The organism is Brevibacillus sp. JB24b (genome assembly GCF_051713385.1).
GTDB lineage: Bacteria > Bacillota > Bacilli > Brevibacillales > Brevibacillaceae > Brevibacillus_B > Brevibacillus_B laterosporus.
The window spans coordinates 4,198,186-4,313,528 of record NZ_JBNVQV010000001.1 but is presented as its reverse complement, the minus strand read 5'-3'; the positions used below and the strand labels follow the sequence as shown (position 1 = coordinate 4,313,528).

Sequence of the window (115,343 nt, the reverse complement as noted above, 5' to 3'; positions counted from 1 at the left end):
ACAAATTACCAACCATTCTATTGCACTTTTATTAAGTCCAACCTACCTAGCCGTATGGGCAAATAGCTATAACGCTGGCATCGAGCTCTTTTTAGACATAGATTCCACATTACCTACCTTGTTCCGGCCCGAACACGGGAAAATTTATCAGAATGCAGGCTCCTACCTCCGTGGGGAAAATCTCAAATTTCCATTCCAAAATTATTTTCATGAGATTGCTCATATTCTCTTGTTTCACGATGTGTATCAAAGGGTACTGGGATCAGAGGCGGAATGTAGAAGCTATTGGACTCACATCGAGGGATGTATCTATGCATTAGAAGAACAGGTACTAAGTGAGCTAATGGAAGTACAGACAGACTTGCATATTATTGATGATGGATACGGAAATATGCAGGGCTTTGAAGATTTTGCTGCCTTCCGGATTCAGCTTTACCAAGGAAGTGAGGATTCTTCTTTAACAGGAGATACATTGCGGACCTATGTGAAGAGAGGAATGCAATTGGGGGAAGGGAATTCTCACATTCCAGATAATATCGTCAAACAAACGATTTTGTCTAATCATGAATTAGAGGAATGGGAACTGAAATCATTACATACACATTGTTTTTCTTTTGTGAAAGCTCTACAAGCTCATAGTGCTTGGGGGGTTAAAAGCTATGCAAGAAATACGTTACCTGCCTTCAGAGAAACGGTAGAGTTGCTACCTGCTCATGCGTATTGCATGAAAAAGCTGGAGGAATCACTTCAGAAAAAACCGTGGCCAGACGTGCAATCTCTCCTATCCAGTGAGCCGTTCCCACTTCTAGATTCGAAACAACGTAAACAGCATAAGCAACTATGGAAATGGAGAGAATTATTGTCACGTCTGGCGGAGATTCGTGGATATTTAGAACAGCGCTCTGATCAACTTCTAGAGCAAAATAATTACGAATTATCAGTGAGTTATACGAAAATTCAGCAGGCTCTTTTCCCTGTAGCAAAGCAAGTAGCAGGTTGGATAATGGAGCATGAAGGTAGTGCTGAATCAGAACAGCAGCACCAGCTTCGTTATGAGTCTGTTCAAAAGGAGATCAGCGAAATTCTTCAAGATGTTCAGGAAGAAGAGGGACAAAACCGTTTACTTTCCTTTTTACATGTACCATATTCATATGTTTTAGAACCGAATTGAGAGAAGGGTAGCTATAGAAAGTCTGATTCTCTTATACGAGAGTCAGATTTTTTGCTGTTTTTCCTATGACATCGATTTGGTTTTAACGGACTACAAATAAGGGTATAGAGAATGTGAGGGGGAATGAAGATGGAATGGGAGTTACTCCTACGTTTATTTGTTGGTGGTTTATGTGGAGCGCTTATTGGATTTGAGCGTAAAAGTAGACAGAAAGCTGCGGGATTGCGTACCCATTTCCTAGTAGCGGTGGGCAGTTCATTGATCATGATTGTTTCTAAATATGCTTTTTTTGATGTTTTAGGGGATTCTGTCAAACTAGATCCAAGTCGTATTGCTGCCAATGTGGTGAGTGGGATTGGCTTTCTTGGAGCTGGGACGATCTTAGTACAAAAACAGTCTATTCGTGGCTTAACAACAGCAGCTGGTTTGTGGGCTACAGCGGGTATTGGACTTGCTATCGGTTCAGGTATGTATGGCATCGGGTTTTGTGCCACGATTCTGGTGTTGATTGGGTTGGAAATCCTAGATCGTAGCTTACAATTGCTATTTCCCAAAACGATGCACCTAGTTGTTCATTTGCAGGAACAAAACCACGTACGGGATGTTATTGATAAATTGGCCAATAAAGGAGTTACAATTACGACCTATCAAGTTGAAATGCCCAATGAACAAGAGGACACAAAAACAATTCTAGATTTGCAGATTCAGGCACAGATCTCTACAGAAATAAATCACATGCTGCTAGAAATTCAAGATATGAGTGGGGTTACATTTGTACGTATGGATAAATAATCCGATGAATAGAAAAATGCCCGCCAATCTGCATGTTTTAGGCGGGCAAATACTTGCGGATATCAGACTATCCATGATTTAGTTTACTTGGTTATTCGTATTTTCTCAAACGTAATAATTGGGTTTTTTGAGAAAGTTATCATAATTCTTTTATAGATATCCTCACAAGGAGATGGAATAGGAAGCAATACCGAAAAAAATATAATAGCAAAAAATTGATAATGAAAAAAGGCTCGAAATTAGAGGAAAATGTCGAACGATAAAGAAAAAAGTTTAGAGTAAAAAGAAAAACAAAAGGTAATTTTCAGAAAATATAAATAAGATTTCATATTATTCCTGCTTCAAGATGATTTAAGTTTAGACATTACTAAAATATCTCTTGCATAAAATTTGGAAATAAATACATAAGATAGGGATTATACACTTGTAAATAACAGGTGCGATGAGACGGACAGGGAGTGGCTGTTAGTTTATCGCACAAATTTATCTTTAAATGTAAAGTATTTACAGTGTTTTACTTATGCTGTCGCTTTATTGGAGTTTTTGTCGAAGCACTTTCTTTTCTAACGATTTCATTGCACAATAAAAATAACTTTATAGCCCTTTAGGGTGAAGGTGGCGTGGAAATGGGCGAGCACATGATATTATTAGGGAAGCGTCATTTTCTTAATGCACAACAGCAGAATATTCGAGTAAAAGGTTGGAGATTCTGTTTGCCTGCAGGTTGTCGATTTATAGCAACGAGGGATGGCTATCCAGAAAATGACCATGCTATCAGTTTGTTTAAGAAATCAGAAAAAATAGCACAAATGATCTTGCGTAGATCTGATGGAGAATTTCAATTTATTATGGAAGCAGTATCTAGTGATTATGCAGTAGAAATAATTGGGTTATCAAAAACAGTTGTTTTTCAGGAAAAGTAGGTATAATAGGCTCAATTTAACATAGGCACCCCTCATCGGGTGTCTTTCTTTTATCGGTTTTTAAGCAGATAGGAATAAATTTATGATGGTATTCATAGGCTTTAATTTATCAGGCTTTCCTTGCCTACAAATTTTTCAGATTTATCCACAAAACAATCTAATCAAGGAAGTTTTCTTTACCAGGAAGCTGTCTTGGTGTAACGTAGAGATAAGAGTTGCGTGTGAGAAATGGCTAGAGGAGGAGTAGCATGAATACATTGCAAATTGGTGATTGTAAACTAACGTGGATGAAGGGTGGAATGACCCAGTTAGACGGAGGAGCGATGTTTGGAGTTGTTCCAAAGGCTTTGTGGAGTAAACGCTACCCTTCTAATGAACTCAATCAAATTCCGCTACGTTCCGACCCTATTCTTGTACAAGTTCACGGAAAAAATATATTGATCGAATCGGGAATGGGTACAAATCGCTTAAATGACAAACAGAAACGTAACTTTGGTTTGATTGAGGAATCGGAATTATCAGAATCTCTTCAGGCAGTCGGCTTACTTTTTGAAGACATTGATATGGTTCTGATGACTCACATGCATTATGATCATGCAAACGGATTAGTAAGTGTTGCAGAAGATGGTAGTCTCTATTCTACTTTTCCTAATGCCACTATTTATATCAACGAAATTGAATGGAATGAATTACGTTCTCCTAATATCAGATCTCGAAACACGTATTGGGAAGATAATTGGCGCCCCATCGAGAAACAAGTGTGCATATATGCCGACCAAAAAGAGATTGTGCCAGAAATAAAAATGGTACATACAGGCGGTCACAGTGATGGACATGCTATCATTTTGTTTGAAAGTAAAGGTGAGAAAGCTTGTCATATGGCGGATATTATGCCTACACATGCACACCAGAACCCACTCTGGGTTATGGCTTATGATGATTATCCAATGACGTCTATCTATGCAAAGGAAAAATGGTTGAAGGAAATGATAGCCCAACAGGCGTGGTTTACTTTTTACCATGATGCCAAGTATCGAGCAGTGAAATGGAATGAACAAGGTCAGATGCTTCAGTCCATACCAATTAACCATCACTAAGGTGTTTTTCACTCTAAAGGGATAAAAATTAAGTTTCTAAAAGGAAGAATGGCGGTGAAACAACATGCAATTGCATCGTGCGCAAAGAGTGTGGTATTGGCTTGACTTTATGCTGGTACTGATTACTCTGTCTCCCATTATTGCGGCGATCGGTTTTTACACCCAAATGCCCGATAAGCTATTAGTAGCGACGAGGATTGGGGAAAAGACCGGATACTATCAGGATAAACTGCTGTTTCTCCTTATTTTTAGTCTTGTCCAAATCGTAGCACCCATTTTGTTACGAGCATTTATTACGATCTCTCGCCAACGAGAACGGCAGACGAAACAGATGGAGATTTGCTTTGATTTATTACGAATAGCTCAAGCAGTAGTATTTAGTACGATGTATTGTTTATTGATATTGCAAAATTTACTTATTCCTATAGGCATGGAAATGTATATCATGATTCTAGTAGGTATTATTTTGTTAGTTTATGGATATTTATTGCCGTGGATATCGTATTTACATCCGTTGGGTATGCGTACGTCCTGGACCAAAACTGAACAAGAGGTCTGGGTTAATACTCATCGTAAGTTGTCCGTATTCTGGATGCTGACAGGTGTAGTCTATCTGCTATGTCCGTATTTACCAGGATGGCTGGGCTTGGTGTTAATCATCTCTTCCGTGTGTCTAACGATTCTATCTACTTATATTTACTCCTACTTATATTTCCGCCGTGGGAAAGGAAAACAGAACAAGCCATCCCTAGAAGCCTAGGCTTCGAAGGGGATGGTTTTTTACATGTCCTTTTTGATGCAATCATGATTTTCGTGTATCTAAAGACAAACGAACAAGGGAAGCCGCTTGAACTAAACCGCCGCCAAATCCGTATAGGATAGCTGTGTCGTCTTGTTTAATTTGTTGGGTAGATAAAGCCATATCTAAAGCAAGGGGGATGGTAGCACAGGAAGTATTTCCGAAATATTCCAGGCTGTGTAGTGTTCGCTCTAATGGAAATCCACTTTTTTCGCAAATCGATTCAATCATTCGTAAGTTAGCACTGTGTGGCACGAACCAATCTACATCTAACAAGGAAAAATTGCTTTCCGCTACCAGTTGGTTCATTCCTTGAGGTAATTGCGAGACCACCCACTTATATAATTCCCGTCCATTTTGATAGATATTTCCCTTCCCAAGAAGTTCTACATCTCCCATTTGTTTAGAAAGACCTGAACGATATAAATGAATCCCGCCATTACCATTGCTACTAATGAAGGAATGAAGGAAGCTAGGGTTCTGTTCATCACGTTCTACAAGTGCTGCACCTGCGCCATCTCCAAACAAAACACAGGTATTACGGTCGGAATAGTCAGTTACTTTTGATAACGTCTCGCCGGCTACTACAAGAATTTTTTTATGTAGGCCACTACTTATAAGGGAATTTGCCATGTGTAATCCATAGACAAAGCCAGCGCATGTTGCATTTAGATCAAGTGCTCCAGCTGAACGAATTGATAGCTTAGCCTGTAACTGACTAGCTACACTGGGAAAAGCATAGTCTGGGGTGGAGGTACATACAAGAATGAAATCAACATCTTCTACTTCTTTATCATACGCTTGCTGCAAGTGCTGAACGGCTCGTAGACAAAGATCACTTGTAAATTGGTTGGGTTCAGCTATGCGTCGCTCTCGCATGCCAGTTCTTCTAACAATCCATTCATCGCTAGTTTCTACTAATTTTTCTAGATCAAAATTAGTGAGTCGCTTGTCTGGAACGTAAGAGCCTATAGCGGTGATACGGGCTTTAGAGGACAAAGCATGCGGACCAAAATGTTGTGAAGAAGAGTTTGTAAAAGTATTCGAGTAAGCAGACATCGGTAAGACCCCATTTCTTACTTAATTGAAAATGAATTATTTTATTATCTGGTATTAGTATCAGGTACTAATAATGAAAAGTCAATAGTTTATCCCCATTACATTTTTAGATAATCCTAATCAAATTTTTCATATGGAAGAATAGGTAGCTGTCATTGACTTTTCATTTGAATATTTCTACAATTTGGGTTATCTGAAAAAGATAAAAATAGATAAAGGGGAGTAAAGAGATGAACAGACTACGAGCATACTGGCAAGAATTTCACCCTATAATACACTCCTTACTTATCGGGACGATTTTTGTACGAGCGGCTAGTTCTATGAGCATGCCATTTTTGGCCATTCATTTATCAAAGACAACGGATCTGAGTCCAGTCATGATTGGTATTACAATTGGGGCTGGACCTCTGGCATCTACAGTGGGCGGATTTATTGCAGGAACGTTATCTGATTTGTTTGGACGAAGGAGAATTATGCTGTGGGCTTTGTATACCTGGATACTTGTTTTTTTAGGATTTGCGATCGGAAAAAGCGCAATCTTTTTTATTTTACTTAACATTTTGGCGGGATTTTGCCGCTCATTTTACGAACCTGTATCGCAAGCACTTATGGCTGACTTAACAGAACCAGAGCGACGCTTTCGAGTTTTTTCCATGCGATATCTGGCCATTAACATCGGTGTCTCTGTAGGTCCTTTGCTTGGGGCTTATTTAGCCTTATTAGGAGGGGGCCTTCCGTTTATCGTAACGGCGATTATATATTTGCTCTATGTCATAAGCCTACAATATTTGTTGAATAAATTTGGTATCAAACAAATTGAAGGTCAAAAGAAAGAAAAGGTTACATTTGCCTCGGCTTGGAAGGTAGTACGTCAAGATGTCGCTTTGCGCTATTTTATTGTCGGTGGCATCCTAGTGTCAGTGGGCTATTCACAAATGACTGTGACCTTGTCTCAATTCGTTCAGGGAATGTTCATTGACGGAGCCATCCTATTTTCATATCTCATGAGCTTAAATGCAATAGTGGTGGTTGCTTTTCAGCTTCCGCTATCCAGATGGGCCGAAAAAAAGACCCCGTTGTTTAGTCTTGTAACTGGAACGATCATGTATGCCATGGGGTTGTTAGGCTTCGGAATTTCATCCAATTGGTGGGCGTTTATGATTTCGATGTGTGTCTTTACCATTGGGGAGATCTTAACCTTCCCTGCTTCCACGGTTTTCATTGATTATTTAGCACCTGATGGTATGCGCGGGACCTATTTTGGCGCCCAAAGCTTTCATAATCTAGGGCAATTTTTAGGGCCGGTGCTAGGGGGATATTTACTCGGAGTATATAATGGAACGGTTATGTTTACGATCATTGCCTGTATAACACTTTTTAGTATTCTGTTTTATACCCAGGGACGTAATTGTTATACTTCTCGTACAGGTGAGCCCATGACGATGATTCGGTAGGAAAATGAGTAACAGATAAAAAAACTGTCGGGAAGCATAAGTCCTCGACAGTTTTTTGTGTAAGTGGGTAATACGAAATCGAATTATTTTACTGCCTGCATAATTCGATTTGCTATACGTTCATATCCAGCATGATTAGGATGGAAATGGTCCGTGTATAAATAGGCTTTCTCCTTGTTCCAAAATAGGTCATAGGACGGTATTACTAACACGTTATGATAACGTGCTGAGATGGTAGCCGCTTCATTATTCCATTCCTGTACATGGGTACTTGATTCTTGTTTGAACTCTGTATCGCCAAATGGATTATAGAGAGAGGTGTAAAAAATAGGTGCTTCTGGATTTATAGATCGAATTTGTTTTACAATGGCTTCATAGTTGATAGTAAGTTGGGTTGAAGCATCCAATAGTTTTTCAAGATCAAATTCAAATATACCACCGCTTTGGCGAAACAAATCATTCCCCCCAATCGTAAACAATATGAGGTTGGCCTCGGAAATCAGGCGTTTGACATTTGTTTGTTTCAGTTGGTTTACTAAATCTCCTGATTCACTGCCACTAATGGCTAGATTGCTTAACTGAACGCTTTGATTACGCTCTTTTTCAGCTCTTTGTTTAAAAATCCCAATATAGCCTAATCCGCTTGAATCTCCTAGCCCACGTGTTAAGGAGTCACCCAACGCTACCATTTTTAATGTGCCTGTAGTGGGCAAGATAGCAGGAGGAGGAGTTTCTGATGTTTGGTCTTGTTTGGGGGTCTGAAGCTCAGATGTGCTTTTGTCAGCTAAATGCACTGGCGTAAAAGCAAAGCAGAAGCCAACTAATAGAGCAAAAAAGGATAAGCAAGCCAGTAGCAGCAACCATTTGGTTAACGGATGATGTTTAGATCTGAGCACAGAGAACCTCCTTATCATAGAGCATGTCCATGTCATGTCTTGTTACATTGTACTTCTATTGTACCATTCTGGTCTGTGATCAAACCAGAGAGGTTCATGTGGAAGAAAAGGCATGGGGAATCAGTCTTTGTGAAAGAATAAGAAATCCTATGTTAACGAATTTACAGATAGAAAGGTGGGAGACATGTGGCAGACAAAGTTCTTTCTGTTGCTCGTTTACAAAAATCAATTAGGAAAAAACGACTGATTCATGATATTACATTTGATGTGCGGGCAGGGGAGGTATTTGGTTTTCTTGGACCCAATGGAGCTGGAAAAACCACCACGATTCGTATGTTGGTCGGGCTTACCAGACCTGATGCAGGAGAGATAAAAATTGGTGGCTACTCTTTGCAAAACAATTTTTTGAAGGCGATTGATCAGGTGGGATGTATTGTCGAGAATCCTGAATTGTATCCCTTTCTAACAGGGCAGGAGAACTTAGAAATGCTTGCTCGAATGAGTAAAAAGGTAAGCTTTGAGAGAATTCGTGAAGTAGTAGAACTGGTGGAGCTGACGGGAGCGATTCATGAACGAGTAAAAACTTATTCGCTTGGTATGCGTCAGCGTTTGGGAATTGCACAAGCGTTGCTACATCGTCCCCGCTTACTCATTTTAGATGAGCCTACCAACGGATTAGATCCGGCTGGTATTCGTGAATTGCGGCAATTCATACGTCGTCTGGCGCTAGAAGAAAGAATCGGTGTCTTTATTTCCAGTCATATGCTAAGTGAGATTGAGCTCATGTGTGACCGTGTAGCTATTATTAATAAGGGACGAGTTATTTCAATTGGTCAAGTCAAAGAATTAATGGAGCAATTCGCTGATCAGGTTAATTGGAAATTTATAGATGATAATTTACCGAAGGCTGTTGAGTTGATGCAGGCAAGTCCACATGTATATGAACTTATGGCGTTGTCAGATGGCAGAGTGAAGTGTCGAATGGATACGGATAAAATAGCTGAAGTTAACCGTGCCCTCATCCTGGCAGGAGTACATGTTACTGGCATTGAAGAAAAGGCTGTTACATTGGAAGATCTCTTCCTTACACTAACTCAAGATAAATCACTAGATGAGGAGGGGAAGCATGCTTGATCTGGTGTATAATGAAAGCTTAAAGCTAGTCAAACGTAAGCGCTTCTATGTAGTCGTCCTCATTTTGCTTATTCTGATTCCGCTATTTACATATGCGCAATATCAATCAGTAGAGGTGGCTAGAGCGCAAATTGGTACAGATGACTGGCGTACCATTCTGCAACAAAAGATTGTAGATACCCAAAATAGATTGGCTTCCAGTCGTATTCCCCCCGAATGGAGAGATTTTCTAAAAACTCAATTAGAGCTACAACAATATTATCTGGATCATGATATCGATCCTTCAGCACCAGGAGCAGTTACGTTTGCACGTGGATTCATGGATCAGTCTGTTGGGCTGTTTCTACCCATGATTATTGTAATTTTAGCAGTTGATCTCGTGTCTTCAGAATTTAGTGAAGGAACAATTAAACTGTTGCTGACAAGGCCAGTCAAACGTTGGAAAATCCTTACGAGTAAATATATTACACTTCTATTGTTCACCTCGCTGACCTTGTTGTTATCTTTGGTACTAGCGTATGCTATTTCAGGGGTTGTCTTTGGCTATGGAGGATGGACGATGCCTGTTTTAACAGGTTTTAAGGCGACAGGAGAAGTTTTACAAACCTCACAGGTATTCGTATTAGATCAATGGAAATATATTTTGATGCAATATGGATTAGGTTGGTTCGTTTGTGTCGTGGTTGGTACAATATCGTTGATGATCTCTGTATTGGTGAGAAGTACAGCGGCTGGTATGGGTATTATGATGGCTGCTCTCATTAGTGGAGCTATTTTGACCCAAATGGCCTCTACGTGGGAACAAGCTAAGTATTTATTTAATGTAAATTTACAGCTTACGACCTATCTAGCGGGAAGTTTGCCACCGATTAAAGGGATGAGTCTCCCTTTTTCCCTTGGAGTATTATCTATTTGGGGAGTCGTTTCTTTAGTGATTGCCTATGTAGTGTTTACTAGACAAGATGTTACATAATGAAGATATAACCAAAAACCCTCTAGCTACCGCTTTACCGGGACTGACTCCATAACGTGAGACAAATCAAAACACCTTCGAAAGAATGCAACCATGTCGTAAGATATGGAAGTAACCTGGAGGTGTTTTTTCTTTGGCAACGAGAGTGAGTTACCCTATGGAAATTAAGATGAAGGCTGTTGAGATGAGATTGGCTGGTATCCCCGTGAAAGAAGTGATGGATCAGCTTTGTATCAAAAACAAAACACAACTTAAAACATGGATGCGATGGTACAGAAATGGCGAGACACATCGTTTTGAGCAGCCTGTAGGTAAACAGTACACGTATGGGAAAGGAGCGGAATTTACATCAGAGTTGGAGAAATTGAAACAAGAAAATAGGTTCTTAAAACAACAACTTAATGTTTTAAAAAAGTACAAGGAGTGGGAAAGGAGGTGTCACCAGAAGTAGTAGTTCAATGGATGAACGAGATAAAGGGAGAAGTATCTACGCAATTAGCATGCCAGTGGCTCGGAATTCCTCGCTCTACGTACTATCGATGGAGAAAACAAGTAGGCGTACAGGTTCTGAATCCTTTGGTTGCCCATATCCGAAGATTGTGTCAGGAACATCGCTTTCGTTATGGATACCGTAAAATCACTGCACTTTTGCGACGAGTGATGCAAATTAATCATAAGCGAGTACAACGAATTATGAGAGAAGAAGGATTGCAATGTCGAGTTAAAGTAAAAAAGCGAAAGAGAATCGGACAACCGATACAGGTTGCGGATCATCTTTTAAAACGGGATTTTCGGGCGAATCATCCGCTACAGAAGCTGGTCACAGACATTACTTACCTGCCTTACGGCGGAAAAATGTTGTACTTATCTAGTATCATGGACTTATACAACGGCGAGATCATCGCCTACAGTAGGAAAGAGGCATTACCATGAGTATGTCCCGGAAGGGAACACCTGCTGATAATGCCCCAATTGAATCGTTTCACGCCTGCCTCAAGTCGGAAACGTTCATCCTCGAAGGGTTAACCTGTACAACGACGGCAATCGTTGAACAGACCGTTCGAGAATATATCTCTTACTATAACTCAATTCGAATTCAAACAAAACTAAACAACCAGTCGCCGGTTGAATTCCGACGACTGGCTACTTAAACGTGTAAGGTGTTTTGATCCCTGTCTTACAAACGGAGGTCAGTCCCCACCTTTGGCTAGAGGGTTCTTTTATTTGGTCTGGCAAACGCCATCAAGCTATGACCAATTCATGGTTTTTACAATATCCATTAAATCTTGCAAGCTCATTCCTTTTGCTGTTGCAATCACATAGAGCTGTTGGGAAGACTTGGTGGTAATAAGGTGAACAGCATGCTGCATTGTGTTTTTTTCTTGAGAATCGAAAGTTACTCCGATTGCTTTATCAGTACCAACATAGAAAATTTGCGGAGAACCCGCAAAGGTCCCTGGAATGGACAAGGTACGTTTTTGCGTGTCATTACGTAGTACCTCTAGCTTAATCTGAGCATCACCATGATGATAGACAGAGGTTTGGGAAGTAACATGCTTACTTGTTTCTGCTTCATAATGAATAGCAACAGAAGCAAGCTTATAATCTGCCTTGACTAAAGCAGCAAGTGGCATATCAGAAGATTGCTTTGCTTTTTCCAAGGAGGTAAAGCTGGAGAAGGTTTGAGGTTTCTCTTTTTCCTTCTCTGCCTCTTGGGTGAACATTTCACTTGTTGCGCCACCAACTGACTCTATCTTATTTTCGTCTACGGAGGGAGTCTCAGTTGCTGTCAAGGAATTATTTGGGCTTGTTACGCCTCCTTGATTCTCAGGGCCCGCTATTGCCATGTCATTCAATTTTTCTAATTGATCAGAGGACAGTGTAGACTCTGAACCAGAATTTTGATCAGCTTTTTTCTCTGTTGCACTAGAAGCTGTTACCGCATGCTCTTTGGACGCTGTTTGCATCGGAGATAGTGAGCGTGAAGCGAGCAGAGAAGACGAAGCTGGCTTATTGTATTGGTCTTGTTGAACGGCTTGTTTACTATTATCATGCATAGCAATTGCTGAGTTTGCGGAAGGTGCTTGCGATTTCTTTGCCTGAGCTACCGCCGTATCTTTGTCACTTTTAGCTTGCTTGGTGTCCTTCTTCTCTGTTGTTCCTTCCGCTTTTTTCAGGCTAGGTGCAGGAGCTTCTAGTAATTTTTCTTGTGATGTAGCTTTTGGATCAGATACTTGCGCATTAGTTTCAGGTGATCCTCCCCCGATAGGAGCTTGCTTGGTGTCAATTTGTGGTGACTGAGCCATATAGGAAGTAGACCCCTCAGGAGTTGGTGCATAAGCTACCTGTGGAGGCTGAATTTGCTCCGTACTGTTACCTGTAAATCCTCCATTTAAAGCTTGAACACCCACAAGTCCCATGACCAAAAGTACACTAGCGGCTCCCAAGACAGGATAGGAAAGGAATCTAAAGCGTTTAGCTTTAGGCTTACTACTTACTTTTGCTTGATCAGTTGCTGCAAGTGGAATGATTCCCGGTTCTGTTTTTTCAGATTGACTAGAACTTCCATGATGTTGAGGAGAGGCATATATCTTATTCATAATACTGTTTTCTAGGTCAATGGAAGGTTGTGGAATCTCTTTTAGGAACAGGTTTTCCTCGCTAGATGACCATTCATTCTCTAGCCAAGCCAAGCATTCATCACAGGTTTCTAAATGGGAAAGAGCGATATCGTCGTCAACAGTGTTAGTCCATTTTGCCTTAAATTCATGGCAATTCATGTACGAGTCCTCCTTCCATTTTCGTTAACACTTTGGCAAATTCTTGCCTTGCTCGTAAATATCGAACTCGTGCTGTAGACTCTGCTACCCCAAGTAGGGAAGCTATTTTATCAAAGGGATATTCGTGCGTACAACGAAGCACAATAACTTCTTTATAGGAGTCAGATAGCAGTTCGAAAGCTTCGGCGATGGTCTTCTGTTGTTCTTTTCGCAAAAGCGATTCTTGTGGTAATTCATTCTGCACTCCTGAAGGGACGAAAGCCAATTGTTCATCCGTATCATGGAACTTCCGGCGCCGGAGAAAGTCAATGGTACGATTCCTTGCTAAAGTATGGAGCCACGTAGATAGTTGACTTTCACCTCGATAGGTGTTCAGCTTTTCGTAGGCTTTGATAAATACCTCTTGGGTCAGGTCTTCAGCGTCAGCCTTGTTATTTACCATCTTATATATGAAGATATAGATCATATGCTGGTATTTTTGAATAATGTCACGAAAAGCTTCGACGTCCCCTTGCAAAACCTGTTGTACAATTTCACTGTCGGTTTGCATCGAAGTATTGCCTCCCTTCACTTCATCTGACGATACGTTGTTTTCAAACGTTTCAGTTGATCTTTTTGATTTTTATCCATAAATATTTCCAATTCTCTTACATGACGAAACAGCATGGATAGTCATAGTAAAAAAGCCGGTGCATGCAAAGTTTCTTTCCCATTCTATCATTTTTTTAGGAAAAAAAACGTTACAAAAACTAGGAAAGGATTGGGACATATCTTACGCTTTACTTTACTACGTTTCCAGATCTGATGTATCTACATCAGGTTCAATAATTTGATAGTGATATCCTTGTTCTAATAGAAACATCTGACGTTTGCTAGAAAACTCCTGCTCACGGGTATCCCGTGACACCAGTGTATAAAAATAGGCTTGGTTGGTTGCCTTGGGACGCAAAATACGACCCAATCGTTGAGCTTCTTCTTGTCTTGAACCAAAAGTGCCTGAGATTTGAATTGCAACATTGGCATCAGGCAAATCTACAGCAAAATTGGCAACTTTAGATATCACTAACTGTTTGATTTCCCCACGCTTAAACATGTCATAATAGCGACCACGGTCTTCTTCAGGTGTTTTACCTGTGATAAGCGGTAATCCAAGTGTATTAGCCACCAATTCTAATTGTTTGATGTACTGACCAATAATTAGGATTTGATCGTCTTTATGCTGCTTCAGCAGTTTTTTTACCCAGTCCACCTTAATGGGATTCTCCGCTGCTAATCGATATTTTTCACGTGTGCCTGAAAAGGCATAGGACTCACGATAGATTGAAGGGAGTGGTAGTCTTACTTCTTTACAGAGGGCTGTTGCGATCCAGCCCTGAGCTTCTAAAGCTTTCCATGGCATTTCGTATTTTTTGGGACCAATCAGTGAGAAGACCTCGTCTTCTTTTCCATCTTCACGTACTAGCGTAGCGGTTAAACCTAATCGGCGTTTGGCTTGAATGCTCGATGTCATCTTGAAAATGGGAGCAGGGAGCATGTGTACTTCGTCATAAATGATTAACCCCCAATTATGATCCGTAAATAAATTCATATGGGGAAACTCTTCTCCACCGCGCAGTCTCGATGTCACCATCTGATAGGTTGTAACTGTAACAGGCCGCACCTCTTTTTGTTCACCAGTATATTCGCCTACCATGTCAGCGGTCAGGGTGGTTTTTGTTGTGATTTCGTTGATCCATTGTCGGACAGATGTCGTACTTGTTGTTAAGATGAGAGTCGCTGTCTCAAAGCGTGCCATGGTACCAATCCCAATGATGGTTTTTCCGGCTCCACAGGGCAAGCACAAAACACCACTGCCACCATAAGCAGTACCTTTGGCATAAAAGGCATCCACGGCGGCTAGTTGATAATCTCGTAATGCAAAAGGAGTTCTTGCATCGTTAGGCACAAGCTTCATTGGGCACGGTTCACCCTCCTGATAGCCAGCTAAATCCTGCACAGGATAGCCAAGCTTAATGAGAGCCTGTTTTACCAGTCCACGTGAGTAAGGCTTCAGTATATACAGACTATCCGAACGTTTTTCTTCTATATAAGGTTGTAGAGATTGGTAGCCCATGACTTCAGTCAAAATAAGAGGGTCAATACTGGTTAATCCGATTTGATCCTCGTATGTATGCATCTGAATCAATCCATATCTCGCAAACGCTCTTTTTACCTCATCTGCGACAGAAGGGGGAAGTCCGTATTTACTGTAACGGCTCAGGGCATCCAGGATTTGTTCTGCTTGTAGCTGACTTGCCGCTGCATTCCACAAAGAAAGTGGAGTTAAACGGTAGGTATGTATATATTCTGGGCTTTTAATGAGCTCAGCAAAGCCACTAATTGCTTGTCTTGCTTCATCAAATAAGGGATTCTCAACTTCTAGTAAAATACTCCGATCACTTTGTACAATTAGTGGTAAATGGGGTTGAAAAGACACGTTCGTCACCTCATAGCGGTATCAATACGCCAATGGTACCATATTTGGGGACGAAAGGGAAAAGCAGGGGAGGGCTCTTATTTTGATTCAAAATCAAGGGCTCAGGTTACAATAAAAGTACCTTTATAGAGATAGGAGGGAAGAATGTGGAATCGGGTAGCATTCTTGGGACAAGCATTAATTTATTGTTTGTTCTGTTTCTTGTTTTCCTAAATGGGTTCTTTGTAGCAACTGAATTCGCCCTGGTAAAAATACGTGAATCTCGAATTACTCAGCTTGTAGCAGAAGGCAATGTAAAGGCTAGATTAGTTGATACATTATTACATCAACTAGATGCTTATTTATCCGCAACCCAATTAGGAATTACACTTGCTTCTTTAGGATTAGGCTGGATTGGAGAGCCAGCGATAGCGCACTTATTGCATCCCATTTTTACATATGCAGGGATAACAGAGCCATGGATGAGTTCGATATCCGTTGTGATTGGATTTTTGATTATTACATTCTTACATATTGTGTTAGGGGAGTTGGCACCTAAGTCATTAGCTATACAGCGGCCTGAACAGATTTCTCTATTTGTAGCACGTCCAATACAAGTGTTTTATAAGGTGATGTATCCCTTTATTAAGCTGTTAAATGGAGCTGCCTCCAAAATCTTACGTTTGTTTGGTATTGAACCTGTATCGGAGCATGAAGCGGCACATACAGAGGAAGAAATTCGTATCTTGGTCAATGAAAGCCACAAAAGTGGATTGATTGATAACACCGAATTGATGCTAGTAGATAATATCTTTGAATTCTCGGAAACGACAGCCCGCGAAATCATGGTACCTCGAACAGATATGGTTGTGCTCGATATTAGGGACAGCTTTGAGGATAATTTGGATATCGTGAGTACAGGTAGATTTACCCGTTATCCCGTGGTAAATGGGGATAAAGATCATGTGGTTGGAATTTTGCATATCAAAGATATTTTAACCTATGCTTTAAAGGAAATAGAGAAGGAACGTCATTTAACCGATTTATTACGCCCTGCTTTATCTGTACCAGAGACCATTTCTATCAGTCAATTATTAACCATGTTGCAAAAACAACGGAGTCAAGTAGCTATATTAATTGATGAATATGGTGGTACAGCTGGATTACTTACACTCGAAGACATTGTGGAAGAGATTGTAGGAGACATTCAGGATGAATTTGATGATGAGCGTCCTGAGATCGAGCAATTTAAACAAAAGGAGGAAAGTATCGTTTCTTTTGATGGTCGTATGTTGCTTGAAGAAGTGAATGCTTATCTTAATATACAGCTAGACACCACAGAAGTAGATACAATTGCTGGCTGGATTTACACCAAAATTACCCATCCTCCAACTTTAGGCATGAAAGTATCAGAGGGGGAGTATGAATTCGAAGTTGGAGAAGTGAACCATTTGCGTATTACGCGTGTTTTTGTTAAGAAGCTGATAAAAGAAAACGCGGAAACATAAGCCACCTAGTAAGTCCCTGCATAGGATATCAAATAGACATGATATTCGTGGAGGGGCTTTTGTGTATAAGATCATTTCATTTCCCAAAACGCTTGGTTATAGTATTTGTGCAAAAAAATTGGCGGAAAATCAATCCATTATGCCCTCAGTTAGGCATTGTGCATCGGTTGGTTGTTTATTAGTAGCGCAGGATGAATTTGAAAAGTTAACAAAATTAATTGGCCAAGAAGGATATACGGTATCAAATGAAGTACAGGTGCGTTTACACAGCCAGGATAGACAGGATGAAATTCCATGGGGTGTAGAGCATATGGGGGCTCCTGCCCTGTGGCATGTAACACAGGGCAAGGGAATCAAAGTTGCCGTCATTGATACTGGTATCTCACATTCTCACCCAGATTTGAAGGGACAGGTAAAGGGAAAAGTATCAGTGATAAGTGGAGCAGGACGGAACAATCTGGGAGGTCACGGTACGCATGTGGCAGGGACCATAGCGGCTGTAGCTAATAATCGTGGTATTGTTGGCATTGCCCCACAGGTTGATCTGTACGATGTGCAAGCGTTTGGAGCGGATGGAACAGCTAACATCAGTGACATCATAGCTGGACTGAATTGGGCTATCGAGCAGAAGGTAGATATTATTAACATGAGCTTTGGAACGAGTGAAGATCATCCTGCTTTCCATCAAGCTTTACGTGTAGCCTCCAAGAATGGAATCAAGCTCGTAGCATCCGCAGGTAATAATGGTGGTGGATTAGAGTATCCCGCTGCCTATCGTGAGGTAATTGCGGTAGGGGCGATCAATCAACAGGCAAAATTGGCTGAATTTAGCGCAAGAGGCAGAGGATTGAACACAGTTGCCCCTGGTGTTGGCATTAAATCGACCTGGCTCAATAAAGAGTATCGTACGTTGGATGGTACTTCTATGGCAGCTGCTCATATTTCGGGATTATATGCACTACGTCTAGCACAACAGCGTAGTAGAGCCACGAATCGTTTTAATAAACAGGCGAATAATCGTAGAAATAAACGAACAAATATACAGGAAGAAGCGATTGAAAAAAATCATGAAAAAAATCATGTAAAGAAACATGAAAAGAAACATGAAAAGAAATCTGAAAAGAAACATGAAAAGGATCGAAAAAATATCGAAGAGAATAACCCTGCACATAACCGTCGAAACAGATTCAACCTTCTTTCTTTATTTAAAAGACGCTGACATGCAACGAAGGGATGACAAAGTGAATGCATTATGCGCTTGATTATTATGTAAAAACAGCTCCTTCTTATCAAACAGCAACTTCTATTTTTAAAGATGAATGGATTAGCATCTTTCCAGCAGAATATCAGGTTGATGGGGGCTTTGCCCCCTTATTTGAAGATGATCGTGCCATCTGGGCGATTGATAAGTTGGGAGGAGTAGCAGGTAAATCGGTACTGGAATTAGGCCCGATGGAGGGGGCACATAGCTATCTGCTGGAAAAAAAGGCGGATGCCGCTAGTATTCTGGGAATTGAAGCAAATACCAAGTGCTTTTTGCGTTGTTTGGTAACAAAAGAAGTAACTAATCTGCAACGTGCACGCTATCTATGTGGGGATTTTGTAGAATTTTTAAAACAGACAGATCAAACTTTTGATGTTTGTTTCGCCTCTGGTGTCTTATATCATATGGTCAATCCGATTATGGTACTGGGATTGCTAAAGGAACGATGCAAGCAAATGTACTTATGGACGCATTATTTTGATGAAAATATCCTACAGCACTCGGTTGATTATCGTCTGCGATTTAGCGGGAGCCAATCAGCTTCAGAGTATGGCTTTGCCCACACGTTATATCAACATAATTATTTGCAAGCACTGGATAGTAACCTGTTTATTGGTGGAACACTCCCCTTTAGCAATTGGTTGAGTAGACAGGATTTACTTGCAGGTCTGCAGCATGTTGGATTCCAAATAGACGCAATTAGCTTTGATGATCCGAGCTATCCTAACGGTCCGGCTCTTGCCATAGTTGCAAGTGTTCGAGAGTAACTAACTGAATGATCAATTCAAATAGATAACCGGGGAACACAGCATAACTCCTATGATAGTAAGGCATCATACGAGGGGGCTTGCTTTCTCGGTTTTTTCGGCTTTTTATCTGAATGGAGCAGGGAGGAGAGGTGAAACTTTCCAATCGATTTGATACAATTACAAGATCAGATGGATAAAGGAGATTGGTATCATGCGTATTCTACTTACAAACGACGATGGCATCGAAGCGTTAGGTATACGAACCCTTGCGGAAGCCCTTCTTCCTTTACAGGACCTTGAAATTTATGTGGTTGCTCCGAGCGAAGAGAGAAGCGGAGTGGGTCACGGTGTTACATTTCGTGAAGCATTAGCGCCTGCACCGCATGATTTTTATGGTTTACCAGTAAAGGCCTGGAGCGTAAATGGAAATCCTGCTGATTGTGTTAAGGCGGCATATTACCTGCTATTTAAAGATCAAGAGCGTCCAGACCTTGTGTTATCCGGAATTAACGTAGGTGCTAATTTAGGAAAAGATGTTTACTATTCAGGTACATGTAGTGCAGCTCGAGAAGCTGTAATTCTAGGCATACCAGCTGTTGCTTTGTCCTATGATAATTATCATAATCCAGCAAGTTTTGGTGAAGTAGGAAATATTATTGAACCCCTGCTAAAACAATTTATGGAACAAACCAAACAAAAACAAATGCCACAGAAAGTGTTCTGGAATGTAAATGTTCCTGATTTGCCCCAAAGCCAAGTTAAAGGAATAATCCCAGCTGTTCTAGCGTTTGATTTTTATCACGACGTGTACAGTCCATCAGAATCGGGTTATTTTCTGGGAAGGGAGTATCCTGATCAATTGGAAAACCAAGGTACGGAGGAGGATTTTCAGTTGTTAAAAAAAGGATATACGACTGTTACACCTATTCATATCGATTCCACTGATCGAAAGTTACTGGAGAAAATGAAAGAGTGGCCACTCTTAAAAAAATAACCTAAGGGGAGAGTAACAAATGGCGGAAATGCAAATGCAACCCTTACTTTCTTTCCCTGGACCGTCTCCTGATGCTCATACATCAGGGGAGGTTCTCTCTACAGATGCTTACGCTTTCTTGTACCAAATCGTGAACGATGAAGGCTATCCCTGTTTCGGACGATTAAATGACCAAGGTGTAGCTGAGATTTACCTGGTATTTGAAGATATTGATGCTTTTAGTCAAGCCGTGGAGGGACTTAGTACGGTCGAGTTTCGTACGTATGAGGAGCAATTGCTTCTGATCGTATGGACAAAATATGAGAAAAGTGCCCCACTTGGTTTCCCTCTTTCGTTTATTCCACATGTACCTGCTGAACGCACTTGGCTTCATGCATTGTTAGAGCAGCCCAATCTGGAGCTGTTTTTTTTAGCAAGGGAACAAGGCATGCTAGTTCACATCTTCACGGAAATACTTACCCTTGCCTCTAATGAAAGATCGGGTGTTACTCAAATGCTACAGGAGTTGGAAGAGCGTACTCACATGCCGATTGTGTTAGCAGGCTCAGATGAACAAGCAGGCAAGAATGAGATAGTCTCTAAATCTGCGCTGGAATTACCAGATGATCTCTTGTTACAACCTGGAGAAGCATATGATTTTCTCTATCAAATCCATGTGCAAAAGCATCAGGATAAAGCGGAGCATGTCTTAATGGAGAGCTTGTATCAAGCACTACACATGCTAAATAGACATCCAATCAGTCGTATTCGAGAAGCGGATCTTCTTGTCTGGGTCTTTGGGGATGAGCAAAGGTTCTCGATCTATACAAGCCCTTCACTACGTAACATGTATCCGACTCAGCAGGATGATCCGTTTTTGGAATTATTTCGTCGGTTTACGGCTTTTCAAAACATTCGAGGAATATCTCCAATAAAGGAAGGAGCGTTTCCGATTTTTCAACGAAAAGCGGGATGTTTTTACCACTTGGAATTAAATGATGAGATGCAAAGCAAGCTTGCTCGACTTTTTTCTCATATGGACAAGAAAAGCGTAAATCCATTTGTCTAAACATACAGAAAACTAGACATGTTTCAACAAAGGATTAGACATGCCAAAATGCGAAAAGGAGTATAGATAAAAAGTGATGGGGGTGTAGGTAGTGAATTCTTCCCAACAAGGCAGTATCGCACTTATTTCTCAATCCTTTCAAGGTCTACAAAAAGAGGTAGAGCAGGTTGCTCAATCATTGTCTCTTCGCACGGAAGGAGGAGTACGACTTTCTATGCAGGGAGAGGCGTTTGCAAACACCTTTTGTGCTGACTTTACTCTTTGGGATTTGGCAGGTGTCATTACGCTAAAAAGCAAACCAGGTAGATACGGGATGAATCGTGACAATAACCAAGATATTCCACTGATCATGAGGTTTTCATTTACTTACAACTCACCCAGGGATGCAGAAACTATTAAACAAAGAATCAACGAATATTTTTCGTACGAAGCAGAAGTTCACTGGAATGTTGCTTCGACGGAGCAAACGAAGCAGATGGATTTAGCGGTTCATTTCGAATATCAACCGCAACATGATATTGTAGCTGCATATATTCGCTATGTATTGGGCATGATAACGGGACGAAATACGGCTGCCTAAGTGTGGCTGGAAAAAGGACGCTCTATGAGAGGGTCCTCTTTTTTACTGATGGGGATGAGAAAGGACTGAATATCTATTGGTAAAACGCCTATTTATAGCCTTACATGTTCCGACCGATGTAATTTCTTATATTGAAGCTGCCCAGCTACAGGTGAAGCAGGAGCTTAGTGCCGATCGATGGCAGCCTTTACATAACTTACATTTAACCTTGCATTTTCTGGGGGATGTTGATGAACAAAAAATTCCAGAGCTTACGAAGGATATCCAGATTGTTAGTTCAATTATCCGTCCCTTTTCTTTGTCCATTGATCATTTTGGTTCGTTCCCTCAAGCAGGAAAGCCACGAGTATTGTGGTTGGGACTGCAAGGGAATATAGAGTCTTTGCAACAGATGCATCTCCTTTTGGGGAAACGCTTAGACCGTCATCAAAACATACAGTTTGACAAACGATCGTATGAGCCTCATGTAACCATAGCACGCAAGCCAAAATTACATGAAGAGCGGTCCCTCCCGTTAGCCGATTGGTCGCACCGGTTTTTACCCCATCCAAAACCTAGCTGGAGGGTAGAAGGAATTACCTTATTTCAGTCGGAATTACGACCAGAGGGGGCTATTCATACTCCGCTATTCACTAGTTTATTAGGCGAAACAACGAACTTATAGAAAAAAACGCCGTTTTGCCGTTCAAATTTGCTCACCATCTGAATAAACTTAGTAAAACAGAAGATCGCGAATGAATGCGATCACCATGATGAGATGTCAGATGCTGAGAAAGCGGTGGAAATTCAAAATGAGTGAGTTTACTACCGGGGTATTATATCCAAGACGATACGAAAACAAACTGATTAAACAACTACCTGATTCAAAACAACCATATTTTCATAAGCGGTTAAATGATGAATGGAATGTGTTTTTTCTGGAAGATGAGTGGGTACAGACAGCGGAAACTCTTCAATATTTATTGGATTTATCCAAACTCGGAGTGGCTCTGTTGTGGTTTCATGATGCGGAGGACAGTGGTTGGGGGTTCCGTTTATTTGATGGCGGCTACGAGGTATCGTCTGCTACGATTAGCTATATTTTAGATATGGAATTGGCGGAAATGGAAATGAAGCGGAGATATCCAAGTATAATAGATCCAGATGACTATATGAAAGAAGAAGAGCTACGCAAGGAATATGATGAACTAATTGATACAATTATTACCTCACAGATATATCGCCAGGAAGTGCAGAAGGGATTATCTCGCTGTAAGCCACAGCTGTTCCGTTCCTTTTTGCCTCCCAAGCAGATTCAGCAACTCCATTCTTTGTTTGACCTCAACATTCTAGTCGAAATTGATAATGAAACGGGTAGTAGTCTACTGTATGATTCAGTGGATTTGTTTAAGGAAATCTTAGGGATTGAGGAAATGATGTGGGTTAATTATTCGTATTTAGCAAGCGGTGGAAGAGATAGTGGGCTGGCATGATGTTGCGTAAAAAAATTGATATGAAGATCATAACCTACCCAGTAAAAAGTAAGGAGCAGAGGCTTTGCCAAGCAATGATGCGGGCAAGGTCTTTGTTGCGTTCATTTTGTACATATTAAAGCCTACATTTGTTTCGGAAAGCGGTCGCAGATATTATTCTGATTAGGATTTAATTACAGTCACTCAACAACTATGGCGACTCATTTTGATATACACAAATGAGCCGCCGATAATCGCTTACGCCTCTGATGTAACAGGCTGAATCCATTGGGCAAAAATAGTAGGGAGATCAAGTAAGAGGAGCAGACGCTCTCCTTCTTGTGCAATGCCTGCTAAATTGGAGCCATCTAATCCTGCAACAACTGGTGGAGCCGTTTTTATGGAAGAAGGCGCAATTTTGGCTACTTCTGATACGCCATCCACAACAATACCTGCTTCAAATCCGTCTATCTTAAGAACGATAAAGCGGCTCTCCTCCGTAAGCTCAATGGATGGTAGTCCAAACATTTTGCGGATTTGCAAGATAGCAAGGATATTTCCACGCAGATTGATGACACCTTCTACGTACTCAGGTGATTTAGGAACATTTGTAATAGGCATAGGCTTAACAATCTCCAAGACATTCTCCAACGGAAAACCAAACGTTTCATTACCCATGGTAAATAAAATATAAGAAAGGGCCTCGACTTCGCTCTGCGATTGGTTGAGGCCTAGCTGATTTTGATTTAATTCCATGAGGCTTCCCCCTTTCTATTTTTCCTTCTAAAGTATGTTTATTATATCATCTTTTTCGATCTGAGATTTATTAGTATTAAATGTTCGTGGGACCGATCAAATCAATATATAAATAGCTTTTTGTGCAGGACGGAAAGGTTTTTTTCAGATTTATAAAGAATACCTAGATCTTTTTATTAGTACAAGCATGAAAACGTTAAAGGAAACTGTTTGAAAAAAATGAAAATAATGTGTTTTTTTGCAGTTTATTTTTGTCTAAATATTTAAATGTAAATAAAAATTCATAAAAAATAAGTAAATACCATTTTTTTCAATTACAATATATGTATAATTAAATTATAAGGTGATTGAAAAGTTAAAAGTGTTATTTTTATAACAACTTATAAAAGGAGGTAGTAACTAGAGAAAGATGTAGCATGTAGTCTGTTTTGAAAACAATGAATTGGAAAGCCCCGAACAACAAATCATGAGTGAATCGTTCAATATTGATTTAGGAGGGACTACTAGAATGTTGACAAAAATGAGTCTCGTGCAAGAAAAAAGGGATAAAAGTTATGAACAAGCCCTTGAACTAACGAACGTAGAAAAATCTCTTTGGATAGCACACCAAATGAATCCAGCGTCATGCAATGAACCTCTTGGAATTAAGATGCAAGGGGAAGTTTCTCTTTTCCTTTTGCAAGAAGCTTTAGATAGAATCGTTCAACGACATCCAGCTTTGCGTATGGTCTTTGTTCGCCAAGATGAAGAGATCCCCCAAAAAATGATTTTGCCTCAAGTAGACGTCCCGATAACTCCGCATGATTTTGCATCTATCCCGTTGTTAGAGAAAGAAAATATGATTCAGGATACATTAGAGCTTTTACGAATAGAAGCATTTTCGCTGGAAGAAGGACCATTATTACGCCCTCATTTAATTAAAATAAGTAACGAAGAATATCTATTTTTTATTGTTTTCCACCATATCATTTATGATGGATGGAGCTCAGGTATCTTTCTACGCGAACTGGCTACCTTCTATACAGCCTTAAAAAGGAAGGAAGAAATTGATCATAACAATCAAGAAGATAAAGTAAATGCTAAGATCCTACAAGCTACCGAAATGGGAGCATTAACTTATCATGAATCTGACACATACTGGGTAAATAAGATGCAAGGCTCTATTCCTTACGTGGGATTCTCTTCTGATCTTTCTCCTTCTAAAGGCTTGTCTTATCAAGGAGATTACGTAAGCTGTCTACTTGACTCTGCTCTGATGCGGAGGGTGGAGAAATATTCGAAAGACATGCAGATAAGTGTGTATCGTGTTATGCTAACGGCCTATTTTATCCTTTTACATCAAATGACTATGGAAGAAGATATCGTAGTTGGGATGCCTGTAAATCTAAGACCTAGAAAAGACTTTGAAGAAATTTTTGGTTATTATATTAATACTCTTCCTATCCGTATTTCTTTGGCTGATGTTCAAAATTATGATCAATTACTTAAGCAAGTTGACCAAAATGTTAGAGAGGCATTGCAACATCAAAACTATCGAAGTGAGTATTTAATAGAAAATACCAATTCAGCTGAAAAGGGAGATAGACCGATAGTTTCTACTGTATTTAATATGGTAGGTCTTCCTACAATTGAACTTGAAGGACTTGAAGCGGAGGTAACTTACCAATTCAAACGTACGACGCTATTTGATATCGTGTGGAGAGTAGTAAAAAGCCAAGAGAAGGATTATATGATAGAGGTAGATTTTAATACCGACTTATATCATTCGAATACGATTGAAGACTTTCTACAACGCTATATTTATACATTAGAGTCCTTAATTCAAAATCCCGAAGCATCTTTACATACATTGTCATTTCTTATTGAGCAGGATTATGAGATTTATGGAAAGATAAATCATAATCATTCAGATTTTCCGACAACGAAAACGTTGGATCAGCTTATAGATGATCAAGCTTCTCAATTTCCAGACCGACTAGCGATCACTATGGGAGAGGAAGCTATTACTTATAAACAATTGCAGGATCGAACGAATCAGCTAGCTCATTATCTTCTTCAACATCATCTCAAGAAAAGTGAGCGGGTTGCCATAGTAATGGATCGTCATATTGATACCATCGTTGCCATGATAGCGATCTTAAAAGCAGGTGGAGCTTATGTCCCTATTGATCCAGATTTTCCTGCCGAACGCATACAATATATGGTTACAGATAGCGGAGCAACTCATTTGATAACTAGAAGGAAATGGGCGCATAAGCTTCAGACTGATTTTGGATGCTGTTTATTATGGGAAGAGATACCTACAGATCTTTCTGTTGATTCAGTTGAATCGTTTCATACTGCTGAGGATATTGCTTACATGATCTATACCTCAGGATCGACTGGTAATCCAAAAGGTGTATTATTGTCCCATACTGGAGTTGTAAACTTAATTTACTCTTTAAAGGATAAGTACAAATTAACAGAAAAAGATGTATATTTACAATTTGCTTCCTTTATTTTTGATGCCTCGGTGTGGGAGATTTACTCTAGCCTGCTATGTGGAGGAAGACTTCACCTGCTTTCAGATCTAGATCGAACATCTCCAGAAAATTTCATCCAGACCGTGAAAAGCGTCAAAGCAAATTATTGTGTTCTTCCAGTCATTTACTTTAAACAATTATCACAATTGCCTGAGGAGACTTTAGAGCAATTACATTCATTTAAAGCCATTTTTATTGGCGGTGAAACATTATCACCAGAAGCAGTACGTATGTGGCAACGTAAGCTAGGAACGAAGATTCTAATAGCTAATGCCTATGGACCTACAGAAGCCACTGTTTGTAAAACCATCTATGATATCAAAGAAATGCTGCCAGAAGAGAAACAGAGTATCCCAATAGGAATGCCTCTAGCAAACAGCGAGATCTTTATTTTAAATAAACACGGCATGCTCTGCCCAATAAATGTCCCAGGAGAAATCATTATTGGGGGAGTAGGATTAGCAAAAGGTTATTTAAATCAAGCTGAACAAACACAGGCAGCTTTTGTTTCACTTGCTCTTCCTAACCAACCAGAGAAAAGGTTTTATCGGACTGGGGATATAGGGCGTATTTTACAAGATGGTAACTTGGAATTTATGGGGCGTATGGATCATCAGGTGAAAATTAGAGGCTATCGAATAGAACTAGACGAGATTGAAACGGTTTTATTACAACATCCCAAGGTTAAGGATTCTGCTATTGTTGTTGATAAGGACGATCATGATCGTACTAGATTAGTAGCTTTTTATATCACTGCTGATTCTGTTGAAGAGGCATCAACGGATGAATTAGTAACCTACCTGAATCAAAGGCTGCCCGTTTATATGGTACCGGAGCATTTCTATTCTCTTTCATCAATGCCTCTCTCACCTAGTGGAAAAGTGGATCGGAAGTCATTAGCTCAACAAGCTAGATCACTTTTAGCAACGGAGAATAAGACATATATATCACCCAATACGTCTACAGAAAGAGCTGTAGTAAAAATTTGGGCAAAAGTGCTTTTGATAGAAGAAGCAAAAATCAGCATTAATGATGATTTTTTTGCACTAGGAGGTCATTCATTAATAGCTATTAAGGTAATCAATCAGGTATATAAACAGCTGAAAGCCAAAATCGAGCTTAAGGATTTATTCCGGTATCGTACGGTTGAACGTTTGGCTATATTCATCGACGAGCAAGCTACTACAAATACTGCTCATCAAATAAACACTGATAAGGATTTATTACCACACGTAATTGAACAAGAGCATTATACATTATCAAATGCCCAGAAAAGGCTATGGTTTTTAGAAAAATGGAATAATAGCGCTGGCGTTTATCATGTTCCGATACAGGTGAAAATCAGACCAGGCCTTGATCCCGATCTGTTCAGACAAGCTCTAGAAATGCTGACTGATCGACATGAAATTCTGCGTACTACATTTGTGGAATTCCAAGGTGAACCTAGACAGATTATACACAATACTGGCGAGTTAGCATTTTATCATAAGGATGTATCTCATTTGTGTGAAGCAGAGCAGATCGCTTTGATTGAAACAGAGATACGAAATGATGTAAAAGAGCCATTTGACTTGTCTAATGGACCTTTGTTTAAAATCTCGTTATATTCGCTTACGGATGAGTTGAGCCATCTATATTTAAATTTTCATCATCTTATCACGGATGAATGGAGTCTACAGCTACTCCTGCAAGAATGCATGGAGGTATATCATGCCTATGAGCAAGGGAATCAACCAACCTTACAACCTATTGACCATCGGTATATTGATTATGCAGAATGGCAAGACCAAAAGCTCAAGGAGGGCTATTGGAAGGTTGAAGAGTCATATTGGCTTGAACAGCTAAAAGGACCTTTACCAGTCCTAGAATTACCTATGGATTTCATTCGACCTAAAGAACAAACCTTTGAGGGCGAGACCATTGATTTCCCACTTACTAAAAAGCTCACCCAGCAGTTAAAGGAAGTAGGAAAAGAAGAAAGCGTTACGATGAATATGCTATTATTGGCAGCTTATTTTAAACTTCTAAGCCATTTCTCTGGACAAGAAGATATCATTGTGGGGACCCCTATCGCTGGGCGAATACATGAATCCTTGGAACATATACAAGGTTTTTTTGTAAATACATTAGCTATTCGGATGGATAGTCAATGCATGGATACCTTGCAACAGCTTATCCAAAAGGTAAAGGAGACCACCTTAGCGGCTTATCATCATCAAGCTTATCCGTTTGATAGTTTAATAGAGCTGATAAATCCTGATCGGGCTGAAAATCAAACACCTATCTTTTCAACCATGTTTACCTTTGAAAATAATCTGAACCTAGAGCAGGGTGACTATCAATTAGAAGTGCTTCCATGCGATATCCATACAAGTAAATTTGATCTTTCCCTAGCCGTAAATGAGAAAAATCAGCAGTTACATCTTACGTTTGAATATAACAAAGATTTATTTACACAAGCCACCATCTCTCGATTTGCTCGTAGCTTGGAAAAAATCTTGGAAGCGTTCATCAACCAGCGTCTGTCTGCACCACATTTGCTAGATTTATTGACAGATGAGGAAAAACAGCTGTATCAGGAAGTAAATCGTACACAAGCAGCGTTTCCTTCCGATCAAACCATTCAAGAACGGTTTTATGAACAGGCAAGCAAGTATCCTAGTAAAGTAGCAATTTCAATGGGAGAGCATTCCCTTACTTATGAAGAGGTAGACCAAGCTTCTAATCAGGTTGCTCATTATTTACGTCTTAAAGGAATGAGACCGCAAGAGAAAGTAGCCATATTACTCGATAGAAGCATCGAGAGCATAATTGCTATGCTAGGTATTTTAAAAGCAGGAGGAGCTTATGTTCCGATTGATACGGGTTATCCCAAGGATCGAATTGAATATATCTTAGAAGACAGCAAAACTTCATACATGATTACAAGAGATGCTCAAATGAAAGGCTTATCACGTTATACAGGTGTCATCGTACGAATGGAAGATGTGTATAAGCTTGAACAAACAAATCATGTGGAAACCTTGAATACTTCAGAGGATTTAGCCTATGTCATTTATACATCTGGCTCAACAGGGAAACCAAAAGGTACATTACTACGCCATCGTGGAGTTCTTAATCTGATTCAGTGGAGGAAGGACCAATTTCAGGTAAACAGCGAGGATACTTTTGTTCAGTTTGCTTCCTTTAGCTTTGACACTTCTGTTTCTGAGATATTTTCAGCTTTGTTACATGGAGCTAGATTACACATCTTATCTGAAGATGAGAGATATTCTGTCAGTGCATATGCTCATGCAGTTCAAAAGGTGCAGGCTACAATCACGGATTTACCAATTGTATTTTTCCATAATGTAATTACTATCTTGAGTAATACGGAAGCAGAAATGATCAAAACGTTACGTATGATGATGGTTGGAGGAGAAGCCTTACCAGCTGAATCTGTGCGAGCATGGCAAAACAGATTTGGTCAGCAGACGTTGATTATCAACGAGTATGGACCGACTGAGGCTACTGTTTCTGCAACTTTTTATCCAATTAATCGGATTGAACCTGAGCAAAAAAATATTCCGATTGGAAAGCCTCTTGCCAATACCAAGATTCATATCCTTCATTCTCAAAAAACTCCATGCCCAATTGGTGCAATTGGTGAGATTTATATCGAGAGTGTCGGACTTTCGCCAGGATATTGGAATCAAGAGCAGAAAAATGAAGAAGTATTTATTTCCAATCCGTTCTCTCATGAGTTTGCAGACAGACTGTATCGAACAGGTGATTTAGCAAGATGGTTACCAGACGGCAATATTGAATTCGTAGGTAGAAGAGATGATCAGATTAAAATAAGAGGTTTCCGTGTAGAACTGGGTGAAATAGAAGAGACCCTTTTACAACATCCATTGATTCAGCAATCTGTTGTTTTAGCAGTAGATTCAGCAACTGGGAAAGTTCTTGTCTCCTATTACACTACGAATGGAAAACAAGAAATCGAAGTAAACGAGTTAAACTCCTACTTATCTGGAACGCTTCCAGAATATATGCTACCTAGGCATTACATTCATCTCGAGGAGCTTCCGTTAACGCCGAATGGTAAAATCGATCGAAAAAGCTTGATGCAGAACTCTCCACATTTAGTAACGAAAGAAAGAACCTTTACTATGCCTGAGACGGAGATGCAAATAGAAATTGCGCAAATTTGGGAACAAGTGTTGGATGTGAAGCCTGTTGGACTAGATGATGATTTTTTTGAGTTAGGTGGACACTCCTTGAAAATCATGCCTGTTCTTGTACAACTGAAGCCAAAATATCCTATGATTAGGATTCAGGATTTTTTCAAATTCCGTACAGTAGCCAAACTTGCTCAATATTTAGAAGAAAAGACAGAGGAAAGTGCACAAATCGTTGAGCAACAATCTCAGATAGCTACCAAGCCTGTAACAAATCATATACAGAAAAAGAAAAGAGAAAGATCAGTGTCTAGCATTACTGTGAATATACCGAAAGGAGTTTTTCTTACTGGTGCTACTGGTTTCTTAGGTGCGTATATTCTGAAGGAATTGCTTGAAATACCTTCCATTTCCATCTACTGTCTCGTACGTAAAACGGGCGATGCTTCAATTGATAGAAAACTAGCTGAAAAAATGGTCTTCTATTTTGGGCAAGGAATTCTTTCGCAGATGAAGGGTAGAGTTTTCACAGTAGAAGGTGACTTAAGCAGCAAGAGCCTAGGTGTAGATTCTTTGACATGGGATCATCTGGTAGGGAAAATTGATTCGGTTATCCACTGTGGGGGAGAGGTAAGACATTATGGAGATCGTGAGCATTTCCATAAAGTAAATCTTGTTTCTACGAATGAGCTTATACAATTATCGAAGAAGTTGAAAGCGCGCTTCCATTATATCTCCACATTAAGCGTGGTTGGACACTCTATCCATGATCCAGAAGAATTTTTGTTTTATGAAACAGATTTTGACCGTGGTCAAGAGATAGAAAATGTCTATGTCGAAAGTAAGTTTTTATCCGAGAAAAGTGTAAGGCAAGCTATTGAAGAGGGATTGGATGCTACCATTTACCGAGTAGGTAATTTGGTTGGACATTCTGTGACGGGTAAGTTTCAATATAATATTCATGAAAATGCATTTTATCGCTTATTAAAAGCCCTCTTCCTATTACGAGTTGCACCTTCAATACCTGGTTACATGGATATAACGCCTATTGATTATGGAAGCAAGGCTATCGTACAGCTTGCGTGTCAGCGAGAGACAATTGGTGAAACCCTCCACATTTGTAATCCGGACCAAATCCCTTGGGAGGATTTTATCCGTAACGTGCAACAAGCTGGATATCCGATTTCTCTCATTCAAGCGGAAGAGTATATTCAGACTCTTTATCAGGGAGACCTGTCAGACGAGCAACAGCAGGCATTAGAGCTGATCTTGCCTTCCTTAGAAGCTAGTGAAGGAATGTCTATTTCAATACCTGATTGTACGCTTACACAGGAATTTTTACAAAGAACCTCCGTTGTTTGTCCTAAACCGACGGAGCAACTTATTAGAGGTATGATCGAATATGCTATAGAGGTAAACTTTTTTCCTACAATACAAGAGACTGTCTTAAAGTAGAAAAGTAGTATAGTATCTTTTTACAGCCAATAAAAAGCGTGTAGACCTTTTGTACTCAGGTGCTTTGTCTACACGCTAAAGGCTTATCCATTTGTTATAAAGGATAAGCCTTTCTTTTTCTCTATAAATAGAGTTTGGGCTCCACGGCAAAATCGAAGTCCTCAATATCATAAAATTGAATTGGAATTACATATTTCAGCAAACGATCCTGCCATTCGGTTTGATCAGTAATTAGGGGAACGTCCCATTTCATCGCTGTTAAGATTAATTCGGTTTCAATGGGGTCAAAAATCTCTCCCCACATGGCGGTATCTTCCGCTTTTACAATGGTAAAGTGAACAGTATCACTATGTTCAAAAGTAACGGTAGACCATGGTGCTACCAATGATTTTTCCATCATTTTACGTCGAAAAGGATTGTGGAAATATTGGATCATGTCTCCAATAATTTCCCTTACCCGTTGCTCTTCTTCCGGGTCATGCATGATGGGACTAGAATTTCCGATAAATTCGTCCAGTTCACGGAGAGTAGAAGAGGGGATGAGGTATTCGACAGGCTCGCTTGGCACTAGTAAATTGCCGTAAATAGCCAGCATGATGGCTTCAATCACAAATGGTTTCTTCACTTTTGTCTCCTCCTCCTTACTCATCCATCATACTGAAAAGGATGCTTGACAACAAGTGGAGTTACTCGTATGATGACATTATAAAACTTAAAAGAACGTAACTCTCAGTCAAAGGGGAGTAGCTTTTACAGCAAAGTCGTCATTACAGGGTGTGAATCCTCGGCTTTGTTGGCAACTGATCGTTGTTAGCAAGACCTTTGCCTATGTACAGGATATGTGCGTAGGTAAAGGTCTTTTTTGTTGTCAATCATGGAAATTTGTATTCATGAAGAATCAGCAGGGAGATCAAGGAAAGTCGTTCAAAGGTGAGATAAGCCCACGAGGGCAGGGAGGGAAGAAATTATGTTTGAGACAGAATTTATTATTCAGTTACTAATGATCATTGCTATCGACATTTTGCTTGGTGGAGACAATGCAGTGGTCATTGCCATGGCAAGCCGAAACCTGCCGCTGGAGCAAAAGAAAAAAGCGATTTTCTGGGGAACAGGATTAGCTGTAGTTGTACGTGTAATTGCAACTATTGCAGCAGCGTATTTGTTACAAATTCCGTTCTTATTTGTTGTCGGAGGTCTCTTGCTTGTTTGGATTTCTTATAATTTGTTGGTGGAAGATGGGCATGAAAAGGACGTCAAAGCAGGGGATTCGTTAATGGCAGCGATTCGAACCATTGTGATCGCCGATGTAACGATGGGAATTGATAACGTTGTAGCCATTGCTGGTACTGCTCATGGTAACATGGTGCTCATTATTATTGGCTTACTGATTAGTGTGCCAATCATGGTATGGGGAAGCACGTTAATTCTCAAGGCGATGGATCGCTATGCATGGATTCCTTATGTAGGGGCAGGAATTCTAGCTTTAGCGGCTGCTAAAATGATTACGCATGAGGCTCATTTACAACCATTCTTCAACGCTAATCCTTGGATAAGCTATCTATTGAAAGGTGTTGTTATTGTGGGAGTAATCGCAGCTGGTTACTGGCAACGTAATCGGATGGCGAAAAAAGCCAAGGCTAACCAGATGATGCAGGAGAATAGCTCTCATCATGAAGTGAATATCGGATCGTAAAAAGTAGCCACGTGAGCAAGCATGCTCCGTGGCGTTTCTTTTATTTTGGAGGCAGGAAGTGTGGCTAGGATCTTTTAGCCTGCCATTCACTACGCAAAATTCCCATCTTGATAGAATCATAGTATGCACCACGGACAATTCTTGCTTGTCGTATTCGGCCTTCTTCTTGCATACCGCATTTTTGGGCAAGACGCATCATCCGCTCGTTACCTGACCATGTGGAGATTCCTAAACGAACCACATCCATTTCGGTAAATAAATAATCAATCCACGATTGAAAAGCAATGGTTCCGTAACCGCCAGACCAATAGGACGAATCATAAATTACAATGCCTATTTCGCACCAATTAGTCGCTTTGTCTACCCAGTAACGACCTACTGTACCTTTTAGCTCACCATTAATTTCGATCACTAAATTCCTGCGGGGAATTGTAGTGTTTACTAGGAGTAAATCCTCATGGTATCGGTTTGCGTATTCCTCTTCAGACACATAGACGACAGGTTGATAGGGGCCATTCCAATTATGAAACTCTCTGTCCGCAGCCTCAAAGTTATAGTGCCATATGAGAGGAATATCCTCTGACCGAAGATCACGCAGAATAATATTTTGAAGGGAAGGATTTTTTTTTTGCATATGCATGGTTGTAACCTCCTATCCTATACATTCATTTGGAAGATATTTTTGCAAAAGTAATAATCTTTTTTCATTATAAGACAGGGAGCTAATGGCGCAAAGCCAAAAAAAATACCGGCTTATGCCGGAGGGACAAAAGACAAAAGTCTCTACTCTGAAATTACACTATGGTTGTTACTACGAGTAAACCAGCGAAAAGGATTAAGTGACCATCTACTTTCATAGCGATTAGAACGTTGCTTACGACGTGTCAAACGTTGATGCATGAGATCCATTTCAAACGTCACGCGGCGCATTTCCAGACGAAGAGCTTCTTGTTTATCTTCAATTTCAGCGATTTTTTCTAATATAGAAGCATGCAACTGTGGCAGAGTGGCTAATTGACTTATTTCTTTTTGGAATTGAAGGAGTGTATCTTGTACGGTCATCTCTACCTCTCGAAGTGCGTTTGTGAGAGGCTGACTAGGTAATGCTTTTGATTCAGTAACCTGTGTCTCCATATTGGCAGCGACTTCATTATCTAAGATATCTACAGGTAGGATACCTTCTTCTAGCATTTCTCGCTGAATTTCTTTTAGGGAACTGTTCCCGGAATCTTTGCGTTTTTTTGCCTCTTGCAGCAAGATGAATCCGTCTGTGCTAATGAGATAATGTCCTTGTGGATTTTTTTGTCGTTGGCTTGTAGGAACAAATAAATCTAGCCAGTTACGCAAGGTACGAACATGTAAGTCCAATTTTTCGGCTACTTCTTTAGAAGCCATCCAGGTATGCAGCATTTGCTTCATGTGATCACTCTCCAATCGAAATTCCTCAAAGCAGATTTTAGACAATTGTGACCAGCTAATACAACAGGGCGAAGGTGAATGCGTACCGAACAGATTTCGATTCTATTTTCTACAGGTATTATAGCACCTATTTTTCCCGGAAAAAGCCAATCGACAAAGGTTCTAAAAACTAGTGATCATTCGGCGAATTTGGACAAGTATAGGGATGGGTGTCTAGCTTTGACACGAACAGAAGGGCATAACTATCTATCGGTACGCGTACAATGAATCAGATCAACAGTTTGTCTGATTGTGGACAAGGAAGGCAGGGCATGAAATAATGTGGCATCCTTCAATATCACTTCTGTTGTTACTGGTTTGTGCTGCTAGTTTGCTTGGCAGTTTTACGATTTGTTTTCGTAAAAAGTGGTCTGAGCAGGCGTTATTTGTGATGATTAGTTTAGGAGGCGGCATTTTACTGAGTTTAACGGTTCTGGATCTTTTGCCACATGCCATGCTAGGTGGTGGACATCAATTTCTGCCGTTAGTATTGGTAGGCTTTATGCTGCTATTTTTATTAGAAAGCATTCGACATGACCAAGGAAAGCCACATACGAATAACCTGATCGGAATAAGTCTCGGATTTTTCATGCATGCCTATTTTGAAGGATTTTCGATTGCGGCAGGATTGGATACCGATGCAGGCCTTGCTCTTCCATTGCTAATAGCGCTCATCTTGCACCGATTGCCAGATGGAATTACGGTATCTTCGCTATTGCTAGCAGCAACGGGAAAACGTGGAATAGCTTTACTGGGGGGGCTTGGTTTATGTGGGGCTACTATTCTTGGAGCCGTGACCTTGCGTCTGGCTGGACAATGGATTTCCGAAGCATGGACAAGCGCAGGACTAGCTTTGTCAGCAGGGGTATTTTTATACGTAGCAGCTAGTCACCTGGTTCCTCTCATACAAAATCGAAATTACCCTAGATTAAGTCTTTACTTTTGTGTATCGATGGTGTTGTATATGGTTTTTTCGCTCTTTTTTCATACACATACTCACTAAATGACTAATCAGACTACTAGCGATAACTCGTAGAACAAGCTAATATAAGTTATAATGTTTGGAGTATGTTGGGAAAGAAAGGGGTTTTTACATATGAAATTGTTGCAAGGTAAAAATATTTTGGTTATGGGTGTAGCTAATCATCGCAGCATCGCGTGGGGAATTGCACAATCCTTGTCGAAAGCGGGAGCGAACTTGATTTTCACATATCAAGGAGAGCGATTGAAAAAGAATGTAGAGGATTTGGCAGCAACGCTGGACCAGCCTGAGCAAATATTGTACAACTGCGATGTTACCAATGATAAAGAGGTAGCAGCGTTATTCCAATCTATTAAAGAAAAAGTAGGAGTATTACATGGTATCGCTCACTGCATCGCATTTGCTAAAGGAGAAGATCTAAGTGGTGAGTTCGTTGATACCTCCCGTGATGGATTTGCGTTAGCACATGATATCAGTGCGTATTCTCTTGTAGCGGTAGCTCGTGAAGCTCGTCCGCTTATGACAGAGGGTGGTAGTATCGTTACGTTGACATATCTAGGTGGTGAGCGCGTAGTCTCCAATTACAACGTGATGGGTGTAGCAAAAGCGGCCCTCGATATGAGTGTACGCTATTTGGCAAGTGATCTTGGCAAAGACGACATTCGCGTAAATGCGATCTCTGCAGGTCCAATCCGTACATTAGCTGCAAAAGGAATTAGCGGCTTTAATGCTATCATCAAAGAAATTGAGGAAAAAGCTCCCCTACGTCGTACGATTGATCAAACAGAAGTAGGCGATACAGCTTTATTCTTGATGAGCTATATGTCTCGTGGTATTACGGGTGAAGTGTTGCATGTTGACGCTGGCTACAATATCATCGGTCGTTAAGCTAGACCGCTAAGAAAAATACCCCCATGGATTGCCGTGAAGGTAAAGTTCAGTTCTGCTCTTTAGAAAATGAACCTTATCCAGGCAAGCATAGGGGTATTTTATTTGATCGTACAAGTACTATTCTGGTTCTTTTTTTCCTCGACCCATCTCTGAAACAAAGCGGGACATACGTGTTTTACGACCGAATCTCTCTGTGGGTACACCAATAAATAAATCATGTCTTGCTCGGGTAACAGCTACATACATGAGGCGACGCTCTTCTTCAATAGCGTCCTTGTTTCCTTGGCGTGCTTGATCCATAGCAAAATCATGAGGGATTGCCCCTTCTACTACATCCACTAAAAAGACAGTATCGAATTCTAAGCCCTTTGCTCGATGAATACTTAACATTTGTACGGCATTGTTATTGTTTTGTGGTTGTTTACGCCACTCGGCTTCCTTTTTTACCATCTCATCAATATACATAATGAAATCTCGAATGCTAGCATGACGTTTAGCTGATACCAATAATTGACGTAATTCATCTGTGGAGCGTTCCTGGTCTCGTTCTGGTCGATCTTTATCACGTTTTTTTACGTAATCACGTAATTTAAGATCCTCATAAATCGTTTCAAGCGCATGAGCGGGAGTAGCATTATGTAAGCTACTTAGCGTATCCACTACTTTACGCATTTGTGCCCGTTGAAAGGTTTTTAAATGGGTTAATTCGGGAAGCACGGTTAACTGTGAACAATTATTTAAAATCGACTGGCTTCGAATATCGTTCCAAACGGTTGGCGACAGATAAAGCGTGGGCAATATTTCTCGCAGCGCTGATTCATTCTCTCGATCTACCACTAATCGCAGGTAGCCCAGTGCCCAGCGAATCACTTGCTTGCTATAAAAAGGTTCATCCTCTCGTGTAAAGGAGAAAGGAATATCTGCCTCGCTTAGACGTTCTAATAAAGGGCGTGTAGACTCGTAGGTACGAAACAACAGCGCAAATTGGTGGGGCTGTGCTCCATTTTGCAGGCGTAGTTTAATTTCATCCACGATGCGGGATGCTTGTTCCTCTTCATCCACTGGTTGGAATAGATAGCAAGAGCCTTCTTCCTGATGAAATGACTTTAGTTCCTTTTTCCAACGAGTGCGATTGTTCCCGATTAGGGAATAGCCAAGACCCACGATAGAAGAACGAGAACGATAGTTTACTTCTAATGAAATGGTTTTTGCATTAGGATAATCTGCGGTAAATCCAAGAATGTAACGTGGGTCACTTCCGCGAAAGCCATAAATGGACTGATCGTCGTCTCCGATTACGCAAAGATTGTTTTCAGGAGATGCCAGTAATTTTACCGTTTCATATTGAACACGATTAATATCTTGGAACTCATCAATCATAATGTATCGGATGCGTCCTTGGTATAACGACAAGATATGCGGATCATCTTTTAGCATTTCATAACAGCCAATTAGCATATCATCAAAGTCAAACCAACCATGTTGTTTTTTTAGCATTTCATACAGAGGATATAGCTCCTGTGCTTGCTTTTCTTCTGAGCTGTCTACAGACAATAGCTGTGCATCGGAAGGGGTGATATATTCATTTTTCCAACGGCTTATGATACTCATGACTGCTTCAAAATCTGACTCTTTGACTATTGGATTCTCCATCTGTGCGATAGCACCTGTTTCACGTATAAATTTACGCTTTTGCCATTCTTGTTTTAACAAGCGTTGCTGATCCCAGCGTTCAGGCTGATGAAATAGTAGCATTCGATAAAACAAGCTATGGAAGGTACCTGCAATCAGAGCAGATGATTGATGTGAAGGTAAAGATTTCATTAAACGACGTTTAATTTCTCCGGCTGCTTTGGTAGTGAAGGTGACCACCATGATAGAACGTGGGTCAATATTCATCTGTGTAATTAAATGGGCAGTACGGGCAGTCATAACACGGGTTTTACCACTTCCAGCACCTGCGAGAATTAATAAGGGCCCCTCTGTACAAGTAACAGCTTGTTCTTGTGCAGGATGCAGGGCTGAATGATAGCGTTCTTCTAATACCTGCGTGCGTTGTTTTGGTGCAATTAAGGTTCGGAAGCTTTTAACAGGTGTAGCGGGCGCTTGTGTTACAGTTGTTGCTGGGGATGCAATACTACGTCCCTTAGGTAACCGGAACCCACCGACCATGACATCATTGGAGTGGTCATGATTAGCAGAGGTTTGTACAGATTCCAGGCTTGGTGTTGATGTAGGATGTTCCGCTTTGAGTACAATATTGCTGGTAGTAGCTGCTAATTCCGCAGGTACCAATGCTTGTTGTAAGTAGCTGTCCAGTTCGTCTAAGGAACAGGGAGCAGTATGTAAATGAGTAAAAAATGGCTCACGGCTTATGCCAGCAACGATATGAACAGGTTGTCCACAAACGGGGCAAGATAGTTCCCCTTGCTTTGCATACATGCGCCAAGTGGGAATTTTTGCATAGTTGTCTTTGCGTAACAAAAGCAACTCATCATTGTACTTGGCAATATTCAATATACATTCACTCCTATACAAACGGAAATGTCCCTCAATGATAGAGGGACATTCCAGTTATCAGGCTTGCAATAGGATGTCGCCAGACGAATCTTCTTGTGCTGGCTCTACTTCAAGCTGTTCAATGGCAATTCTATTTATGCGGTGATTATCGAATTCTGTAATCGTAAACTTAAAGTTTTTATAGAGAACAGACTTCCCAGCTGTCACTTCTTCACTTAGTTGGCTATATACCCAGCCAGCAATTGTATCTACATCATCGGAAACCAGCTCTATAGGTAAGATATCATTCAAGTCGTTAAGCAATGTTTTACCAGATACTGATAAAATATTTTCCGCTTTGGACTCTATCTCAGGACGCTCAAATGCATCAAATTCATCCTGAATTTCGCCTACGATCTCTTCTAGGATATCTTCCATGGTAATGAATCCGGCAGTACCGCCATATTCATCAATGACGATAGCAATCTGTGAACGACGCTTTTGCATCAGACGCAGAACATGACTTACTTCCATGGACTCTGGTACCGTTAAGATAGGGCGCAAGAAGTCATGCAGATTGGCTTTGCCTTCTGTGAGAGCCGCTAGGTAGAAGTCTGAAGTATGCACAAAACCAATGATTCTGTCTTTGTCGTTATGAGCGACAGGAAAACGCGTATGGCGTTGATCACGAATCATTTGCAGGTTTTCTTCAAAGGTATTGTCATCATATAAGCAGATCATGTCAATTCGTGGAATCATGATTTCACGAGCAAGACGTTCGGAGAAATCAAATACATTATCCACAAGCTCCATCTCTTCGACATCAATGTGACCGCTTTTGTGACTTTCATTTACCAACAAACGAATTTCTTCTTCTGTATGGGCCGTCTCATTTTCAGAGACAGGTTGAATGCCCAAACGGCGCAATAAAAAGGTAGCTGCACCATTCAGTACCCAAATGATGGGGAAACTGATTTTGTAGAAGAACATGAGCGGAGCCGCCACCAATAGGGAGGTTGATTCCGCTTTTTGAATGGCAACTGATTTTGGCGCCAATTCTCCAAGAACGATGTGCAAAAAGGTAATAATACCGAATGCAATCGCAATGGAAATGGAGTGTAAAAGAGCCTCAGACGCGATCCAGTGGCCAAGGAGTGGTTTGACAATCAGATTGCCTATCACTGGTTCCCCGACCCAACCAAGTGCCAAGGATGCGAGTGTAATCCCCAACTGGCAGGCGGATAAATAAGCGTCTAGTTGTTGTGTTACCTTTTGCGCGTAAACGGCGCTTTTGCTACCTTCGTTAACCAATTGGGTTAAGCGCGTTTGACGCACCTTTACCAAGGAAAACTCGGCTGCAACGAAAAATCCGTTTAAAAGAACCAACAGGATAGCTACAAATACTTGACCTGCTATTAACAGTAGGTTCGACGGATCTATCGGTATACTGTCCAAATAGTTTCTCCACCTTCTAGCTTGTAGAAAGGGAGAACTCACCTCCATCTTTCGTTGAATTTATATATAATGTTGTAGATTATGAACGTTTGGACAAATGATGACATGTTTGTATGCCAAGGAAAATAAAAAGTTTATATAAATTGTTTACACATTAGTATACCAGCAGGAGAATTGGATAGTCAAAACCAGATATCTCTAATCCTGGCAGGAAAAAGCTACGAGCATCGCTGTGGCTCCTTTTTTCTGGAAATCATGCATGTATTCATTCACTCGGCCCGATTTTTTTGCAGGAGCAATTGACTCATTTCGATGCTCAGTAACAACTTGTGGAAATAAAGGATTGCTAGAGGCAAGAGTGGAAAAAAGTAAATAATCAATAAAAAGGGGGGGCTTACTTATGACGAAAGTCTACGTTCCAACTATGGTGACCAAAAGAGTTGGATACTTTCCAGGGAGTGTCAATATTGGCATTGTGATAACAGAGAACGGGGCAGTGCTGATTGACTCAGGCTTGGATACACAAACAGCCAAAAAAGCAAAGAAAGGGTTGGACGAATTGTCGCAGCCCTTGTATGCCATTATACAAACACATTCACATGCAGATCACTTTGGGGGTAATCATTATCTGCTTCAGCAATATCCCCAAGCCTTGGTGTTTGCGCCAGCTTTGGAAGAAGCTATTATTCGAAACCCAAGATTAGAACCGATTTACCTAAGTATGGGGGCATCTCCACTACCTGAATTGTGTAATAAATTTTTGTTAGCTGATCCTTCGCGTGTAGATGAAATTTTACCAGAGAACGGTGAACTGATCTTATCTGATTGTACCTTCCAAACGATCAGCTTGCCAGGACACAGTTGGAATCAGCTTGGTATTGCGGTAGATGGCATCTGTTTTGCTGCAGATGCTTATTATTCACCTGAGGTATTAGAGAAACATCGTCTCCCTTTTCTTATCGATGCGGACGAAGCAGTACAAAGTATCCAACGCTTGCAACAAACCAACTATCAAGGATATTTACCAGGGCATGGAATGTTTGAGACGGATGTTTTATCTACACTAGCTTATAATGAAGGGTATCATCAACAAATTTTGGGAGAGATAGAGCAATGGTTTAGCGTCCAGCCAGCTACCTTAGAAGAGGGCTTAACATGGATTTGTGAAAAGCGCAATATTTCCATTCAGAATATGACTAGCTATGCTTTATTTCGTACGGCTTTTATGGGCTATGTGACTGGGCTTCACAGACAAGGAAAACTTTCCTATTACTTCGAGGGAAATCGCTTGTTATTTTGCATCAAAAATGAATAAAATATTTATTTTTGATTACATAGATATAAAATGTGTGCTAAAATCACCCCGCCTATGTAGAGTAAAATTCGTTTATGTTATGATAAAAGAGCTGGTTAATGGCTTATTGAGCGGCTTCTTGATAAGGTTTGCTTAAATAATCGGCTATTTCAGCAAGTTTATGTTCCGCTGCCGCCTTTATTGCCCGGGGAATCAAGAGACCTTCTCGGGATGTTCGTGAGGCCATCTTTATTTTTAAATAAGGGGAACCGATTTTTATCATTTCCTCATCTTTAATTTCCTTGAGGACCGTATGACGGGTGGGAATCCGCAGATAATAGGTCATGCCTGTTGATGAATCGTAGATCATTGCGTTATAGGTGGGTGAATCTTGGTTTTTGTTCCGACGAAAACCTTGCTCTAAAAGCGTCTTCTCTACATACCACAATGGCTGAACCATACCTACTAAAGTATTGCATTCAAGTTGCACGAAGGCTCCCTCCTTGCTTTACTTTCCAGTTTATACCTTCAGTTATATGTAAGCGCTCATTTTTTCAGACTGCTTTTTCTATAGATTAGATGTCATTTGGAATTTTATCTATAGAAGTGGTAAAACCAAGTTTAAGTTTTCTAAAATTGGGGTGATTGATTTGGAGATTTCATGTGATTTACATACCCATACGTTGGCATCTGATGGAACAACGACACCAGCAGAAAATGTGCAGCTCGCTAAAGAGGCAGGCCTCAACGCGGTTGCTATTACAGACCACGATACGATAGCTGGAATAGCAGAAGCGATTCAAAAGGGAATTGAATTAGGTGTAGAAGTGGTACCTGGTGTCGAGATTAGTACTGCTCACGAGGGAAAAGATATTCATATCCTTGGTTATTTTATTCCGTTTGATGACCTGACTTTCCATAAAGCATTAGCAGAGCTACGTGATGTGCGTCATCTACGTAATTTGAAATTGATTGCGCGTCTTCAGGAGATAGGAGTAGATATTACGGTAGAAGATGTGTATCGTCGCAAAACCTCTGATGATAAAAATATTGGTCGCCCACACATTGCAGAAGAATTGGTAATAAAGGGGCTTGCTACTTCTATTGACGATGCTTTCCAGAAGTATTTGGGAGAAGGTGGAGCCGCTTATGTAAATGTAGAGCGGATCGAGCCATTAGTAGCAATCAACATGATTAAGAAAGCGGGTGGCGTGGCAGTTATCGCTCACCCTGGCTTATATCATAACAACGAATTGGTAGAAGAACTAATTGTCTATGGACTAGATGGTATCGAGATTAACCACCCTGACAATTCAGAAGAAGATAAGGTAGTATATCAACAACTAGCAGAAGAATATGGATTGATTGTTACAGGTGGTTCTGATTTTCATGGATACCGTGGAAATCAGACATTTCATGCACCACTGGGGGCCTATGGCACATCTAGTGAGGCTGTTGATAAAATGCGAAAGCTAGCAGCGTTACGACAACAAAAATAAGTCATATTTGATATGAAAATAGAATGGCAAACAAAAACACACGTAGGGGAGTAGATTGCCCTGCGTGTGTTTTTGTGTATGGGTAGTTTACTATCTATTCAACTGTTTTTTCATCATAATATGATCGATACCGGCATCATCAAAAATCTCACCGTATCCCACATACCCTAATTTCTCATAAAATGGTTGAGCGTGTAACTGAGCCGAGAGCTTTAGTGTAGAGTATCCTTGTTGAACAGCGAGTTTTTCCATGTGATTCATTAGATCACGACCAAGGCCTGTCCCACGCGTTTCTTGTTTAACAGCAACACGTTCAATTTTTCCGACTCCTGTTTCGTGAGAGCGAAGTCGTCCAGTAGCTACTGGTTCGTTATCTCGGTAGGCTACAACGTGTGTTGTTGGATCAGAGAGTTGATCATACCCATCAATTTCTAGGTCCTCTGGTACCTGTTGTTCTTCTATAAAAACAACACGGCGAACATGCAAGGCATCTTGTAATTCTTTTTCCGCGGTTACTTGGCGTATTGTATACATCTGACTTTCCTCCAAAATGTGTAAGAGTATCTATTGTATATAGATGATTAGCTGAGGTTGAGACATTGATCTGTTAAAAAACAAGGCCATAACGAGCATGGCCCTGTTTTCGTCTCAACTTACAGACAACAGTTAGGCCAGTGGAAAGCTTCTTACAATTGACCACTTACCATCTACTTCTTCTTTCATTAAATGCAAACTGGTTATTTCGGAAGGAAGATCAAATTTCATCATGCCCAGCTGGTCGACAACATCCTTTAATTCTGACTCACTAAGGTCACGTCCTATGGTCAGATGAGGGACAAAGGCAAACTCCTCTTGATGATCGCCAAAGTTTTTCAAAATGTTGGCATGTAAGTCTTCAACAGCTTCTTTGTTCTGAAAAGATAGAAAAATAACGTTTGTAGTAGGGTGGAACGTAGAAGCTCTGTGGAAATTAATAGAAAAAGATGAGGTTGATTTCGCGATGTCTTCCAATTGGGCGGACAAGGTAGCAATCTGTGTATCATCCGCTTCAAATGCCTCTTTTAACCGGATATATGGCTGGACCAAGGCATAGGCAGGGTCGTACCGTTTGCGGTATGAGTTGGCGATTTCTTGCACTTCTTTTGATGGGAAAAGTACGATACTATATTTCATGGAAAACCCTCCTCCTCATATAAAATGCCCATTAAAAGCTTTCTTCTATTTTAACAGAAAATTCTTTCGGTGTATAATGTTGCAGTTGTCTTGTATATACTTACCTTTTTCAGGAAACCCTACTGGAAAAGGGGGTGATACATATGAAAAGTGCTGTTCTGATGACTTACGCTTTTTTAGGAATTACGATGCTACTTGTGCTTCTCTTTACTATACTTTGGGTTATTCTTAAAAGCGATAAAACAGTTGTAACCAATGGAGCTGCCCGTTCTCAGTTACGTGACCCGACAGATCCAGCCCCTAGAGAATAAAGCTATCATTTGGGCTTATCTATATTTTTTGCTATGAGTAAAAATAACGAATAATCTGGGGCAAATGGGCTTGCCAATGCTCCCAGGTATGGTCGCCTTCGCTTATTTCTAAGTGAAAGGTGGCCTTTTTTTGTTGCAACAATTCTACAAAGCGTTGGTGTGGAGTAAATAGATCAATAACACCGTAGCTTGTGGAGACAGCCGTTTCTTTTGTACCAATCTCCAAATAAAGAGATAATTGCCCATAGGAATGACTATTTGCTGCCAATGTATAAAAGGATTCATACAGGGCTCCTGATTGGGAGGCTACATTACCAAATGTATGGGGATAACGGATAGCTGCCGCTAAGGAAACTGTACCACCGAGTGAATCACCGATCAGTGTCCGTCCACCACTCAATGGCTCTGTGGCAAAATGTTTATCCATATACGGTACTACCTCTTCTGCCATAAAGCGTATATAGGCATTAAATTCCTCGCCATCAGGGTGATAACGCGAACGTCTTTTTTCCCGTTCGACAGGAATAAATACGACGATGAGATTCTGAATTTCCTTTTTATGTAGCATACTGTCAAGCATACCTGGCAGGCGTCCCAAGCTTAAGTAATCCCGTCCATCTTGAGCGTATAAGACTGGATAAGAATACAGCGATGAATAAAAAGGGGGTGTATAAATAAGTAGCGTTTCTGTGGTGCCCAGATATTGACTAGCCAGAGTCACTTCGGACAAGCTACCTTTTGGTGTCTGAGCAGTAGACATGGGATAACCTCCTTTGCTAGATAATCGTATTTTACTGTATACGGGAGGGTAACGGCAAAAGGGAAATGGGCTCAAACTTTTGGAAGAGCATACTGAACGAAACCAAAAAGTAACCATCTGCGTGAATCTGGTAAAGAATGAGAGCAAAATAGCTTGATCTATCAGTGCAGGGAGTCGCAACCCAAACAGAATGTGATACTATATAAGATGTATTCATTATTTTGCCACTCATGTGTGTAAGGAGGTTGGCTTTATGAAAATCGAGAGAGTACACAGTAAACAAGTTAGAGATGCAGCTTTAGCCAGCTTGACAGAACGAGGAGTATCAATTGAGGCTATTGCAGAAATTGTGCACGCAATGCAATCGCCCTATTATCCGACTTTGGCCATGGAAGCTTGCATAGAAAGTGTTCAGGCCGTTTTAGAAAAACGTGAAATCCAACACGCCATTTTAGTGGGCATCGAACTGGATAAATTGGCTGAAAAAGGTTTGCTTTCAGAACCTTTGCAATCCATAATCGCAGGTGACGAAGGTCTGTTTGGTTGTGATGAAACATTGGCACTTGGTTCCGTTTTTGGCTATGGCAGTATTGCTGTAACAACGTTTGGACATCTAGATAAACAAAAAATTGGAATAATTAAACAGCTAGATAATAAAACAGAAGGTAAGGTAAATACGTTTTTGGATGACATGGTGTGTAGTATAGCCGCGAACGCATCCAGTCGAATGGCGCATCGACTACGCGATGAGGAAGAGACTGAGGCAGTGAGAAAGAAAGAAGAATCAGATGATTTACGAATCAGCATTGGAATGGCAGGTCAGTCAGCTACTACGGCTTCTGATCAGGCTGGATAAGTATTTAGGTACTATTCTTTTAAAGAGGGTAGAGAGTACAAATGCTTCTCATATGAAGGATAGAAAGTTGAAAGCACTCAAGCCAGGTTTTGGCAGGGTGCTTTTTGTCTGTGAGGGTAGTCAGCTTTTCGTGCATATTTGTCGCAAAAGTACTATATAGAAGCTGACCGTGAAATTGGAAATTGAGCTAGATGTTCAGGTTTCTTCCTATTTATCTTGCGCTAGCTATCATCAGATTTCTCTAGCTTGGAAGCTACTATCGACCTGATGCCCCTAGGCAGTTGCTATTTATACGGTGCCTAAGCTCATTGATAAGTCAGAGAAAACGACTTAGCGCTGAAAAAGTAAAGATTGGGGATAATGAAGCAGCCTACACAACCATGAAAAGATCGGATGGGGAAATGCATAAACGAATTAGTTGGATAAAAAACGGAACGAGCTTAGGCTATTCGGTGTGGACCTTCTCTAAAGATATTACAAAAGAAGATTTGATAAAAGTAGCAGAGACCCTTCAAAAAGCAAAATAAGATAATAGCATCCTGCTTAACCAGCAAAGGTGGAGCAGGATGTTTTTTTGCGTAAAGGTTGTAAACAAAATGTTTTTTCTATAAAGAAAACCAAGGTTTTGTACGAGAAACATGAATAAAAAATAAAGAGCATGAATTTGTGACTAAATATTCAAAAAATAATTGACAATTGCACGTAAAAGGGAGAATATGTAAATTAAAGTGTTGTTATGAATAAGGAGGGAAAATTAATGCGCATATCTAAGCTGTATCATGCTGTGATTTGTATTACTCTAACTTCGAGTTTATTACTACCTACCACCATGTTTTCTACTAAAGCGTTAGCGGCCGCCCCTGCGCCTACTCTACACGATGAGAATCCCAATGGTGCTTTTGGTGATTGGTATACGGGAGCTACTCCACCTAACGTTTCGCTGGACAAGCCTGTCATTTTATTCGTTCAAGGACTTCACTCGGACTACAAAAAATGGTATCGAGACGGCGGATTATATGAAGCAGCCTACAACTCAGGGTACCGCACTGCTTTTGTGCAATTAAGAGATGCTGATGGCGATGGTGGCAACATGTATACAAATGGAGAGAAGCTGGCTGAAGTTATTAAAAAAGTAGCCGATTATTACCACGTAAAACAAATAGCAATCGTAGCTCATTCAAAAGGTGGTGTTGATACACAAGCAGCCCTTCTACATTATGGTGCGGCCCCTTATGTTCATACGGTTCATCAGCTTGCGACTCCTAATAAAGGCTCTGAGCTAGCAGACTTAGCCTATTCCTCGTGGTTCTCCTGGCTCGCTGAAATTCTAGGAAAAAAAGATGACGCCGTATACTCCTTACAAACCTCCTACATGGCTAATTTCCGAAAGCAAACAGATAGTCATAGGGATGTCAACAAAACTAGAACCTATATGGCAGCAGGTACGGGCGATGATGGCATGTTTACAAAGTATTGGTTTGCCCATGCAGTTTTACCAGGTGAGGACGATGGAGCCGTTACCGTTGATTCCGCGTTTGGCTTACCCTACGGAATCAAGACATTTAAGAAAAATATCTCTCACTCCGCCATAACCGATGCTAAACACGTATGGTCAGAGGTAGACTCCAAAATACGTAAAAGCCCTAAAGAATTACAAGCAAAATTTGCGCCGGAAGCAGACAGAGAATATCAGATGGATGAAGAAGAAAACAATCCAACCTCAATCGTTAGCAATACGATTGTAAGAGGTGGGGAAATCAGAGGAAAAACACAGGATACCTTCATGCTAGAAAGCGGAGTTAGTCAGATGATGGTAGATGTTATGACAGCGAATGAAAAGACAAAAATCAAGCTAATCAGCCCATCTGGCAAGGAGTACACTCCAGAGAGACTAGAGGACAGCGGCTCTGATACTGACGTGGATGCGGACGAGTCTCAGGAATTGTTTGCAAGTGCTATTCATAATGGATTCAAGATTGATGAGCCGGAAAAGGGAAAATGGAAGCTTGTTGCGTCGGGCAAAAAAGATGCTTACTTTATGTTTGCTCAGGTGGAAAGTGAACAACCAATGGAAATAGTAAGCGAGAAAAAAATCTACGAACCAGGCGAACGTGGAGAATTACGAGTCGAATTACCCGAAGCTACTGTTAAGAAACAGACACTTGCTAATGTTAGCATGGTTGAAACAAAGAATCGACAGCTGTTGGCGGTAGATGATTATCTGAAAATTAAGGAAAAAGACGATGAGATTCAAGGAACTTTTAAAGCCCCACGGGAACCAGGAGTTTATAATATTTGCATAGAAATCACTGGAGTTAATGAGCATGGGGAAGAGTTTTCACGGTCTGTCTGGTATAATTTTGCGGTAGTAGATGAGGATACAGAGACAGAGCTATAGGTATATTTTGTAATAAATTTTGACATTTCATACGTGAATAGAGTAATGGCACAATTATGATATTATTATTAAAAAACTCAATTCTATCTTGTATGCGTTTACATTGTGTGATATTATTCAGTATAACAAAATGAAATCAGTTATACGGCGTGTTACTAGTACGACTAGGCATGAGCCAAAAGGTGCGAAAAGGAAATTTTTCTGCTACCATTTTGGTTCATGCTTTTTTGCCTTTTTAAAGCCATTTCCTTGTGCCTGAAAAAGGCAGTACAAAGCCGTACTTCTGATTATCCTAACAACATAGAACTGTTCATAAGGAGGAATTTTTTATGGTGTTACTCAACAAAAAATTACTAGCTAGTGTAATCTTAGCAGCGTCCTTGGTAACAACGTCTAGTGTATTTGCTAACCCAAGTACCACTTCTGTGAAAAATGATGAGCCTACAACCTACCGCATCAACCAGCTCAAAGAAACAGCGATGTATTATTACTGGCACGGTGGTGATTTAAAGAAAGCAGAAGCGGAGATTTTTAAAGGTATTACACTAAAAGGTAAATATGATGTTGTTGAAAACGCTTACCTAGAAGCAACTATGCTTGATCCTTTTGATAATGACCTGAAATTCGCACTTGCTTCCACTCAAATCATTCAAAAGAAGCTTCCTGAAGCTTTGGAAACCTATCAGCAAATCTTGAATCTTGAACCTACTAATTTTAATGCTAATTTGTTATACGGCGTTTATTCCAAGGTTAATGGAGATACAAAAACGTATGAAGCTCAAATGGCCAAATTAAAGAAATTGGACGAGCAAAAAGCAAATGAGTATGTCGCAAAGCTTGCCTCAGCAGAAGCATACATGCAGACTGTCTTTAACAAGGACGTACAAAAAGGCTTGCCACAAAAAGACCATGCCATTGTCATTCTAGGCTATGCTCTAGCAGAGGATGGAACTATGCGAGAGCCATTAATTGAGCGTTTAAAAGCAGGGCTTGCTCTAGCAAAACAGTATCCCAACTCTAAAATCATCGTGAGCGGTGGAGTACCGAAAAAAGGTGTAACCGAGGCAGACGCAATGAGTAAATGGTTAATGGAGCAAGGCATTGATAAGAATCGCATCTTATTAGATAACAAAGCGACTGATACCGTTGAAAATGCACTTTTTTCCATTGCAATTATGGAACGTGAGGGCTTAAAGGATATGACACTGGTATCTAGTGCGAGTCATATGCGTCGCGGACTAAGTGTGTTTAAAGAAGCAAGCGAGCATTATGCGAAGCAACTGGGTAAAAAGAACGATCGTACAATTACGAATATGGTATATCTAGATTACAAATCCTTAGAAGAAGCTCATAAAGTAACAAAGGATGAGCAGTTAGTTATTTATCGTGATTTATTGAGAACAAGCGGAATTTGGGCGTACCCTGGAGTACAACGATAGATGTTACGTTTCATCGTGAGATCGGGCTACTTCGTATTATGTAATGAAAAATAATGACTTTTATTAGTAAGGCAAATGCTGACGTTACAGACAGAATTGGACAGAAGGATAGATGTAACTAGCAGAAGCACACACTGTTATTTTATTTCTTCAAGTAAAAAAGTCTAAAGGCTGTGGAGCCGTCTTGTCTGTAGGTTACTCTGTGGATAAGACGGTTCTTTTTACGTGTATTATTTTAGTGATATGTAATGGTATTTAACTTTATTTACATTTAGAGGTATACATTCACAATAATGTTTTTTTAAAGAATTTTCCTAAATAGTTACATAAAAGCTGGAAAAAAACCGATGTAAATAATAGATATAAAGTCCTAGTCAGCTTTGCTGTTCAGGCTGATCTACTATCAAGGGAGGGCATAGGCTAATGAAATGGCTAGACATACGAAGCAGTATATTTAATCGAAAGACCTTACGGAGTAGATTGATGTTTCTCATTATTATTGTGCTAATTTTACAGGGAGTTCTCATCGGTTACTCCTCCTACTACATCTCAAAGTGGCAATTGGAACAAAAATTAGAAGAAACAGCCGAGTCTAACGTAAGCTTATTAAATCAAGCAATTGATCAGATTATTCAATTAGAGGTTGCTAATCTTGATACTCTGGTCCTACAAATTACCTCTAGTCAAATTGATGAACAGAGCCCTGAGCTTCGAAAAATAATGGAGGACTTTGCAAAACAACATCCTGAAATCGAAATCGTAACAGTTGGGAATCAAAATGGTGCATGGATGAAGGCGCCGAATCCAGGCAAACAAGAGTACGATCCGCGCACGCGAGATTGGTATAAACAAGTCATGCAAGATCCAAGTGTCATCTCCATCCATAATCCAGTTGTTTCTATGACGACGAAAAATTACATATTGAATATCGGGAAAGCGCTTCCGGATGGACAAGGTGCTGTAAGTATTAGTTTAAGTATTAATAAACTTCACGAGTTAGTGAGAGGCGTGAAATTTGGTTCAGAAGGGTATGCGTACTTGTTAGATCGTACGAACAAGTTCATGTCGCATCCTACACAACCCATGGGAAAACAGGTAGAAGGTGAACAATACGACTACATACAAAAAACAGATAAGGGCTGGATCAGCTATGACTCCCCTGAGAATGGTAAAAAACTAAAAGCTTTGTTTGAAACCAACCCTTTAACAGGCTGGAAGATCGCAGGGGTACTTTCTAATGAAGAATACGCAAAGGCTTCTGCTCCCATTCTGAATCAAACAGCATTTATTTTAGTGGTTTTTCTTGTAGCCGCTTCAATCTTAATATTTATTTGGACTAGTAAAATTACAAAACCATTAGAACTACTGGCTGTCTCTGCAAAACGAGTAAGCGATGGTTATTTAGACGAAAAAGTGAATATCAATCAGAACGATGAAATTGGTCAATTAGCTACCAACTTTAATGAAATGGTAGGGTCCCTGAAAGGTGTTGTCACAGAGATGATGGAGACGTCCACTCAGTTGGCGGCGTCAAGTCAACAAATGACAGCTAGTACGTTGCAAAATTCTAAGGCGGTTGAATACGTCACCGAGCTAATAGAGGAGTCGGCAAACGGATCAAAAGCACAAGCAGTGGCTACATCAGAAAGCGCTCGGACAATGGAAGAAATGTCATCGGGTATTTTTAAAATCGCTGAGTCAGCAAATGCCATAGTAGATTCATCAGCCAAAACCTCAGAGGATGTACAGAATGGTAATCAAAAAGTAATAGTAGTGACAGAACAAATGGAAGCAATTCGTCAATCTGTAGAAGAATCGGCAAGTATCATGGAACAATTACAAAAACATAGTGGACAAATATCTGAGATGAGTACAGCTATTGTTGACATCGCGGAGCAGACGAACCTCCTATCATTAAATGCAGCGATTGAAGCAGCGCGAGCAGGGGAGCAGGGAAGAGGCTTTGCTGTTGTTGCGAATGAGGTAAGAAAGTTAGCAGATCAATCCAAACAAACCGCAGATCGCATTCAAGAGATTATCATTCAGGTAACGAGCTTGACCCAGGATGCATCAGAAGTCATGAAAAGGAAAGTTCATGCAGATGTCCAAAAGGGGATTGTCGTTACAACAGAAGCTAGAGAAGCTTTTACTAATATTCAAGCATCGACACAGCATATTGTTGAGCAGATTCATGATGTATCGGCTATTACCGAACAAATGTCGGCAAGTGCACAAGAGGTCTCTGCCTCTATGCGTGAGATCGCACAGATTGCCCAGGGCATGGCAGCCTCTTCGCAGAGTGTTACCGGGGCATCTGAGGAACAGCTAGCATCTATGGAAGAGATTACTTCATCTTCAACTGCGTTGACTCAGATGGCAGAAGGAATGCGGCGCTCTGTTGAAAGATTTAAGGTCAAGGAATAAGAGACGAGTAGAAAAGGTATAGGAATATGATTACATGCCTACTTAGCAGAAAGAAAGTTCTGTTAGGTGGGCTTTTTTTATCTGATATCATTGATGCTATAGGCCAATATTTTAGTCTGTTAGCTACATGTAAGTGATCGATGAGATATGTATTTGTTTCAAGACTTTTCTATTTCTTGAGACTAAGGAACTTTGACGAGGTGAATCATGGCTTTAATTATAGTCGCGAATAGAATTTTTTGTTCGGGGAAATACGGGGTATTAATAGGAAATGGAAAATACGGTTTAAGGTAGATTCTTTAAAGTTTATTTTGATAAGTAATATATGATTTAGTAATGTAGAGACGTATCTTCATTACTAAATATATACCTAGAGTATAATGTGAAAAGCGGACGAAACAACGAAACCAGAGCTTTTAGTAGGTGTGGTAGATATTCACAGTGGAATGAAAATCTCGCTTTTCGATACTAGCGATATATGATAAGCTTAGGAAAAAATTCACAAAAAAAAGCAGAAAAACTTTTATTTAACTATTGAAACTTAAGTAAAAATGAGTTATACTTATTTTTGTCAATGAGTAATGCTTATATATGTTATACATAACGTTTTAAGCATAAGGGGCCCTTAGCTCAGTTGGTCAGAGCGGTCGGCTCATAACCGATTGGTCGTAGGTTCGAGTCCTACAGGGCCCACCATATACATATTTCATTCCCAGAAAAACTTTGATCCGGTAGCTCAGCTGGGAGAGCACCATCTTGACAGGGTGGGGGTCGCTGGTTCGAACCCAGTCCGGATCACCATAAAATAAGCGCTAAAACCCTTGAGAAATCAGGGGTTTTTCTTATTTCATCTATTCCCACCCTGACAACATAATCCCTCTTAACCGCCGCTTGACAACATTTTGACAACCTTTACTCAACTAAAGTCTTTTTGGTTGCTTTTGTTTCATCATTTTTTCAAAGTTGTCAGCTGCATCTTTTTGCATATCTGGCATGACGTGACTATAAACGTCCATTGTGATACCAACTCGACTATGACCTAATCGTTCAGATACTACTTTTGGATGCTCTCCCAGCTGTATATTACACTCACGATAATTACGGCTATAACAACCGCAAGTATAGTGAAAAGAGTGGTTTTAATTTCAAAAGGCTGAGGATTTTCTTTATTTTTATTTTCCAGATACTTAACGGTCTCTACAATAACAGGTGTTAATCCTAAGCAAATAGCAAAGTATCGATTAACTTGGAAAGTAAGATAAAAGGATAGGATAAACCAAAGAGAAGAGAGTATGTACCTTAACATGATATTCTCTCACTTCTTTCATAGTAGTGTGATCACGGTGTACAGCTTACCGGTGTGGGTTTTCCATCAAAAAACATACCTGAGCCACTCTCAGAAGCCAACTTTGTTCTGTCTGCATTTTTGTAAACCTTAACATGGTTGAAGTACCGATATTGTTCGCATTTTTTTGGATATCTGTATTGATCGTAGGTAATGTATGCTGTAGCGGAGAAGGCAGATATTGAGGCAAGAGCTGCATACGCTGCGCTGTATGGTAGTCTTGTAAGAGATGAAAGAGTGCCAGCTGCTACAGATAGACCTACTTGATTAACATCATAATCGGTCTCAAAACTCCCGATAAATTTTCCGCCTGATGGAATTGAAACAGATTGTGAAGAGTATGAGGCTAAAAGAGTAGCTTTTGACGGCTTAATAGATATCTCTCGTTTTACGCCATCGATTAATAGTTCATTCGTTTTAGGATCAAAAGTAATGTTTGTTTCTTTTTGACCCTCAATCACTTTTGAATGGACCACACCGTCTTTATCTTCAAAACGTTCAAAAGTGATCTTTTTACCATCTTGAATTACTTCTTCTTTGAATACATCGGTAGCAACCTGCTCTTTTTCGAACACAATTTCGTTAGTTGATTCTCTTGCTAACACATTATGCTGTAGTGGAGATGCAACCATGATACCTAATACCAGTGTTCCAGCCAAAACAGATAAAACGACGCGTTTCATAAATTATATGCCTCCTTATCTCATTCATACCTATAATAATGTCGAAAATTCAAAAAAATAGCAATTATAAATTAAGGAGATGTTTTGATGGCTAGTAAAATTCTTGATCCACTTGTAACGAAATTCATCTTGCCAGAACATGCAGAGATGTTACGTCAGCATCACCTAGACAAACAACTTGTGCCTAAGCCGATTATTAAAGATTAAAAATAATACCAGATATCCCCAGCAACAGCAGCCTTTGGGAGTTCTAAAATAGAAAAGCCATCCTCAGCTTTCCCACAACTTTTCCTTATGGTGTACATTCATTTAACATACTCCATTAGTAAATTGTTACTTGTAAGAAGTTCTTCTTGCAAATCAACTATGAATGAAGGAGTTTGATTCGAATGAATAAAAACGCATCGAAATGGATGATCGGAGCATTAGCCCTTGCAGTGTTTGCGCCAACCGCGGCTTTTGCGGCAAGTAATACAAACGTAGAGACAACAAAAGTAGAACAAACTTTTCAAAAACGTGTACACTATTCCCTAGAGGATAGACAAGCTAATCAGCAGGAATTGATGAAGATCATCAATAAATATAATCCTGATCTAGCTGACGATTTCCAGAAGCTGTTTGATCAGCAGGAAAAAATGATACAAATGGATGAAGAAACGAAGACAAAGCTAGATGAAATTCGTGGGCAAGTAAAGGATGGCACGTTAACAGAAGAGCAAGCAATGGAGAAAATGGAAAATCTTGGACTACTGGAAGGCTTTGAAAAGGGTAAGGGTAAAATAGTTAATAACTTAGATGAGGAAACAAAAAAGAAGCTTGATGAAATCCAAGAACAAGTGAAAGCTGGAACACTAACTGAAGAACAGGCAAAAGATAAAATGGAAGAGTTAGGAATCAAACAACCTGTTATTAAAATGATCAACCCTGATGAAAAAATGAAAAAGCAACTGGATGAAATCCGTGAGCAAGTGAAAGAGATGGAGAATGGGATCCATGAAGGCATCAAACTTGACGAAGAAACAATGAAAAAACTGGATGAAATCCAGGAGCAAGTGAAAGCTGGAACACTAACTGAAGAACAGGCAAAAGATAAAATGGAAGAGTTAGGAATCAAGCAACCTGTTCTTAAAATGATCAAACTTGACGAAGAAACAATGAAAAAACTGGATGAAATCCAGGAGCAAGTGAAAGCTGGAACGCTAACCGAAGAACAAGCAAAAGAAGAGATGGAAAAGCTAGGTATCAAGCATTTTGTTCGTGAAGGAAAAGAAAATATCATGGAACAGATCAAAGCAGCCGCTGACGCGGATGATGCTGATACCGTGAATAAACTACTACAAGAGTGGTTAGAAAAAATGCAAGGATAACAGCTATGTTATGTAGCATGGTTACTGTTTACATACATGGAATGGGCGGTTAAAAATTTTTTAAAAGCATCCCTTTTGTAGATCACGCACCCCTTAAAATCAGGGGTGTTTTTTTATTTTTTTGCACTTCCCGTATTTGGCAAACCTTAATATCTAGAAAGTTAGTGTATATTTTTTTAGCTTGAAGAGGATGAACTAGCCGAGTTTTGTTACAGGATATCTGACTCTCGACAGTATGACTACGCCCTTACAATTAGCTGGTGGAAAGAAACAAAAGAGGGTTTTTGGCCTTCCAGAATCGTTTCTAAGGCGTTTTTCGATGGTGGGGAGACATATTTGTACCCCATAAAAACAGATGAAAAGCCCTCTTTTTTGCGAAAGGGGACTTTTTTCAACACTCTGAAAGTGCCAGCTTTTAACTGGCACTTTTTCTTTTTTTATTAAAGTTAATATATTATACGAATTATATAGAGAGTTCAGAATAATGTTTAATAATCCTAATACTTTACATTTATTTTAGGGGAATTAGCCAATTAATAACTCCAATAGCCATAAATAATATAAAAATACTACTAAAATTGATTTGAATTTCATTGGTATACACCTCTAAAAATAAAAACAATATGTTATTTTAAAAAAATATGGAAAAAAGTGAACAAAAAATGAACATTTCTTAAAAAATATTACTATGCGACAAAATTCTACAAAATTTCCTTTTTATATATGATATGTTTTTTACGAACCGGTTCATAAGAATTAAAAAAAGGAAAGTCTAATTAAAACCGCAAAAGAAAAATGGATATAAACTACATAAGGATGTAATGTATATCCCACGGTGGAACAAACTTAAACAGGGAGCTATTTTGATGATGAAAAAGATTAGTATCTTTACAACGGCAGTTGCATTAACTGCTAGTTTACTGAATCCGGGTTTTGTTTCTGCAAAAGATTCGGATTTATCATATGATCAGGTTATGAAACAGCTTGAAATGATTAAAGAAAACATTCAAGAAGAATCAACTTTAACACTTTCAGAAAAGGAAGATATCAGTAAGAATAGTCATGAACTAGTTAATGACTTCTTGAAAGCCAATCATGACCTTGAAAATGAAAGTCAGCATGATCTGCTTAATAGTCTGAAAGCCATTGATGGTCTAATGTATAATGTTGCAATTGAAAAGGATAATATTAACTTTGGAAGTAAATCAAGTAACTTTACCCAATCTAATGAGGAGCACAACTCTTCAGATAATGTAAGAAAAAAAAGAGCTAATCATTGGTCTGGAACCGGTGATATTCTAATTAGTCTAGAGGCCAAAACATATGGATTTCCTCACGGTCACGCTGCTATTTTGAGTACTACCGAAGATTTTGTAATTGAAGCTCTTCCAAGACCAGGTGTTGTACATCAGTCCGCAACAAAATATTGGTCTACTGTTGATGACGAAGCACAGTATTATGTCAAAGGTGCTTCAAAATCCGATTATCGAAAAGCGGTTTCTTATGCCAGAGATCAAATAGGTAAGCCTTATAAATTGAAAACCTCCCTAAATAACGAATCTAAATGGTACTGCTCTAAATTAGTATTTAAAGCTTGGGAATATGCTGGTTTCCGAATAGGTTCAGTAGACGAATACCTAGGTATTGTACTTCCAGCTAGCATAATATCAGATTGGGATGTAGTGGAATATATTAGCGATCCATATTAATTTAAAGCATTAAATCATGTTATTAGGCGTGTCGAAAAATGTTTTACGGCACGCCCACAATGGTAATTTTTATAGAGGGAGAAGCGAAATGAAAAATTTTCTTATTCTTTTTTGTATTTGTACGATATTTCTCGGGGGATGTGTCCAGGATAAACCGTTGGATGATCTGACGAAATTTTCAACTGATACCAAAGGTGATTATCTATTATTCCATTTTATTAATCCTTTAGGGGAAGAGGGATATATATCCGAAGTTGATGATGACGGCAAAGTCATTAAAAAATTCATGATAAGAGATAAACATTTCGCCCCTTCTGATGTTTTTTATTATTCTAACAATTTCTTTTTTACAAGCGGAGCTTATTCCGATGATACAAAGGTCATGAAGTACGACCCAAAGAAACAAGAATTGTCTTTATTTGATACAAACCAAAAAAAGTTTATAGAGAAATATCACAAAGATGATAAATCTGAATACATAATAACGGTTCTTGATAAGAATGATAATAATGAGGTTTGTGACATTAAATTGAACAAGTGCATTGAATCCTCTGAGAATTATAGTGCACATACTGTTACTACGCTAGATAATTATATAATTGTTGTAGGAATTAATAAAACTCTTAGTAACACAAAAAACAGTATACAACTTAAAAAATTTAATCGAAATTTAGAAGCTTTAAAAGAAGTTACGCTAGATCAAATACCTAATTATTTTACTTATACAAGCGAAGATCAGAAATTGTACATATTTATGAAAAACGGCGATATAGTAGAAATAGATAGTGATTTAAACGTCCATTCATATCCTATAAATCTATCAGGGCTTTCTGAAAACATAGAAAGTGTTAAATATAATAAAAACGTCATGGTTGATAAAAAACGTATTCTCGTGGATATGGAAATAAAAGCAGACGACAAGAAAACTGATATTCTTGCTGAAATTTCTTTTGAAAAAGATGTACCAACTATGAATGTAATACAGAAAGGTATAAATGAAGATATTCTAAATGTGGACTATGAGACAGAAGAAGTTTTTACAAGATCTTATGTTGATAAAAAAACAGTGATTTCTATAAGAGACACAAAAAAGTTTGACCTAAAAAATCGGTTAGTATTAAGCAACAAAGACCCTATATATTTTGTGGATAACATCAAAAAATATTAGGTTTGACTTGTTTATTTAGGATGAATCTCGATAAGAGATTTCTAAGGAGTGAAAAAACAAGTGGAAACTCTTCCAAGTTGGTTTTGGATTATATATTACTTATTTTTGTTATCAACATTAAGAAGTGCTATATCCTGCCTTGTTAAAAAAAAGGTTTTAAGAATAGTATCTAGTTTTACAATTATTTTTGTGTGTACTATTCCCCTTATAAGTTTAATTTATAGTATTGAAAGACAAGAAGGGTTAAATGAGTTTGAATATTTTATCGATCAATTACAACAAGGAGAAGTGTGGACTATTTATTCAATCTTAGGATACATATACCTACTTGTGTGGTGGGGGCTAATAATTAGCAAAAAAAAGACTAATTAATCACTGCGAGTATGACGAACGACACGAACTGGCAGCATGAGCTTTGTGCAAGGATAGAGAAAATAGAGAGCTGACAACATTGACAACCAAATTGACAACGCATTTAAGTAAATCAGGTAAATTCAAATCATCTTAATTACACATAAACCGCACTACGATAAGGTTAATGCACTTAAATTAACCACTGTAAAGGCGTTTGACCATCTTGACAGGGTGGGGGTCGCTGGTTCGAACCCAGTCCGGATCACCATAACAGAAACGTTAAAAGCCTTGATAATCAAGGCTTTTTTTTGATGTAACAGGGCTTTTTAATATACTAGTACAGGCTCTAAAATACTAACTTGGGGACGGATTGGGGACGAAACTTTTTTTGTCCCCTTTTTTTGTTGCCTAAAATTTGAGTTATGCATTTTTGGGGACCGATATATTTTGTAGGAGAGAATCAAAATGTTTGACTGTTTCTTTATCAGCAGAAAGTAATACATGAGCATAGATATCATTGGTTGTAGAGGTTTTTGCATGTCCCAATCTTTGGCTAACTATCTTAGTGTGTACACCTTGGTTGATAAGTAATGTAGCTGATGTATGACGTAGGTCATGAAAACGAATATATCTTAATGCGTGTCTTTTTGTAAATCGTGACCACCATGTTTTTACACTTGAGGGATACAGAGGCTTACCATGCCAAGAAGTAAATACAAAAAATCTTTCGCCACCTTCCCATAGTTCCTCTGCTTTAAGCCGATCTTTCATTGCTTGTTTTTTTAATTCTTTTAGGTCTCAATGACGTTGTTGTAGATTCACAAGATAACGTGTGGGTTCTCACTGTTTCAGAGGTTCGCAAATACGACTCTTCTGGTAGCAGTTACACGGACTATAGCAGTAATGGCGGTGGATACCATATCTATGTTGACAGCAGCGATAACGTATACGTGGTATCAAGTGGCAAAGTATTCAGTTTGACCAATGTGGGTGCATTGAGGTGGACGCAATCCCTACCTAGTACATCTAGTTCAATGGGCTCAGCTATAGGGGCGGAAGGAATTTATTTGTTTTGGGGCACGCCAGCAAACGGTGCTCGTAAATTGAACTTTAAAGGGGAAGTGGTATTGGACGCAGCTCTATCGTTTCCTTATGGCGGCAAAGGGGTAGTATCGAGTAGCGAAATCATTTACTTTCCATCGGTAAAGCTTAATAAAAACCTAGAGGTATTAGCACGAGTTCCGCAAAGTTTGGGAGGATATCTATCTAACATTGTCATAGACGCAAATGAAAATCTTTATATTGCCTCTAATTTAGAAAATACGCATGTTCTTATTGCGCTCAATAACGATTTGACAAAGAGGGCTTCGCTTCTATTGACAGCTACGTCTGTATCAAAAAGTCTCGGAATAACCAAAGAAGGTTACCTGATTGTGTCCGATCTGGATACGGTCAAAGTTTACGATCTGGGATTTTCAATTCTAGGGTAAAAAGGGGATATGACAAGATGATTTACATTGAGTTTGTGAAAGAATCAGAAGTGAAAAGCTTGTAAAATTAATTCATTACAATCCGTTTGATTCCAAAGAGGGATTAGGAAAGACCGAAAAACAATTACGCCTAACAGGTGCATTGATTGAGTCATTACCTGCGAGAGAAATGCAAAGTGGAAAGGACGCAATGCTGTATTACAATCCCCGGACGAGAGAAGTTTGGTATGAGTATGTGGATATGCCTGTAGAGAATACAGATGAACTACAAATGCTCAAAGAGAAAATGGAACAGCAGAAAAATGCTATGACAGAAGCATATGACGCCATTGCTGTTCAATCTGAGGAGATTATTGAGTTACGTACTGAGATAGAACTACTTAAAGGAGGAAAATAGAATGGAGCAACCATATAGAGTCAAGGTATACGCCTACTTAGTGGAAATTGGACGCAGAGAAATTAAATCACTACCTGAAGAATATAAAGTACCCGTAGCAGAATATATCGTAGAACAAATCGAAAAACCCAAGAGTAACTAAACGCCTTTCTCATATAACGAGATGGGCGTTTTTTAATGGGAGCTTCGGCTCCCTATTTTATTTGCCCCAAGGGGGTGATAAGGAGAGGGAAAGCATGGAGGAACCACTTTTTAACGCTTTATTATCACAAGGGCCATTTGCTGGCTTGTTTGTATGGCTACTGTTTTCTACAAAAAAAGAGGGAAGAGACCGCGAAACTCAATTGATTAAACAAGCTCAAACACGAGAAACAAAGCTCATGGAACATAACGAACGAATGGTAATCCAATTAGAACGTAATACAGCTACATTGCAACAGATCGAGCGCAGTCTAAACGGCTTAGAAAACGAATTACAAGAACTAAAAGAAAAGGTGGGCTAATGATGATAGAGATAGGTATTGTGATTGCAGTAGTGATGGCGTCAGGAGCATGGTTGAAAACACGTAGTTGGTTCCCAAATGATTACATTCCTCTTGCTATTGTTGTAATGGCAGTAGCTTATAATGCGATCAATGCTTCACTCTACGGGGGAGATTTACTCGAAGCTGGAAAGATTGCGTTTCTTGAGGCGACAGCTGCTATTGGGATTCATTCAGGGACAAAAAATTCGTTTCAGAAAAGAGATGTGGAGTAATGCAGACTATACAAGATTTTGTACCAGCAGGGCAAAAGAACCGTCCAGGACGTAAGATGATTCCAAAATATATCACGATTCATAATACAGGTAATGCAGGAAAAGGCGCTGATGCTCTTTCACACGCTAAATACATCAAAGGTGATGCGGCTGCTCAACGGCAAGCATCTTGGCATTTTACTGTAGATGATAAATGCATCATTCAGCATTTACCGTTAGATGAAATGGCATGGCATTGTGGTGATGGTAATGGTCCTGGTAATTCTTCATCTATTGGGATTGAGATTTGCGAGAACAGTGATGGAGACATTCAAAAAGCAGAGGACTTAGCTGCTCACCTGGCTGCTGATCTACTAAAGCAGTTCAACCTTGGAATAGATAGAGTTAAACAACATTGGGATTGGAGTGGCAAGAATTGCCCTCATGTTTTAAGAGCGCGTCCTAATGGCTGGCGAGACTTTGTAGCATTAATTAAATCAAAAGGAGAGGTTAAAATGAAACCAGAGGTAGCGAACGAAATTATTAGTCATTTACAAGGGCAATGGGCTTTTTACAATCAAATGGGAATGAAGGATAAGGCTGTTAGGATTGGGCAATTGGCAGATGAGTTGAGGATTGCTAGTGGGCAGGAACAGCAAAATTAAAATTGTTGTCTAAACAGATAATAATATTCCTCCTCCTGATATTAGTCATTGGAGGGGGAATATTAAACAACTAATAGTTGAATTTTAAAGTGTGTGAAATAGAACGGAATACGAACATAAAATGACAATTTGCAAGTATAATTGGAAAAATATAGACAAATTATAAGGATAGGATTTATATTAATATTATCAAAAATGTTAAGTGGGGAGCTCAATTATGATACTTGGGGATGCAAAGATCATACAGTATGTAGAGAGTGGATTACTGCATATTGAACCGTTCAATGATAAAAATGTAGGCCCATCATCAATTGATTTAACCCTAGGTCATGTGATTAAAAAGGCAACTAAAAATATATCTTCAAACCCAATGGTTGATAATTCGGATAATTATGAAGAAATAGACCTATTAAAGAAGCCTTTCTATTTGAAGCCGAGGGAAATGATTCAAGGATATACAAGTGAATATATCAAATTGCCATCTACATTAGTAGGAAATATTCATAACCGGAGTAGCTTAGCTCGGTTTGGTCTTGATGTTGCAATTTCTTCATTTGCAAACCCGGGTTATGAAGGTAATCTTCCTTTAGTTATAAGTAATCTATCGTCTCACCCTATTCAGATTATTACTGGATTAAGGGTTTGTCAGCTAGTGTTTTCTGAGGTTAGTGGTGTAGAACAACCATATAATGTACGTGAAGAAGCAAAATATGTTGGCGAAACAGGCGTTGTTACATCTAAGATCCATCTTGATAAAGAAATACGCGAATATTTGCAGGAGAATGGGATCGAGAGTGTGACTGAGGATCATATCTTATTGTTCCAAAAGTCGCTATTCGCAAATCTTCAACAAAAAACTGCAAAAATTATTGATCTATTTCAAAGAGAAGTTGAATTTTAGATTGGAAATAACGTATGAAAAATAGCCAAAGGGATATAAAAGACCTTCAATTGTTCCAAATTATGCGCCAACAATATATGGGGCAATTAGTTGAATCCTTTAAACAATTCTATCGTGAAAAAAATCGTAAGGAACCCAACAAAGAATTTATAGAAGCTTTCATGAAGTTTCTTGAAAAAGAAAATTTGATCGACAAGATGCTAGAGTCAGCTTTTCATGAGACTATGGATCATCTTAAAGGAAATACAGGTATCCAAAACGTTGCTGTAACAGCAGTTGAACATCCGCTAGAAAAAACATCCAATAAATTTGTTGAGAAAAATAGAGAAATAATTGTCATCCCTTTTATTCTAGCGATAATCGTTTATGCTTTCTCATCTGAATCGTGGGTCATAGGACTCTTGCTTTCGGTAGTGATTGTTTTCTTAGCATTTGGATGGTGGCAAGGTAGGAAAGCATAAATTTGGTAGCTGATTTTACAATTTTAACGAAGAAAAAATGGATATTCGTCCTCCTTCAGATTGTCTGATGGAGGGCTTTTTATTATTTAAACACCTTACCAATCACCTTAAAAACATAAGATACCCCCTCCATACATAGTGTAAGAGGGGGTGTTTCATTATCTACTGTATTCTTGAACTTCAAAGCTTTCAATATGACTATAGCTAATGAAGTCTTTTCTAGAATTAAAAGGTCCGATGTTGTATTTCTTATTAACGATGTATGCTTCTTTACCGTTTCCTTTTGCTCTACCTTCATACCAATCAATAAATTCTACAACTTCTTTAGAGGACATGTCATATTCTTTGATTTCTCCACTAACCATATGGATTTGTATCAAAGCTCCATTTCCTGTTGGTTCTGGATTAGGTTCTGGATTAGGTTCTGGTTGAGGATCAGGATCAGGATCAGGTGTAGATGAAATCTTTTGCATCATTTCCATTTCACCTAGCGATAAATAAAAGTGCGGTTGTGGATCACGACTTTCTGATACATTAAGTCGATATTTTTTATAAGGAATATTATTATTAAAAGTAAATTCTTTTTTAATTTCAGAATTCCAATCTAGAATTCCACTTTGCTGGTCTAAAATTATCCAATTAACACCATCCCATCCTTCAAAAGTCCAATCTTTAGGATGGGCAAAAGAGTCGTTAAATTGTCTAACTTGTAAAGTGTATTTATTCACAACTGTTTTTGTAGGAAACTCATAAGCTATCCAACCGTGACCTTGTCCGTGTATACCAACCCATCCCATTGTTTCGTTAGTATGATCAAATACTTTATAAGCTGCATATACTCCTATTCCTTGATGATTAATACCACTAGAGCTAGCAATTCCCTCTGGTTCTGTATCACTTGTCATTAAAGGAATTAAATTATCAGAATATTGTTCTTCAGCAAATACAAAACTCTGTCCTGATAAAACAATAGCAAAAGCAAAAACTGTTAGTATTATATTTTTTAATTTATATAAGAACATTGCTTCCTCCATAAATAAGTTTTATGTCGGCCGACACATTTGCATTATACAAGATTAAATTTCATAAAACAAAACAAAAATTGAAAAATATGTAATTAATTATGGTGTATTTTGTATATTTTTAAAAAAATATTTTCTTTTTTAATTATGGTAGGAAAGAAATATAATCTATTTCTAAGGCGTAACGGAACATTAAATCATTTATACATTGAAAAACCCCCTAAGAAGCCCTAGAGGGTTATTGCTATTTAAACACCTTACCAATCACCTTAAAAAATACGAAAACCCCTTCCGGATATAGGAAGGGGTATCTTATTATCTACTGTATTCTTGAACTTCAAAGCTTTCAATATGGCTGTAGCTAATGAAGTCTTTTTCTAGAATTAAAAGGTCCGATGATGTATTTCTTATTAACATTATGACATGTTGTAATAATTTGTCGAATCATAATAATTTAATTATTCTGTAATTTATGGTATATTTCACTAAAATAAGAAATATATACAAAAGGGAGTTTGAATTATGAACAAAACAATGCTTACATCTAGCGTCGTAGCTCTAATCCTAGCAATTGGATCAACAACTATTCCAGTTCATGCTGAGGAAAACGTAAATGTCCTATCATCAGAAGTGGCTAATGATATTGAACTAACAGCTGAACAAAAGGAAGCCCTTGAATTCTACGAAGAATATAAAGAAGTGTTTAATGAAGATGAAGCAGAGCCAGAAGTATTATCTTTGAGAAGTTATGATGATAATCAACTAGCATTAAGACAAGGTAATGTAATTGAGGCTTTTCTAAATGAGGATGAAGGTTTGAGCTTAAGAGATATGAAAAGGATTAAAGAATATGCAGACGAGGCAAGAGATACTGCAAAAAAATACTACAAAAATGATTCTCAATTGGAGGACGCATATAGACATTTTTTGTGGAATTATCTATCCGCTAATGATAGTCGTTTAGGAAAAGTTAGTACTCGGGTAGCAACAACCAATCATGAATGGGGTTTACTCCTTCGAAATGATGCACTAGATTACTACGGAGACAGTTTGTCGACGTTAATAAAAACGGGTATGAGTAGTAATGCTGCCATAAGTGCGGCTTTTGCTGATACTCTAAACGAGCTTCCAAAAATGAAAAAAAATAAAATAAGATCGTTTTCTGACTTTAAACGGTATGTTGATGACTCAAATGTAATGGATTGGAATAACAACGAGTTTGGTAGATACTATTCATATATGAAGGATAAAGATGACGCATTTAAGCAAGCAAAACCTTTCCTAATTTTGGCAGAGAAAAAAGTTTCAAGCTCAGATTACAGAAAAGTATATGATGGAGGTTGGTGGAAATAATTATTTTTTGATTGGTATTTATTAGGCTGACTAATAAGAAAAACCTGTTACATTTTAAATGGTGTGACAGGTTTTTTAAATAGTTTGTCGACTAGATAAAGTGTGAATAGATATGATATCTTTAGTTATAAATGTCCTACTAAACCGAGGTGTCTAGAATGAAGAGGATAGTTTGGTTAGTGTTGTTTCTCATTGTAATCGTGGGGAGTGTATTAATTTTCGTTAATTCTCCAAAAGAACATATTACTTACAATGATCAATACGATGATGTATTTAATTCAAAAGAGTTTCTAAAAGCTGCAAGAGATGGTGACCTAATTAAGGTAGAATCTTTTATTGCTAATAATATTAATCCGAATGTTACAAATACTGATGGCAGAACAGCTCTCTACTATGCTACACTTGAAAAGAACTATGAAATAGTAAATTTATTACTTAATAACAATGCAGATCCAAATATAAAAGACTATTACGAAGAGTCACCCCTTAAAATTGCAAAAGGATACAATGATCAAAAATTAATAGATATACTTGTAAATAAGGGTGCAATTGAATAAAAGTGACGTTGGATTTTATTATAGCAATTGGAACATGTTAATGGTTTATTAATATCCCTCGCGGAATACAGAGATAATTTTTTATGACATGAGCATATGGGAAAAAAATTTAGCCACTCGGAAAGTAAAACCGTGTGGCTTTTATATTTGGAGGCGTCGTTGAGATGAAGTTTATCTATTATTTATATTTAAACAACTTACCAATCACCTTAAATATATCAAACGTAGTCTTGTTATAAACTTTATTATAAGCATACTTCTTAGGATTTCTGAGCCATCCCCAACCTCTTGGCATCTTCAATCCAGCTCGATGTACTAACTGTCTTTTTAGGCTTGTCCTTGCCGATACCCTCTTTTTTAGGCTTGGTTTCCTCATCCCGAATTTCATTGGCCGATCATCTCCTATGAATAATCTGTAATGATAGAACACAACCATAAGTAGGTTTATCGTTTGTTCCGCCAGTGATTTTCTTAATAGCCGCTAAAATGTGTTTCCCGCGATCGATTAAAGGAGCGAGTTCAGCAGCGTCCTTTTCGCTTATGTGGCCAATCTGACCATGCTTAGACCAAATCTCAACTGCGTTTGGGTATTTTTTTGATGTGTTCCTTTTTAAAGTTATCTCTTCACCAGGGTTGCATCTTTTCAAAACCGTCTGTCTATTTGTTCCGTCTTCATTGTCAAAAGTAACACCTACCGCTAGTAACTCCCATTCTTCATAATCGGTGTAGTCCTCACTAAAATTATTGACTACATTTTCATCAGCATTTGCCCTCGTTTTCTTCCCAAAAATACTCAAGATGTTACTGATAAAGCCCATTTTTTGTTCCTCCTAGATAAGGAATGTTATTTATTATTTTACATCATGTTTGCCAATTAAAGGAATCGATGATGTGAATTGCTCTTAACGTTTGTAAGAATAGCCCTGTTGAGGGGGAACAGCCCGATCTCTACTGAAAAGTTTTTCTGTTTGCATGTTCGTATGTTGTTCTCATATAATACAGAACAAAACGTTCTTATTGGAGGCGAACAACGTGGTTAAGGAACTGCAACGCGCTATAGAGCATCGGCAACACATTCAGATCATCTATTTGTGTCAGGAAGGTTATTTATTGTGATTGCTCCTGAGTCGGCTAGGTTTTTAAGAACCTGTGCTAGTTGTCCCCTTGTTTCTTGCTGGTCACCACTGAAGTATCTATCCCCAACACCGATCATCAACCCGTGGTCTTTTGCCAATTCGGCAGATGCTGTCCACCAACCGCTACCCTTAAAGTATCTACTAGAAGCCAAAGCAAGTCCAGAAGCACCAATTACAGAAGTTGTGACGACACCAAGCCAGGAAAGCCTTCTTCAATAATTGATGAAACCCCTAGCATAAAATGCCCTTATAATCTACTGTGGCAATCCACCCATCTACATGCGTTTGACCAAAATGCGCTTTCGTTGGCATAAACCAGATGCGATCATCCTTACCCGCTAACGATAAACTTATCCACTTATTCAAACACTTGGTACCAATATCTATTACCTTTTCCGTACAATTGTTATCATCAAATTCCATAGTATTAATAGTTCCAAATACCATTCTTTCAGATATGCGGCTTACATTAGTAGGCATAAACGATACTAAATTTTCCTTAGTTGTTACAAGATATCGCCACTTACCCAGGCAAGGTTTAGGAATATAATCTAACATATAAAATCTTCCTCTCTCCAATTTAGTAATACACTCTATTCAGTAAGTTGTGTAATCGTGTATAGGTGACTGTGGAGTTGTAGGACCCGGTGGAGTTGCTACACTAAAGGCTTGGTGGATTGTTAATGTCGCCCTCAGTGTTCGGCGAGTTTGATTGGCGAACGAGAAAAACAGATGAGTAACGGGATTTCCATTACACGTCTGAAAGGGAATCAAAAATGGTCCCATAGGCCCCACATGAATGATAGCCAATGAAATCACCTCCTTTGCAAATCTGTGACCATTCTAATTAGCGAAGTAATTGCGGCGATAATAACAGATCGAGGTAAAAGGAGAAGCGGCCAGCTCAGTTGTTTTTTTTCCCTTCGTGGGACAAGGATGAAAAAATGGCATACAACAAGATCAATGCGAAGGCGGAGACTATCCTGGAGAAGCCCGCCTTTAAAAATCTGCTCGTGAGTAAACGCTGCATTATCCCTGCTGACGGTTTCTATGAGTGGAAGAAGGTCGGAAAAGCCAAACAGCCGATGCGGATCTTGATGAAGACCGGTGAGCCATTTGCATTCGCAGGATTGTTTGACACCTGGACAAGTCCAGAAGGAGGGAAACTCCACACCTGCACAATCATCACTACACCCCCAAATAGCGTCGTGGCAGATATTCATGATCGAATGCCCATGATTTTGAGAAGGGAAGACGAATCACTCTGGCTTGATCGCGAACACTTCTAATTAGTGGAACTTTAATCTCTTGAACGACAGTTTGATTATCCGTCTACTAGGGGTAGCACCACATTGCAATCAAGTGAATAAATTGGTTGTTCCCCAAAACGAAAAAAATGAGCTGAATTATTATAAACAACTATGGAAAGATAACGGGAAAGCCCTCTGACGGAAAGTTATATAAACCGTCAGAGGGCTTTTTTTATTGATAAATATGTAAATTTACCCATTGCATAAATTCCTCATCACCCACTAAAATAGGAACGTGCATTCGTATTTTAAGGAGATGTTTTGATGGCTAGTAAAATTCTTGATCCACTTGTAACGAAGTTCATCTTGCCAGAACATGCAGAAATGTTACGTCAGTATCACGAGGATAAGAAACTGATCGAGAAGCCGATCATTGAAGAGGATGAGCTAGCCGAGTTTTGTTACAGGATATCTGACTCACGTCAGTATGACTATGCTCTTACAATTAGCTGGTGGAAAGAGACGAAAGAGGGTAGAGGAGTAATTGAATCAGCTTGGGGCTGGGTAGAGAGGTTTGATTCAACGTATAAACAAATCAAGTTAAAGAATGATGAGGATTTTTGGTGGATACCTGTAGAGGATGTCGTGGAGATTAAATAGTGAGTAGGGGACGACGATTGGGGACGAATTGGGGACCAAATTAATCAGAAAGTAGCGTAATTAAGCATAAAATATCATATAGCTAGAAGGAAAAATATTGATATTACTAAAATTCTTCGGTATATAACAGAACATAGCAGAAACGATGTCTTCCCTTGACAGGGTGGGGGTCGCTGGTTCGAACCCAGTCCGGATCACCATACATAAGACGGTTAAACCCCTTGGTAATCAAGGGGGGTTTGTTATTTTCAGATAGACTTGTCCATATGTTTTTTGGTGCGAAAAGAAAAATTGGCGCAAATGAAATTTCTATTTAGCTTCTTTGTTTTCGAAGAATACTTTACCAAATGTTTCAGCAGTTTCCTTTTGAATGTTAGGCAAAACGTGAGCATAACGGTCTATCATCTTCATATCAGACCATCCCATACGTTCTACAACAACCTTTGGATTAACGTTTGCTTTTAATAGCATTGTGGCATGTGAGTGTCGAAGATCATGAAATCTAATTTTTTTTACCTGCGCTTCTTCAATCAAACGGTAAAATGACCTCATTAAACTCCTTGGTGTTACTGGAGTTCCTACAATAGTAAATGTCCGTGATCTTCATACATACCTGGATCAGCTTTTAATTTTTCAGCTTTGTATCTTTTTTCAACTTTCCTCATCTCTTTTACTGTTTCTGCATCAATGGCTATAGTCCTATTTCCAGAATTAGTTTTAGCCCCAATCTGTAACTCTTTTCCGTCATGACTTAAAGTTTGGGTTATCGATATAATCCTCTTCTCTAAATCTACGTCCTTCCAACGCAAACCAAGAATTTCACCTTGACGCATACCTGTAGTTAAGGCTAAAAGAAAAGCGATGTAATAACGATCCTTTTCAGATGATTTTAGAAAAGTGTGGGCTTCCTCCACTTCCCACACTTCCATTTTCTTTTTTCTTGCCTTGGGCCTGTCCACAACGGAAGCTACATTCTTAGAGATCATTTCCCAACTAACCGCTTTATTTAATGAATCATTGATAATTGTATGTACCTTTTGAGTATTTTCGTCTGAAAGTCTACCTGATTCAAATAATGAATTGTATAGGTTTTGGATATGTCTTTAGTTTGGATAATTCTATTTCTCCAAGTGATGGAAGAATATGATTATTTACAAGTCCGCTGTAAGTTTCTAATGTTCGCTTTTTTACTTTAGTTTGCTTGTCTTTTAACCAGTCTTCCATAAATGAGCTATAAAGCATCTTAGATGGTTCAATATATGTCCCCTTATTTAATTGATTCTGGACTTCAAACATTGCTGCTTCAGCTTCCTTTTTTGTTTTAAAACCACGCTTTTTCTTCTTTTTGTATTTCCCACCCTCTGAATAATTTATTTCAAAATACCAAGGGTTCTTTTTTTGGTAACGTCTTTATATACTGGCATCTTACTTATCCACCTCACTGATGTCTGGATCATAAGCAATAATATCCTCGATTGTAACCGCACGTTCCCCACGTTCTTTTGCTACTCTGTTTAATTCATCCAAAATGCTAATTAACGTTGCAAATTCTAATCTCTTTGTTTTGCCAATGGTTAAATCAGAGATAGTATTGGGCCTTATTTTAGCCTCTACAGCAAGCCTATTTCTAGTGATATTCAAGCGTTCCAGTGTTTTCTCTAAAGTGAACTTAATTCTACCCATTTCCTCACCTCTGTTAGATTAATTGGTTATTATTTAATTATACACGATTAACCTCAGCCGTTACACTTCTGACATAAATAAATCTCGGTGTTTAACTTCAGGAGTTATATATTACCTACTGTAGATTAACTCTAATGGTTAAATATCTTTAGGCGGAATGACCTAACACGCTTTAAACTCGAACAGGTTAAGCTGTAGCCAACGTCAAAAAATGCAGCGCGTCAGTACATATGTACTTCCTTGTTTATACATTCTGACGGTCAAAGGTGACGCAACCATAAAAGGCGCGGTGGTAAACAGTACAACTAAGGTTGTAGTGGCTGCCGATAGATACCAGCATGTAGGGGCTGTTTAATACATGTAGAAAGTCGGCTGTAATCGGAAGATTAGTGTTTAAACAAGGTGTAGCGAAACCTCGACTACCGTAAACCGGTGACACCCACTCTTGCACTTGTAAATTTTTTATTTACGGGTGCAGGTAGGTGTTTTCTATTCGCTGTTCCTGACAAAGCCGTTCCCAGTGACTCAAATTGGAGAATGGCAGTCAATAGCTATTTTTAAAACAAGTGATTGCAGAAACACTATCTATATAAGGAAAGAGAATTAGGAAGGATGGATGAGAAACTAAGGTAATAAAGGGTATAGAGGTTAATAGAGGAAAAATCAAATAAAATAAAACAGGAAATAATATGAAAAAAATTAGTTTTAATCGTGTGGTATTAGGTTTTAGATGGTGTAAATTTATAGCATGAGATTTAAAGGTTAGTCACCTGCTGTGGCTATTTTAATTTCTTGATACAGAAAAAGGAATATAAAATTGAAATAATTACCAAAAATCAGTTTACTTATAAACAGAAGGGTGGTAACATGATCGTATGGTAAATATTGCCAAATAAAATTTGAGGTGATTTGCTGTGAAGAAACTGTTAGCATCTTTATCTACTTTCGCGGTTCTTACTGGTGCTTTAGCTGTTCCTACTTTTGCAGCTACTGAGATTAATACTGCAAAAGAAACAAATTCTCAAGTATTAAAGATTCAACCCAATCTTGATGTATCTGATGGCGGGAGGGTAGCATTGTATTCTTCGCCATTCACTTCTTATACGGTTAAAGGTGATGGTTTATATGTTGCGAAACTTGGCTCAACATGGTATTTGATTGCCGATAAGGGTGCTGAGAATGGATGGCTATATGAATATTACAATGGAAAATATGTAGGAACATTTCCTGTAGTGGTAAGATAACTTAAAATTTCTGTCAATGACCTAAGATGATGACTCTATAAGAATAAAAATTAACATAAAGATATCCCGTCCCACTTCAAATAATCGTGGAACGGGATGTTTATTTTAAATGATTAAATTACTTTTACTCTTTACATTAAAAAAGCACCTTAGTTGGTGTTTTTTTTATACTTATCATACAGGAAAAAGTTGAAAAAAGCCGTGTACATATTGTTTACATCATGTCGCAATAACTCTGTTTGAACTGTAGTTTTACATTGTTATGACAAAGGATTGCTAACGGGTGCTACAGTAGTTGACCATATCATTCCACACAAGGGAGATAAGACGTTGTTTTGGAATCGGAACAACTGGCAGCCATTATGTGAGCAGTGTCATAACCGGAAGACTGCTAGAGAAGATAGAGGCTCTTGGAGATGATCCAGGGAACCTAAGTTACCAAACGAAAAAAAGGGTGTGGACTAAACCAAGCACCCTTTTTTTCGTTTGGTAAAGGGGTATCACATCATCCCACCTACAGCATGCCAGAACTTTATACTGCTGGTGTGATTCCGTTCATATTCCCAGTTGTTCCTACTTACCAACTTCTTGATAAAGAGGTTGCAAATGTTGTTGTACATCTTTTAACTCGTTTCTTCCACTTCCTGTAATATCGTATTGAGAACCGTTACTTTGTAAAAATCCTTCGCTTTGCAAGTGAGATAATTCTTGTTGAATGTCCTGGGTGCTTACCTGATAACCATGACTGTTAATTTCGGGCTGAATTCCTTCTGCATCTATTCCTTGTTGATTGGCATGATACAGTAAGTGAATTCGTATAAAGTTGGCTTCAAAATCTTTATGCATAGGTATAACCTCCTTGTGTTTTACTAGTTTTTATATTTTGTCTTATTATGTACAAAATATGATTAGGAAATTCTGTGGTACTAAGTTTTATGGAGCGTTATAAGGCTTAAAAGTGTTAGACTCACTGCAAGTTATTGAACTAACGGGTAGAAATGCTCAAAAAACTATTTTGGTTAAAGAGTAAGCGTGGTAAAATACGTTAACTGATTGGGGAGGGAGAAATATGGATATATCTATCCGAAACGCTCATCAAGATGACTACGAGTCTTTGTTGCCTTTGTTCAGGCAGGTTCATGATCTACACGTTTTTGAAAGACCAGATTTGTATAAAGAAAACCCAACTCCAGTCGGGAAAGAATTCTTCGAAAGCCAGCTAATTGATGTCAAACAGCATATTTTTGTGGCTACCATAGGCTTAGAGATAATCGGAGTAGTTGTGACGAAGGAAGAAGACATAACTGAAAATTCATTTGTGAAAGCGAGAAAGATATTATTTGTAAATAGTTTGTGTGTTTCCGAAACGTACAGAAATAAGGGCGCTGGAAAGAGACTTATGCAATATGTTATTGATTTCGGGGGAAGTCTGAAGGTTGATAGCATTGAATTAGGGGTATCGGAGAAAAATGCTTCTGCAATTTTATTTTATGAATCAATCGGAATGACAACGAAGAGTAGAAAAATGGAGCTTAGATTGAACTAACAGAGATCGATAGCTCCATAAATAAATGCCAGTCTAACACTTTGTTTGCACAGTTTAATACATTATTTTCAATAGACAAAAGGAGGTGAGTGGATGGCTAGACCAAGGCAACCAGTTGACTTGCTGCTATTCAAGGGAAAGAAAAACCTAACAAAAGCTGAAATAGAAGAGCGTAAAGCCCAAGAAATAAAGGCGGCAAAAGACAAAGTAAAGCCACCTAGCTACCTACCAAAGACTTAAAAAAAGAATTTAAAAAGATTGCAAGCGAGCTGCTGCAAATCGGCATCATGACTAATCTTGATGTAGATGCACTGGCTCGCTTTTTATATGCCCGAAAGATGTATATAAAAGTTACAGATGCCTTGTTGGAAACGGAATTGACAGTGCAGCGCAAACAAGAAATTCATGATAAAGACGGTGCTGTAATTGACATGAACGAATGGGAGGAAGCAAACGCAGCTTATTCAGGTTTATTGATTAACCAGGACAAGTTTTTCAAGCAATGTAGATCAGCAGCAAGTGATCTGGGCCTGACCATTGCTTCTCGCTGCAAGCTTGTAATACCGAAGCAGGAGAAGCTGAAGCCTAGCGAGGTCGAAGAGGCATTCGGTGATTTATGATCAAACAATATCTAATTGACTATAGCCTTGATGTCGTAGCTGGTGAGATAGTTGCTTGTGAGAAACATAAATGGGCGTGCAGCCGTTTCTTAGACGATATCAAGAATGAGGGTACGGAACATTTTCCCTATGTATTTGACGAGGAAAAAGCACATCGGTTTTTATATTGGATGTCTTTATTTCGACATACGAAAGGAAAACTTGCTGGTAAGCGAATAACCCCTCATGAAATCCAGGTGTTTGTCTTTGGGAACATTTATGGATGGGTGCATAAGGAAACAGGTTTACGGCGTTTTCGGAGATGACAACCTTCTCTTTGCGCCCAAAGAATTTTCGTTTTTTACGGATGCGCGCTTGTATCCCAAGTTCCTTCATAATGCGATACACACGTTTATGATTGACTTTTAGCCCGTACCTTCTAAATAACCACACTTTTATTCGGGGATACCCGTAAATACCTTTGACCTCTTGATGACACTCCATGATCATTTCTCTTAATTTTTCATTTACCAATTGTTTTGAGGTGGGGTGTTTCTCACGAGAAAGCCACTTGTAAAAACCACTACGAGATACTTTCGTAATTTTACACAATAAAGTAATAGAATACTTTTTAGACAATTCTTTAATAAGCTCGAAAGAACAGCGTTTATCTTTCGGTTTCACCTCTTTTCTAGACCTAGCCACTTTTTTAAGAATTCGTTCTCTGCGCGTAATCGAATTATCTCTTCGTCCGTACTCTCGGGTTTTGTTCGTGGTCTTCCCCTAAGAGGACTTTTTATTCTCCCGCGTTTTTCATCTAGTCCCTGTATACCTTCCTTTCTATAATGATCAACCCATCTTCTTAAAATAGAATGGTCACTAATGCCGAGATCCCTTGCAAGTGTTTTGTACCCTTGTTCACCGCTCAAATAAAGCCGTACAGCTTTTAACTTAAAATCCTTTGAATATGTTTTTCTAATTCCCCCCATAGAAAAATCCCCTCCTAGTTAATACAGTAAGGTCTTGCTTCTTATTGTCTACTAAAAGGGGATAATATCAGTCTAACTTATCATATATATATCCACCCGTTTATAGCAATTAAATCCATGAGGACATGTAATTCGGTACCACTAAAGCAGAAAGAAAAATTACTTTGAGCGAAGTATAGTTGTTCAAAGCTTTTCTCGTTCCTTTAATCAAATCTAATTGTTCTTCTGTGACGTAATTTGTCATGTCAATTACTTTCTTGAAAATTTAAAAACATCCCATTATTTGGTATGATTCCTACATAAGGTTGTTTTATCATAATTTTTCCTCTAAACATTTATAGAAAATATACGAAAAAAAGGAGGTTGTTCAGTTGGAATTTAGCATTATTTCTTCATTATATCAATTATTTTTCTTGTTTCTGATAGTATTCGTGATTGTGTGGATATATAGGTTTTTCTCTCAGAAATTTGGTAAAAAACACGATGAAACAATAAAAATGTTGCAAAAGGTTGTTGATTTGCTTGAAGAACAAAACAAGAAAAAGAAGGAATAGTTATTATTTACAATAATTTTTTGGGTCTACTGCTGTAGAAGTAGGTAGTCCTTTAACGAAATTTATTTTGCTAGAGCATGCTGAGATTTTACGTCAATTTCACGAGGTTAAGAAACTGATTGAGAAGCCAATCATTGAAGAGGATGTGCTAGCCGCATAATGCACTATTAAAAATAAAAAAAGCTGTAATCAGATTTGCTTTCCAAAACGCCAACCTTTTATTTAGTTCTCGATAATCGATTGGCTATTTTTTATGTATACGTAATGTTTACATCATGTTGCAATAACTCAGCTTGCTAACGAAAGCACCTGCTAGTTCAATAAGGGAATTAGTTGCTAAATTCACATAGAAAACGTTCTACACCTGGATACTTTTCACCCAGACTTGTTATCTCGAAACCGTATTTCCAATAAAAATTCACTGCATCATTATCTGTCTCAGCATAAATCAATGGATATTTATCAGAAATATAATTAATCATAATGCTACCAATACTTTTACCTCGTTGAACTGAAGATACTGTAATATTTTTTATTTCGCACTCTTTTACACTAATAATTTTAATACCTATACAACCAACAATTTCCCCTTCAAGTTCAAAGCTATATAATTTCCGGTTTAATGATTTTAAATATTTTTCATATTCTTGCTCAACTTTACATTCTGATGTGGGCGATTATGCTTGAGACAAGTCTATGAACTATGGAAGATTACAACATTAAGTAAGGAAAGGCGTCCTTTTCTTAAGGAGCGTTTTTTTTGGTTCTGATAAAGTGATTGTTTGAGCCTTTAAAAAGTCTGTTTGTATGTATTGGTGGATACACTTATATATGATAATTTGCAATCGATAAATTCATTAGATTTTCTCGGGAAAAATATATTGTAATTCAATTTGATGTATTATATTCTATAAATGTAATAAAATGTAATTAGAAGGAGGGTATGGGTTTGAAAAAAAGAGTTTTCAAAGGTTTGATCGCTGCAATGATGGTATTTGCATTAGCTCCTTCTGTACAAGCAGCGCCTAGTAAAGGGGTTGAGCAGCAACAGAAGGTGCAACCAAATGAGAATTATTTGTTTAATTTTTGGCATAATGGCTTAGAAGCTAATAGTTATTGGAAAGATGCGCCAATAAGGGCAACAGTTGGTTCTACCTTATGTGGAACACTCAATGTTAATCAAACTCCATCAGACCCTCAAAGGACTGGTTCTTTTAACACATCGGTTAATATAATAGGGGACAATGGACAAATTTATTTTTTTGATGGGATATATGCAATGGGTACTACCTCTAAAACTTTTTGTCTTCAACCTGGATCATACACTGTAAAATATATAAATAATGCAGGTTTTCCCATTAACCTTCTTGGGTATTTTACCTATTGATAATCTTAGGTATTCTGCTGTAATTGTAGAGAAAGTCCTCTTTTGAGGGCTTTTTTTTTCTTTGTAATGTTATAGCTAGAATACCTATGCCTTGAAGAGATTTTTTCTCCGAATTTTGATGACATATAATGATTTAACATTCAGGGCCCGATTTCTCTATACAAATGAGAAAACCCGGGCTTTTTATAATAGAAAACCCTTAACGTTGTAAATTAGCATTTTCCTGATGTTACCTCTACATAGAATAAATTGCCTGTAGGCACAGAATACAGACAACAATTATCCTTGTTTTTAATCTGGATAAATACTTAAGATTTCCTGTGCTTGCAATCGCAATTTATCTATTAAATCCCTTGGTTCCTGTATGTGTGCATTGACTCCAAGTCTATAAAAGAGTGGAGCGATATAAGAAATTTCACTTTCTTCGATAAGCGAATCAATATATCCAGTTCCATCCTCTTGTGTTGTTACGTAGCCTTCTAATTCAGGAGCACTTTTACATTGACGTACCCCTTCCCTTGTAAGTAGAACATGGAAACGAATCGGATTTTTTACTTGATTAGAATCAAACCATTCTTCTACATTCATAAAACTTGCTTCATTTTCATCTGTTGATAGGATAGATTGAATACGATCGATACGAAATAATAATATTTTTTGTTTATTGTAATCATAAGCTGGGAGATACCATAATCCATCGTGAGCATATACTCCAATGGGACGTATGTATTTTGTGGTGATACCTGATTTCGATTCATACTGAATACGCACATTCTTATTTGCAATCGATGCTTCTAGCACATCAGTTAGATATGGTGCTTCTATGCTTCTTTTTGGATTCCAAAAAGCGATATAAGAGCGCATTTTATCTACTTTTAATTTCGAATCACTTGAAAGCGAATGATATAACTTATGTGCAACAGAATTAATTTCAGTATCAAACGGAAGATTACGATAGTAACGTAAAGATTGAAAAGCAAAAAAGATTGAAACGGCCTCTTCCTCTGTAAATAAAATAGGCGGAAGAATTCGATCCTTTAATACGGTATATCCACCGTTTCGTCCTTGCTCTGCATATATCGGTAGCCCCATATCACTTAAATCCAACAAATATCTATGAATGGTTCGAACTGATATGTTAAATTCGTCAGCTAATTCTTGCGCTGTAAACTTTCTTTTCGTAGTCACAAACATGAGGATATTTAGTAAGCGTTTTGCCTTTGACATATTTCTCACCTTCTTGTTTTAAGTGTCAGTAACTGTCATGTTTTAAGGCTAGTATAATACATACCTTATTGTTTCATCGATAAGGGACATTCTCAATAAAAAGGGGAACTAAATATGTCAAGGGAAATTGTTTTGTATATTGCAGCGAGTTTAGATGGTTTTATTGCTAAGGAAGATGAGGATTTACAATGGCTATTTGAAACAGAGGGGGAAGGTGACAATGGCTATTTGGAGATGTATCAATCTATTGATACAGCGATTATGGGGAAAAAAACCTATGATTATGTAAAAGGAATAACAGAAGTGTTTCCGTATTCTGATAAAAAGTGTTATGTGTTTTCCACCTTGGAACAAGGCTCAAATGAAGATGTAGAATTTGTAAACGAAGAAGTAATACATTTCACCAAAAAGCTAAAGGAACAAGAAGGGTCTAAAATATGGATGGTCGGTGGATCTGCTATACTGGATGCTTTTATGAAAGAAAATCTTATTGATGAATTCATTATTACAGTGACACCTCATATATTGGGCTCTGGTATCCTTTTATTTAAAGAAAATAATCCACAAATAGATTTAATTTTACAGGGAAAAAAATGTTTTGGACAATTTGTACAACTCCATTATAAGGTGAAAAACAGTATAACCAAGCATTACATGTAAAATAACGATTCATTGCATGTGGAAACAAGAATACCAGAAAACTCCCTCTTTCGGTTTGTGGCCCGTTAGAGGGAGTTTTCCGTAATGGTTGGTAAACATGTAAAGAACAACATGTCACTAGCCACGACTATGCTCAACATATTCAACAATAGTTCCATCAGGATGCTGGACAGTCATGTTTTTTCCTGTTGGAACCTGTTTAGGCTCTCTCATAAATTTATAACCAGTTTCTTTAAAAAACGTTGCAAATTCATCCAGAGAATCTACAACAAAGGTAGCTATTGTAGGTAATAAGATTCATTACATTGTATCGATTGGATACTTTTACAATAATTAGTTTTAAGAGAAACTCACTTTAAAAGGAACCAGAAACACCCAGCAAGAGAAAAAGCTAGAGTAACCAAACAAGCTGTACACCAAACTACTTCACCATATGTTTCATCAAACTAAATAGCACACGAAGAACTAACTCTAATACCGATGTTCCTTTTACCAGAAGGATGAGGAAACTCTATGATTTTGTCATTGGACATGCTTGGGCTTTAAGATAAGAATGAAAAAGGAGGAATGAGCAAGCGGATCATAAAACTTTTCGACAACGAAAATAGGTAAGCAGTGTGCAATAATGATACAAGAGGATTTGAATTTTGCCCATCCTGCAATGAGCTGTAAGAGATGGTCAAAAAGAGACATAATCGGAGAAATCAAGATTGATATTGATCGTTTGTTTAGGAGGTATGAAGAGTGAAAGCAATTACTATACATCAACCATGGGCTACGCTCATCGCCTTAGGGGAAAAGGAATTCGAAACGCGGAGTTGGCGCACGAAATATCGTGGAGAATTAGCAATCCATGCCGGCAAGAAAGTGGATAAGGAAGCATGTCAGCAGGAACCTTTTCGATCCGTTTTAGCCAAATATGGATTAACCGCAGATAATCTTCCAACTGGAGCTATCGTTGCGACATGCCTGCTTACAGAGTGCTTGCAAGTGCATGCACATGCCGGGCTTTACGCTGTCGCTGGAGATTCAAACCACCAGATAGAGGGAAATGAATACGCTTTTGGATGGTATGAACTAGGACGATTCGCTTGGAAATTGACTAACGTAAAGCAAGTAGAACTAATCTCAGCGAGAGGAAAGCAAGGATTGTGGAATTGGAATAAATAAAAAAGCTCCCTTTTAATTGTGAAGTGCACCCCCTAAAGTTCATCGGATAACCTCGGGGCTTTTTCCCATGTCTACTTTAAGGGGTGCACTTCAGAATCCATGATATCATGAACTCTTTTTTTACTGTCTACCGTAAGGGGATAATACCACTAGTCTATGTCAGAGGGACTTGCTTATCATTTAGGGTTTGCAACACATAAAAAGTAGAAGAAAGGGCGAAACGTGTCGTTTCGTCTTTTTTCTTTGTATTTTGTAAGCAAAAAATGTCGTAGGATGAAGGAATAGGTAGATGGAAGAAGAACTTCTATTCAATAGGCTGGATTTACCAGTCATAACGAATCAAATAGAGGGGAACGAGATTCTTGTTTTTACGTGTACATACCATCTTGATAGCTGTTTGTTTCCTATTTTTACTGATGCCTCAATCGTTTGCACAGGCGGCCACCCATGTGGAGGTAACTGTTGATCAGCTAAATATTCGCAGTGCTCCAGGTACAACCAACCAGATTGTCGGAACCATCACCAGAGCTACACGGCTACCGATCCTTACAGAGAAAAATGATTGGATACAGGTGAAGCTCGCTAATGGGAAAACAGGCTGGGTACTACATAAGTATGTCAAAAAGCTTGAAATTCCACAGGTGAAATATGTAAAGAGCAACGTAGACATGCTAAATGTCCGGGCTGAGCCGAATGCAACTGCACAAATATTGCAGATTATCGACCAAAACGGTGTATTTTTGCAAATAAAAAAACAAGGGGATTGGGCACAGATCAAGCTATCTGACAATGTCAGCGGCTGGGTAAATGCGCGTTTCTTGACGGAAACCGCCGCACCAACCCCAAAACCGATTCCTAATCCAGTACCTGTATCAACACCAGTTCCATCCTTAGCATCTCCTGAACCGGTTGTTCCTTTACCACCTTTTGTTACAGAAAATGGGCAAGTGGCAGGTACAATTGTGTTATCGGAAAGCTATGATGTTTATGTTGAGCCAAATGTTTTAAGCACAGTTATTGGTCAGCTACCTGTCAATACAACCATTAACCATTATGGATATACAAATGATTGGTACAAGATCAGCTTCAACGGCACAGACGCTTATATTTTCAAACCAGTTACTCAGGAGGGGGCGGTTCAGGGACAGCCGAGTGATATACCGGGTGCTCCTACTCCTAATACAGGACAAGCTGAAGCAATGATTCACGTTAAAAATTCCGATACTAATCTGCGATCTGGACCTGGAACCAATTATGCGGTCGTCGGGAATGTTCAGCCTGGGCAAGTCTACCCGATAGTACAGAGCGAAGGAGACTGGTACGAAATTCGATTGGCTGACAATTCGACCGCCTATATTGCTAGCTGGATAGTAGATCGAGTCCAGTCAGATACTAATCAGCCAGCAAATGTACCCAACACCTTTGGAGCAGAATATAACACTGGCATGATCGGGAATGAAAAAGTCTACATCTATCACACACATAACCGTGAGTCATGGCGAAATGTCGCAAGAAATACGAGTGGTAGCTCAGTGGATGATCCCCAAATCAATATCACATTGGTCGGAAAACGGTTGGGTGAGCTGTTGCAGGCGCACGGTATTCAAGCGATGGTGAATCAGGACGACTTTGCCAAAAAACTGGCGGAGCAAAAGAAAAGCTATTCGCTTTCCTATGCGGAATCATACAAAGCGGTAAGCGCAGCGGCAGCAATGAATCCAAGCCTACAATACATTTTTGACATCCATCGGGACAGTGACGAGCCCCGCAGTAAGGTAGCCCTTACCTTGAATGATAAGACGTATTCGCGTATTTTATTTGTCATCGGAACAGACCACCCGAACTATTTACAAAACAAGAAGCTAGCCGAAAATCTGCATGCCCGTTTGGAAGCCTCGTATCCTGGCTTATCACGGGGAATTATCCTGAAAGGTAAGAACCAAGGGAATGGCGTGTATAATCAGTCTATTTCCGAGGGGAGCCTGCTGCTGGAATTTGGCGGGACTAACAATACATTGGAGGAATGCTACAATACGGCTGAAGCATTTGCCAATGTGCTTGTTACTTATATGTTTGAATCGCAAATTGCGGTAAAGTAAAAGAACCATTCTTATATAGAAATAAAAAGAAAAAATCCTCCAAAGCGGGGATTTTTTCTTTTTATTTCATACTGCTAAAAAAAATTTGAAAAAGGTGTGACACGATCCGTAGCTCATGGATCAATATATGTGAGCGGACAGAGGAGCAACGCCATGGAATTGCATGAAACCAACGAAGCCATAATGGAAAGGATTATGAACGAATATGGAAGGAGAGTCGTACATCTTGTTTATTTAATTGTAAAAAATCGGACCTCTGCTGAGGATATTGCCCAGGAGGTATTCGTAAAAGTATATCGTCACCTGCCTTCTTTTCGGGGAGAATCAAGCATTCAAACATGGATTTATCGAATCGCCATAAACGAAGCCAAGAAGCATGTCCGATCCTGGTACGTTAGAAACATCTTCCCTTCTTTGCTAGGGGAACGCCTGCTTACACAGAAAGAGCAGGATGAGACAGAGCCACTCGTCATGAAGCAAGTGGAACGGAAGGAATTCGTACAGCTCGTACTGAAATTGCCGCTCTCCTACCGTCAAGTCATCGTTCTTCATTATTATCAGGACTTATCCATTGAAGAAGTGGCTCATGTCCTGCAAACCTCCCAAGGAGCTGTGCGAAACAAGCTTTATCGGGGACGAAAAAAACTGAAACAATTGCTTGAGCGGGAGGGATTGTCATGGACATCGATCAAGAATTAAAGGAGTTTCAATATAGTGATAAAGGTCCAATCCTTTCCGAGTTAACATTTACCCATGAAATGAAAAATCATGTACGGGAGAAAATGATCATGCCATCAAAACCAAAGCGTAGAATCTGGTACTTGACTTCCTCCTTTGCTGGATTACTGATTATCCTGCTGGCAATAACGGGAATGCCTAGTGCGGACACCATAAAAAATCTGTTCCCTACACTTACCAATACTCCACGTATCAGTGCCTTTGTGGCATACGGTGATGAAGAGCTGAAAGCCTTTCATGAAAAAGGGTTGACTGTTCCTTATCATGTAAGCAAAACGGATCAGGGAGTAACTGTCACGATAACCGATTTGTTCTTTGACGGACACCAGTTGAACATTGGGTATCTGGTTCAAATGCCGCCGGAGAAAGATCCCAAAAGGGAGTTGCTTTCAGATTATTTGGCTGATTTCAGAAATTTTACCTTAAATGGAGAATCCTTTGGTATTAACGGATTAAATGATGTAAAACAAATAGGAGAACATCTTTATGCAGGAATTGATTCCATGCATATAGATGAAAAAGCACCTAACGATTTTAAATTTCACGCGCAGGTAGAGCGAGTAGGCTTAGTAGGAGGAAGTGGAAAATGGCAGTGGGATCTGGAATTCAAAATGCCCGATTCTGTAAAAGCTTTGCAGCGAACAGTTCCAATTCATTTTGAAACGAATTGGAAAGGCTACCAGTTCAAAGTTGAAAGCATGAGGACCATCGCTACACAATCCTCCCTGCTATTTAAAGTGAAGAGACCGAAGGAGAAGCAGGAAGAACTTGTCTTCAGTTTTTATGATCAATATATGACTTATATCGGAAATGATGTGTATTTCAGCCATCCAAAAAGGGATTCCTCTGAACAACTAGTTTCACTTCCTTACATAAAACAGGAAGAGCCATTTCTTTACATAGTACTAGAAGAGAGAGGTTCAAAGAACAAAAAGAAGACAAAAGCTGAAAAGAAACTTCCAAAATATACAGAGATTGATTTGTCACAACCACTACCTTATGTACTATCTGAACAACAAGGAGATTTTATTCTAAAAAATGTGGATTTTCTTTCAAACAAAACAGTCATTCACTATGAGGTCAAAAATCCCTTCAATCAATACCGCTTCTTGAGGATAATAGATGAGAAAGATAACGTATATAGTAGCTTGTCAGACACAGATGCAAGGAGAGAGTTTACCGACTCCTATTCGTTCGTGCAAGAATTTCCACCCTTTACATCTCAAAAAAATTTGAAGCTAGTTGTTCCTACAGATGTTATGGACAAAGAAGAGCAAAAGATTCGTGAACAGAATTTAATAAAGATACCTTTATTTTAGATGGAGCCATGTATAATGAATAGTAATTGTCATTCTGATTGGATCAGTATAGCTTACAGGAAGAACCGGTGAGAAAATTCCAGCATACATTCTTCTAATAACCACTTATGATTTATAGACTTGGAGCGGGAAATAGAAAAAGTCCTGACGCTAAAATGCTGTCAGGACTTTTTCTGCATTGCTTTTATACATGAAATGAAACATTTATTACATGAAGCCCTCCAATAAAGAAGGACTCATTTATTCTATTTTCATAAAATTTGGTATGATAGTACTTGGCATGGCTAGAAGAAAGTGAAAGAATCGTTCATACTGCAAATTGGTATTCACAAAACTTCAGCCAATGAAAGTTATTAGACTAATGCTCATGGATATATGTGAGTAGAAAGGATGAAAGAGAAAAATGAAGAAGGTTGTTTTGTCACTTTTTGCAACAAGTCTGCTATTCTCCTCTCCTGTATGGGCTGCTGATGAAAAAAGCAAGCTACCTGCTTTTTATGAAAACGAGAGAGTAGTAGATGTAAAACAAATTGATCCAAAGTTTTTGTCCACTGCTAAAAATGAAGTAAACCAATTTTTAAAGGGTGGGACACAGTTTCAACTAGAAAAAATAAAAAAATTTGAGCTAGTACAAGGAATAGATAGGAAGGGAATCCTGTCTTTTGATTGGTCTCTTGGTGAAGAGAGTGCTACTGTCGAAATAGAGGAAAAAACGGGCCAAATACTCAAAGCGGTCACGATTTTTAAAATGGAAAATCTACGTAGTGACCAGAAGCAAATTGTTCAAACCCATTACAGCCAAATAAATAACAAGGCAAATATGAATTTTAATTGGGTTCGTATTACAACAGATAATACAGACGAGATAAAGGTACACAAAGCATCTTTCTTTTGGGCAAATTTTAATGGAATCCCAAATTTCATAGATATAGACTTGTTTACGGGAAAAATGATAAAGTACAGTATTCCTATGGATGCGGCTCATGCAGATCAAAAGTACGTTGATCTTGCTAAGCAAGCACTAAGTACCATGGGGAGATCATATCAGATCAAAGAAGCATTACGCTTTCATGGATCATTGAATAATGGCGTTTCTGAAGACCAGTGGGGATTTTCGACTCAAGATGGTGATTATATCAACATAGGAGCAAAAACGGGCCGGGTGTATTTGAGATATAATGATTTTGATTGGCCAGATAAAAAAATATCAGATTCTGAAGTAACGACAAAGGCAAACATAATTTTAGAAAAAGCTTTTGGAATGAATAGCAATGAATTTACTCCAGCAACCAAAGAGATTAAATATAGATATGGGTCTTATATCATGAAGAAGGAGGACGGAACAGTAGCCTATGTACACATGACAAAAAAAGGTGAAATCCAAAGTATTAGAATAAAGCCTACATATTTCAAACAAGAATAAATAATGGCTAATAACAGCAAAAACGTCCGAATTCTCAAATTCGGACGTTTGATTTTACATAATACTATAATCAGGATCAAATTATTTCAAGTTATTATTTTTTACTCCTCTTATAATTTGCTGGAGGTTCAATAATATCACCAGAATATAAACGATAGGTATAACATTAGAGCCAGCTCCATTAGGGGTGTTGGAGAAATAGTTACCTAATACAACACACAGAATAATAATGTTGAGTATGTAGATTATAACATATGATTTTTTGGGAATTTTTTTATTTTTAATAAATAAAGAAATTAAAAATATTACAATGGCTAGAAACAAACCAATATTCATCACGGTTACATTCATCCTAACAACCTCCTAAAATGAACTGAAGCTGCAAATATGCGGATATTTATGTAAGTTGTAGCCTCTTCTTGTGCAAATACTGCTGTTGGAGTTAAAGAGGTAGCTAAACATCCTGCTAAGCATCGAGCAGTTACAAGTCCCCTTCCGAAATGAATAAAACGTGATAATTGTTAACATATTACTCCAATTGTATAAATTTGTAAATCATAATGAAGGTAATTACACGTAGTGAAAATATTGACCTAGTTCAGATATTTATACAGTACCCCCACTGACATTTCATATGACAGTGGGGGTGCTATGTTTGTAAACAACACGAAAATATAGAATTGTTCTGTTTATGTAAAGGGGAATTAATTTTTGGCTCCTGATAAGATTAGGACAGGAACTGTATATATCAAAAATTGAACGAAAAAAATTTAGAAACGGAACCGTCACAATTTTTGTTCTTTAACTGTTATATGGGGTGAAAGGAGGTAAAAAAGTGATAAAAGCAGTGAGGTAGCACGAAGGAAAAGGGGGTTGTACTGATTGCTTGATCTTCAATGACAGTAGTGAAGCCTTGCAGGTCTTTCTTACCTACAAGGCTTCGCTCACCGACTAAGGAATTCAGATTATATATAGGTAAAAATCTTGTTTTCCAAGCCAGCTACTGTGGAAATCATTCTGTAGTACACAAGTAGTCCAATTAAAGCCTACTTCCAAGCATGAATGCTAGTTTTGAAGAGGGGAAGTTAACAATTATCTGGGTTAAGCGGATCTGTGCATTGGTAAATACCACCAACTCGGGTAGCTTAGGATGTAGCAAAAACAGAAGTAGAAAGGGAAAGAAGCATAAGAGCAGTAAGTCCCATTACCAACCACTTTTTCATAGAATCACCTCATGTTTCTGAATAGTATGGAAATAATATAGTATAAAGAGCTAAATGTAGGTATTTTGATAAATTGCTTACTTATTTACAAGTTTTGTCCTCTGTTCATTCTATGTAAGGATTTTGAACAGAACGAACTTCGATTGCCGAGCTAATCGTCAACTTCGATCCTTCTTCACTATAAAATTATCATTTGTGAAGTGTCTGACCGATCTACAACAGATTTGAATGTTTGTTGAAAAATATTTAAAAAAACTTGAATAAAATTTAAGTTTGGATTAATATAATTAAAGAGGAGGTGAGCTGATGGAGCGTGAAGAAATTCCATCTTGGATCTTGGCTTTAGATAAGGAGTCACTCGAATTCATAAGAAAATTTATTATAAATTCGGGTTCTCTAAAGAATATGTCAACAATATATGATGTTTCTTATCCGACGGTTAGAGCTAAGCTGGATCGATTAATTAAAAAAATTGAACTGCATAGCAAGGAAGACGAAGTAGAGTTCGTTCATATGATTAAAAATCTAGTAATTGATGAGCGTATTAGCCTTGAAGTAGCAAAAATAATTATAGATAAATATAAAAAGGAAAGAGCTGATAATTGATGGTTCACGCGATGCAATTCGTAGTGGGAGTTGTCATATTGGGGATTCAATATTACCTATCCAGAAGAGATAACCCATATTGGGGAGCTATTTTACCAGTAATGTACATTGCATGTATTGTGTATGGAAAGCTGACTGGATTATTTAATGAAGGTAAGGAAATGTCAATGATATTGGCGGCTTTAGGGGGGACAGCTCTTTTATTACTGGTCTGGATTAAGGGAAGAACATCTGTTAAGGATAAAAGACGGAAAGAGTTAGAGAAAATAGAGCTGCATGATCTTTAATCAACTACAAGTCGAGATAGATCATTTACATGGCTGAAAAGACACTATGATTATTTTGTTGAATGTAACGGGATAAGAATTCAGAATGCAGAGGAGTATTTATACAAGGAGATTTTCACCTATATCTTCTAGGTTATAAGTAGTGCTAGGAATGTTTGCTGAAAGGTGTAGACGTATGCCGCACACACCCTCTACTAGAATTTGGAGTCTATTTTAAGCCCTGAGCCAAAAAGCTACAGGGCTATTCTACTTGACTATATATTAAAATTAAGCTGATGATCTACTGTGGATAAACCCAATCCTATTCCGATTGGCTGGTTTGTTTGACCTAAAATAGCCAGATCATCTGGGACTTTGTAGTTAAGGGACAATCCATACCGAAATATCCCTCCGGCAACCTCATCTCCGTTTGCATAGATTGCAGTGGGTCTCGTGTTCAAATTCATTGCTGATTCAATTCTTTGAGAGTCGTGTCATAATCTCACCCCATGGAGCTTTTCCGATAATTGTAAATCCTAGTTTTTTGTAAAGATAGGCAGCGGCGTGATTTTCTGGATGATAGGCTACCATAATATCTGTGGTATCAGTTTTTGCTTTTATCCTTTCTATCACCTGTTTCATTGTTTTTGTTCCATAACCTTTTCCTTGGTGGCTTGCATCGATCATAAGCCTATAAATCCAGTATTGTGAATCATCTGGATCTTTTCCGAACATGACAAACCCAACCATTTTTTGATCTTTATATACAGCAAGAGTTTCAAAGTCAGGTAAGAATTTTGACTGTGCTAAGGAATAGAGATTTGAGGCCACAAATGCTTTTTGATCCTCATGGGGCTGTAGTTCAATACATTCCTCCCAGTTTTCAGAAGTTATTTCTTTTAAGATAAGATTCACACAGATGTCCCCTTTACTTCATTTAGGAAAATCATACCATAAGAATAGGGGACAAAGATGTGTAGTTTATCCATTTTTCCTCCGAGATTTCCTTTTTATTTGCCGTCTTAAATTTAGCATCTCTCTATTGCATAAATAATGGAAGCGTTGAGTCCCAATGAGGTGCTTTTTTATTAGTAGTTGGTTCTGTTTTTTTTGAGGAATAAACCAGTTTTTTATGTATCATGATACATGGTGCAGGCTTCTATTTTTTCGAAGATGGGGTACTTTCCAATAGGTAACGACACGCCATCCCCACTCCATCGGTCCCATTGTAAAGAAGCGCATCCAAATCATACTAAAGAGAATTTGAATGATATAGATAACAACACATAGTAGAAATGATTGTATATACGTAATATGTTCTAATAAATTACATAGATGACCAATAGCTAGGAGTAAAAAGGTTTGTCCTAGATAGTTTGTTAATGCCATACGTCCATACGTTTTTAAAGGGAGTAGCAGTATTTGAGCGAATTTACATTGTAGTAATAGAATCATTACTCCTACATAAACACTCGAAATAACTGGTCCGATCATAATTCCTATCTGTAAGAAGTAATTTGCTTGTTCTATAGTAGGATCGCCTGTACCACCTAAAACCATAGGGGGAAACGGTGAAGCAGGTACCTGTGAGTATTGATATAAGATGCCAGCTATGCTAATAAGCAACATGATACCTGTAAACATAGCAATCTGTTTGATTTTTTCTGAAAGGTGCTCAAAAAAACGATATTGACCTGCTGCAAGACCAATGAGCATAAGTGGTAGCGTGATTAATGCTTTTATTGCAAAAAAACAGGCAACCATTAAGCCTACTACCCCGATAAGTAAGTTCACTTGTTTCTTCACTTTGAAAAATAACAATAAAATGAACCCGTAAATCGCATATTCTCTTAGTACTTCTCCACCTAGAAATATTCCATGAACATACCCAATAGCAAATAAGGCAAGAATTCGTCGTAAAAATAAGATATACCCATTATTTCCTTTTGCGTTTGCTCTTGTCATAAACAGATAAAAGCCAACACCAAACAGGAATGAAAAAATGGTGAAAAATCTACCTTCCACAAATAAGAATAAAAAACGTTGGTAGGAAGCATCTTTCGTGTTTGCTATCGGATCACCAATAGTAAGTAGAGCAATAATGTTCATGAGAACAATACCTACTAAAGCGAACCCACGTAAATAATCTAGTGTATCAATCCTTTTGTAGCTTTGAAGTTGATTCATTACTCTGTCCTTCTCCTTTTTACTTTATTAATCTCTTTGTAGTTTACAAAAAATATGTAGTAGTTAGTATTAAATTACCTAACAAAAAGCTTACAGTTTTGTAAGATTCTAAAAAGTTAAGTGCCAAGAGAAGTTCGAATAAATCGAATGAATGAATGTATGTATGCTGACAGACATAAGACTGAATAAAGCCCGCTCAGATTATGGGGAGCGGGCATACATGCTTGTGTAATCATTTGTTTAAGGTATTAACGATACGAAAACATCCATTCAGCTACCATTTCGGCATTGGACGGTGTAGCATAATCAAAACCGTAATATTTTCCATATTTCGGGCGAAGGGTATCGGTAGACTGTTTAGAGACAGCGTTTAACCAGCTAGGTAAAAAGGCAGTATGGGCACCCTTACTAGGGTCAACAAAATCGCTAAATTTTTGGCTTTCCATAGCATCTGCCACTGCTTTTTTAAGATCTTTGATAAAGGTCAGATCAAAGTCAAAGTCTTTCTTTTCACCAATGTTGCCATGTCCGCCATTTACCCATTTCCACGACAGCTTACGTGCATCTTGAAGATTTTGTTCATGATAAAGGAAGGTATCTGAACCTGCGAATCTCCAAAATGGAGGTTGATCTGGGTTTATCAAGTCTGGTGCGTGAAGTACTCCTTCGTCTTTAAGCAACCAAACCGAATGATCATCCGAATGAGAAGCTCGTGCAAAACCATGTAATTGAACGGTCAAATCCTCGAATTTAAAGGAACCATTTGGCCAGGCAACAACCTCAGTGGGACGAGGAAGCTTACTATTCAGATAGAGCTGCTTGTCAGATGTGGCTTTACTTGCAACAATGCGCGGTTTTATTCCTGACTTCTTTAATGTAGCAAGTAATTTAGAAGCATCACCAATGTGATCCGCGTGATTGTGAGAATAGACGACGCTGGTAATTGGTAATTTGGTCACCTTACGAATAGCTGCTAGGATTTGCTCTGTGCGATCTTCTAATGGATCGAACAGTAATACGCCTTTTTTACCAACAAAGAATGTTGTACTGTAAAAATTACTCTGAACCCAATACGTACGAGGAGTAAGACGTTGCAAGATATACTTCTCATTCAAATTTCTATTATATAGCCTATCTATTTTTTCACCAGAATGCAGAACTTTTTTAGACGATGGTTCCACGTACCGTGCATTTACTGTTGACGGGGCTTCCTTAATGGATTTAGCGACGGTTGCTCTATTGGCCATTTGATGTACATTCGATTGTTTATTTTTCACACCAGCATTTTGAACTGTTTGGGTATGTCCTGATTTCTGATTTGTACCGCCAATGTTAGAACAGGATGTTGCAAGTAATGCGATACCAATACTTAAGCTCATGATATATATTTTGTTCATGGCACACCTCCTGTGAGTAGTATAGCCACTAGATTTTTCTATTATGTAGGGGAATAGACAACGTACAGGGGGAGGTGAGGATGTAGAGCGGCAATCGCTGATTTTCTATTGGATAAGTAACCTTTTTAGCGTGCTTGCAATAAAATAACCATGCATAAGCGATTGAACAATGGTGCTGTCGATTTGTAAAGATCGGCGTGATTTTGCTTATGCCAAATAAAGATGCCAGACTTTATTTGAAAAAACAAAAAGTTCTCCAGCAATTAAAGGCTGGAGACTTTTTGTTTTTTCATTACATAGTCGGAGTACCAGAAACGTTAAAAGCCTTGGTTATCAAGGCTTTTTTGAATATTGCAAGGTCATATATGACGTTTTATACCATGCTTAGTTTTTGAGTAGTTGTTTTGATTCGAAAAAAGAAGTATAGATTTAGGTAAAACTTAACGCTACACCAATGAAATAGGGAACAACCCATAAAATCCACACAAGTAGACTGAATTTATGGAATTGCTTTCTTTGATTCTCTTTCTTTTTCCATAAAACGAAGCATGCCCAGATCGTGTGAAAGAGCATCAGGAGTAAAGCTAACAATCCAGTAATACCATGCATATCAAGTCTGGAATTATCTGCGAGAAACTTCATGAAGGTTGTTCCGATCGTATCGCATACCAATCCGAAGCCAAAAAAAGCTAAGTGTTTCACTTTGAGTTCCCCAGAACGCCTTTCGCTCCAGACTCCAATGGTATACAGGACTAGCGCCAGATTAATAAAGAATACTGCCATAGCTAACAAAGAAAGATCATCTCCATTCCTATTCTTGATTACGCTTATTAGTGTAGTGGTTGAATATGAACATCAGATGAACAACTCATGAGAACCCTTCACTAGTAATGAGCTTACGTGAAGGCGATTACTCAATCATTGATAAATGTTATAACACATAAAATGCACTTTTTTAAAGTAGACATTGGAGAAAACCCTGAGGTTAGCCGATGAACTTTAGAGGGTGTATTTTTTTGAGTATTAAAAGTCGAAGTTTTAGTATTTATTTTTGAATCATTGGAGGTGCACATGTTGAAAAGAAATATATTGCTACTAATCATCATGGCTATGTTCATGCTACCCGTAGGCTTGTCTGAAGCGCATCCTGGCAAGACGGATGCTAACGGTGGCCATATTTGTAAAACAAATTGTGCCAAGTGGGGATTAAAAGATGGGGAGTATCATATTCATAAGGATGGTAAAATCATCCGCACGATTCAATCGAAGCAAACCCCAGTGTCACAACCAAAAGAGCAAGCTGTCCCTGCTGGTAAACAAGCATCTGCTTCGATCGTTTCCTTGTCATCAGCCACAAACGATCTAAAAGTTTACTTCCTTGATGTCGGACAAGGTGATGCCACATACATAAAAACACCTAATGGTGACGATATTCTAATTGATGGTGGGAATACTGATAAAGGCGATTTGATGGTGAAATACTTAAAGGACCTCAAGGTAGACGACATCGAGGTTCTAATCATGACTCATCCAGATGCTGATCATATCGGTGGTCTACATAAGGTCATGCAGAACTTTAAAGTTAAATCTGTGTATGCACCCAAAGTAGCTCACACAACCGATACATACGTTACCCTTTTGAAGCTAATCAAAGGACAAGGTTTATCCATTAAACCAGCAACAGCAGGCACACAGATACCTCTTCAGGGCATTACAGCTAAATTCGTTGCCCCGGTTGGTACATACGAGAAAGAACTAAATGAATGGAGTGCGGTTTTACACCTTACTTATGGGACAACATCATTTTTGTTTACTGGCGATGCTGAACATAAATCAGAGACTGATATGCTTAAGAGTAAACAAGTTCTCAAGGCTGACGTGTTAAAAGTTGGTCATCATGGTTCAAACTCTTCTACGTCACCAGCGTTTCTGAAAGCCGTAGCCCCTAAATATGCTGTAATCAGCTCTGGTAAGGATAATAAATACGGGCATCCAACCCAAGGTACGTTACAGAAATTACAACAATCCAAAATTATTACATACCGTACAGATCAAAAAGGAACGATCTTGGCTATAAGTAATGGGAAGACGATTACATATAAGACTGCGAGGTAGAAGGAATAAAAATCGGTAGAATCTAATATTCTACCGATTTTTTTATGATTACGACGATAAGTAATACAACCTATCTACTACTATCGTTTTTTGAGCAAGTAAATTACATTTCTTTGCTATTGTTTTGCTGGCATTGACTTATAATGAATTCAACAACGTACTATTACATAACCAATAGTAAGACTAGTATATAGGACTGTGAGGTAGAAAGTATGAAAACAACAAAAGGAATTATCGATCGCTTTGAGGAGAACGTGGTTGTTGTGGAAATTGACGGTCAGACGTATGACCTTCCTACATCTATTTTTCAGGATGATGTGCAGATTGGTCAAGTGATCAGTATTTCGATTGAAGTAGACCAATCAGAAACAGAGGCTAGGGAAAAAGAAGCTAATGATTTAATAGATGATTTGTTTGAATAATATAGGTTGATAGCTTGAAGAAAGGACTACATCGTATCTGATTGAGTGCTAACGTTTGTTTGAAGTCAGTCAATACTGATTGGTTTTGGTATATAATCTCTAAAAAAAATGCCCCAACAATTGTCGGGGCATTCATGTACTAATTTGATTTTACTCAAAAAATCTTTCAGGATCTGCCGCACCTGCGAATGTAGATACAATTCGTTCGCCCACAGCCATATCGTATGTGCCTTGATCAGATTGGAAAAGGGTACGTCCATGATGACTAATCTTGCATTGATTAAAGGACAGAAGCAATATCTTGCCTTCTTGACGGACGATTTCTTCCAATCTTCCTTCCACTGTTATTCCACCTTCAAGCATAAGATTCACGTGCTCCTTCATTCTAATACCGTGTGCCTCTAGGTCTCCATCTGTAAACAACTCCAGTGGAAGTGAAACACCTTGCAGACGGCCAATTGGAGAAGAAAAACCATCAGTGTGTGTGGATTTACCATGTCCGTTCAATTCCTGATTGTTCCAAGCAAGAGCAGTCGGGCCCTCTGTACGGAAGAAAACAATCTCACTATTTTCAGTGTATACCATTGACTCTAGTGTTCCAGTTACCTGTAGGCCAGAGCTGTATACCACAGTGGAAGTAGCACCTGAACGAAGTGCTTTTTCCATAGCAACCTTACCACCTGTATGAAAGGCCATGCGATACTTAAATCGTTCAACAGAATCAAGTAGCTGGTCAAAGCTTTCGCAAACAAACAGTTGAGGTTGCATTTTCGTTATGTCAAATGCTGTGCTGATCGTCTCTTCTAAAGAGAATGGTCGCTTGATGACAGCATCGGTTAGACAGTGTCTACTTTCCTCGATGGAAGAAAGTAGACCAGCGCCGTATAGCAACGGCTTTTCTATTTTTCCAAATAAACCGTATTCGACTGTCCACCAGTATAACCTGGCAATCTCTTCTGCTTCCGATACACCTGTTACTGCACTTTGCTTTGCATCAAGAATTTCTTTGGCTAGCTGAACCTCTTCTTGCGTTGCCTTCGGATCTTCCATTAATTTGGAGTATGAACGAATCGCTTCAAATACCTCATGTTCTTCTCTGGTAGCAAATGCTTTGGAACCGATCTTTCCAAAACGTTTAACATAATCCGCATACCACTTATCACTTAGAATAGGAGCATGACCAGCCGCCTCATGTATGATATCAGGTGCTGGAGTGTAGTCGATATGCTCAGGCTTACGGATATCGGTAGCGATCGGAAGAATCCCACGTGATTGAAAATCAAAGAAAACCACAGCAGGAATAAATCCATCTATTGTAACAGCTCCCCAGCCAGATGGCTGTAGGCATTGGTTCATTTCTTCAACACGAGGAATATGATCTAGGCTTATCCCTGTTTTACGTAATCCATCTACATATGCTGGATGAGCAACATCTTTTAAAAAATTGTAATTTCTGTGCAATACATGACGCCACACTTGTTGGTCAACTTCTGTATATTTATCATAATTTTGTTCGACGACGTATGGTTGAAGATGTTTAGGAATAACGAAATTTGTTTTAGTATTAGCTTGCATAATAATGTCCTCCTGTCCCATCCTTGCTGTGTAAGCGTAAGAGTGGGTTGTTTCACTTTTTTGCTTTTAAGCTGTTATGCTTTTAAGCTTTTAAACTGTTATGCTTTTAAGTGATAAAGTATATGGATAAGTATATGCCGGGAAAATAAGATCGTCAATACGGCTGAAAATATTCATGCAATTGAGTAAATTTATTGATTTATAAATGTACCAGTTTGTAAAAGGGATAAACTTCAGAATAAACCGTAGCACGGGAATGTATCTTATTGAGGGAAATGATAATCCAGTTTTTAATGACGGGAAGTAATAATTAGGGGAATTGTGTCATACATTATTTGATGAAAAAAGTCCCCTTTTCTTGTAGCAATCAAGTGAGAGGAGCGTGTTTTCATGGTGAACAAACATTTAGATTTAGATCAAGGTTCATGTGAAGGTGTGCCACAGCCCATCAGAAAGGATGGTGCAGGAGCGACTGATCCTGGCCCTCGGGACATCATGCGTGATATTCAAAATCCCGACTTACTGGTCCCGCCAATCACGGATGCCGGATTGATTCCTAATTTGAAATTCTCTTTCTCCGATACTCACATGCAGTTAAATCATGGTGGCTGGTCGAGAGAGGTGACAGTTAGAGAATTTCCGATTGCAACTACGCTTGCAGGGGTAAATATGCGGTTAACGCCGGGCGGAGTGCGTGAATTACACTGGCATCAGCAAGCAGAATGGGCCTATATGCTATTAGGGCGAGCACGAATAACCTCAGTTGACCAAGAGGGGAGAAATTTCATTGCTGACGTTGGGCCGGGCGATCTCTGGTATTTCCCCCCAGGAATCCCGCATTCGATTCAGGGATTAGAAGAAGGCTGTGAATTTTTACTTGTTTTTGATGATGGAAGCTTTTCCGATCTTAACACCTTATCCATCTCAGACTGGTTTGCGCATACACCAAAAGATGTTCTATCAGCTAATTTTGGTGTACCGGAGGATGCTTTTGCCAACATTCCTTCCGATCAAGTTTATATCTATCAGGACAAGGTTCCTGGTTCGTTAGCAAGTCAAAAAGTCCACTCTCCCTATGGGACCGTTCCCGAAAGCTTTACGTATCGGTTATTAGCTCAAAAACCAATTAGAACACCTGGGGGAAGTGTTAGAATTGTGGACTCATCTAATTTTCTGGCTTCAAAAACAGTTGCTGCCGCCTTAGTTGAAGTTGAACCAGGAGCAATGAGAGAACTGCATTGGCATCCGAATAATGACGAGTGGCAGTACTACCTTACTGGTGAAGGAAGAATGACTGTATTTGCGGGAGACGGTGCAGCACGTACATTTGATTACAGAGCTGGTGATGTGGGCTATGTTCCATTTGCGTATGGACATTATATTCAGAATACCGGTGAGCAAACATTGTGGTTCTTGGAGATATTTAAAAGCGATCGATTTGTCGATATGTCTCTAAATCAATGGATGGCACTTACTCCCCGTGATCTGGTTAAGGATAATTTGCAAGTTGATTCTGAACTATTGAATACATTACGCAAGGAGAAGTGGCCGGTTGTTACATATCCGGGCTTTGCTTATTATCCTAAATAAAAACTTGATGTAAAATATTTTATTTGTAAAATAATAAAAGGTTTCCAACAGAGGTGTAAAATCAAAACTGTTGGAAACCTTATTTATAATAATGAGTGAAAGATTTTTAATATACTATCAATTTACTGTTTAGTATAGGCAACTCTGAACGTTTTGGTTACGTTGGTTTTATTAAAGTATTGAATGGTTGCTGAGGTTCCTCTGATAGTAATTGGACCATTATATCCAGCTTTCAGATCTCCTTGAATGGCTCCACCGTTAATGTGATATCTTACATTGGTAGGATCATCAGGACCGTCATCTGATGCAATAATATAAATATTGTAAGTGCCATATCCATTGAAGGTTAATGAATCTGGATTAGAACTAGACCATCCAGCGATATTATGTGTGACCCATTCTTGCCAAGGTGCAACGCTAGAAGTAGCTTCATTGCTAGGGAGGGTAGCAGTATGAGTTGAAGCTGATACTGGGACAGCAACAGTAAGCATGGCAAGAGCCCCCAATGCAACTAATGCTTTTTTCAAAATAATCACTCTCCTAATCATATAATCACTACACCTAAATATTACCATATTATTATTTTTAAGTAAATATATTCCAGTTAATTAATAGGATTATCGCTAATCTAGTGGATCACGCTGAAATGAGGCTATATGATGTTGATGTTGCAAAAATTTAGTCAACTTTTCGAAAGCGTAAACAACTAAGTGTAATTTCCTCCAAAACTTTTTTGATATAAAATGTGAATTCTTGTATGATTAGGAACAATTCAATAAGGAAAGAGATGGAGAATCATGCAGAATGAACAGAGAGTAGGCATTCTTTATGCAATAGCGGCATATGCCATGTGGGGCTTCCTACCAATTTATTGGAAAAGTGTCAGTTTTATACCACCGGGAGAGATTTTAGCTCATCGCATTTTATGGTCAATGATTTTTTCCATCGTGCTAGTAGGACTAAGCAAGAAGTGGAAACGGGTTATGGAATTTATGAAGAAACCCAAGAGTCTACTGCTTTTTTTACTTGCTTCCGTCTTAATTAGTGCGAACTGGATGATTTACATATGGGCAGTCAATTCCGGTCATATTGTAGAGACAAGTCTGGGATATTATATTAATCCTCTACTTAATGTTGCGTTAGGGATGCTATTTTTCCGAGAACGATTAGATTTCTGGCAACTTATTTCGTTACTTTTTGCGGCAGTAGGCGTATGCTGGATGGCTATTAATTTTGGACAGCTTCCTTGGATTTCTCTTTCTTTAGCATTGTCATTTGGTATTTATGGTGTCGTTAAAAAGCTGATTCAAACAGACTCGATTACTTCATTAACACTAGAGACGGTTCCGGTTGCCCTGATTTCGTTTGTATATATCTGCTGGTTACAAAGTCAGGGTGTTGGGTCGTTTGGCATGGCAGATTGGGGAACGGATTTATTGCTCATAGGTTCGGGAATAGCTACGGCAATGCCGCTTCTTGCATTTGCTTCAGCGGCACAACGTATTTCCCTTTCTACATTAGGCTTCATTCAATACCTAGCCCCTACGATTCAATTGGCGATTGCGGTATTTATATATAAAGAGTCGTTTACAGATAGCCACCTTTTAAGCTTTGTTTGCATTTGGATAGCGCTTGTTCTATATACGCTTTCCCGAACTTCAATCATGCAAGCATGGCAACCATCGTTTTTTAAACGGCGTATCGAAAAGCGGACATAAAAATTGTACATTTGATTTAAGCTTCCTACTGTATTTATGGAAGATAAAATATTTGAATTATCAATATGTGAAAATTTAAGGAGGGATATTTTGAAAAAGTACATAGCTTTGGGAGTAGCATTGTTTTTAGTAACTGGGCTAGCGGTGTTTGGGGTTAATGAAAAGACGGATGCTTCGATTGAAAATAAGAATCTTCCGCTTCCTACTAGTCCGCAGCCGAATTTAGAATTAGAAGAGGGAAAAAAAACGGGTACATTTAACCAGATGACCACAGATGAATATCTCAATCGTTATAACAAATTGAAAACAGAGTTAGCAGGGAAAGGCATTAAGGTTTTACCTTTTACTCTTGAAGTAGAAAAGAAAACCAATTTTTATCGATTCTATTATCCCAAAAAACAGAAATATACCAAAGAAGAAGCTAAATGGGTAAGTGTAATGCTAAAGAGTGACGGAAAAACGATTGATGGCCTGATGTTTCAGGGGACTCCCGATTTTCCTACCATTAAGGCGATGATTGAAGCTACAGGCATTGTCTGGTCAAATCAGCTAGATCAATTACTTACAGGTGGAGGCACTGCTAAGTCTTCAGAAGAAATGAAAGTTGATGGAGTAAAAATTTCGATAAAAAGAGAGTCTAGTGGTATCACTGTGATGGTGGATCCTGTAAGATTAGACCCTCCCAAAAAATTGTAGACTGGCTAAGACTGCTTGTGAGCTTAAACGGAGCAATTCACACGGAGTATTATAGTAGATAAAAAGTAGATTTTTAAGTAAAAAGTATAGAAGGTAGAGGTAGTACTATGGTAATGACGTGTAAGGGGAAAGTATCCCATGCACGTCTTTTTTATGTTAGCCTACCTTTTAAATGTAAATGGAATTGAAATTTTTAACATAATGTAAAATTAAGGTATAATTACAGTTTCGTTAAATTTTGTGTAGTAGATTAAAAATGATTATTATATAATATCCTACGATCAAAGACTTCGATAAGGAGTGTGGTTACATATAAATATTTACACCGAACCTCCTAAAAGATGCTCTATATGTAGAAACCAAAAGTTTCACAGGACAGAATCCCGCATACAGATATTCGATGACATTGTAGACGGTGAACCAAGAAAAATAGAGGTAAAACGTCAACGATATAGATGCCCGAATTGTCTGGCTAAGATATGGGATAAGGTTCAAGGAGCGTGTTCATATCGAAGGAAATCTTATGTCTTTATGGAAAGGGAGCAATGCTCCAAAATAAGCGCAGAAAAATCGTATATAAAGATAGATTGATGCGTTTATAACCCTCTAAATCATATTTAGAGGGTTTCGTTTTTTGTGCTGATTATGCTGGGATTTGCTGTAAAACAAAGTCAATATGGATTGGGAATTCTTCGTTAACTAGAATATGTACACTCAAGCTTTGCTCTTGCTGAGGGAAGCTATCAACTGAGTAAATATTTTTGAGCAGACCAACATTCGTAAACTCAACTTGAGCGTCGATTGCTTGATAACTAGTTATGGCATGTCCTCTTACCATATCTGCGAATTCTTCAAGTACACTTCGTTTCATTTCGTCATCAACCATGTCTAGCGGAATGCTGAAGGATTGAAGTAAAACACTAAGAGCCTCTTCCTCCATACCAATAATAATGTCACCTGTAACATCACCTGTTATTTGGGAAACAACTCGATGGGACTGACTGTAGGTATAAGGGGATCTTTGTAGTTGTACGTCTTTACGCTGTATATTAATTCCTAATGAACCTAGTACAGTTGTCAGTCCTTTGAGATACGCATTCAATATTTTTACATCCACAATTCTCATCCTTTTCCGGTTTGTGAGTTCTTCATTTATATATCGGTATTTTTGTGAAAAGATTAACAGCTACTTACCAAACAAAATTGCTTACCCATTTTACAGATCTTCCATTTCGTCGCTCTATCGTTTCTATCAAACGAGTAATTCGGTTCCCAAATTAGTGTGGAAGGTAATTATTTCCACTCATTAGATGGCGCAATTTCTACGATATTTATAAGGATAGGCTGAATGAAGATGTAGGAAAAACATCCATTTTGTCATATAAGAAAGACGCTAAAGGAGGAGAGACTGTGAAAATCCAAATCGCTTCTTTAAGATCCAAACTTACGATTTTATGCTTAGGAATCTTACTAGTACCCACTTTGCTAATTGGAATCACTACCTATGGGTCTACTAAGAAAGAGTTAGATCAGGCAGGTCAATCAGCACTACAAAACAATGTGAAAATGGTAATTGGGATGATTGATCTGATGAATGAGCGAGTTGAGGCAGGACAGCTAACCTTAGAAGAAGCTCAGGAAAGGGTACGTCAGGAGCTTCTAGGTGCAAAAAGTGCAGAAAACAAGCGTCCAGTGAAAAAGGAGTATACGACTGGCGAGACGGGCTACGTGTGGGCAATCAATGAGAAAGCTGTGTCTGTCATGAATCCATCTAATGAAGGCCAAGATCTCTCGAATGTCACCACACAGGACGGTGTATTATTGGGGAAGGAGTTAGTCGAAAAGGGAACTGCCGGCGGTGGATTTGTTAGGTACAAATGGCAAATCGCCAACTCTGATGAGGTAGAGACCAAAGTGTCATATGTAGAATTAGATCCACACTGGGGATGGATTGTGGGATCTGGTGCCTATCTTACAGAGTTTAATAAAGGTGCTGATAACATTTTGACTTTAGTAGCTCTGATTGCTTCCATCTCTACCATTGTTGGGGTTATTATTGTTAGCTTTTTCTCCAAACTATTTACCAAGCCAATTGTATTAGTGGCCAAGGAATTGAACAGGGTAGCGGACGGAGATCTTACAATAGAAGAATTGAAGATTACGTCCAGAGATGAAATAGGGAATTTGGCAAAAGATTTTAATTACATGATAAAAAATATTCGACATCTGATTCGGGAAGTGGATTTATCTGCACAGCGAGTGGCTAGTTCCTCGAAGGAATTAACAGCTAGCGCCGATGAGACAAGTAAAGCAAATGAGCAAATCACGCTTGCTATTCAAGAAGCCGCGAGTGGTGCTGAAGAGCAACAGAACGCTCTCTTTAAAACAACAAGCTCGATTGAGGAAATATCCATTGGTATGCAACGAATAGCGGAGAGCTCGTCATCTATTGCAGAAACATCTACAGAAACGAGAGAAACAGCAGAAGATGGTGGAAAAGCAGTACAAAAAACAGTTCAGCAGATGAACTCCATCCATAAATCTGTTAATGAGTCAGATGCTGTGATTAAGCTTCTTGATAAACGAACAAGTGATATTTCCGGAATGTTAAGTGTCATTACAGATATATCTGCTCAAACCAACTTACTAGCCTTAAATGCTGCTATTGAGGCTGCAAGAGCTGGAGAACACGGACGAGGATTTGCCGTAGTCGCTGAAGAGGTTAGAAAGCTGGCAGATCAATCTACACAATCCTCTACCCAAATTACGCAGCTACTAGAAGAGATACAGCAAGATATGAATCAATCCATTCAGACCATGAGCAAGGTCAAAGAGGAAGTTCAGACGGGGATTGAGATTGCAAACGATACCGATCAGAAGTTTAAGAACATTCTTTCTTCAACAGGCTATATTACTCAGCAGATCGAAGAATTAGCTAGCATTAGTCAACAGATATCAGCGAGTCTCCAAGAAATTTCAGCCAGTGGAGAAAATGTGGCTCATATTGCTCAACAGGCAACGGATCATTCGCAAAATATCGCTTCTTCAGCAGAGGAACAGCTTGCTTCCATGGAAGAGGTAACTGCATTAGCGAACTCTCTGTCCACTATGGCTGAGGAGCTACAAAAGCTTACGCGTACTTTTACGTATTAAGTCTAGGTATAAAAGATAAAGAAAACACCTTCACATGTGTGGAGGTGTCAGGCCGCCGAGAAAGCTCGGCGGTTCTTTATGTTATAAACCTATTAGGCAGTAATCCTCCAGCCACTCGTTTTGGTCTGGAGCTCCCACAGCTTAGCGTACAGTCCGTCGTCTTTGATGAGCTCTTCATGTTGTCCCTCTTCGACGATTTTGCCTTTGTCCAGTACGATGATTCTGTCTGCGTTGACAACCGTTTTTAGTCGATGGGCAATCATGATGACAGTACGTCCCTTGATCAGGCGGCTGATCGCTCGCTGCATTTCTACCTCATTTTCTGGATCGAGAGAGGAAGTGGCCTCGTCGAGCAGTATCACGGGAGCGTTTTTAAGTATGGCCCGGGCGATGGAGATACGCTGGCGTTCACCACCAGAGAGGGTGGACCCGCCTTCCCCCACCATGGTGTCATAACCTAGGGGTAGCTTCATGATAAAATCATGACAGCAGGCTTCTTGTGCAGCTTCCTCAATTTCAGCTTGTGTGGCGTTCTCCCGCCCGTAGCGGATGTTGTTGCGGATGGTGTCCTGGAACAAGTAAACGTCTTGGAATACCATAGAGATTTTTTTCATGAGCTTTTCTGGGTCCATTTCGCTTACATCGCTGCCGCCAAACAGCACTTTCCCGTGCTGAGGGTCGTAAAATCTTGTAATCAGGCGTAGTAGCGTGCTTTTTCCGCTTCCCGAAGGGCCAACGATCGCGGTCAGAGTCCCTTCCTTCATTTCCACGGAAACATTGTCCAGCACGATGTTTTTGTCATAGCCAAAGGTTACGCTGTCAAACTGGATATCGTGATGTTCTGGGGGTTCATTTTCGCCACTCATGATAGGCTCATCCAGGAGGCTGATTATGCGTTCTCCGGCCATGGCGTCATATTTGAACGCAGGGAGACGCATGATGGCAACCGAAAGTGGATCAAAAACACGGGTGCCTACCAGTAAAAACATGGCAAACAAAGGAACTGTAATTTCTCCACCCAATATGAGATAAACTCCTACGATTGTCATCAAGGACACACCGGTTTGCATAAAGGCCATGGCGACCAAAAAGAATGGACCTAGCACGCCCTCCAGTTTAATGCTTTCCTTCATATAATTATAAAAAGACTGTTCCAATCTTTTAAAGTTCTCACCACGCAGGTTGTAAGCCTTGATTACTTTCATCCCCAACAGGTATTCCTGCAAACAATTGGCCTGAACGATTTTGGCAGTAGAATGACTCTTGCCGAGTTTTCGTTCCAAACCGGAAATACTCCATAGCAATAACACAGCTACGGGAAACCCCGCAAGCATGGCTACAGCCATTCGCCAGTCCATAAAAAGCAGACCAAAAAAGGCTAAAATGGGGATAATCGCACCGCTTACAAGCTGGGGTAAAATATTCGTCCCGGCATTTTCTAAATGGGTAAAATCATTCATCATCATGTGGCCGAGTTCCCCAGGGTCTTTTTTCATGAGGAAGCCTAGAGGAAGCTTGCGCATATGCTCTGCTAGATGTGTCCGTCCATCAGCAGAAGACTCGTACGCACTGCGGTATGTGGAACGGTAAGACATCCGTTCAAACAGAAACACAAGGACAAGGAATACCACCATGCCCCCCCATACGAGCCATAGGGATTGCATATTCAAAGATGACTGTTCCGTTGAATAGTAGGCGTAGATCATGCTCACCGCAGCGGCCATGCACCCAAACGGAAACATATTGACCAAATTAGCCAAAACAGCCCAAAGGATGGGCTTCCATATTTTCTTTGGCTCACCCGCAGTAATGTTGCGTAGTTGTTCCTTTATCACACGAATTCCTCCTCCTTCTGCGAAATGTCGATTTTCCATTCTGCTGAGGATGTATAGGCTTCCCACATGCTTTTGTATAAACCCCTGTGAGCAAGAAGCTCACCATGGGTACCGATATCGTTGATTTGCCCTTCCTTTACTACAATGATCTGATCCGCCTCACAAATGGTCGTCAAACGATGGGCGATGATCAACACGGTTTTGTCCTTAATGAGCTCGCGTAACGCAAGCTGCATCTGGTATTCATTTTCCGGATCAGCGTAAGCCGTAGCTTCATCGAGTACAAGAATGGGGGAATTTTTTAGGATGGCTCTTGCGACGGATACCCGCTGTTCCTCGCCACCTGATAGATAAACCCCGCCCTCGCCGATCAGCGTATCGTAGCCATTTGGCAAACGCTCAATAAACTCATGGCATTGCGCCGCTCTCGCTGCTGCGTGGACTTCCTCTTTTGTCGCAGTCGGCCTACCCGCCAAAATATTATTGTATAGTGTATCGGAAAACAGGAACGTATCCTGAAACACAAAGGACAGGTTGTTCATCAACTCGTGCATTTTCATGTCGCGGATATCCACGCCACCAATGGTAATGCTTCCCTTTTGTACGTCCCAAAACCGGGGGATAAGCTGGGCGACGGTGGATTTTCCAGAGCCGGAGGGGCCGACCAAAGCCGTGATTTTCCCTTGGGGTGCAGTAAAGCTGATTCCCTTCAAAACCTCTACACTGCCTTCACCACCGTAAGAAAAGGAAACCTCATGGAACCCGATGTCATAAGAAGAAGGTTTTTTGCCGACTTCAGGCTCCTTTATGGTTGTTTCCTTGAATATGTCGTCAATGCGGTTGACCCCTTCGACAATGACGTTAATGGTGGAGGCAAAGCTGTTTAATTTGAAAATTGGAGTGGAAATACCTGGTGTTAAAACGAGAAAAAACAACAATGTTGCGGCAAAGGCTACGTTATGCGGATCAGTGCTGATGAAAAACAGCCCGACAGGCAAAAAGAACGTTGCTAACGATAAAATGATGACTTTAAAGGATACATAACCGTTTTGAAAATTGTCCGTATACGTGACGCTAAAATTACGGTAATGAAGCATGTCTTCATGGAATTTTCGGAAAGAGTGAACCGTCTGTCCAAAGATCTTGATAGAGGGCATACCTCGCACATACTGGATGGATGAGGTGTTAATGTTTTCCAGGGCATCAAAATATTCCTTCAAGCCCTGCCTTGCTTTTTTGCCGGCCATCATGGAGTATTGAGCGGCAAATCCGATCAGCATGGGGATGACGCAAGCCAGTGCAAGCCAGATGTTCAATGAAAACATCGTGACAATAATTGCGACGATCATGACGAAAGTGTTGATCAGATCGGGCAACTGGTGGGCAATAAACAGTTCGATTTTTTCTACATCCAGCTCGACGATTTTTTTGATTTTTCCCGTGGCATTTTTGTTAAAGTAGCCTAGAGGGAGTGCTCCGATGTGATCCGACAGCTTAACTCTAATGCCATATAGGATGCGAAATGCCGCTATGTGCGAGAGCATTCCACCGATATACATGAAGAGATAACCAAGTAGCATACCTACAATACCCCAAATAGCCCACTTCATTATGTACGCGGCGTTTACAGAGGAAATATCAGAAGCATGTGTTAAAAGCTCAGTCATCACATAGTAGACTGAGAGATACGGAACCAGCATCAAAAACACGCTTACGGTAGACAGAATTGCCGACCAAACCATAAGTGATTTTTTTTCACCTGCAAGCTCTATTAGCCTTGAGATTCCCTTTTTTTCCTTAGCTTTCAACGGTTATCACTTCCTTCTGCCGAGTCTTCAGTTCAATGACTTGATCGCAGGCTAATTCGGAAAGGATGTTGTCGTGGGTAATGATAACGACGATTTTGCCAGCCTGTGCTAATTTTTTTACCCATGCAACAACCTTGAGCACGCTGTCGCCGTCAAGTCCGCTGGTCGGCTCGTCGAGTATGATTAATTCCGCATTTGAACAATAAGCCGCAGCCATGGTTACTCGCTGCTTTTCCCCGCCGGAAAGGGAGGCTGGGTGCCGATCTCGAAGCTCTCCCAAGCCAAAGGCATCCAATGCTTCATAGGCCTTTAAACGAAGCGAATTATCCACACGTCTGCCTAAAACAATCTCATTACCTACACTGTCTGCATAGAGCTGATAGTCAGCATCCTGCATGACAAGATAGCTGGAGGCGCGTCGTTGGCTTGCCGATATTCGGCTTCCTTGACTGAAGATCACCCCTTTTTGCTGGCGCAGAAGACCGCATAGAACTTTGCACAGGGTGGTTTTGCCAGTTCCGTTTTCCCCTGTCAGTGCGGTAACCTCTCCTTTCAAAAGCGTGATGTCTACATCTGTAATCCCATCGCCTTTTCTTTTGTATCGATAGGTAAGCTTACGACCCTCCAGAGCAGGAGGGGCTTTCGGTGCTTCTGCTGACTTAGGTACCGATAGGCTTTTAATCATATCAGGGTGGCGCAGACCGTATGGACGCACGTCTTCATAGGAAAGCTGAGAAAATTCCTCTTTTGTCCATGTTCGTGCGATCTTTCCTTTTTCCATGCAGACAAATAAATCGGCAACAGGCAAGAGGGGGTGTATCCGATGCTCGCTGATGAAGAGGGTAGTGCCGTTTTGCTTGAGCCTACTGAGGATTTCAATCAGATTTTGTGTAGAGTGATGATCTAGATTGGCAGTGGGCTCGTCAAGCATTAGTAGCGGTGGTGAAAGAACAGACACAGCCGCAATGGCCACACGCTGTTTCTGCCCACTAGATAGCATATGAAGAGGACGGTCGAGCAAATGAAAGATATCTAGCTCTTTCGCCTGTTTTTCAATCCGGCTCATAATCTCTTGCGGCGAAACTCCGAGATTTTCGGCTGAAAACGCCAGCTCGTCCCGCACGGTTTCCATGAAAAACTGGCTACGGGGGTCTTGAAACACGACGCCCATCAGTCTGGTTCGCTCCTCTGGACTAAGGGAAGCAGGACTTCTTCCACCAACATGTACTTGTCCAGTGAGGCTTCCAGCATAAAAGCTGGGTGCAAGTCCGTTGATAAGGCGCATGATCGTGCTTTTACCGCAGCCTGAACGGCCGCAAAGCACAACGCATTGCCCAGCCTTCACAGATAAATTGATTTGCTTTACACCGGTTTCGTTCTCGGCTTCTCCGCCTTCATGTTCATAGCGGAAGGTGACGCCGTTTAACTCAATCACAAGTTCAGACCTCCTGTCCAATAAATTGCTCCTCCGATCAGCGCACAAAGCCCCACCGCCATGCCGTCTATGGCCCGAAAGCCAATTGGATGGATAGAGGTTCTGGCGCAGCCGCACTCAATGCCCCGCAGTTCAGCGGACGAGGCTAACTCTGCTGATAGCTTCAGGCATCGGACGATCAGCGGCATAAAAAAGCACTCATAGGCCATGGCCGGATGTAAGAGAGCGCTATACCACTGTGGGAAAATGCCTCTGGCCCGGATGCCATCCCGAATTGCTTTCATTTCAAGCCAAACAACGGGGAAAAAGCGGATTAGAATGCAGATCATGATAAGCACAGATTTTGGGACGTATAACCGTTCAAAGGCACACATGATACTGCTGGGAGTCGAAATCATCAGCATAGTCCCGATCATGACCATCGGAATCGTTCTGGCAAACGTATAAAGAATAATAATGACTGTTCCTGCACCTTTTGGCAAAATAGTTAAAATCGTCATTAGAGCTATATATAACAGCACAAAAAAAAGCGCCTTTCTGGGCTGTTTGTTGCAAAGCAAATACAGTGCGCATGTAAGCACCATCAAATGTGCTTGTAATGAATTGCTCACAAGCGTGGAGAGGATGCTTGCCAGAATCAGCACCAATAAATGCGTTTTGGGACCGAGACTGCTCATACCAGCTTTGCCTTTTTCACATGTTTTTTCATTAGCAAATTCCCGATAAAGCAACCAACTAACCCACCGATAGCGGAGATTGTGCACATGGTAAGAATCATGCTAGGCGTATCAAAATAATAAAGCATCGCTTCAAGCTGTTCCGGAGAGTAGCTTTTCTTCAAAATGGCCAGATACTGCTCGCGGAAAAAAATAAGCGGTACAACACCGCAAAGAGACCAGCCTACATAAAAAATAGCGTAGCCGATGGCATTACGGACAGGGTTCTTATAGGCAGAGCCTCCCCATAGGATTAATTCGCAGATAATTCCGATCACAGCTAGTGTAAGCAGGTAATAAGCATAACCGAAAGCTACAAAATACAAGCCTGTAATGATGCATGTAAAGAATAGTACACCGCGTTTGTTAATTTTATTGGACATGACCATATAAATAGGCCCATTGAACAGTGCAGCGGCTCCTCCTACAACCAGATAAGAAACAACCGTAAAGACCGGACAAATCGTCATAATAATGAGCATCACCACATTGAAAATGGCAAGTGTAATGAAATCACGCATTTTCCATCTGTTTTGAGCGGCTGCTGTCTGTGTTTGCATGTTAAAATCCTCCCTGTTTTTTCACATGTAGTTTATCGGCATCCGCCTAGGCGGTTGGGTCAAAATGTCTGTACCACCGAATTGCTTTCCTCTTCCTCTTGTCTCTGACCGGAGCCTTATTTCAGCCCAAAACGTACCCTTGACATCAAGTAAATCCCCCTCTAGTTCCTTTTTTAGAATGCCAGTGAAACGGTTATGTAGCCAGTCTCACGTTCATCGCTTTGATACTGGTATAGAATTACAATATTGATAATGAGAATCATCGTCAAAGTGGAAAAGCCTATATTTTGGCAGATATTCCTGCTATTTTCGCCAATTATCTCCATATTTCTTCGTATTTCTTGATCAATGTCCAAATTTCGGAACCCAAAAACTGGAATTTAATGAGTAAGTGACTGTAATCGTCATCGCTAACCGATGAGAAGATGAAGGAATAACGCACCTGAAACACAGCATTGCTTATCGGAAACGGACCCAGTCGTGCTGTAAGGCTGACATAATCTGCAAAAAAGTTAATCTGGTGGACCTAGGACGAGATAATTGGAGGAAAACTAGCTAATTTTACAAAAAATAGATCAAATGCAGATTTTGTAAATTAGGCCTAAATATGATTATGATTATCATTATCATGTGAATATTCATGTTCACCATGGTCGAAGCAGCGCAGATGCCAGTGACGATTGTTCGAGGGGATATCAGGGACAAGGTGGATCATAGCGCCCGACTGATGGAAAGAATGGAGGAGTTATGTTGGAAACTGATCAAACAGCCAATCCATGGCTGATTACTCATCCTGAAGCGAAAGACATCATTCGCCTGTTCTGCTTTCCCTATGCAGGAGGAGGCGCCTCTGCTTACAGAGGATGGACAAATGCTTTGCCCGATGATGTGGGAGTTTACCCCATACAGCTTCCAGGAAGGGAAAACAGGATTACGGAACAGGCACTGTGTGAAATGGAGGTGCTGGTTGAAGCAATCTCCCAAGCGATATATCCGTATTTGGATCGCCCATTTATCTTTTTTGGTCATAGTTTGGGCGCGCGAGTCGCTTTTGAGCTGACACGAACGGTTCGAAGAAAATGGAAGCTCCAGCCTTGCCGCCTGATTGTTTCAGGAAGCCGCGCTCCGCACATACCAGAGCCAAATCCTCTGCATCATCTGCCTGATGATGAGTTTATCAGTGAGCTGCGTCGTTTTTCCGGTACACCTGAGGCAATCTTGCAAAACAGAGATCTCATGAACCTGTTCCTCCCGGTTTTGCGTGCGGATTTTACCGTTGACGAAACGTATGTTTATGCAGAGGAAGCGATCCTTAAATGCCCGATTTCTGCATTCGGCGGGACTGAGGACACGGAGGCGAATCGAGAGGAGATTGAAGTCTGGGCAAATCATACAAGCTCTGCTTTTACGCTTGAAATGATTGAGGGGGATCATTTTTTTCTGACGACAAAAAAGGATTTGCTTTTGCCGTCTGTTGCCAAAATCGTTGAACAGCATCGGGAAGTGACGATAGCAAGAAGGAACAGCTAATGGATGGGGACAATTTGTCCAGATGGAAAGTAAGTAGCAGTCAATGTTGCAAGTACGAGTAACACAGTGGCAGGAATCACAATTCATATGTAGCCTCGTCCCCTGTTGCTGACGGGCGGCGAAGTACATTTTTGGCTTGTCTGGAGTAAGCATTCGAATCCAGAGACAAAGAACGGGTTGTGTATTCCTGTCTGGAGAAGGAAACGGCAGACTAGATCGATTTTATTTTTGAGCAGAGATTAGGAGCTAGTCGACTGAAACGAAGAAAAAGTTAAAATTGGAAGCAAATCCAGAGGGTTTTACCAATATAAAGAAAATTTATCGCCCAAATGTATTGACAATGATTATCATTATCAATATCGTATTGTTAGACAAACCATCACGATAATGCAACCAGATTGATAGTACCCTGCATGATCCCGCTTCGGGTGCACAATGATTTACCCGCAGGTATTCAAGAGGAGGACATAATGAAAGCAACTACAGAATGGTTTGAGGATACTGCAAAAAAATACGAACAACTCGGATTTTGGGAGCCAAAAACGCTTGGGCAGCAATTACGCATGTGGGCTGAACAATATCAGAATCGAGAAGCGCTAGTGGAGGAGGAGAACAGACTCACCTACAGGGAGCTCGACAGTAAGGTTGATGAGCTAGCTTCTGGCTTTTTCCAGATGGGAATCAAGAAGGGAGACAATGTCGCTGTACAGCTTCCGAATCGGATTTCCTTCGTACTCACATGCTTTGCCCTGTTTCGCATTGGCGCTTTACCGATTCTGGTTTTACCGGCTCATCGAGAGGCTGAACTAGACGGAATTTTTACGCTCGCCAAGCCGGTTGCCTATATAGTTCCAACTACGTTTCTTGGTTTTGACTACACAAAAATGGCAAAACAGCTGGTTAAAAAGCATCCATCTGTGAAGTTCATCATGACCGATGGAGACAGTGACATCGGCATTAATCTTGCAGATATCAGCGGGACGCCGGTAGAGCTAGAATCGCCTTCGTATAAAGACACCGCTCTCTTGCTCTTATCTGGTGGAACGACCGGTACTCCTAAGCTGATTCCAAGAACCCACGCAGATTACGCATACAATGCAAAAGCAGCCGCGACACGCTGCAAGTTGACCCCACAAAGCGTCTATCTTGCTGTTCTACCGGTTGCACACAACTTTCCTCTTTGCTGCCCCGGAATCCTTGGCACACTGTCGGCTGGAGGCAAAGTCGTGTTATGTAAAACCACAAGCTGCGATGAAGCTTTCCCCCTTATTGAAAAAGAACGGGTGACCATCACCGCCCTTGTACCTTCCATTGTCCATGTATGGCTTGAGGTGCTGGAATGGGATACCTCCAACGATCTCTCAAGTCTTGAAGTCCTACAGGTAGGCGGCTCCATGCTAGATGAAAATCTCGCGAAACGTATCATACAGGAAATGAAATGCAAGCTTCAGCAGGTGTTCGGGATGGCGGAGGGGCTCATTTGTTGCACATCCCTTGACGATCCTGAGTCTGTCGTAGCTAACTGCCAGGGACGTCCACTCTCCGATGCGGATGAGGTTCGAATTGTCGACGAGCATGAAAACGACGTTGAGGTAGGCGCATACGGAGAACTACTTGTCCGAGGACCCTATACGATAAGCGGGTACTTCAGAGCTTTGGAACAGAACAGCGAGAGTTTTACTCCCGATGGATTTTACCGTTCTGGCGACAAGGCAAGGATTACTCCTGAAGGAAATTTCCAGATCGGAGGACGAATCAAAGAGCAAATCAACCGTGCGGGCGAAAAAATCATGCCTGCTGAAGTGGAGGCGTACTTACGTATGCATCCAGATATTAAAGACGCTGCTCTGATTACTCTTCCCGACCAGACGCTTGGTGAGAAAAGCTGCGCATATGTGATCACAGACAATCAGGAAATTACTCTTGCTGATATCCATGCCTTTTTCCATGAAAAGGGAGTGGCACGTTATAAAATGCCGGATCAAATCGAATTCATCGATTACTGGCCACTTACCAGCGTCGGCAAAGTCAATAAAGCTAAGCTCAAAGAGTTGGCCACAGCACCAAAGCGTAATGCAAAGCAGTGCGAGGTCTCCTATCTGGAAGAAACCGTGGCTTTTGAGGGAGATGCTCATTTGGCAGCGTCACAAATCGTAGAGCATGGTCTTTTTGAAAACTATTTGCTCTATGAAAACGGAGATGAGCTGTCGCTGGGAATGGGGATTCATGCCCTTGTATCCGTAGATGCCCAAAATACAACCTTAGCCTACGACAACCAAACAATTCGCTTTGAAAACAACCTGTTAAGTGAAACGATTGACAAAGCGTTTGCATCCGTCCCGCTCCAAAACTGGCGTGCCTATGGAACCGTTAACTTTGGAATGGCCCGCTATTATCAAAATCTGCCATTACTGTCTGAAGACGGTTGCCTTATCAAGCTGTTTATTCCTGAGGTGGAGATACGCTTTACAAAAGGCTCCATCCTTCTCAGAGCACTGAGTGAAGAAAAACGAAATGAATTCGGTGCGTTACTACGGGGGATTCAAGTGAATGGTCTCGACGAAGAGAAAAATGCTCTTGTGCAAAGAGTGGACAGTCACAAGCTGGATGTTCCTGAGGTTAATACGTATGGTGCTGAAGCCTATATGCAAGGGGTAGCGGAAGCCGTACGAGAGATTAAGGAGCGGAAATACCACAAAGTGATCTTATCTAGAAAAATTCCGATTCACCAAGAGCTTGATATGGTGGCTAGCTATATCGCAGGTAGAAGAGTTAACACTCCTGCTCGTTCTTTTTTACTTAGCCTTGATGGTTTAAGTGTGGCTGGCTTTAGTCCGGAAACGGTGGTTGAGGTTGATGGTAGTGGATGGGTAAGCACCTTCCCGCTTGCAGGAACGCGGTCACGTGGATGCAGCGAGGACGAGGGGGATAGGCTCAAGGCTGAGCTCTTAAATGATCCTAAGGAAATTGCTGAGCATGCTGTATCCGTAAAACTGGCTTTTGAAGAGCTAAAAAGTGTCTGCGATTCTACGACGATCTTCTTGAGCGATTTCATGTCTGTTGCCAGCCGAGGAACAGTTCAGCATATTGCCTCAAGACTAAAAGGGAAACTAAAGCCGGACTTCAACTCATGGGATGCGTTTCGTGCGCTGTTCCCTGCTGTCACTGCTTCTGGTATTCCAAAAAAAGAATCGATCGATGCCATAGGCAGACTCGAGTCTGAGCCGAGAAATCTCTACAGTGGCTGCGTCATGACCTTTGACAGTGATGGTGCAATGGACGCTGCCCTGGTGCTACGAACAATATATCAACAAAACAACAGTGCATGGCTACATGCCGGAGCAGGCGTGGTAGAGATGTCTTTACCAACCAGAGAGCTGGAAGAAACACGTGAAAAATTGAGCAGTTTTTCCAGGCAGCTGGTTATCTCCAGCCGTGAAGTAGAAAAAGTAAAACCAGTTTAGGGC

At 39.5% G+C, this 115,343-nt stretch carries 109 protein-coding genes, 3 tRNA genes and 10 pseudogenes (1 of these 122 running past the window's edge); 74 read left to right on the top strand and 48 right to left on the bottom strand.

Annotation, left to right across the window (positions count from 1 at the left end; translation table 11 throughout):
• The 5 genes from ACQV1I_RS20100 to ACQV1I_RS20080 all read left to right on the top strand — a co-directional run.
• Positions 1-1,171, top strand: partial view of a hypothetical protein gene (locus ACQV1I_RS20100; protein ID WP_116334245.1) — the 3' portion only. Its footprint begins 341 nt before the window's first position; 1,171 of the gene's 1,512 nt are visible here — the last part of the coding sequence; the start codon falls outside the window, past its left edge; its stop codon occupies positions 1,169-1,171.
• Between the two features lie 123 nt (positions 1,172-1,294).
• Complete coding sequence (locus ACQV1I_RS20095) at positions 1,295-1,963, top strand: MgtC/SapB family protein (protein ID WP_026315291.1); 669 nt, start codon at positions 1,295-1,297, stop codon at positions 1,961-1,963.
• Between the two features lie 626 nt (positions 1,964-2,589).
• Complete coding sequence (locus tag ACQV1I_RS20090) at positions 2,590-2,886, top strand: hypothetical protein (protein ID WP_018673169.1); 297 nt, start codon at positions 2,590-2,592, stop codon at positions 2,884-2,886.
• 248 nt (positions 2,887-3,134) lie between these two features.
• Positions 3,135-3,983, top strand: coding sequence for a YtnP family quorum-quenching lactonase (locus tag ACQV1I_RS20085; RefSeq protein ID WP_116334244.1), 849 nt, complete (start codon positions 3,135-3,137; stop codon positions 3,981-3,983).
• A 64-nt stretch (positions 3,984-4,047) separates the two neighbouring features.
• Complete coding sequence (locus ACQV1I_RS20080) at positions 4,048-4,743, top strand: SdpI family protein (protein WP_018673166.1); 696 nt, start codon at positions 4,048-4,050, stop codon at positions 4,741-4,743.
• A 42-nt stretch (positions 4,744-4,785) separates the two neighbouring features.
• Here the strand turns inward: ACQV1I_RS20080 and ACQV1I_RS20075 are convergent, their stop codons facing one another.
• A complete protein-coding gene (locus tag ACQV1I_RS20075; protein WP_094701114.1) occupies positions 4,786-5,841 on the bottom strand; it encodes a ketoacyl-ACP synthase III in 1,056 nt (351 codons plus the stop codon).
• A 230-nt stretch (positions 5,842-6,071) separates the two neighbouring features.
• On the opposite strand from ACQV1I_RS20075, the gene ACQV1I_RS20070 reads away from it, so the two are divergent.
• Positions 6,072-7,295: an MDR family MFS transporter gene (locus ACQV1I_RS20070; protein WP_116334243.1), complete on the top strand. Its 1,224-nt coding sequence runs from the start codon at positions 6,072-6,074 to the stop codon at positions 7,293-7,295.
• An 83-nt stretch (positions 7,296-7,378) separates the two neighbouring features.
• Here the strand turns inward: ACQV1I_RS20070 and ACQV1I_RS20065 are convergent, their stop codons facing one another.
• Positions 7,379-8,191, bottom strand: coding sequence for a GDSL-type esterase/lipase family protein (locus ACQV1I_RS20065; RefSeq protein WP_116334242.1), 813 nt, complete (start codon positions 8,189-8,191; stop codon positions 7,379-7,381).
• A 186-nt stretch (positions 8,192-8,377) separates the two neighbouring features.
• On the opposite strand from ACQV1I_RS20065, the gene ACQV1I_RS20060 reads away from it, so the two are divergent.
• From ACQV1I_RS20060 to ACQV1I_RS20050, 3 genes and pseudogenes are all read left to right on the top strand, one after another.
• A complete protein-coding gene (locus ACQV1I_RS20060) occupies positions 8,378-9,325 on the top strand; it encodes an ABC transporter ATP-binding protein (protein WP_116334241.1) in 948 nt (315 codons plus the stop codon).
• A complete protein-coding gene (locus ACQV1I_RS20055) occupies positions 9,318-10,298 on the top strand; it encodes an ABC transporter permease (RefSeq protein WP_094701117.1) in 981 nt (326 codons plus the stop codon). The genes ACQV1I_RS20060 and ACQV1I_RS20055 overlap by 8 nt, the downstream gene beginning before the upstream one ends.
• Before the next feature lie 133 nt (positions 10,299-10,431).
• A pseudogene (locus ACQV1I_RS20050) lies at positions 10,432-11,449 on the top strand (IS3 family transposase).
• A 96-nt stretch (positions 11,450-11,545) separates the two neighbouring features.
• Here ACQV1I_RS20050 and ACQV1I_RS20045 read toward each other — a convergent pair.
• The 3 genes from ACQV1I_RS20045 to ACQV1I_RS20035 form a co-directional block, all read right to left on the bottom strand.
• On the bottom strand, positions 11,546-13,078 hold the full coding sequence (locus ACQV1I_RS20045; RefSeq protein WP_116334240.1) for a hypothetical protein: 1,533 nt from the start codon (positions 13,076-13,078) through the stop codon (positions 11,546-11,548).
• A complete protein-coding gene (locus tag ACQV1I_RS20040; RefSeq protein ID WP_094701119.1) occupies positions 13,065-13,628 on the bottom strand; it encodes an RNA polymerase sigma factor in 564 nt (187 codons plus the stop codon). Before ACQV1I_RS20040 ends, ACQV1I_RS20045 begins: the two co-directional genes overlap by 14 nt.
• A gap of 237 nt (positions 13,629-13,865) precedes the next feature.
• A complete protein-coding gene (locus ACQV1I_RS20035) occupies positions 13,866-15,554 on the bottom strand; it encodes a DNA repair helicase XPB (RefSeq protein ID WP_116334239.1) in 1,689 nt (562 codons plus the stop codon).
• Between the two features lie 146 nt (positions 15,555-15,700).
• Here ACQV1I_RS20035 and ACQV1I_RS20030 point away from each other — a divergent pair, with 146 nt between their 5' ends.
• The 8 genes from ACQV1I_RS20030 (at position 15,701) to ACQV1I_RS19995 (ending at position 23,148) form a co-directional block, all read left to right on the top strand.
• Positions 15,701-17,041, top strand: coding sequence for a hemolysin family protein (locus ACQV1I_RS20030; protein ID WP_116334238.1), 1,341 nt, complete (start codon positions 15,701-15,703; stop codon positions 17,039-17,041).
• Positions 17,042-17,102: 61 nt separating this feature from the next.
• Positions 17,103-18,260 (top strand): S8 family peptidase, encoded by a 1,158-nt coding sequence (locus ACQV1I_RS20025; protein WP_116334237.1) that lies wholly within the window; start codon positions 17,103-17,105, stop codon positions 18,258-18,260.
• A 26-nt stretch (positions 18,261-18,286) separates the two neighbouring features.
• The gene (locus tag ACQV1I_RS20020) at positions 18,287-19,072 is read left to right on the top strand and encodes a class I SAM-dependent methyltransferase (RefSeq protein WP_116334236.1); all 786 of its coding nucleotides are present in this window, start codon (positions 18,287-18,289) and stop codon (positions 19,070-19,072) included.
• Between the two features lie 193 nt (positions 19,073-19,265).
• On the top strand, positions 19,266-20,048 hold the full coding sequence (gene surE, locus ACQV1I_RS20015; RefSeq protein ID WP_094701124.1) for a 5'/3'-nucleotidase SurE: 783 nt from the start codon (positions 19,266-19,268) through the stop codon (positions 20,046-20,048).
• A gap of 19 nt (positions 20,049-20,067) precedes the next feature.
• On the top strand, positions 20,068-21,096 hold the full coding sequence (locus tag ACQV1I_RS20010) for a hypothetical protein (protein WP_094701125.1): 1,029 nt from the start codon (positions 20,068-20,070) through the stop codon (positions 21,094-21,096).
• A gap of 91 nt (positions 21,097-21,187) precedes the next feature.
• Positions 21,188-21,676, top strand: coding sequence for a hypothetical protein (locus tag ACQV1I_RS20005; RefSeq protein ID WP_094701126.1), 489 nt, complete (start codon positions 21,188-21,190; stop codon positions 21,674-21,676).
• A 76-nt stretch (positions 21,677-21,752) separates the two neighbouring features.
• Positions 21,753-22,340 carry an RNA 2',3'-cyclic phosphodiesterase gene (gene thpR / locus ACQV1I_RS20000; RefSeq protein WP_116334235.1) on the top strand — a complete coding sequence of 196 codons (588 nt, stop codon included), beginning with the start codon at positions 21,753-21,755 and terminating at the stop codon, positions 22,338-22,340.
• Positions 22,341-22,467: 127 nt separating this feature from the next.
• Entirely contained in the window at positions 22,468-23,148 is a 681-nt protein-coding gene (locus ACQV1I_RS19995) for a hypothetical protein (RefSeq protein WP_018673149.1), read from the top strand.
• Positions 23,149-23,385: 237 nt separating this feature from the next.
• On the opposite strand, the gene ACQV1I_RS19990 is transcribed toward ACQV1I_RS19995, so the two are convergent.
• Positions 23,386-23,883: a chemotaxis protein CheW gene (locus tag ACQV1I_RS19990; protein ID WP_116334234.1), complete on the bottom strand. Its 498-nt coding sequence runs from the start codon at positions 23,881-23,883 to the stop codon at positions 23,386-23,388.
• A gap of 508 nt (positions 23,884-24,391) precedes the next feature.
• Here ACQV1I_RS19990 and ACQV1I_RS19985 point away from each other — a divergent pair.
• On the top strand, positions 24,392-32,020 hold the full coding sequence (locus tag ACQV1I_RS19985) for a non-ribosomal peptide synthetase (protein ID WP_116334233.1): 7,629 nt from the start codon (positions 24,392-24,394) through the stop codon (positions 32,018-32,020).
• 121 nt (positions 32,021-32,141) lie between these two features.
• On the opposite strand, the gene ACQV1I_RS19980 is transcribed toward ACQV1I_RS19985, so the two are convergent.
• Positions 32,142-32,645 carry an ADP-heptose synthase gene (locus ACQV1I_RS19980; RefSeq protein WP_116334232.1) on the bottom strand — a complete coding sequence of 168 codons (504 nt, stop codon included), beginning with the start codon at positions 32,643-32,645 and terminating at the stop codon, positions 32,142-32,144.
• A gap of 342 nt (positions 32,646-32,987) precedes the next feature.
• On the opposite strand from ACQV1I_RS19980, the gene ACQV1I_RS19975 reads away from it, so the two are divergent.
• Entirely contained in the window at positions 32,988-33,713 is a 726-nt protein-coding gene (locus ACQV1I_RS19975) for a TerC family protein (protein WP_116334231.1), read from the top strand.
• Between the two features lie 64 nt (positions 33,714-33,777).
• On the opposite strand, the gene ACQV1I_RS19970 is transcribed toward ACQV1I_RS19975, so the two are convergent.
• Both ACQV1I_RS19970 and ACQV1I_RS19965 read right to left on the bottom strand, forming a co-directional pair.
• Complete coding sequence (locus tag ACQV1I_RS19970; protein WP_116334230.1) at positions 33,778-34,353, bottom strand: GNAT family N-acetyltransferase; 576 nt, start codon at positions 34,351-34,353, stop codon at positions 33,778-33,780.
• A 143-nt stretch (positions 34,354-34,496) separates the two neighbouring features.
• The gene (locus tag ACQV1I_RS19965; protein WP_094701132.1) at positions 34,497-35,132 is read right to left on the bottom strand and encodes a hypothetical protein; all 636 of its coding nucleotides are present in this window, start codon (positions 35,130-35,132) and stop codon (positions 34,497-34,499) included.
• A gap of 319 nt (positions 35,133-35,451) precedes the next feature.
• Between ACQV1I_RS19965 and ACQV1I_RS19960 the strand changes: the two genes are divergently transcribed.
• The gene (locus tag ACQV1I_RS19960; protein ID WP_116334229.1) at positions 35,452-36,174 is read left to right on the top strand and encodes a ZIP family metal transporter; all 723 of its coding nucleotides are present in this window, start codon (positions 35,452-35,454) and stop codon (positions 36,172-36,174) included.
• Positions 36,175-36,267: 93 nt separating this feature from the next.
• Entirely contained in the window at positions 36,268-37,041 is a 774-nt protein-coding gene (gene fabI / locus ACQV1I_RS19955) for an enoyl-ACP reductase FabI (protein WP_018673141.1), read from the top strand.
• 120 nt (positions 37,042-37,161) lie between these two features.
• Here fabI and ACQV1I_RS19950 read toward each other — a convergent pair whose 3' ends face one another.
• Together ACQV1I_RS19950 and ACQV1I_RS19945 are read right to left on the bottom strand one after the other, a co-directional pair.
• Positions 37,162-39,561, bottom strand: coding sequence for a UvrD-helicase domain-containing protein (locus ACQV1I_RS19950; protein ID WP_116334228.1), 2,400 nt, complete (start codon positions 39,559-39,561; stop codon positions 37,162-37,164).
• 60 nt (positions 39,562-39,621) lie between these two features.
• Positions 39,622-40,998, bottom strand: coding sequence for a hemolysin family protein (locus tag ACQV1I_RS19945; protein ID WP_018673139.1), 1,377 nt, complete (start codon positions 40,996-40,998; stop codon positions 39,622-39,624).
• Between the two features lie 400 nt (positions 40,999-41,398).
• On the opposite strand from ACQV1I_RS19945, the gene ACQV1I_RS19940 reads away from it, so the two are divergent.
• Entirely contained in the window at positions 41,399-42,313 is a 915-nt protein-coding gene (locus ACQV1I_RS19940; RefSeq protein WP_116334227.1) for an MBL fold metallo-hydrolase, read from the top strand.
• A 103-nt stretch (positions 42,314-42,416) separates the two neighbouring features.
• Here ACQV1I_RS19940 and ACQV1I_RS19935 read toward each other — a convergent pair whose 3' ends face one another.
• Positions 42,417-42,782 (bottom strand): hypothetical protein, encoded by a 366-nt coding sequence (locus ACQV1I_RS19935; protein ID WP_094701136.1) that lies wholly within the window; start codon positions 42,780-42,782, stop codon positions 42,417-42,419.
• Between the two features lie 160 nt (positions 42,783-42,942).
• Between ACQV1I_RS19935 and ACQV1I_RS19930 the strand changes: the two genes are divergently transcribed.
• The gene (locus ACQV1I_RS19930; RefSeq protein ID WP_116334226.1) at positions 42,943-43,791 is read left to right on the top strand and encodes a PHP domain-containing protein; all 849 of its coding nucleotides are present in this window, start codon (positions 42,943-42,945) and stop codon (positions 43,789-43,791) included.
• Between the two features lie 90 nt (positions 43,792-43,881).
• Here ACQV1I_RS19930 and ACQV1I_RS19925 read toward each other — a convergent pair whose 3' ends face one another.
• Both ACQV1I_RS19925 and ACQV1I_RS19920 read right to left on the bottom strand, forming a co-directional pair.
• On the bottom strand, positions 43,882-44,325 hold the full coding sequence (locus tag ACQV1I_RS19925) for a GNAT family N-acetyltransferase (RefSeq protein WP_094701138.1): 444 nt from the start codon (positions 44,323-44,325) through the stop codon (positions 43,882-43,884).
• A 132-nt stretch (positions 44,326-44,457) separates the two neighbouring features.
• On the bottom strand, positions 44,458-44,964 hold the full coding sequence (locus ACQV1I_RS19920) for a 2'-5' RNA ligase family protein (RefSeq protein WP_018673134.1): 507 nt from the start codon (positions 44,962-44,964) through the stop codon (positions 44,458-44,460).
• Between the two features lie 143 nt (positions 44,965-45,107).
• Here ACQV1I_RS19920 and ACQV1I_RS19915 point away from each other — a divergent pair, with 143 nt between their 5' ends.
• On the top strand, positions 45,108-45,275 hold the full coding sequence (locus ACQV1I_RS19915; protein WP_018673133.1) for a hypothetical protein: 168 nt from the start codon (positions 45,108-45,110) through the stop codon (positions 45,273-45,275).
• 31 nt (positions 45,276-45,306) lie between these two features.
• On the opposite strand, the gene ACQV1I_RS19910 is transcribed toward ACQV1I_RS19915, so the two are convergent.
• Entirely contained in the window at positions 45,307-46,035 is a 729-nt protein-coding gene (locus tag ACQV1I_RS19910) for an alpha/beta hydrolase (RefSeq protein ID WP_116334225.1), read from the bottom strand.
• 253 nt (positions 46,036-46,288) lie between these two features.
• Here ACQV1I_RS19910 and ACQV1I_RS19905 point away from each other — a divergent pair, with 253 nt between their 5' ends.
• From ACQV1I_RS19905 to ACQV1I_RS19875, 7 genes are all read left to right on the top strand, one after another.
• A complete protein-coding gene (locus tag ACQV1I_RS19905; RefSeq protein WP_094701140.1) occupies positions 46,289-46,891 on the top strand; it encodes a phosphatidylglycerophosphatase A family protein in 603 nt (200 codons plus the stop codon).
• 308 nt (positions 46,892-47,199) lie between these two features.
• Entirely contained in the window at positions 47,200-47,418 is a 219-nt protein-coding gene (locus ACQV1I_RS19900; RefSeq protein WP_116334224.1) for a hypothetical protein, read from the top strand.
• Positions 47,419-47,648: 230 nt separating this feature from the next.
• Positions 47,649-49,289: an alpha/beta hydrolase gene (locus ACQV1I_RS19895; protein WP_116334223.1), complete on the top strand. Its 1,641-nt coding sequence runs from the start codon at positions 47,649-47,651 to the stop codon at positions 49,287-49,289.
• A 329-nt stretch (positions 49,290-49,618) separates the two neighbouring features.
• A complete protein-coding gene (locus ACQV1I_RS19890; RefSeq protein WP_116334222.1) occupies positions 49,619-50,728 on the top strand; it encodes a YdcF family protein in 1,110 nt (369 codons plus the stop codon).
• Positions 50,729-51,151: 423 nt separating this feature from the next.
• On the top strand, positions 51,152-53,152 hold the full coding sequence (locus ACQV1I_RS19885) for a methyl-accepting chemotaxis protein (RefSeq protein ID WP_094702638.1): 2,001 nt from the start codon (positions 51,152-51,154) through the stop codon (positions 53,150-53,152).
• A gap of 619 nt (positions 53,153-53,771) precedes the next feature.
• Positions 53,772-53,848, top strand: a tRNA-Ile gene (locus tag ACQV1I_RS19880).
• A gap of 29 nt (positions 53,849-53,877) precedes the next feature.
• Positions 53,878-53,953, top strand: a tRNA-Val gene (locus tag ACQV1I_RS19875).
• Positions 53,954-54,072: 119 nt separating this feature from the next.
• Here ACQV1I_RS19875 and ACQV1I_RS19870 read toward each other — a convergent pair.
• Positions 54,073-54,234, bottom strand: a pseudogene (locus tag ACQV1I_RS19870) (site-specific integrase); the annotation flags it as partial.
• A gap of 256 nt (positions 54,235-54,490) precedes the next feature.
• Positions 54,491-55,180 (bottom strand): hypothetical protein, encoded by a 690-nt coding sequence (locus ACQV1I_RS19865; RefSeq protein ID WP_094702635.1) that lies wholly within the window; start codon positions 55,178-55,180, stop codon positions 54,491-54,493.
• A gap of 87 nt (positions 55,181-55,267) precedes the next feature.
• Between ACQV1I_RS19865 and ACQV1I_RS19860 the strand changes: the two are divergent.
• The 8 genes and pseudogenes from ACQV1I_RS19860 to ACQV1I_RS19825 all read left to right on the top strand — a co-directional run.
• A pseudogene (locus ACQV1I_RS19860) lies at positions 55,268-55,384 on the top strand (YolD-like family protein); the annotation flags it as partial.
• Between the two features lie 185 nt (positions 55,385-55,569).
• Positions 55,570-56,547 carry a hypothetical protein gene (locus tag ACQV1I_RS19855; protein ID WP_438769693.1) on the top strand — a complete coding sequence of 326 codons (978 nt, stop codon included), beginning with the start codon at positions 55,570-55,572 and terminating at the stop codon, positions 56,545-56,547.
• 180 nt (positions 56,548-56,727) lie between these two features.
• A pseudogene (locus ACQV1I_RS19850) lies at positions 56,728-56,829 on the top strand (YolD-like family protein); the annotation flags it as partial.
• 584 nt (positions 56,830-57,413) lie between these two features.
• A complete protein-coding gene (locus ACQV1I_RS19845; protein WP_438769691.1) occupies positions 57,414-58,256 on the top strand; it encodes a YiiX/YebB-like N1pC/P60 family cysteine hydrolase in 843 nt (280 codons plus the stop codon).
• A 157-nt stretch (positions 58,257-58,413) separates the two neighbouring features.
• Positions 58,414-59,424, top strand: a complete 1,011-nt coding sequence (locus ACQV1I_RS19840) for a hypothetical protein (protein WP_141213098.1) — start codon at positions 58,414-58,416, stop codon at positions 59,422-59,424.
• A gap of 48 nt (positions 59,425-59,472) precedes the next feature.
• Entirely contained in the window at positions 59,473-59,796 is a 324-nt protein-coding gene (locus ACQV1I_RS19835) for a hypothetical protein (protein ID WP_094702627.1), read from the top strand.
• Positions 59,796-59,870 carry a DUF7667 family protein gene (locus ACQV1I_RS19830; RefSeq protein WP_420901016.1) on the top strand — a complete coding sequence of 25 codons (75 nt, stop codon included), beginning with the start codon at positions 59,796-59,798 and terminating at the stop codon, positions 59,868-59,870. The genes ACQV1I_RS19835 and ACQV1I_RS19830 overlap by 1 nt, the downstream gene beginning before the upstream one ends.
• Positions 59,871-59,979: 109 nt before the next feature.
• Positions 59,980-60,046, top strand: a tRNA-Val gene (locus tag ACQV1I_RS19825).
• Positions 60,047-60,198: 152 nt separating this feature from the next.
• Here the strand turns inward: ACQV1I_RS19825 and ACQV1I_RS19820 are convergent.
• Positions 60,199-60,549, bottom strand: a complete 351-nt coding sequence (locus tag ACQV1I_RS19820) for a tyrosine-type recombinase/integrase (protein ID WP_116334218.1) — start codon at positions 60,547-60,549, stop codon at positions 60,199-60,201.
• Here ACQV1I_RS19820 and ACQV1I_RS19815 point away from each other — a divergent pair.
• From ACQV1I_RS19815 to ACQV1I_RS19780, 8 genes are all read left to right on the top strand, one after another.
• A complete protein-coding gene (locus ACQV1I_RS19815; RefSeq protein WP_161555088.1) occupies positions 60,549-61,268 on the top strand; it encodes a hypothetical protein in 720 nt (239 codons plus the stop codon). The two genes, ACQV1I_RS19820 and ACQV1I_RS19815, sit on opposite strands and share 1 nt — an antisense overlap.
• Before the next feature lie 142 nt (positions 61,269-61,410).
• The gene (locus ACQV1I_RS19810; protein WP_161555087.1) at positions 61,411-61,665 is read left to right on the top strand and encodes a hypothetical protein; all 255 of its coding nucleotides are present in this window, start codon (positions 61,411-61,413) and stop codon (positions 61,663-61,665) included.
• 1 nt (position 61,666) lies between these two features.
• A complete protein-coding gene (locus tag ACQV1I_RS19805) occupies positions 61,667-61,807 on the top strand; it encodes a CD1375 family protein (protein WP_176452502.1) in 141 nt (46 codons plus the stop codon).
• A 94-nt stretch (positions 61,808-61,901) separates the two neighbouring features.
• Positions 61,902-62,168, top strand: coding sequence for a BhlA/UviB family holin-like peptide (locus ACQV1I_RS19800; protein WP_116334216.1), 267 nt, complete (start codon positions 61,902-61,904; stop codon positions 62,166-62,168).
• Positions 62,169-62,170: 2 nt separating this feature from the next.
• Positions 62,171-62,422, top strand: a complete 252-nt coding sequence (locus tag ACQV1I_RS19795) for a hypothetical protein (RefSeq protein ID WP_116334215.1) — start codon at positions 62,171-62,173, stop codon at positions 62,420-62,422.
• Entirely contained in the window at positions 62,422-63,066 is a 645-nt protein-coding gene (locus tag ACQV1I_RS19790; protein WP_116334214.1) for a peptidoglycan recognition protein family protein, read from the top strand. Before ACQV1I_RS19795 ends, ACQV1I_RS19790 begins: the two co-directional genes overlap by 1 nt.
• 217 nt (positions 63,067-63,283) lie before the next feature.
• The gene (dcd, locus tag ACQV1I_RS19785) at positions 63,284-63,967 is read left to right on the top strand and encodes a dCTP deaminase (RefSeq protein ID WP_116334213.1); all 684 of its coding nucleotides are present in this window, start codon (positions 63,284-63,286) and stop codon (positions 63,965-63,967) included.
• Positions 63,968-63,981: 14 nt separating this feature from the next.
• The gene (locus ACQV1I_RS19780) at positions 63,982-64,428 is read left to right on the top strand and encodes a hypothetical protein (RefSeq protein ID WP_116334212.1); all 447 of its coding nucleotides are present in this window, start codon (positions 63,982-63,984) and stop codon (positions 64,426-64,428) included.
• Positions 64,429-64,586: 158 nt separating this feature from the next.
• Here ACQV1I_RS19780 and ACQV1I_RS19775 read toward each other — a convergent pair whose 3' ends face one another.
• The gene (locus ACQV1I_RS19775) at positions 64,587-65,450 is read right to left on the bottom strand and encodes a hypothetical protein (protein ID WP_116334211.1); all 864 of its coding nucleotides are present in this window, start codon (positions 65,448-65,450) and stop codon (positions 64,587-64,589) included.
• Positions 65,451-65,972: 522 nt separating this feature from the next.
• Here ACQV1I_RS19775 and ACQV1I_RS19770 point away from each other — a divergent pair.
• Together ACQV1I_RS19770 and ACQV1I_RS19765 are read left to right on the top strand one after the other, a co-directional pair.
• A complete protein-coding gene (locus ACQV1I_RS19770; RefSeq protein WP_116334210.1) occupies positions 65,973-66,803 on the top strand; it encodes a hypothetical protein in 831 nt (276 codons plus the stop codon).
• A gap of 158 nt (positions 66,804-66,961) precedes the next feature.
• Positions 66,962-67,360, top strand: a complete 399-nt coding sequence (locus ACQV1I_RS19765; RefSeq protein ID WP_116334209.1) for an ankyrin repeat domain-containing protein — start codon at positions 66,962-66,964, stop codon at positions 67,358-67,360.
• Between the two features lie 178 nt (positions 67,361-67,538).
• On the opposite strand, the gene ACQV1I_RS19760 is transcribed toward ACQV1I_RS19765, so the two are convergent.
• The 5 genes from ACQV1I_RS19760 to ACQV1I_RS19740 all read right to left on the bottom strand — a co-directional run bounded on the left by ACQV1I_RS19760 (position 67,539) and on the right by ACQV1I_RS19740 (position 69,306).
• Positions 67,539-67,748, bottom strand: a complete 210-nt coding sequence (locus ACQV1I_RS19760; protein WP_116334208.1) for a hypothetical protein — start codon at positions 67,746-67,748, stop codon at positions 67,539-67,541.
• Positions 67,749-67,755: 7 nt separating this feature from the next.
• Positions 67,756-68,178: an HIRAN domain-containing protein gene (locus ACQV1I_RS19755; RefSeq protein ID WP_116334207.1), complete on the bottom strand. Its 423-nt coding sequence runs from the start codon at positions 68,176-68,178 to the stop codon at positions 67,756-67,758.
• A gap of 263 nt (positions 68,179-68,441) precedes the next feature.
• Positions 68,442-68,648 carry a hypothetical protein gene (locus tag ACQV1I_RS19750; RefSeq protein ID WP_116334206.1) on the bottom strand — a complete coding sequence of 69 codons (207 nt, stop codon included), beginning with the start codon at positions 68,646-68,648 and terminating at the stop codon, positions 68,442-68,444.
• 79 nt (positions 68,649-68,727) lie between these two features.
• The gene (locus ACQV1I_RS19745; protein WP_094702690.1) at positions 68,728-69,054 is read right to left on the bottom strand and encodes a hypothetical protein; all 327 of its coding nucleotides are present in this window, start codon (positions 69,052-69,054) and stop codon (positions 68,728-68,730) included.
• A gap of 39 nt (positions 69,055-69,093) precedes the next feature.
• Complete coding sequence (locus ACQV1I_RS19740; RefSeq protein ID WP_094702692.1) at positions 69,094-69,306, bottom strand: hypothetical protein; 213 nt, start codon at positions 69,304-69,306, stop codon at positions 69,094-69,096.
• A 134-nt stretch (positions 69,307-69,440) separates the two neighbouring features.
• On the opposite strand from ACQV1I_RS19740, the gene ACQV1I_RS19735 reads away from it, so the two are divergent.
• Together ACQV1I_RS19735 and ACQV1I_RS19730 are read left to right on the top strand one after the other, a co-directional pair.
• Positions 69,441-69,785 (top strand): SOS response-associated peptidase, encoded by a 345-nt coding sequence (locus ACQV1I_RS19735; protein WP_094702704.1) that lies wholly within the window; start codon positions 69,441-69,443, stop codon positions 69,783-69,785.
• A 285-nt stretch (positions 69,786-70,070) separates the two neighbouring features.
• Complete coding sequence (locus ACQV1I_RS19730) at positions 70,071-70,406, top strand: YolD-like family protein (protein WP_116334205.1); 336 nt, start codon at positions 70,071-70,073, stop codon at positions 70,404-70,406.
• A gap of 309 nt (positions 70,407-70,715) precedes the next feature.
• Here ACQV1I_RS19730 and ACQV1I_RS19725 read toward each other — a convergent pair whose 3' ends face one another.
• From ACQV1I_RS19725 to ACQV1I_RS19705, 5 genes and pseudogenes are all read right to left on the bottom strand, one after another.
• Entirely contained in the window at positions 70,716-70,940 is a 225-nt protein-coding gene (locus ACQV1I_RS19725) for a tyrosine-type recombinase/integrase (RefSeq protein ID WP_268878070.1), read from the bottom strand.
• A gap of 44 nt (positions 70,941-70,984) precedes the next feature.
• Entirely contained in the window at positions 70,985-71,335 is a 351-nt protein-coding gene (locus tag ACQV1I_RS19720; RefSeq protein WP_268878069.1) for a site-specific integrase, read from the bottom strand.
• Between the two features lie 139 nt (positions 71,336-71,474).
• Positions 71,475-71,702, bottom strand: coding sequence for an N-terminal phage integrase SAM-like domain-containing protein (locus tag ACQV1I_RS19715; RefSeq protein ID WP_236645801.1), 228 nt, complete (start codon positions 71,700-71,702; stop codon positions 71,475-71,477).
• A gap of 24 nt (positions 71,703-71,726) precedes the next feature.
• Positions 71,727-71,780: pseudogene (locus ACQV1I_RS19710) on the bottom strand (hypothetical protein); the annotation flags it as partial.
• A 51-nt stretch (positions 71,781-71,831) separates the two neighbouring features.
• Entirely contained in the window at positions 71,832-72,089 is a 258-nt protein-coding gene (locus ACQV1I_RS19705) for a helix-turn-helix domain-containing protein (protein WP_116334204.1), read from the bottom strand.
• 914 nt (positions 72,090-73,003) lie between these two features.
• Here ACQV1I_RS19705 and ACQV1I_RS19700 point away from each other — a divergent pair.
• Positions 73,004-73,333 (top strand): hypothetical protein, encoded by a 330-nt coding sequence (locus tag ACQV1I_RS19700; RefSeq protein ID WP_094702355.1) that lies wholly within the window; start codon positions 73,004-73,006, stop codon positions 73,331-73,333.
• A gap of 258 nt (positions 73,334-73,591) precedes the next feature.
• Positions 73,592-73,753 (top strand): annotated as a pseudogene (locus ACQV1I_RS19695) (HNH endonuclease signature motif containing protein); the annotation flags it as partial.
• 153 nt (positions 73,754-73,906) lie between these two features.
• On the opposite strand, the gene ACQV1I_RS19690 reads toward ACQV1I_RS19695, so the two are convergent.
• Entirely contained in the window at positions 73,907-74,179 is a 273-nt protein-coding gene (locus tag ACQV1I_RS19690) for a hypothetical protein (RefSeq protein WP_094702359.1), read from the bottom strand.
• Positions 74,180-74,402: 223 nt separating this feature from the next.
• Here ACQV1I_RS19690 and ACQV1I_RS19685 point away from each other — a divergent pair, with 223 nt between their 5' ends.
• The 3 genes and pseudogenes from ACQV1I_RS19685 to ACQV1I_RS19675 all read left to right on the top strand — a co-directional run.
• Positions 74,403-74,879 (top strand): GNAT family N-acetyltransferase, encoded by a 477-nt coding sequence (locus ACQV1I_RS19685; protein WP_116334203.1) that lies wholly within the window; start codon positions 74,403-74,405, stop codon positions 74,877-74,879.
• A 93-nt stretch (positions 74,880-74,972) separates the two neighbouring features.
• Positions 74,973-75,499: pseudogene (locus ACQV1I_RS19680) on the top strand (phage terminase small subunit P27 family).
• Positions 75,496-75,801, top strand: a pseudogene (locus tag ACQV1I_RS19675) (terminase large subunit); the annotation flags it as partial. The pseudogenes ACQV1I_RS19680 and ACQV1I_RS19675, both read left to right, overlap by 4 nt.
• Positions 75,802-75,844: 43 nt before the next feature.
• On the opposite strand, the pseudogene ACQV1I_RS19670 reads toward ACQV1I_RS19675, so the two are convergent.
• Both ACQV1I_RS19670 and ACQV1I_RS19665 read right to left on the bottom strand, forming a co-directional pair.
• Positions 75,845-76,162: pseudogene (locus tag ACQV1I_RS19670) on the bottom strand (IS3 family transposase); the annotation flags it as partial.
• Positions 76,159-76,467 carry a transposase gene (locus tag ACQV1I_RS19665; protein WP_116334201.1) on the bottom strand — a complete coding sequence of 103 codons (309 nt, stop codon included), beginning with the start codon at positions 76,465-76,467 and terminating at the stop codon, positions 76,159-76,161. The gene ACQV1I_RS19665 and the pseudogene ACQV1I_RS19670, both read right to left, overlap by 4 nt.
• A 371-nt stretch (positions 76,468-76,838) precedes the next feature.
• Here ACQV1I_RS19665 and ACQV1I_RS19660 point away from each other — a divergent pair, with 371 nt between their 5' ends.
• On the top strand, positions 76,839-77,021 hold the full coding sequence (locus tag ACQV1I_RS19660) for a hypothetical protein (RefSeq protein ID WP_116334200.1): 183 nt from the start codon (positions 76,839-76,841) through the stop codon (positions 77,019-77,021).
• Positions 77,022-77,350: 329 nt separating this feature from the next.
• Here the strand turns inward: ACQV1I_RS19660 and ACQV1I_RS19655 are convergent.
• Positions 77,351-77,662 (bottom strand): annotated as a pseudogene (locus ACQV1I_RS19655) (GNAT family N-acetyltransferase); the annotation flags it as partial.
• 308 nt (positions 77,663-77,970) lie between these two features.
• On the opposite strand from ACQV1I_RS19655, the gene ACQV1I_RS19650 reads away from it, so the two are divergent.
• Positions 77,971-78,408: a hypothetical protein gene (locus ACQV1I_RS19650; RefSeq protein ID WP_236645800.1), complete on the top strand. Its 438-nt coding sequence runs from the start codon at positions 77,971-77,973 to the stop codon at positions 78,406-78,408.
• A 291-nt stretch (positions 78,409-78,699) separates the two neighbouring features.
• On the opposite strand, the gene ACQV1I_RS19645 is transcribed toward ACQV1I_RS19650, so the two are convergent.
• The gene (locus ACQV1I_RS19645) at positions 78,700-79,635 is read right to left on the bottom strand and encodes a helix-turn-helix transcriptional regulator (protein WP_116334198.1); all 936 of its coding nucleotides are present in this window, start codon (positions 79,633-79,635) and stop codon (positions 78,700-78,702) included.
• Between the two features lie 114 nt (positions 79,636-79,749).
• On the opposite strand from ACQV1I_RS19645, the gene ACQV1I_RS19640 reads away from it, so the two are divergent.
• The 6 genes from ACQV1I_RS19640 to ACQV1I_RS19615 all read left to right on the top strand — a co-directional run bounded on the left by ACQV1I_RS19640 (position 79,750) and on the right by ACQV1I_RS19615 (position 87,044).
• Complete coding sequence (locus ACQV1I_RS19640; protein WP_116334197.1) at positions 79,750-80,295, top strand: dihydrofolate reductase family protein; 546 nt, start codon at positions 79,750-79,752, stop codon at positions 80,293-80,295.
• Positions 80,296-81,039: 744 nt separating this feature from the next.
• Positions 81,040-81,465: an ASCH domain-containing protein gene (locus tag ACQV1I_RS19635; protein WP_116334196.1), complete on the top strand. Its 426-nt coding sequence runs from the start codon at positions 81,040-81,042 to the stop codon at positions 81,463-81,465.
• Between the two features lie 362 nt (positions 81,466-81,827).
• The gene (gene spoIIP / locus ACQV1I_RS19630) at positions 81,828-83,564 is read left to right on the top strand and encodes a stage II sporulation protein P (protein ID WP_116334195.1); all 1,737 of its coding nucleotides are present in this window, start codon (positions 81,828-81,830) and stop codon (positions 83,562-83,564) included.
• A 153-nt stretch (positions 83,565-83,717) separates the two neighbouring features.
• Positions 83,718-84,263 (top strand): sigma-70 family RNA polymerase sigma factor, encoded by a 546-nt coding sequence (locus ACQV1I_RS19625; protein ID WP_116334194.1) that lies wholly within the window; start codon positions 83,718-83,720, stop codon positions 84,261-84,263.
• On the top strand, positions 84,242-85,621 hold the full coding sequence (locus tag ACQV1I_RS19620) for a DUF4179 domain-containing protein (protein ID WP_116334193.1): 1,380 nt from the start codon (positions 84,242-84,244) through the stop codon (positions 85,619-85,621). The genes ACQV1I_RS19625 and ACQV1I_RS19620 overlap by 22 nt, the downstream gene beginning before the upstream one ends.
• Before the next feature lie 403 nt (positions 85,622-86,024).
• Positions 86,025-87,044, top strand: coding sequence for a hypothetical protein (locus ACQV1I_RS19615; RefSeq protein ID WP_116334192.1), 1,020 nt, complete (start codon positions 86,025-86,027; stop codon positions 87,042-87,044).
• A gap of 81 nt (positions 87,045-87,125) precedes the next feature.
• On the opposite strand, the gene ACQV1I_RS19610 is transcribed toward ACQV1I_RS19615, so the two are convergent.
• The gene (locus tag ACQV1I_RS19610; protein WP_116334191.1) at positions 87,126-87,395 is read right to left on the bottom strand and encodes a hypothetical protein; all 270 of its coding nucleotides are present in this window, start codon (positions 87,393-87,395) and stop codon (positions 87,126-87,128) included.
• A 1,178-nt stretch (positions 87,396-88,573) separates the two neighbouring features.
• Here ACQV1I_RS19610 and ACQV1I_RS19605 point away from each other — a divergent pair.
• Together ACQV1I_RS19605 and ACQV1I_RS19600 are read left to right on the top strand one after the other, a co-directional pair.
• A complete protein-coding gene (locus ACQV1I_RS19605; RefSeq protein WP_018671945.1) occupies positions 88,574-88,873 on the top strand; it encodes a DUF2089 family protein in 300 nt (99 codons plus the stop codon).
• Positions 88,873-89,160: a hypothetical protein gene (locus ACQV1I_RS19600; RefSeq protein ID WP_116334190.1), complete on the top strand. Its 288-nt coding sequence runs from the start codon at positions 88,873-88,875 to the stop codon at positions 89,158-89,160. Before ACQV1I_RS19605 ends, ACQV1I_RS19600 begins: the two co-directional genes overlap by 1 nt.
• 254 nt (positions 89,161-89,414) lie before the next feature.
• Here ACQV1I_RS19600 and ACQV1I_RS19595 read toward each other — a convergent pair whose 3' ends face one another.
• The 5 genes from ACQV1I_RS19595 to ACQV1I_RS19575 all read right to left on the bottom strand — a co-directional run bounded on the left by ACQV1I_RS19595 (position 89,415) and on the right by ACQV1I_RS19575 (position 93,515).
• A complete protein-coding gene (locus ACQV1I_RS19595) occupies positions 89,415-89,606 on the bottom strand; it encodes a substrate-binding domain-containing protein (protein ID WP_116334189.1) in 192 nt (63 codons plus the stop codon).
• 7 nt (positions 89,607-89,613) lie between these two features.
• The gene (locus ACQV1I_RS19590) at positions 89,614-90,054 is read right to left on the bottom strand and encodes a GNAT family N-acetyltransferase (RefSeq protein ID WP_116334188.1); all 441 of its coding nucleotides are present in this window, start codon (positions 90,052-90,054) and stop codon (positions 89,614-89,616) included.
• Between the two features lie 222 nt (positions 90,055-90,276).
• Entirely contained in the window at positions 90,277-91,326 is a 1,050-nt protein-coding gene (locus ACQV1I_RS19585; RefSeq protein ID WP_116334187.1) for a DUF418 domain-containing protein, read from the bottom strand.
• Positions 91,327-91,574: 248 nt separating this feature from the next.
• On the bottom strand, positions 91,575-92,723 hold the full coding sequence (locus tag ACQV1I_RS19580; protein ID WP_116334186.1) for an MBL fold metallo-hydrolase: 1,149 nt from the start codon (positions 92,721-92,723) through the stop codon (positions 91,575-91,577).
• Positions 92,724-93,152: 429 nt separating this feature from the next.
• Positions 93,153-93,515, bottom strand: coding sequence for an HsmA family protein (locus ACQV1I_RS19575; protein WP_116334184.1), 363 nt, complete (start codon positions 93,513-93,515; stop codon positions 93,153-93,155).
• Between the two features lie 279 nt (positions 93,516-93,794).
• Here ACQV1I_RS19575 and ACQV1I_RS19570 point away from each other — a divergent pair, with 279 nt between their 5' ends.
• Together ACQV1I_RS19570 and ACQV1I_RS19565 are read left to right on the top strand one after the other, a co-directional pair.
• Positions 93,795-94,838 carry an MBL fold metallo-hydrolase gene (locus ACQV1I_RS19570; RefSeq protein ID WP_116334183.1) on the top strand — a complete coding sequence of 348 codons (1,044 nt, stop codon included), beginning with the start codon at positions 93,795-93,797 and terminating at the stop codon, positions 94,836-94,838.
• A 212-nt stretch (positions 94,839-95,050) separates the two neighbouring features.
• Complete coding sequence (locus ACQV1I_RS19565; protein WP_116334182.1) at positions 95,051-95,260, top strand: DUF3006 domain-containing protein; 210 nt, start codon at positions 95,051-95,053, stop codon at positions 95,258-95,260.
• A 150-nt stretch (positions 95,261-95,410) separates the two neighbouring features.
• Here ACQV1I_RS19565 and ACQV1I_RS19560 read toward each other — a convergent pair whose 3' ends face one another.
• Positions 95,411-96,835: an aromatic amino acid hydroxylase gene (locus ACQV1I_RS19560; protein WP_116334181.1), complete on the bottom strand. Its 1,425-nt coding sequence runs from the start codon at positions 96,833-96,835 to the stop codon at positions 95,411-95,413.
• A 390-nt stretch (positions 96,836-97,225) separates the two neighbouring features.
• Between ACQV1I_RS19560 and ACQV1I_RS19555 the strand changes: the two genes are divergently transcribed.
• Complete coding sequence (locus ACQV1I_RS19555) at positions 97,226-98,425, top strand: oxalate decarboxylase family bicupin (RefSeq protein WP_116334180.1); 1,200 nt, start codon at positions 97,226-97,228, stop codon at positions 98,423-98,425.
• Between the two features lie 122 nt (positions 98,426-98,547).
• On the opposite strand, the gene ACQV1I_RS19550 is transcribed toward ACQV1I_RS19555, so the two are convergent.
• On the bottom strand, positions 98,548-98,973 hold the full coding sequence (locus tag ACQV1I_RS19550; RefSeq protein WP_147304261.1) for a hypothetical protein: 426 nt from the start codon (positions 98,971-98,973) through the stop codon (positions 98,548-98,550).
• A 249-nt stretch (positions 98,974-99,222) separates the two neighbouring features.
• Between ACQV1I_RS19550 and rarD the strand changes: the two genes are divergently transcribed.
• Both rarD and ACQV1I_RS19540 read left to right on the top strand, forming a co-directional pair.
• Positions 99,223-100,143 carry an EamA family transporter RarD gene (gene rarD / locus ACQV1I_RS19545; protein WP_094701053.1) on the top strand — a complete coding sequence of 307 codons (921 nt, stop codon included), beginning with the start codon at positions 99,223-99,225 and terminating at the stop codon, positions 100,141-100,143.
• A 90-nt stretch (positions 100,144-100,233) separates the two neighbouring features.
• Positions 100,234-100,839, top strand: a complete 606-nt coding sequence (locus ACQV1I_RS19540; RefSeq protein ID WP_116334178.1) for a hypothetical protein — start codon at positions 100,234-100,236, stop codon at positions 100,837-100,839.
• 643 nt (positions 100,840-101,482) lie between these two features.
• Here ACQV1I_RS19540 and ACQV1I_RS19535 read toward each other — a convergent pair.
• A complete protein-coding gene (locus tag ACQV1I_RS19535) occupies positions 101,483-101,965 on the bottom strand; it encodes a hypothetical protein (protein ID WP_236645799.1) in 483 nt (160 codons plus the stop codon).
• A gap of 284 nt (positions 101,966-102,249) precedes the next feature.
• Between ACQV1I_RS19535 and ACQV1I_RS19530 the strand changes: the two genes are divergently transcribed.
• The gene (locus ACQV1I_RS19530) at positions 102,250-103,992 is read left to right on the top strand and encodes a methyl-accepting chemotaxis protein (RefSeq protein ID WP_094701051.1); all 1,743 of its coding nucleotides are present in this window, start codon (positions 102,250-102,252) and stop codon (positions 103,990-103,992) included.
• Positions 103,993-104,084: 92 nt separating this feature from the next.
• On the opposite strand, the gene ACQV1I_RS19525 is transcribed toward ACQV1I_RS19530, so the two are convergent.
• The 5 genes from ACQV1I_RS19525 to ACQV1I_RS19505 are packed head-to-tail and all read right to left on the bottom strand — an operon-like array spanning position 104,085 to position 110,346.
• A complete protein-coding gene (locus tag ACQV1I_RS19525) occupies positions 104,085-105,866 on the bottom strand; it encodes an ABC transporter ATP-binding protein (protein ID WP_201747412.1) in 1,782 nt (593 codons plus the stop codon).
• Entirely contained in the window at positions 105,824-107,635 is a 1,812-nt protein-coding gene (locus tag ACQV1I_RS19520; RefSeq protein WP_116334176.1) for an ABC transporter ATP-binding protein, read from the bottom strand. Before ACQV1I_RS19520 ends, ACQV1I_RS19525 begins: the two co-directional genes overlap by 43 nt.
• Positions 107,625-109,070 carry an ABC transporter ATP-binding protein gene (locus ACQV1I_RS19515; RefSeq protein WP_116334175.1) on the bottom strand — a complete coding sequence of 482 codons (1,446 nt, stop codon included), beginning with the start codon at positions 109,068-109,070 and terminating at the stop codon, positions 107,625-107,627. The genes ACQV1I_RS19520 and ACQV1I_RS19515 overlap by 11 nt, the downstream gene beginning before the upstream one ends.
• Positions 109,067-109,747 (bottom strand): energy-coupling factor transporter transmembrane component T family protein, encoded by a 681-nt coding sequence (locus ACQV1I_RS19510; protein WP_094701048.1) that lies wholly within the window; start codon positions 109,745-109,747, stop codon positions 109,067-109,069. Before ACQV1I_RS19510 ends, ACQV1I_RS19515 begins: the two co-directional genes overlap by 4 nt.
• A complete protein-coding gene (locus tag ACQV1I_RS19505; RefSeq protein ID WP_094701047.1) occupies positions 109,744-110,346 on the bottom strand; it encodes an MptD family putative ECF transporter S component in 603 nt (200 codons plus the stop codon). The genes ACQV1I_RS19510 and ACQV1I_RS19505 overlap by 4 nt, the downstream gene beginning before the upstream one ends.
• A gap of 747 nt (positions 110,347-111,093) precedes the next feature.
• Here ACQV1I_RS19505 and ACQV1I_RS19500 point away from each other — a divergent pair.
• Both ACQV1I_RS19500 and ACQV1I_RS19495 read left to right on the top strand, forming a co-directional pair.
• Positions 111,094-111,876 (top strand): thioesterase II family protein, encoded by a 783-nt coding sequence (locus ACQV1I_RS19500; protein ID WP_116334174.1) that lies wholly within the window; start codon positions 111,094-111,096, stop codon positions 111,874-111,876.
• A gap of 470 nt (positions 111,877-112,346) precedes the next feature.
• On the top strand, positions 112,347-115,340 hold the full coding sequence (locus tag ACQV1I_RS19495) for a salicylate synthase (RefSeq protein WP_116334173.1): 2,994 nt from the start codon (positions 112,347-112,349) through the stop codon (positions 115,338-115,340).
• Positions 115,341-115,343 lie beyond the last annotated feature (3 nt).

Excerpts from the sequence above, each read along its gene's own strand:
- ACQV1I_RS20095 (WP_026315291.1), top strand. The coding sequence starts at position 1,295 with ATGAAGATGGAATGGGAGTTACTCCTACGTTTATTTGTTGGTGGTTTA.
- ACQV1I_RS20090 (WP_018673169.1), top strand. The coding sequence starts at position 2,590 with ATGGGCGAGCACATGATATTATTAGGGAAGCGTCATTTTCTTAATGCA.
- ACQV1I_RS20085 (WP_116334244.1), top strand. The coding sequence starts at position 3,135 with ATGAATACATTGCAAATTGGTGATTGTAAACTAACGTGGATGAAGGGT.
- ACQV1I_RS20080 (WP_018673166.1), top strand. The coding sequence starts at position 4,048 with ATGCAATTGCATCGTGCGCAAAGAGTGTGGTATTGGCTTGACTTTATG.
- ACQV1I_RS20075 (WP_094701114.1), bottom strand. The coding sequence starts at position 5,841 with ATGTCTGCTTACTCGAATACTTTTACAAACTCTTCTTCACAACATTTT.
- ACQV1I_RS20070 (WP_116334243.1), top strand. The coding sequence starts at position 6,072 with ATGAACAGACTACGAGCATACTGGCAAGAATTTCACCCTATAATACAC.
- ACQV1I_RS20055 (WP_094701117.1), top strand. The coding sequence starts at position 9,318 with ATGCTTGATCTGGTGTATAATGAAAGCTTAAAGCTAGTCAAACGTAAG.
- ACQV1I_RS20045 (WP_116334240.1), bottom strand. The coding sequence starts at position 13,078 with ATGAATTGCCATGAATTTAAGGCAAAATGGACTAACACTGTTGACGAC.
- ACQV1I_RS20040 (WP_094701119.1), bottom strand. The coding sequence starts at position 13,628 with ATGCAAACCGACAGTGAAATTGTACAACAGGTTTTGCAAGGGGACGTC.
- ACQV1I_RS20020 (WP_116334236.1), top strand. The coding sequence starts at position 18,287 with ATGCATTATGCGCTTGATTATTATGTAAAAACAGCTCCTTCTTATCAA.
- surE (WP_094701124.1), top strand. The coding sequence starts at position 19,266 with ATGCGTATTCTACTTACAAACGACGATGGCATCGAAGCGTTAGGTATA.
- ACQV1I_RS20010 (WP_094701125.1), top strand. The coding sequence starts at position 20,068 with ATGGCGGAAATGCAAATGCAACCCTTACTTTCTTTCCCTGGACCGTCT.
- ACQV1I_RS19995 (WP_018673149.1), top strand. The coding sequence starts at position 22,468 with ATGAGTGAGTTTACTACCGGGGTATTATATCCAAGACGATACGAAAAC.
- ACQV1I_RS19990 (WP_116334234.1), bottom strand. The coding sequence starts at position 23,883 with ATGGAATTAAATCAAAATCAGCTAGGCCTCAACCAATCGCAGAGCGAA.
- ACQV1I_RS19985 (WP_116334233.1), top strand. The coding sequence starts at position 24,392 with ATGTTGACAAAAATGAGTCTCGTGCAAGAAAAAAGGGATAAAAGTTAT.
- ACQV1I_RS19975 (WP_116334231.1), top strand. The coding sequence starts at position 32,988 with ATGTTTGAGACAGAATTTATTATTCAGTTACTAATGATCATTGCTATC.
- ACQV1I_RS19970 (WP_116334230.1), bottom strand. The coding sequence starts at position 34,353 with ATGCATATGCAAAAAAAAAATCCTTCCCTTCAAAATATTATTCTGCGT.
- ACQV1I_RS19965 (WP_094701132.1), bottom strand. The coding sequence starts at position 35,132 with ATGAAGCAAATGCTGCATACCTGGATGGCTTCTAAAGAAGTAGCCGAA.
- ACQV1I_RS19960 (WP_116334229.1), top strand. The coding sequence starts at position 35,452 with ATGTGGCATCCTTCAATATCACTTCTGTTGTTACTGGTTTGTGCTGCT.
- fabI (WP_018673141.1), top strand. The coding sequence starts at position 36,268 with ATGAAATTGTTGCAAGGTAAAAATATTTTGGTTATGGGTGTAGCTAAT.
- ACQV1I_RS19940 (WP_116334227.1), top strand. The coding sequence starts at position 41,399 with ATGACGAAAGTCTACGTTCCAACTATGGTGACCAAAAGAGTTGGATAC.
- ACQV1I_RS19925 (WP_094701138.1), bottom strand. The coding sequence starts at position 44,325 with ATGTATACAATACGCCAAGTAACCGCGGAAAAAGAATTACAAGATGCC.
- ACQV1I_RS19920 (WP_018673134.1), bottom strand. The coding sequence starts at position 44,964 with ATGAAATATAGTATCGTACTTTTCCCATCAAAAGAAGTGCAAGAAATC.
- ACQV1I_RS19915 (WP_018673133.1), top strand. The coding sequence starts at position 45,108 with ATGAAAAGTGCTGTTCTGATGACTTACGCTTTTTTAGGAATTACGATG.
- ACQV1I_RS19910 (WP_116334225.1), bottom strand. The coding sequence starts at position 46,035 with ATGTCTACTGCTCAGACACCAAAAGGTAGCTTGTCCGAAGTGACTCTG.
- ACQV1I_RS19905 (WP_094701140.1), top strand. The coding sequence starts at position 46,289 with ATGAAAATCGAGAGAGTACACAGTAAACAAGTTAGAGATGCAGCTTTA.
- ACQV1I_RS19895 (WP_116334223.1), top strand. The coding sequence starts at position 47,649 with ATGCGCATATCTAAGCTGTATCATGCTGTGATTTGTATTACTCTAACT.
- ACQV1I_RS19890 (WP_116334222.1), top strand. The coding sequence starts at position 49,619 with ATGGTGTTACTCAACAAAAAATTACTAGCTAGTGTAATCTTAGCAGCG.
- ACQV1I_RS19885 (WP_094702638.1), top strand. The coding sequence starts at position 51,152 with ATGAAATGGCTAGACATACGAAGCAGTATATTTAATCGAAAGACCTTA.
- ACQV1I_RS19865 (WP_094702635.1), bottom strand. The coding sequence starts at position 55,180 with ATGAAACGCGTCGTTTTATCTGTTTTGGCTGGAACACTGGTATTAGGT.
- ACQV1I_RS19855 (WP_438769693.1), top strand. The coding sequence starts at position 55,570 with ATGAATAAAAACGCATCGAAATGGATGATCGGAGCATTAGCCCTTGCA.
- ACQV1I_RS19845 (WP_438769691.1), top strand. The coding sequence starts at position 57,414 with ATGATGAAAAAGATTAGTATCTTTACAACGGCAGTTGCATTAACTGCT.
- ACQV1I_RS19820 (WP_116334218.1), bottom strand. The coding sequence starts at position 60,549 with ATGAAAGATCGGCTTAAAGCAGAGGAACTATGGGAAGGTGGCGAAAGA.
- ACQV1I_RS19805 (WP_176452502.1), top strand. The coding sequence starts at position 61,667 with ATGGAGCAACCATATAGAGTCAAGGTATACGCCTACTTAGTGGAAATT.
- ACQV1I_RS19800 (WP_116334216.1), top strand. The coding sequence starts at position 61,902 with ATGGAGGAACCACTTTTTAACGCTTTATTATCACAAGGGCCATTTGCT.
- ACQV1I_RS19795 (WP_116334215.1), top strand. The coding sequence starts at position 62,171 with ATGATAGAGATAGGTATTGTGATTGCAGTAGTGATGGCGTCAGGAGCA.
- ACQV1I_RS19790 (WP_116334214.1), top strand. The coding sequence starts at position 62,422 with ATGCAGACTATACAAGATTTTGTACCAGCAGGGCAAAAGAACCGTCCA.
- dcd (WP_116334213.1), top strand. The coding sequence starts at position 63,284 with ATGATACTTGGGGATGCAAAGATCATACAGTATGTAGAGAGTGGATTA.
- ACQV1I_RS19780 (WP_116334212.1), top strand. The coding sequence starts at position 63,982 with ATGAAAAATAGCCAAAGGGATATAAAAGACCTTCAATTGTTCCAAATT.
- ACQV1I_RS19775 (WP_116334211.1), bottom strand. The coding sequence starts at position 65,450 with ATGTTCTTATATAAATTAAAAAATATAATACTAACAGTTTTTGCTTTT.
- ACQV1I_RS19770 (WP_116334210.1), top strand. The coding sequence starts at position 65,973 with ATGAACAAAACAATGCTTACATCTAGCGTCGTAGCTCTAATCCTAGCA.
- ACQV1I_RS19765 (WP_116334209.1), top strand. The coding sequence starts at position 66,962 with ATGAAGAGGATAGTTTGGTTAGTGTTGTTTCTCATTGTAATCGTGGGG.
- ACQV1I_RS19760 (WP_116334208.1), bottom strand. The coding sequence starts at position 67,748 with ATGAAATTCGGGATGAGGAAACCAAGCCTAAAAAAGAGGGTATCGGCA.
- ACQV1I_RS19755 (WP_116334207.1), bottom strand. The coding sequence starts at position 68,178 with ATGGGCTTTATCAGTAACATCTTGAGTATTTTTGGGAAGAAAACGAGG.
- ACQV1I_RS19745 (WP_094702690.1), bottom strand. The coding sequence starts at position 69,054 with ATGTTAGATTATATTCCTAAACCTTGCCTGGGTAAGTGGCGATATCTT.
- ACQV1I_RS19735 (WP_094702704.1), top strand. The coding sequence starts at position 69,441 with ATGGCATACAACAAGATCAATGCGAAGGCGGAGACTATCCTGGAGAAG.
- ACQV1I_RS19730 (WP_116334205.1), top strand. The coding sequence starts at position 70,071 with ATGGCTAGTAAAATTCTTGATCCACTTGTAACGAAGTTCATCTTGCCA.
- ACQV1I_RS19720 (WP_268878069.1), bottom strand. The coding sequence starts at position 71,335 with ATGGAAGTGTGGGAAGTGGAGGAAGCCCACACTTTTCTAAAATCATCT.
- ACQV1I_RS19715 (WP_236645801.1), bottom strand. The coding sequence starts at position 71,702 with ATGTTTGAAGTCCAGAATCAATTAAATAAGGGGACATATATTGAACCA.
- ACQV1I_RS19705 (WP_116334204.1), bottom strand. The coding sequence starts at position 72,089 with ATGGGTAGAATTAAGTTCACTTTAGAGAAAACACTGGAACGCTTGAAT.
- ACQV1I_RS19690 (WP_094702359.1), bottom strand. The coding sequence starts at position 74,179 with ATGCATAAAGATTTTGAAGCCAACTTTATACGAATTCACTTACTGTAT.
- ACQV1I_RS19685 (WP_116334203.1), top strand. The coding sequence starts at position 74,403 with ATGGATATATCTATCCGAAACGCTCATCAAGATGACTACGAGTCTTTG.
- ACQV1I_RS19665 (WP_116334201.1), bottom strand. The coding sequence starts at position 76,467 with ATGGGGGGAATTAGAAAAACATATTCAAAGGATTTTAAGTTAAAAGCT.
- ACQV1I_RS19645 (WP_116334198.1), bottom strand. The coding sequence starts at position 79,635 with ATGTCAAAGGCAAAACGCTTACTAAATATCCTCATGTTTGTGACTACG.
- ACQV1I_RS19640 (WP_116334197.1), top strand. The coding sequence starts at position 79,750 with ATGTCAAGGGAAATTGTTTTGTATATTGCAGCGAGTTTAGATGGTTTT.
- ACQV1I_RS19625 (WP_116334194.1), top strand. The coding sequence starts at position 83,718 with ATGGAATTGCATGAAACCAACGAAGCCATAATGGAAAGGATTATGAAC.
- ACQV1I_RS19620 (WP_116334193.1), top strand. The coding sequence starts at position 84,242 with ATGGACATCGATCAAGAATTAAAGGAGTTTCAATATAGTGATAAAGGT.
- ACQV1I_RS19615 (WP_116334192.1), top strand. The coding sequence starts at position 86,025 with ATGAAGAAGGTTGTTTTGTCACTTTTTGCAACAAGTCTGCTATTCTCC.
- ACQV1I_RS19610 (WP_116334191.1), bottom strand. The coding sequence starts at position 87,395 with ATGAATGTAACCGTGATGAATATTGGTTTGTTTCTAGCCATTGTAATA.
- ACQV1I_RS19605 (WP_018671945.1), top strand. The coding sequence starts at position 88,574 with ATGGAGCGTGAAGAAATTCCATCTTGGATCTTGGCTTTAGATAAGGAG.
- ACQV1I_RS19600 (WP_116334190.1), top strand. The coding sequence starts at position 88,873 with ATGGTTCACGCGATGCAATTCGTAGTGGGAGTTGTCATATTGGGGATT.
- ACQV1I_RS19595 (WP_116334189.1), bottom strand. The coding sequence starts at position 89,606 with ATGAATTTGAACACGAGACCCACTGCAATCTATGCAAACGGAGATGAG.
- ACQV1I_RS19585 (WP_116334187.1), bottom strand. The coding sequence starts at position 91,326 with ATGAATCAACTTCAAAGCTACAAAAGGATTGATACACTAGATTATTTA.
- ACQV1I_RS19580 (WP_116334186.1), bottom strand. The coding sequence starts at position 92,723 with ATGAACAAAATATATATCATGAGCTTAAGTATTGGTATCGCATTACTT.
- ACQV1I_RS19570 (WP_116334183.1), top strand. The coding sequence starts at position 93,795 with ATGTTGAAAAGAAATATATTGCTACTAATCATCATGGCTATGTTCATG.
- ACQV1I_RS19565 (WP_116334182.1), top strand. The coding sequence starts at position 95,051 with ATGAAAACAACAAAAGGAATTATCGATCGCTTTGAGGAGAACGTGGTT.
- ACQV1I_RS19560 (WP_116334181.1), bottom strand. The coding sequence starts at position 96,835 with ATGCAAGCTAATACTAAAACAAATTTCGTTATTCCTAAACATCTTCAA.
- ACQV1I_RS19555 (WP_116334180.1), top strand. The coding sequence starts at position 97,226 with ATGGTGAACAAACATTTAGATTTAGATCAAGGTTCATGTGAAGGTGTG.
- ACQV1I_RS19550 (WP_147304261.1), bottom strand. The coding sequence starts at position 98,973 with ATGATTAGGAGAGTGATTATTTTGAAAAAAGCATTAGTTGCATTGGGG.
- rarD (WP_094701053.1), top strand. The coding sequence starts at position 99,223 with ATGCAGAATGAACAGAGAGTAGGCATTCTTTATGCAATAGCGGCATAT.
- ACQV1I_RS19535 (WP_236645799.1), bottom strand. The coding sequence starts at position 101,965 with ATGAGAATTGTGGATGTAAAAATATTGAATGCGTATCTCAAAGGACTG.
- ACQV1I_RS19525 (WP_201747412.1), bottom strand. The coding sequence starts at position 105,866 with ATGGAAAATCGACATTTCGCAGAAGGAGGAGGAATTCGTGTGATAAAG.
- ACQV1I_RS19510 (WP_094701048.1), bottom strand. The coding sequence starts at position 109,747 with ATGAGCAGTCTCGGTCCCAAAACGCATTTATTGGTGCTGATTCTGGCA.
- ACQV1I_RS19505 (WP_094701047.1), bottom strand. The coding sequence starts at position 110,346 with ATGCAAACACAGACAGCAGCCGCTCAAAACAGATGGAAAATGCGTGAT.
- ACQV1I_RS19500 (WP_116334174.1), top strand. The coding sequence starts at position 111,094 with ATGTTGGAAACTGATCAAACAGCCAATCCATGGCTGATTACTCATCCT.
- ACQV1I_RS19495 (WP_116334173.1), top strand. The coding sequence starts at position 112,347 with ATGAAAGCAACTACAGAATGGTTTGAGGATACTGCAAAAAAATACGAA.